The sequence below is a fragment of the Paenibacillus sp. AN1007 genome, assembly GCF_040702995.1.
GTDB lineage: Bacteria > Bacillota > Bacilli > Paenibacillales > Paenibacillaceae > Paenibacillus.
On the sequence record NZ_CP159992.1, the window covers coordinates 6,429,387 to 6,544,729 of the forward strand.

Below are 115,343 nucleotides of genomic sequence, written 5' to 3' on the forward strand. Positions count from 1 at the left end.
GAGGGACAAGTGGAGTGGCTGGAAGCGGAGAATAACGTGGAAAATCCGGAGATGGGCAGCCGCCAAATTCCGTTTTCCCGTGAGATTTATATCGAGCAAGACGACTTTATGGAAAATCCGCCGAACAAATACTTCCGTTTGTTCCCGGGCAACGAAGTTCGTTTGAAACATGCCTACTTCATTAAATGTAATGACGTAATCAAGGATGCAGACGGTAATGTCGTTGAGATCCACTGTACCTATGACGTAGAAACGAAGAGCGGCAGCGGCTTTACGGGACGTAAAGTGAAAGGCACGATTCACTGGGTGGAAGCGACTCAAGCGGTACCTGCGGAATTCCGTTTGTACGAGCCGCTGATTTCGGCAGAAGCACCCGAGGCGGAGGCCGAAGTAGAAGCAGCGATAGCAGGAGCTGAGATTGAAGCGGATGTAACGGGTGCTGGAGCAGAGACTATCGAGCAGCCGGAGAAAACGTTCCTGGATCAGCTGAACCCGAACTCTCTCGAGATCGTTCACGGCTACGTGGAGCAGGAGATGAAAGAAGCACAACCGCAGGACAAATTCCAATTTTTCCGTCACGGTTACTTCAGTGTTGATCCGAAGCACTCCGAGCCAGGCCGTCCGGTATTCAACCGGGTTGTATCGCTGAAAAGCTCGTTCCAACTGCCAAAGGCCTAAGTTTGGCTTGGGCTGCCGAGCATTAAAGCGCAAACGGTTATAACATTGAAGAAAAGGCGTTCCGTCATGATCGTGACGGAACGCCTTTTTTGTGATTGGGGGAGGAACCCAAAAAACGACCAGGCTTCGAGCAGTCAAGTGATCGGCAAGCCTTTGGACTAGACATTTAGACTAGATAATAATCTAATGTACACATCATCATACCGTGGCCCATCAGCTTGGCTGTAAATCATTCTAACGATCTCAGGAAACGCTATTTGCCCGTTTTTCGGCACTTCTGAATTCTAACGATTCGTACGGACCTTACCCCCTTGAATAATTCCACTAATACGAATTGATACTACCTGTCCTCATCCATGCTGCCCATCTCTGTGAGCACCGTAGGCTGGTATCCATTACGGCGGTTCCACAGCCACATCGTGGCGAAGCCGGCAGCGCCGATGAGTGAGAAGAAGACACCGATGCTGTACATCACCTCAGCCCCGAAGCTCTGGAACAGCCATCCACCGAATAATCCGGCGATGACACCGGAAAGGCCGCCCCAAGCCATTGTATACACCGCCTGCCCGGAGGAACGATAGGGCCTTGGAATAAACAGCATGGTGAGCTGCGTACCGACATAGAAATAACCGCCAAACGTGACAGAGTGCATCAACTGAATAAATACAACCTCCAGCGGGTTAGACGCCAGAGCCATGAGCTGCCAGCGCAGCGCAAACAACAGACTGACCACGATGAGCGAGCCGAGCAGCATGCTCATTTTGCGTTTAAGCAGCCGGTCAAGCAGCAGGAACACACCCACTTCAAGAATGGAAGATGTGAAGATGGCCCAGCCGACCATCTGCTTGTCGCCGCCCATCTCTACAATATATAGCGACATAAAGGTACTATTCATAGCATTAGGCACCGAAACAAGCACCCCAAGTCCGATGAAAATCATAAAATACGGATTAAACATAACTTTGCCGAACCGCCGGAATGTAATAACGGGTGTGTCTGAGGCGATGGGCTGCCTTGGCAGGAACACGGACAAGACAAAGGCAGTAGTGATCATGCATGCAAATATAATGGATACACTGCTTACGCCATAACGGTCAATAACCGGCCCGGCGGCGGCCGCGGTCAGTGCCCAACCCAGCGAACCCCAGAGCCGAAAGGTGCCGAATTTTTTCCCGGTGCCATCAATGTACCCAAGAATCAGACTGTTGGTTTGAGCGAATAGCGGACTCTGAAAAAAATAAAAGATAATCATAGCTGCATATATCCAGGCATACGTGGGCGCGTAAAATACCCCTTGTGCGAGCACAAAGGTACCTCCCATCATGATCATCAGCACGATCCGAATATTGCGTGACTTATCGCTCCAGTAGCCCCAGAACGGATTGGCAAAGAGGGATACAAAGGGACCGATGGCCATCAGGCTGCCAATCTCCAGTTTGGTCATACCAATCTCTTGTAGATAGAGCTGCAGGAATCCGGCGAAGATCGAAATGGCTCCGTAAATGAAAAAATTATATAGTTTCAATGAGGCCAGCGAAGATGTGCCTCTCACAGGTGCAGATCTGTCCAATTGAGCCATTCCTTTCCGAATCAAATCATATTGTTCAATGTATCATTTGTTGAAAGGGGATTCAATGTATAGAATAAATGGATTAAGGTGATGTCCTGCTCCAGCGAGTAATGTAAATGCAGGATGATGACCCACGGTCCACCGTGTAAACTGTAACTCATATGATAGCTGCGATATCCGAACTGAACTTCCAGGACGTGTAGTTAGCCTTAAATGAATCATACTTTTATTTTATTATAAGCTCATGGTACTACGGGGAGGAGGTTGGCGATGGAAGCAAAAAAATGGACAGGCATTATACTGGCAGGCGGATTATCCAGGCGAATGGGGACCGACAAAGCACTGCTTGAACTGAACGGCTCGACCGTTCTGAATCATATTGTGAACACGATGAAACCTGGAGTATCCCGAATTGTCGCTGCAGCAGGTCCGAATGAAGCAATCTACAGCGCAATGGGGTACGAAGGCATTGAATGTGTGCAGGATGAATATCCCGGCAAGGGGCCGCTTGCCGGCCTTCATGCCGCACTGTCTGCATCAAATACCGACTGGAATCTGGTCTGTGCCTGCGATATGCCGCTGCTGCAGCCTTCCTTTTTCAATGGAATGAAGAGGTTGGCACTGCAGGATGAAACATATCATGTCATCATTCCGCATGTGGATGGACGCATTCATCCGCTTGCAGGAGTGTACCACAGACGTATACTTCCCGAACTGGAGCACTGCCTGATTCATGACCGTCTGCGTGTGATCCGCTGGCTGGAAGAAATGGAGTGCCGCTATGTCGAAACAGATGAACTGGAGCAGGTTGGTATTGAGCAGGCTGCACGGCAGTTGAGTAATATGAATACCCCGGAACAGCTTGATTACATAAAGGCCCAAGCTCGTCTTCAAGATTCGGGCGGCCCGCCTTCAGGGCGGTGAGAAAAAGGTTCACGGCTGTTCTCGGCATGTTGGTTCCGGTAGAGAAGCGGGCTTTGACCTGTCCAGCGTTTGAACTGTCTGCTGAAGTGGGACAAGTGTGTATAGCCGAGTTTGATCGCAATCTCCCCGAGAGACAGATCGGGCTGCTCCATCAGCATTTTGGCTTCCTGCAGCTTCAGATCCGACAAATATGCACGCGGAGATTGTCCAAATACTTTACGGAAAACTTGTAAACCGTATCCTGGGCTGATGCCGAGCGATGCAATAATCTGCTCCACCCTGACCGACGAAACACTGCCGTCCCGCGCTCGGAGCTGGGCATGAAAGGCCTGTTTGATCGCCTCGGCAACTGCCCCTGCGTAATGCATGGCTGTTGGAGCCGGAGCTTGAGAGGCAGAGGCGGAAATAGCCGATTCCGGTGCAGAGTCAGCAGCCTGGGACAGCAGCGCGAACAGCTCAAACATACGTGCCTGCATCAGCAGTTTGTCCGTGGAAGTGTAAGCTTCGGCAGTATTGATCATGCCCATCCAGCTCTCCAGAACAGCTCGTATTTTTATATTATCTTCTGTACCTGCGGCATAGATTCTGCTGCGCTGAGATATCAGCTTTAAAGTGAATACCGGATCATCTACATTAAAATGTGCACTGAAATACGTCATGCCTTCTGTAGAAATACATTCATTTGTATGCCTGAATCCGGGAGGAATAAGCAGGATGGACCCTTCCTCCACTGTATAAGTGTAACCGTGAATCAGGCTCTCCTGCGTACCCCGAATGATCAGAATAATTTCAAATCCGGGATGTGTCTCCTCAGGCATAGCCCACCCGCAGGGTACTTGCTGGCTGTGTGCACCATAGAATTTGAGATTACTATCGATAATCGGAAGCCAGTGAGCCAGCGTATGGTACGGCATCTCTCGAAGCTGTGAACGGATATCCATGACTTTCACCTCGGAAAAGGGTAAAAAATACTCGCCTTGTGCCATCGGCACTATGCATGCACTTCATTATAATCAGTTTAACACCCGCAGCTTAATATGATAAGGATATGTAGTCTGGAATGATTAGATACGGTATAAAAATGCACAAATACCATTATTAATGTAAACGCTACCATTAAAAACGGGAATATGTCAACGCGGCGAGTTGACTATTAAGGAGACTATATCAATGGACAAGTTATTATACGGCGCAGCCTATTACGATGAATATATACCATACGAGAGACTGGACAAAGACATTCAGATGATGAAAGATGCAGGCATCAATGTCGTGCGCATCGCTGAATCAACGTGGAGCACACATGAACCGCAAAACGGCGTGTTTGATTTCACTTCCGTCGATCGGGTGCTGGATGCGATGCATGCGGCGGGCATTCATGTCATTGTAGGCACACCCACGTATGCTGTTCCAACGTGGATGGTGAAGGAGCACCCGGATGTTCTGGCGACAACAGCACAAGGTCCTGGGAAATATGGTGCAAGACAGATTATGGATATCACCCATCCGACGTACCTGTTCTATGCAGAACGCATCATCCGCAAGCTGATCTCACGCGTGAGTCGACATCCGGCTGTCATCGGATATCAAACAGACAATGAAACGAAGCACTACAACACAGCTGGAGACAACGTGCAGTTACAGTTTGTTAAGTATATGCGCAGCAAGTTCAGCTCTCTGGACGAGTTGAACAAGGAATTTGGACTGGACTACTGGAGCAATCGCATCAACAGTTGGGAAGACTTCCCTTCCGTTGTGGGCACCATTAACGGCAGCCTGGGAGCTGAGTTTGCCAAGTTCCAGCGGCAGCTGGTCACGGATTTCTTGGCGTGGCAGGTCGGGATTGTGAATGAATACAAACAGGAAGGTCAGTTTGTTACCCAGAACTTTGACTTTGAATGGCGCGGATATTCCTACGGCATTCAGGGGGATGTAGATCACTTTGCAGCATCCCGACCTTTTGACATCACCAGTGTGGATATTTATCATCCTTCCCAAGACGAGTTAACCGGAATTGAAATCTCGTTCGGGGGAGATGTGGCGCGTTCCACCAAACAATCCAATTATCTTGTTCTGGAGACCGAAGCGCAGGCATTCTGGCATTGGGTACCTTATCCGGGCCAACTGCGATTACAGGCATTCAGCCATTTGGCTTCAGGTGCGAACATGGTGGCGTATTGGCATTGGCACTCGCTGCACAATTCGTTTGAGACCTATTGGAAGGGTCTGCTGAGTCATGATTTTGAACCGAATCCGGTGTATAACGAAGCAAAGACGATTGGCAGCGATTTTGCCCGCCTGAGTCCTAAGCTGGTGAATCTGAAGAAAACAAATCGGGTCGCCGTACTGTTTAGCAACGAGGCGTTAACCTCCATCAAGTGGTTCGGCTTTAACTTTACCAGTGACAAGAACTACAACGACGTTGTGCGCTGGATGTATGATGAACTGTACAAAATGAACATGGGCTGCGATCTAATCGATCCTTCCGTGGAGAGTTATGCAGGTTATGATGTGCTGGTGGTGCCAGCTCTTTATGCAGCATCCGATGCGCTGCTGGAAAAATTAAATCAATTTGTACAGGATGGCGGACATATCGTGTATTCGTTCAAAAGCGGCTTCGCCAATGAACACATCAAAGTTCGCTCTACGCGTCAGCCGGGACTGATCAGTGAAGCATGCGGTATCAGCTATAACCTGTTTGTTGAGCCGAAGCATGTCGCGCTGCGCGATGATCCATTTGGCGTAGGTGAGGAGCATAATCAAGTACACACCTGGATGGAGCTGATTACACCGACGACTGCGGAGGTACTCGCATGGTATGATCATCCACACTGGGGAGAATATGCGGCAATCACGCAAAATAACTACGGTAAAGGCAGAGCAACATATGTTGGCTGTTATACGAGCGCTGCCGTCATTCGCAAGGTGCTGGAACGTGTAATGAAAGATGCGGGTGTATGGGGGGCGGATCAGGAGCTTGCTTTTCCACTCATTGTGAAGACGGGTATTAATGAACAGGGCCAGACGATTCGCTATTATTTCAACTATTCCGACGAACCGGTTTCCTTTCATAATCCGCATGGGGATGGGACAGAGCTGCTATCAGGAGATTCGATTGCTGCTGGGCAGGAGTTGGTGCTGGGGCGCTGGGGTATCGGCATTATCGAACAAAATTAGGGAATAATAGTATAACCGCTGCTCTCCAGGTTATTCTGTCATCGAAGTGGCCTGTGTAAAATCTTAGTTCAACATTTACTTCATATTTTCCGAAAAAAATAACAAGACCATGGCGCCCTCGGCTTTGATGCCGGGGCGTTTGTCTTATTTTAAGCTCAGGAGTGATGCGCTGTGTTTAACGAATTCTACCGTCGGCTGATCGATCCTTTCAAGCGCAGCATTCGTAATAAATTGATACTGACGATGACCTTGGTTGCTGTACTGCCAGTCATTGTGATAACTGCGGTAGCTGCGGAGAATACGCGCTCCTCTATGGAAGCCGAGATTGTGGATACGAACCGGGTCAATATGAATTGGGCCTCTGTCTATTTGGCAGAACAGTTTACCCGCATGAATAATATCATTTATTCCATTCAGATCAGTGATGAGCTTCATCAGTATATGGCGTTAACTCGGGAGGCACCAGCCTCCAGCCGTTTCGATGAACAGAAAGCCGTCTTTAATATGCTGAACAGTGTGTACTATTCTGCTGGAAATTATGTATTCGGTGTCGAACTGTACTTGAAGGAGCAGGACACGTTGTTCACGTTTAACTCGATGGAATCTCGCATTAAGACGGTTCAGGATGTTCCGGAAGGATACGATAAGCTTTTTACTGAGCGTAAAGATTTTACAATTATCAATGATCCGATAGATCCGGCGAAGTTTCATATGACCCGAAGTATGAACCGCTTTGAGGATCAGGCTCAGATCGGGGCGATCAGTCTGGAGATCAAATGGGCTGAGTTTAATCAGACGCTTGAACTGCTCGACAGCAGGGGAGATTATACCGCCTATATCGGGGATAGTTTAGGTCATCCGGTATATCAGCCGAACTCCTCCATCCAGCCATCGGATGAAGCGTTGAAGCGGCTGAGTGAAACGAAGAATAACGCAGGTTTTATTCGTACAGCCCAGGAATACATTTTCTATCACGATATTGAGTCGACAGGACTGCGGGTGATCAAAATCGTACCGGATCATGTCATTAACGAGAGTGCACTGGAAACGATGAAGTATGGACTTGCCGTGGGTGGAGCAGCAGCATTGGTATCGGTTGCTCTGGCAGCACTGGTGGCTTGGCGAACCTCTAAACCTATTGTCAAACTGGCGAATTCCATGAAGGGCATCCAGCTGATCAAGGATCGTAAAGTAGAGCGCAGCGGACGAGTAGATGAGATTGGTCTGCTGGAGAAAAATCTGCACGGTATGGCGAGTCGAATCCGCGAACATATCCGGGACAACTATTTGATGAATCTGGAGAAGCAGACAGCAGAGCTTAAAGCGCTGCAATCTCAAATTCATCCCCACTTTTTGCAAAATACATTACAAATGATTGGTGGTATGGTCTATTCGCAAAAGCCGGCAGACAGCTACAAGGTAATCCGGGCTCTAAGTGAGATGTTCCGGTATATTGTGCGGGCACCCGACGGCCTTGTTCCCCTGCAATCCGAACTGGATCAATTGGAGCATTATATGCTGATTCAGAAGCAGCGCTTTGCCAGCCGGCTTGAATATAAGCTGGAGATTACAGGAGAACTCAGAGAATGTTATATTCCGAAATTATCGTTACAGCCGATTGTGGAGAATGCATTCCTGCATGGGCTGGAGAAAAAGCCTGGAGAATGGAGACTGGGCATCGAAGTGGTCTCTGATCCGCAGCAGGGTTTGGTGACTATTCAGATTTGTGATAACGGCATGGGTATGGAGCCGGAGAAGCTGGCAGAGATGCAGTCCAGACTGGAGCGCATCACGCGGCAGACCGACCGCGTATGGAGCTCAGGCACAAGTATCGGACTGCTGAATGCAGCTTCACGGATTGTGATGCATTATGGACCGGATTACGGTATGCATATGGAGAGCGAATATGGACAGGGAACCAGGGTGATCGTACGTATTCCCTGCACGACAGGAGGCGAATCCTTGTGAATAAGGAGTTATATAGAGTGCTGCTGGTGGATGATGAGCCTTGGAACCGGGATATCATCCGCAACCTTGGTGAATGGAATGAGCTCGGCTTGGTTGTCTGCGGTGAAGCAGAGGATGGAGAACAGGCGGTAGGGATGGTCAAGGCACTGGAACCGCATATTATTATTACGGATATGCGTATGCCAGGATCGGACGGTGTCGAGCTGATGCAGACGCTGAGCAGTCAGTACCCGGAGATTAAGGTTGTTGTGGTGAGCGGTTATGATGATTTTAATTATGCCAAACACGCGCTGCGGTATCGTGCAGCGGATTATCTGCTGAAGCCGGTGAACCCGGAAGAACTAAATGCTGCGCTGGCGAAATGCAGTCGTGAACTGGATAAGGCTGCTGCAGCACCGGAAGTGTGGGAAGCTTATCCGCCTTCATTCGCGGGAGAATTCTCTCTGTTCCAGCAGCAGGCACGTCTGCGCTTCAACGACCTGAACCTGCCGAGCCTGCGGGAATGGTTTCAGCAGCTAGAGCGGAAGATGGAACAAAACGAGGTCCGCAGACCCCGCCAGCTTGGACGCGCTGTCTATGAGATGCAGAATATGCTGGATGAGCTGTGTATGTCTAATGGGCTGTCCGATCGCCCGGAAGACAGGGGGCTGCCGCCTGCATCGGCGCTGGGTTCGATCCGGGCGGCTGTAGGATGGATCTCCGCTTCTTATTATCAGGCGCTGGAACAATTAATTGCACAGCGCAAGTATAAGAATAAGCTGAACCTTGAAGATGTGAAGCAGTATATGGAGCAGCACTGCATGGAGATGATTACACTGGAGCAGCTTGCCCAGATCTTTTTTGTCAGTAAGGAATATTTAAGTAAAGCCTTCAAGAAAGAATATGACGTGAACGTGACCGATTATGCGGTGCAGCTTCGAATGACCAAAGCAAAAGAATGGGTGATGGATGATCAGATTCCATTCAAACATATCGCCGAAATGACAGGATATGAAGATGTGTCCTACTTCTATCGGGTATTTAAAAAGCATTTTGGCGTGTCGCCCGGAGAGATGCGCAAGGGCCAACATAAGTTGTCTAACCCATTCCCCGAATGATTCATTCGGGGAATGCTGCTTGGATTAAGGTTTAAAATAATCCAATGGAAGAGTCTAATTTTGTCCAATGAAGCGCTTACATTTTGCGATATATAATAAGCCTATGAAAGACAAACCAGTCACGCCGGGAGGTCATAAGAGATGAAAGTATGGAAAAGCGTTGTAAGTGCGGCACTGGTCAGCGTTCTGCTCGCAGGCTGCGGCTCGAATGCAGGCACGGATAATGAACAGAACGAAGTCAAAGCTGGCAGCACCGTAAACCTCAAAGTATTCATTGCTCAACCAAGGCTGAAAGAACATTACGATAAATATATAGAACAGTTCAAAGCCAAGGAAAAAGCAGATAAAAACATCGAAGTGAATGTGCAGCTGGAGATGCCGCCAGCAGATAATGCACCTCAGATTTTGAAAACAAGACTAGCCTCCAATGACGCACCGGACGTATTCGCGCTGCACGCGGTCAATGAGATTCCACCTTTCAGCAAAGCCGGATATCTCGAAGACTTGTCCAATCAACCTTTTGTAGATAAACTGCTTGATTCGGTCAAACCTTCGGTAACGGATGCAGGCGGCAAAGTCGTTGCGGTTCCGCTGGAAACCTTGTCATGGGGTTATCTGTACAACAAAGATATCTTCAAGGAACAAGGGCTTGAGGTTCCAACAACGTTGACAGAAATGAAAGCGGTTGTAGAAAAGCTGAAAGCAGCTGGCATCACACCGTTTGAGCTTTCTTACAAAGAAGCCTGGGTTCCGCAATTGTTCCTGCCGCTGACAGTAGGGGCACTGACACAGACGGAACATAAAGATTTCGTGGAAAAAATGAACAAGGACGAAGCTTCCTTCTCGGATATGAAAGCCCTGTTTGATGTGTTCGATCTCGTCAATGCCAACGGAACGGATAAAGCGCTTGAAGTCGGAGCGGATGACGGCGCAGCGGCTTATGCCACAGGCAAAGCGGCGATGTGGATTCAAGGACCTTGGTACGCAGAGACGATCCTGAAGTCCAATCCAGACATTAATTTCGGTGTAGCTCCAATGCCGCTGAACGATAATCCGGATGATACCAAAATCAACCTGAGTACATCCACGTCACTGGCTGTATCTTCGTCAAGTAAAAATAAAGAAGTGGCGCTCGACTTTGTAAACTACATTCTCGATGACAAAGACTCAAGTGCATTCTATGAAGCACTCAAATTCAATCCGGTTGCCAAAGTGCATACGTTCAAGAGCTTCCCGTGGGTAGACGACGCCCTGAAATATGTAAACGAAGGCAAAGCTTATCAAGATCCAACAATTCCTCAAGCCGTGAAGGATGAGTCTGGTAAAGCACTGCAGGGGTACTACTCCGGACAGTTAAATCAACAGCAGGTGATTGATGCGCTCGACAAGGCGTGGAAGTCCTACAATAAGGTCAACAAATAAGAGCCGGATGCTTAACAATTAAACGCCTGAACGATCAACAAGGTTGAGCTGTAAGAAAGCAGTACCCGCGTTTGTTGACAAAATCTCGTGCATGTCCGTATTGATCTCGGGGTTTTGTCAACAGATGAGCGGTACTTTATTTCTTCACAGTCTCGAAGCAGATGAAACGGCTGGCTGAACGATCTTCGTTCCCCCGTTAACCTTCATCCGCTGTGCAAAAAGGGGGAGAAGTTATGGCTACGAATGTGTTCAAAAAGTATCTTTCACTGCTCGCGTTCACAGCGCCAGCCTTTGTAATCTATGCGATTTTCCTGCTGTACCCGACGTTTAGCGGGATGTTCTACAGCTTGACGGACTGGAACGGTTTAAACCGGGACTACAGCTTTATCGGGCTGGGGAACTTTGTGGAATTGTTTAAGGAAGATCCGGACTTCCTCAACTCGCTGTGGTTTACGATGAAATATGTTATTTTTATGCTGATTTTGCAAAATGTCATTGCATTGCTGCTCGCCGTGTTCATTGAGTCACGTACACGCAGCAAAGGGTTGTTCCGCACGTTATTCTTCATGCCCAACATGATCAGTACAATCATCAGTGCATTCATGTGGACGTTCATCTTTTCCCAGGTGCTGCCGCAGCTGGCTGAGAAACTGGCTGTTTCTTTTCTCGACCAACAATGGCTCGGTGATCCGAAGTTCTCCTTCTACTCGATTCTAATCGTATCGCTTTGGAACGGTGTGGGCTATATGATGATCATCTACCTGGCTGCATTGCAGGGTGTACCGAAAAGCCTTAAGGAAGCCGCGGTCATTGACGGCGCAAATGCGTTTCAAGTGTTACGTAACGTAGTACTGCCGATGATTACACACGCCATTACAATCTGTTTCTTCCTGACACTGAATGGGGCATTCAAAGTGTTCGAGGTTGTCTATGGATTGACAGGCGGCGGCCCGGGTCGGGCTACACAGGTGATCACGATGAATATTTATGAAGAAGCGTTCTCCAACAACTTCAGATACGGTTATGCCAGTGCCAAATCGGTTGTGCTGTTCATCATCGTACTGATCTTTACACTCATCCAGATCACCGTTATGAAGAGAAAAGAGGTGGAAGCATGAGAATGCAGCGACTGAATAACTACCTGATTCGGCTGTTATTGATTCTCGGCTCACTGCTAGCCATGCTGCCGATCTACATGGCTGTAGTGAACTCTTTTAAAACACAGGGTGAGATGTTCCAATCGTTTATCGCTCTGCCGAACACATTACATTGGGAGAACTACACGGATGCGTTTAACAAAATCAATCTGCTCGGCAGCTCGCTGAACTCCGCGATTGTGTCGATTCTGGGTATCGGGGGAATTGTGTTCTGTGCTTCGCTTGCAGGTTACAAGCTGTCGCGGACTTCCGGCAGGCTTAGCAATCTGATCTTCTTCATGTTTGTCGCTTCTATGCTGGTGCCGTTCCATTCCATCATGATTCCATTGACGCGTGTAGCAAAGGGTATGGGAGTGCAGGGAAGTACTTATGGATTGGCTCTAATCTATATCGGACTTGGTGTGAATATGGCGATCTTCCTCTATCACGGGTTTGTGAAGTCCATTCCGCGTGAACTGGAAGAATCGGCTCAGATCGATGGATGTAACGAGTTCCAGACGTTTTTTCAGATTATTTTCCCGCTGCTGCTGCCAATTACGGTGACAATTGCAATTCTGGACTTCCTATGGATCTGGAACGACTTCCTGCTTCCGCTGCTCATGCTGACGGATGTGAACAGATATACGCTGATTCTGTCCACGAACATGCTGTTTGGCGAGTACAACAAGGAGTGGCCTTTAATTCTGTCCTCTCTTGTCCTGACTGCGATTCCAGTCATTCTGATCTATGCGTTCTTCCAGAAGTTTATTATGGAGGGTATTGCAGAGGGTGCGGTGAAAGGATAACGGGCAGGGAGGCATGTTCCTGTAATCCAACTCCTCACAGTTAAGTTTATAAAAACTCATGCTTACTGCCTTGAACTGCGGATGTACTCCGTTAGTTCAAGGCTATTCTCATTTATGGAAAGACAGGGAAACCCAGATGAGCACCAAAAATAAGCGCAAGGTGTGTATAAGAAGAGCAGCGGGAGGACATATATACTGCCATTTTGCAATGCATAGGGCTGCCTCTCACAAGCTGGGTGCCATTAGCTTGCGGGCTTCTTGTGCAAGGACAATCAGTCCGCGCTCCATCTCATCTTGCGAAGCATAGGCATAAGAGAGGCGAATATGACTCGCATCCAGCCGATCATACAAGTAACCTGGATGGATCAGCACGTCTTTTTCCAGACAGGCATGGAATAATCGGCGGATAGATAATGAATCGGCTGTGAACCGAAGCCAGATATAGAAACCGCCTTTGGGTGTTGTCCAATCCGCAATGTCCTGAAAATAACGATGCAGCAGCTCCAGCATGAGGTCTCGGCGTCTTCGCAGCTCGGACCTTAGCCGTTCCATATGGCTTGCATGATAGCCTTCCGCAAACCATAGTGCCGCTGCTTCCTGAGCAAGTGAACTGGTGCCGTAATCCGTCTGCATTTTAATATCGGCAAGGCGGCGGATCACGGGCACAGGGCCGACAAGCCAACCGAGCCGAAGTCCGGGACTGACGGCTTTGGAGAGTGTGCCCATATGCAGCACGCGGCCCTCCTGATCACCTGCTTTAAGTGAAGGTGGAGGAGGCTGATCCAGCCACAGCTCTTGATAAGCTGCATCCTCCAGGATAGATATGCCAGAACTGCGGGCAATGGACATCAGTTCTTCCCGGCGGCATAGACTCATGACGCTGCCTGTAGGGTTATGGAAGCTCGGAATGGTATACAGCAACGGGAAGGATTCGATGCCTGGTTCACTTTTCACCCTTTTTGCCGATTGTATTGCGCCTTCCAAAAATCCCGGTTGTAAGCCCTCTTCATCCACAGCAATACTGCTCAGCTTCAAACCGGCTGATTGAAACGCATGAATAGAATAGAGATAAGATGGTTTCTCCAGCAGTACAGTCGATCCGCGAGGCAGCAGTCCCACCGAGATCAGATGCAGTGCCTGGAGAGAGCCGGACACGATCAGAATCGAATCAGGTGAAGCTTGAATGCCGTCAGACTGTAAGTGAACGGATAATGCTTTTCGAAGCTGCAGACTGCCTTGGGGTTCGATGTAGTTAAGGGTGCGTGTACGTCTGGACATGGCCTGAAGAATCTCGTTAAACGCTTCATTAGGCATCTGGTCCGGTGCAAGTTCACCTGTACCCAGCCGAATAATGCCGGGCCTGAACTCAGCCTGATTAATCTGCTGAATCTCAGGCAGATTCGGATAGTACCAGCCTTCCTCGGCAGCTTCACTCCAGTTGGGCACAGCAGCATGGGCCATGCTGTGCCACCCCGAACCGGAGACATAAGTTCCGCCGCCATGCCGCCCTTCTATCATACCTGCTGCTGTCAGGTTATCCAGAGCGGTAACCAGCGTGCTGCGGTTTACTCCCATCGATGCAGCCAGCGTTCGCTGCGAAGGAAGACGGGTTCCGGCAGACCATTCACCAGTTGTGATTTTTTGTCGGATATAAGCTTCGATCTGGCGATACAAGGGCAAGTCAAGCGCAGGGTTTGGCTGCCAGCTGCGATTAGATGAAATATCGGATTGTTCACGTCCCATTCAGTTAGAGTCACCTCTCATCTTATTTGTACCGTCCACTATACCATTTGGTTGGGATCAATGCCATCCAATTGGTTGGTTACGTTTTTCGTATATTCATCTACTATGGTGAGATAAATAAGGGGGATGGAACATGGGAGTATTTATCCATGCAGTGGTGCTGGCGTTTGGCCTGATTCTGCCGCTGGGTGTTCAAAATGTTTTTATTTTTAATCAAGGATTGAGTCAGAAGAAATACCTGCATGCACTGCCTGCTGTTGTTACAGCAGGGATCAGTGACGCACTGCTGATTAGTGCGGCTGTTGGGGGCATGTCCCTCATTTTAGTTCAATGGCCGCTTTTGATAAATGCTCTATATGGGGCAGGCATCCTGTTTTTGCTCTATATGGCCTGGGGATTGTGGAAGTCGTCTGCTTCGCCGGATCAAGCCCCTGCGGCGATGTCTGCGGGACGGCAAATTGCTTTTGCCGCTTCGGTATCCCTTCTTAATCCGCATGCGCTGCTGGATACTGTGGCTGTCATTGGCACCAGTTCCCTTCAATATGAAGGGGTACAGCGATTTTATTTTGCAATGACCGCGTCGGTGGTATCCTGGGTTTGGTTTGCGGGGCTGGCAGCTGCAGGCAGACTGGTTGGGAGCCGTGACCGTACCGGGACTGTCCGGTATGCACTGAATCGCTTGTCTGCTCTGATCATGGTTGGAATTGCGCTGATGATGTGCTGGAAGCTCTTGTATTCATAGGTCATGATCCTAAGCTAAGGTATAGGCGGAAATGCTTCACATTCAGAAAGACTCCCCGTTTCATAAACATGGGGAGTCTGACACATGGGTTATTCGGCCTTTAGAAGCATGGATTCGATGAATACTTTGAGATCCTGACTTGTTGCGTTCAAATGGTCAATAATCTCACTGAACTCGGTTACGAGTTCTGACTGTTCATTGCTGGACTGAGCAATGGAAGTGATCTCCTGCTCCATCTGCTGAATGGAGGATTGTACATCCTTGAGAGAGCGTTCGATGTTTACTGTAGCCTCTTTGGTTCCGGTGGACAGTTTACGCACTTCGGATGCAACAACGCCGAACCCGGCACCTGCCTGACCTGCACGTGCGGCTTCAATGGCTGCGTTCAGGCCGAGCAGATTGGTCTGCTCCGAAATCTCGCGGATAAATACGGCCACTTTGTTGACCTCACTGGAGTTTCTCACAGCGAGTCGGGTATTGTCCAGAATCTGTGTGGAGGATGCTGTGAGCTGCTCGGATTGTGCCGCTACCGTCTGTACCATATCCGACAGCCTGCCGCTGATACCTGTAATCAGGTTGGTAAAGTACTCCAGTTTTTCTTCGTTTTGAAGTGAAAAACCTATAGCAAGCGTACCCGCAATCTTTCCTTCATCATCATAAAGCGGAGTGGCAGCCGAATTAATAGCCGTACCATAAAACTTGGCGTCAATACGATTGGCTGAAGTCTCACCATGTACAAGTGCGCGGCGCAGTGTAGGGTCTTCTAGGGAGATCGGATCTCCAGCCTTGATGCCAAGATCAAGCTCGCTGCTCGGAACGTAATACCAGAATTTTTCGGTATCGGTTACGGCAATCATGATATCATGTTCCTTCAACATAATTTTAAAATAAGGACTTGCTGCAACGAGTGCTTCAACGATGTTCAATAAGGTCAGCTCCTATAGTATGTGTGTATATCATCTGGGTGTATATTATACATCGTCAGATCAATTTGCAAATTTTAGACCTGATAAAGGCATAAAGACTATTACATTTTCTGCAAACTTTTGAATCAGAAAAAGGGTTTGATTGTTTATAAGTGAATAAAAAATGCAAAAACAGACGGAACAAGCCGTTCCTGTCTGTTTTAATTACATATGGACTAGTAAAGGTGGTTGGGTCTAAAGCCGATCGGCAGCATTCATTTTGCTGAAAGCCTGCGTAGTTGGTTTCACGTCTTACTTCTATCCGCCAATCTGTGACATACGCCGTACTGTAGGGGTATGAGATTGCATCTTTTTCTCCAGTGCCATAGCCATCTCATGATTTTTCGGTTTGGTGCCGAGTGCTTTTAGAAAGAGGGCTGCCATCGCATCCGGATCATCCACATAACGGCGGACGTTATACTCATCTGACCAGTACAGACAAGCTTTAATATGTCCATCAGCTGTGAGGCGCAGCCGGTTACAGTTATCACAGAAGTGATCACTCACGGGATGAATCAGACCAAATGTACCTTGGGAGCCGGCAATACGCATATTGCGAGAGGGGCCATTCCCGGCAGGGCCCTCTGTATTCTCGACCGTCCAGCCCGCTTCTTTACAGACATCGCTCACAGCCTCCAGCGGTAAATACGATTTGCGCCAGGAATCGGAAGCGTGTCCGATCGGCATATATTCAATAAATCGCACATGCAGCGGCTGATCAATGGTCATGGCGATGAAGTCTTTGATTTCATCATCATTAATACCTTTCATCAGCACAACATTCAGCTTAATCGGTGCAAGACCGACGGCAGCAGCTGCCTCGATGCCCTTTAATACTTTATTCACATCTCCACCACGTGTGATCATCGAGAACCGATCAGCCTGCAGCGAGTCCAGGCTGATATTGATACGGTTTAAACCTGCGTCCTTCAACGCCTGAGCTTGTTTGTCCAGCAGCAGTGCATTGGTGGTCAGTGCGATGTCATCAATGCCGTCGATAGCAGAGATCATACGAACCAGCTTATGCAGATCTTTGCGTACCAGCGGTTCTCCACCGGTGAGCCGAACCTTACGCATACCCATCGGGGCGAGCACTTTCAATACTTCCGTAATTTCTTCGTAGCTCATAATTTCATCATGCGGGGCGAACTCCATGCCTTCCGCAGGCATACAGTAGACGCAGCGCAGATTGCAGCGGTCCGTAACGGAAATACGGATGTAGTCATGTATTCGGCCAAATGAATCCTGAAGCAGTTCCATGCAGACCACCCTTTCAACGGTTCAGATTGGATATCTTCTATATAAAATGATACGACAATTATAAAAGCAGCAGCTGCATCAAATTTTAGCTATTTCTCCAATCCGCGTCAATGCTGACGTCGGGTGACAGCAATCAGGCAGGCTGATTCAACTGGAACTGACCGACAACCTGCCGCAGGAACAGGGTGATCGTTTCTACATCATGGGAAGATTGCTGCACCTTCAGCATATCCTGAATCAAAGCCATCATCTCGGCTTCCACTTCGGCGGAAGTCGCACGATTCTGGTGGCTGATTGCCGCGATATTTTCCATCAGGAACACGACTTCATCTACTACCTGTGTGCGCTCAGCTTCTTCCGCAGTTGCTTTCTTGAGAAGCTCTGATGCGGCCTGAACGAGAGTAGTCCCTTCTGCAAGCACCTGATCTCCTTCGGTAATCTGCTTGGAAGCTGTGCCTGCAGCATTGGAAATGCGATCCAGAATTTGATGGATATCCTCTGTCGAGGAGCGAGACACATCAGCAAGCTTGCGAATCTCTTCAGCGACGACAGAGAAGCCGCGCCCATGTTCTCCGACACGAGCAGCTTCAATCGTCGCATTCAGTGCGAGCAGATTGGTCTGTGCGGCTATTTCTTCAATGACCGCCAAGGCGCGATAGATGTCTTTCATGGTGCCGATGAACGATAGAATTGTCTGATTCGTATCGGATACGGTGCTGGATATTTGAATCATTTTGTCACCGATGCGATCTACTTCCTGTCTGGCTACCCCAATCTGCTCACTTGCCGACATCTCCAACTGCTGCAGCGTCAAACGCATGTGATCGGCAGCCTGCTTCGCTTGATCCAAATCCTGCAGTTGGGTGCGGATGGCCTGAATCATGGAACCGAGCTTGAGATTAACACGATCTGTAGTAACCTGGGTTGTCTCTGTGGATGTGCGCATGAGGTGCTGATTATCCATCACATCCTCTGTGGCCCGCTGTACTTTGAGCATGATGCTTTCGAGAGAATCGATCATATTATTAATCCATTTCGCCAGCTCGCCAGATTCATCTTGAGCAAAAGCGTTCGTGTCAAGACGCTGGGTCAGGTCACCCTTGCCCTCTGCATTAATTCGAATGAATTGACTGAGGCGGTGCAGGTCTGCATGTACCCGGTTGTACTGTTTACGATGAAGCTGCAGTGCGCCAAAAAATCCGAAGATCAGATTAAAGCCGGCAATCGCAGCAGCGCTCCAACCACTTCCTGTCAGAGCAAAGATCAGGGCAGCTGCAAGTAAAGCGGAGAGTACAATATAGATGCTGTGCTGTTTGAATTGCCGCCATCCAATACTGCGTATGCGGTACACCTCTTCCAGATCGCCTTCACACATCATGCCCCAGCGATCCGGGCAGTGGGGTAGCTGAAAGGTAATGCCCTTACCTATGACGGAAATATGGCGATAATCGGAATAACCAGGATAAGCCGCGAACAGGTTGGACCCATTCTGAATCGTTTTCGATACGCCCGGGTGTAATTGGCCCGTGGAAGGGTCTGTGAACATAAGTTCAAGCTCCGTATGCTCCTGCACACATACAGTACCCCAGTCGGTGGTTACGCCGTCTTTCAGGTTTTCACCATGGGTAAACGTTCGATCTTCGAAGCGGCTCCGTGACAAGGCAGTCCCCGGCTGCAGTTCAGGTCGCAGTACGGATGCAGCCATAAACAGGTAGTTATCCCCCGAGTCCGGATAGATATGTCCCGATTCGCGCTGAATGAGATCACCGAGTACATCACCGGGAATACGACTGCATAATGCACCTAAATATTTACCATGACGTACAATCGGGACAATGAACATCAGGGTGATGGCGTCATGAAACGTAGATGAGCGTGCTCCGATCTCCAGCGTAAGAGGATCTGAATAAGGGCCATACAAGCATTTCCTGGCGGGTGTATCTGTCAGCACATAGTTTAATCCGGGTCCAAAAGAAGAATGCTCGTGCGCAGTATAGCGTTGACCTATATGTTTCTGATATGTAGAAAATACAACCTGATGCTGCTCGTCGAGTAAAAACAATTCGGTACTATCCTGTGATCGGGTATAACCTGCCTTAAGCCAGGTTTTCAGTTTCTCTGTCCGTGATGATTCAAGCTTCATGTCTTGGGTGATCTCTGATTCCATCTGGTGAAGCATTCGATCCAGATGATTCCACTGATCATTCGCCCAATCCATCATGATCTGTCTTCTTGTCTCAGCGATCCCTTCAAAAATCTGCTCTACATCATGCTTCAGGTGTGCGTTCAACCGATAAGACCACCACAGCGGTAATCCTTTTCTCCATCCCAGCCAATCAAACATCATAACCACCCCGACTTCTGGATTTTGAACAGCTATTGAATCGTTTTGTTTTCAGAGAGTTCAAGCTAATTGTTGCTTGGAATGACAGCAGTGCCGCCGACTGCATATACTCTTTTCTATGTCTATATCCAACGTTATACATGAAATCACATGTGATTACGAGGGGATATGTACAATTTTCCGAATATTTCATCAATTAATACAAATGAATATACGCTGTTTGTAAAGGAGAATAGCTTAGCAGCGGCTGCGGGGCAGAGCGGGTTGGAGGCAGGTGAGGACAAGGGCGTTAGGTTAGAGACATATGTCTGTCCCCCAAGAAATAAAAAAACCTGACAGGCGCTGGAATAAACAATCATTCCGGCACCTATCAGGGACAATCTTCCCAGTGCGATAAATGTCACATCGCAGCTGCGATGCACATTAATCTACGATCTTTTTCTTTTTAAACTTCATCAGGAACTCATACACAATCGGCACGATTACAAGCGTGAGCAGTGTGGAACTGATCAGACCGCCGATAACGGTAATTCCGAGTCCTTTCGAGATGATACCCGCGCTTTCTTCGAGACCTGTTACCAGCGGAAGCAGAGCGCCGATAGTTGCGAGAGCAGTCATCAGGATTGGACGCAGACGTGTAGCCCCTGCTTCCAGCAGCGCTTCACGAGTGGAGAGTCCTTCATTTTCCTTATGAATAACACGGTCAATCAGTACAATGGCGTTGGTAACAACGATACCGATCAGCATCAATGCACCCATCATAGCCGATACGTCGAGCGTACCTCCTGCGATGAACAATCCAACCATGATCCCGATTACGGTAAACGGCAGGGAGAACAGGATTGCGAATGGTGCAAGTCCGCCGCCAAAGGTTACGACAAGCACAAAGTATACAATTGCAATGGCTGCCAGCATCGCCAGACCGAGCTGCGTGAACGTATCATTAATCTGTTCTGTTGTCCCGCCAAACTTCACTTCAACGCCATCCGGCAGGTTCAGCTTGTCGATGCTTGCCTGCAGGTTCTGCGAAGCTTTGGTTACATCGGATGCCAGAATGTTCGCTGTCACCTGTACAACCACTTTGCCATCAATCCGCATGATGGAGTTCGGTGAAGTACCTTCTTCCACTTTTGCTACATCTTTAATTGGAACCTGGATACCCAGTGGTGAAGTAACTGTTTCATTTTCAATATCCTTAATGCTGCTGAATGTTTTATTATCCGTTTCAACATAGACTTTGTAGGTCTTGTTATCGATGTCGACTTCCGTGAGAACCGGACGTTCCCGTACCGGACTGAGTGTCATCGCCAGTTGACCTGCCGTAAGACCGAGCTTGCTCAGCTTCTCCTGATCGGCAACCAGCGTATATTGACCGTATGTGTCCGAGATGGAGGTGCCTGCCTTTTCAAAAGAGTCCTTGTCCGCCTGAACCAGCTTCAGAACTTCTTCAGCTACAGGCTTCAACTGCTCCACATTGTCCCCGTAGATGGACAGACTCAAATTGCTGCCGCCGAATCCGCCGGACATGTCGAGTTCTTTCCATGAACCTTTGGTAACTTCCTTCTGCAGTCCTTCAACCAGCTGTTTTTTCACATCGGTGAAGTCTTTCGTGTCTTTGTTGTACTGAATGTAGAAGAGTGCCGAGTTTCCGCCGCCTCCACCCATACTGGCGAGTGGACTGCCGCCGCCGATAGAATACTGCATTTTCTCCAGACCCGGCTGTTTGAGCAGCCATTTCTCAGCAACCAATGCTTCTTTTTCTACATCTTCACGAAGTGAACCTGTTTCCGGGCTGTACGTGATCGTTACAAATTTATCTTTCTGCTCCGGCAGGAAGCTTGCGCCGATGAATGGATACAGGAACAAACTGCCGACCAATAAGATAACCGCAATAACGAAGGTAATGATCTTATGTGAGAGGGTCCAGTTCAACAGACGTTTGTAGCTTTCAGCCAGTTTGCCTGGTTTCTCATGATTTTGTTTGTTCTTGATCCCTTTGCGGAACAGGCTGTGTGCCAGCATTGGAACAATCGTGATCGCTACCAGCAGGGATGCCAGCAGGGCGAATACCATCGTTAAGGCAAACGGCATGAACAGCTCTCCGACCATACCGCTAACGAGAGCCAGCGGCAGGAATACCGCAATCGTAACAATGGTAGAGGAGAGGATCGGGATAAACATCTCGCGAGTGGCTTCACGAACCAGTTCCCGGCCTTTCAGTTTCTCATTTTTGAGTGTCAGTCTGCGGTAGATGTTCTCGATAACAACGATGGAGTCGTCGACAACACGGCCGATCGCAACGGTCATCGCTCCCAGAGTCATCATGTTCAATGTAATATCCATCAGGTCGAGCGCCGTCAATGCCATGAGCAGGGAGAGCGGAATCGAGATGATGGAGATGATTGTTGAACGGATGTTGCGCAGGAAGAGCAGGATAATCAGAATCGCGAACAGGGCACCGAAGACGGCTTTGCCCAGCATCGTATTCACGGAATCCTGAATAGGCTGACCTTGGTCAAGCAGGATAGTCAGTTCAGCATTTTTAAACTGTTTTTGCAGTTCTTCTGCTTTGTTTTTGACCGCCTTAACGACATCGACCGTATTGGCATCATTGGATTTTACCACGGAGATACCGATAGATTCCTTGCCGTTGGTGCGGGAGATCGACTCAGCTTGACCAATGACTTCGATCTTGGCAACGTCACTCAGTTTAATCGTTGGAATTCCGGCAGCACTTCCGCCGCCTGCTTGACCCGCTGCGGGGTTGGACCCCTGTACAGCGCCTGCTGCATCCTGTCCGGCTTGAGCCGAGGGATCGGCAGTTTGCCCAGTGGCTTGGCCTGCTTGAGCACCGCCGCCTTGGGAAGCCCCTGGCGCAGCAGCACCTTGTTCTGCCGCCGCTCCAGCACCCTGGCCGGAAGAAGCGCCAGCTCCGCTTGGCACAACGGGGATGGCCAGATTTTTCAGATCATCAAGACCGATGATATTGCCGTCTACAACTACGGCTTTTTGCGATTTGTCCAGTTCGAAGAGGCCGAGCGGCACACGAATGGATGAACCTTTCACAATCCCGTTCACCGTATCTTCGCGTAGTCCGAGTTCAGCCATTTTGGCCTGGTCAAACTTCAGCTTCACTTCTTTGACGTATTGACCGGAAACCTGAACTTGCGCTACACCGTCAATATCTTCGATGGCAGGTTTGATGTCTGAGTCTACAAGTCGCGTCAGTTCCTCCAGATCACCGCCGTCTTTATCGGACAGGCTCAGGGATACAACGGGGAATGAGTTAATGCTGAATTTGGAGATCGTTGGTTTCTGCACACTGTCCGGCAGCTGCACCTCGTTGAGTGCTTCGCGGACCGTGGCGGTTGCGTTTGTCAGATCGGTTCCGTAGTCGAACTCAAGTGTGATGGATGCTGCATTCTCCATTGATGTGGAGGTGACTGTCTTCACACCATCGACGTTGCGCAGTTTCTGTTCGAGCGGCTTGGTGACATCTTCTACAATACCTTCTGGAGCAGCACCCGGATCAATCGCTGTGACATTCAGAAACGGTACATTGATGTTCGGAATGGTCTCCTGTTTCATCGTCGTTCCGCTGTATAAACCTGCGAATGAGATGATGATGGTCAGAATCCAGATTGCAAACTTGTTGTTCAGTGAAAAGTTAATAATTCCTTTCATATGTTGGTTACTTCTCCTCTCTGTTTCTCCTGTTTATGTTTGTGACGAGTCAGCCTGGATAAACCGGTTATACATGGTATCCATAATGTACTGAAGCTCGGAGTGCATAGGTTTAAGGATAGTCACGCCTTCCAGGTTACGCATCATGCCGAGAATGATCGCGCGTCTTGGGGAAAATTCCATGATCTCCTGCCTAAGTATGGCAAGGGTCTCAAGTACATCATTTCTGGATTGTCCTGCAGGCAGCTCGCTTGAAGCAGTATCCTGCATCTGTTTCAGAATATGGGCAGGATGGCGCAGCATGGTAACATCCGATTGGGGTTCGGCGATCCAGGCAGGCCACTGCTCTAGTGGAATGAGCGGTACGGGCCGATGCTGCAGATAACCCTGTGCTGCATAATCCAACGACAGCAGGAGGTTGGCTGCCATTTTGTTTACCGTAAGGTTCGGCATTTCAGTAAACCAGATTTTCACATACGATAGAAGAAGCCCATTCGTTAGTAAGATGAGATCGATTGTATAAGGTTCAATCTCGGAGCCGTACAGGTCCTCCAGCTTGCTTTTGAACCAATGCAGTGTACGAATCTCGATATCTCTTTGCTGAGGGGTGCAGCGTTCCTTACGCAGCTGCTCATCGTCCATCATCATGCTTCGCATCTGCACGCGCAAAAATTCCTTTAATTCGGAGACGTGTGTCAGCAGCACCTCGATCTGTTTCTGCAGCCGCTCTCTGGATGACAGGCTGGTTTCCTGCTCAATCTGGGACATCTCGTCCATCAGAATGTATACACAGTACTCCAGGGTACTCGCTTCCAGCTCTTCTTTGGACTTGAACATCAGATATAAGCTGCCTTTGGACATCCCGCATAACTCGGCAATCTCCTGCATGGAGGTGGCGGCACTGCCCTTGGCAGCAAACAGCTTGAGCGCTGTAGTGATGATCAGTTTTCTCTTTTCGTTCATCCCATGGATCGGGTTCATGAAGGGTACGTTCACCTCACTGGGAACTCTTGAGTTCTTGAATTGACTTTATGGTCAAACTAAGTATAAACGATGTAAATGAGGGATTACAAATGTGCGCGATGCAGGGGGTGAAAACGAACCTAAATTCGACTGAGAGTGAACTGGAAAAAATGCATTGAACAGGCTCTGAAGCCTCCTCAGGACAAGAGAATGAAGAGGAAGCAAAGTTTAATGAAGTGGAGGCAGAGCGAAGGTAAGAGAAAAGAAAAGAGACTATGCTCCCTGAAAATCGAAAATAGCAAGCATGAGAACTGCTGCCAGAGAGACGAGATAGAAGAGTGCCAGTACTATCAAAATGGAGTACCCCGTGTATGCACTGATACGTACCAACCATTTTTTCTTCAAGTAATCCCCTCCTTTATTCCGCTGAGCTAACAAGATTTGCTCACGTATTACATTATATCCCAAACGGCCTATCATACCTAAAATATTCTACCTGAAAAATTGTACTTACAAAAGACGACTTCCTGATTGAAGTCGCCTTTCGGAATGTATAATGAGCCTCATGCTGCATTACATTACGTAATAATTTTCAATCCAACCGCTGCCACCAAAATCATCGCAATGAACAGCAGCCGCTTCGCTTCCTTTCGCTCCCCAAACAGAAGCATACCCGTTGCGGTACTTCCCACCGTACCGATTCCTGTCCATACCGCATAGGCTGTACCCATAGGAATGGATGTCATGGCATAGGATAACAGCGAAAAGCTGAACACAAACGATACCAGCATCAGGACAATATAAGGCCAGCCCTTGCGCGTAGAAGCCCCGTTAATGCCGATGACCCCAAAAATTTCACAGATTCCCGCACCTACAATTGCAAGCCATGCCATTAGACGGCACCTCCTTTAACCTGTGGTTTCTGATTTTCCTGCTGGTCTGTTACCAGCTTCAGTCCAATGACGCCGCAGAGGAGCAGTCCGATCAGCAGCATTTTAGTCAAACGGAACGGCTCACCGAACAGCAGCATTTCGGTCAACACTGTACCGGCTGTACCAATCCCTGTAAACACGGCGTAGACCGTACCAACGGGCAGTCTTTTGGCAGCGGCAATAATAAGCCCGAAGCTGATCATAATGGCGATTGCTGTCAATGCCCATTCCCAGGCATTCGAGGCATGCTTCAATCCGCTGACCCAGACAATTTCAATGATTCCTCCTATAAAAACGTATAACCAGTTGCGGTTCATGATGTTTAATCTCCTTCTGGCACAACAGGAAGTGCCTCTTTATTCATGCTGTGTATTCCAATCCAAAAGACGGGCCAGGCTGCATCGAGGCGTCGTTTATACCGACGTGAGCTTCCGTAGATAATCTCAACCGTAATGCCATCGAGAAATGTCATAAAAGCGATGGCGGCCTGTTCGGCAGAAACAGGCGGAATATCTCCTTCGCGAATTGCTCGCTGTAGCAGTCTGGATAAAGTACGCTCCATCCCATCCAGAAATGGATACACCAGGTCCATCACATGACTGTACAGATCCGGCGGCGGATAATAACAATTGCGGAGCATCAGCCTGGCAGAAGCATGATCCTGATATTCCTGTTCAAACCACACCAGCAGTCCCCGCAGACGCTCTTCCAGCGGCAGGTGGGCATGATCCCGGAAATATTCCAGAGTGTGCCGACGTACTTCATGAAATGCATGGTCCAGCGTGCTCATAAACAGATCTTCTTTGCCGCTGAAATGCGCATATATAGAGGGTTTCTTAATCCCGACTTCATCAGCGATCGCTCTCAGCGAGGCCCCTTCGTAGCCGTCTCTTGCAAAATGAAACAGGGCTGCATCCCGGATAGAATATGCAGTCATTATATTCACCTTCCTAACGGTCGTTAGGTAACATTTTTTCACGATTCATATTATATGTCAAGAATGAAAATACATCCGCCGCACGTGAAGAGTGCAGACGGATGTATTTCGCTAAGTGGATAAATTTGAATTTTGTTGTGATATGAAGTCGTTATATAGGGCTCAGCAGATCCATTCACAAAACGGAGAGAACGGATAGAGCCTGAAAAGTGAACGTGTAAATACCCTTTTGTTCAACGGGTACAAATGCGCCGATCATCAGAAGGTAGTAAAGCCGAGAATAAGCTGCAGTTTGTACAGAATGCCTTTCAGGAAGGTTGTTTTCTCCTGAAACTCCTCCAAATTCAAAGTGAACTCGGCATCCTCGTTCGTCCAGATACGCTTGAAATAATTTGCAATGTCGACGGTAAATGCATTGTCTGCCGGGGCTGCAGCCCAAATGTTATTTTCCAGATTATAATCATTCAGATTCCGGGGGGTGAAATTGGTTGACCCGCCGAGTACGATATGATCTCCAGCAGCCTTCGCGATATACATCATCTTGGTATGGTACTGCTCTTTGGTGGTGTTGTACCAGCGAATCTGGATTTTTCCGTTCGATTTGTCATGCAGCTCAGCGGCCACAGGACGATTGGGGATACCGATCTTCTCCTGACCGAAGGCATTTTCGTTGGGATCAAGTATAAGCCGGATGTCGGCTCCTCGCTCCGAGGCGTCCAGTAATGCCTCCAGTACTTTGGGTGAAGCGATATAGAACATGCCCATCCAGATTGTATCCCCTTTTTCCGCTTGGCTAAGCTCACTCAGCAAAGCATCATTGACTTTGCCTTCGGTCAAATATCGCAGGCGAATAGGTCCATCATTTTCGCTCGGTTTCCCGGACGGGGAGGTCTCGGAAGTATCGGTATATGTGGGCAGCTGACCTCCACCGGATATATCGACAACAGCCTGCTCCGATTGAATGATATCACCAATGATTGGCCCGTTGACTTCAAATCCAATGTTGGAATGGTACGCGCTGGGATCATGAATGTTGCCTGAGGATACAATAGCCGTCTTTTCACTGGCAACCACCTTGCGGTGATTTGCCTTCACGTTCAGCAGTTTTAGATACGAACGCAGCGTGACATCGGGACCATCTGTCGCCATCAGGTTAGGAATCCACCCCTTCCCGGACTGACCAAACCACTGGAAGAACGTGCGCCAGACCGCAGAATACACCGGTGTAGAATCCCGTAGTGGATCATCATTAGTGACAACGACCTGTATGTCAGCCTGTTTCATCTCTTCCAGTAGTTGATTGGGAGCGGAGTTATAGTTGGTGTTTACTTCATCCGTAATGAACCAGATGTCCATGTCGGGATGCTTCATTTTTTTGGCAATGAGCGCATCGGTAAACTCTTGACTGACAGGTGGGAAGTTCTGCCCCTTGTGCTGGTAGTTGTTGAATAGAAACATATCAACCAGAACAAACTGTTCTGCATCCTCGACGACCTGCAGCATGCGCTGAAAAATCTGCTGTTCATGCTGCATCTGTCCATCGGAAGAAGGGTATGTGAGATCATGAAGGAACTCCATATTCTTCACCCGGTATTCCTGGCTTTCATAAGAGATGCCTGGCGGCAGCGGTTTATAGGTCTGATAGAGCATAACCGCAATAAGCCAAAGGATAAGTAATACAAGTGCTGTGCGTATGTATGGAAATTTGCCACGAGAAGATCTGCGGTCAGAGGTATGGCGGCGCAATGAAACCAACGGTGGATTCCCCCTTTTCTGTTTGCTGACGTTTATTACCACATGGATAGCGATGTTGACGCAGGAGACATGATTCGGATGTTGTGTGGGTGACATGAGGGTCTGTTACAGGCCGAATCAGGTAATTTGATTTGGATGAATCGACAGCCGCAGAGCCGTTGTGTATAATGAACGTATTATTTTTGTAGAACGTTTATGGAGAGAAAGTAGGTAATCGCGTGTATTCCATCAAACAAGTCGCTGCTATGCTGGGCATTCAGGCGGTCACGCTCCGGGCTTGGGAAAGTCGGTATAATGCAGTCACCCCTGAGCGGACGGATTCGGGTTATCGCATGTACACGGAAGAGAATATTGCGGATCTGCGCTGGCTGAAAGAACAGATTGATCAGCATCAGGCCAGCATCTCCGAGGCTGTACGCATGTTAAAGGTCAGGAAAGCGAATGTGCCCGATGCAGAAGCTGCTGCAGCCATGCCGATGGTTCCACCGGTACCTGTGATGGAAGAGGCTTATGCACAGATGGCAGATCAGATCTATGACTCTCTTTACCATTTTCAGGGTGAGCGTGCCAACGGTTTGATTGATTTTGGCTTCACGATGTACGGATATGACAGCATGTTCTACCATGTGCTCGTACCGATTCTTGTTCGGGTTGGAGACGCATGGGAAGAGGGGCGTGCAACGGTAGCGCAGGAGCACTTCATGACACAGCTGATTTCACAGCGGTTTTATCAGTTTTTCCATCTGTTCCCGATCTATCCGCATCTGCCCAAAGTTCTGGCTCTTTGTCCGGAAGGGGAGCATCACCAGGTTGGTTTACTGCTGTTCTCTCTATTTATGCGTAAAAATGGAGCAGAAGTCCTGTATCTCGGAGCCAATACGCCGGAAGAAGGGGTATTTCCAATCCTCCGTGAGCAGAAAATCAAATTAGTCTGTCTATCCATCACAAACCCTGGACTTGTTGAAGCTTGCGACCAGTTGATTGGCCGAATTCAGGACGAGTTCCCTCAGATCCGTTTCGTGCTTGGGGGCAAAGGGTTTGAACGTGCGGAGAATGCTCGTTACCCGGAGTGGATCATGCCTGAAGATTCGGCAGACTGGCAGTCTTGGATCGAACGAGAATATTTTACAGAACGACCGTTCGGGGCTGAACAGGCGAGAGGATAACAATTAAACATACGGCGACTGCTGATCGAACGGACATAAGGCGAACGTCGGTGGAATAGATTCATATATAGCGGACATCCTCTGATCGAAAGATCAAAGGATGTTTTTTTTGTGGTGAATAATGAGGATATCGGGACAAAGTTGAAAGATGATATTTTTCCTGTTAGGTGCCATTTTGAATGGGGTGTTCAGGACATTAGCGTATAAAAAGAGAATTAATTTGACCCGTCGGTCATTTTATGTTTTACTTGTCGTATAATATTTGTACATCATTTGTATAATGTTTTTCGGTTTAGCCGCTTAAAGTGTTACCGAGCGGTTTAATAATAGGTTAGGGGCTTGAGAACTAGAGATATTCCCTACATAGAAAGGTGAGTGGCATGATACCGAATCAACAACGCAAACGTGCAGCTGTCATTGGCGCAGGTCCGGGTGGACTTGCAGCGGCCATGTTATTGTCCGGTCAGGGTTATGAGGTTGACGTGTACGAGAAACAGCAGGCCATTGGCGGACGTTCTTCCCGTCTGGAGCTTGGTGAATACAAGTTTGATCGCGGGGCTACGTTTTTGATGATGCCTCAGCTGATTGAAGAAATGTTTGACGTGGTCGGACGCAAGCTGTCTGATTATGTAGATATGAAAGAACTGACCCCGCTGTACGCTTTGAACTTTGGAGATAAGGTATTCACGCCTTCACGCAATCGGGAGGATACAGCAGCACAGATCAAGGAGCTGTTCCCCGGCAACGAAGAGAATTACCTCCGGTACATGCGGGACGAGGAAGTGAAGTTTGGCAAAGTCATGCCGCTGCTCCGCCGTCCATTTGGCAAACTCACCGATTATTTACGCAAAGATGCGATTACCGCACTGCCTAAGCTTGATATAAATAATACCGTGTACGGCATTCTTTCCCGTTATTTTACCGATGAACGTCTGCGCTGGGCATTTACGTTCCAGTCCAAGTATTTGGGCATGTCCGCATGGGATTGTCCGGGGACGTTTACGATTCTATCGTTTATCGAGCACCAATACGGACTGTTTCATCCAATCGGCGGCGTGAATCGGGTATTCCAAGCGATGGCCGATGTCGTTGAAGAGAATGGCGGACGTATTCACACGAGTACACCTGTGAAGCAGGTTATTGTTCGTGATGGTCGCGCAGAGGGTGTACTGCTTGAAAACGGTGAACGGATTGAAGCCGATCATGTCGTAGTCAATGCCGACTTTGCCCATGCAGTGAACCATTTGTTCGAACCTGGCGTACTTAAAAAATATACACCCGAAAAAATGAAGCGAAAAAAATATTCCTGTTCCACAGCGATGCTGTATCTGGGTGTAGATGGCGAGATCGGCCTGCCGCATCATTCGATCTATTTTCCGGAAGATTACCGGGTAAACGTAGACGAAATTACCAAACACAAAATACTGTCTGCAGACCCGTCTCTATATGTTCATAACCCATCGAGGCTCGATCCGACACTCGCTCCGGCAGGAAAATCTGCACTTTATGTGCTGATGCCGACACCAAACCTTACAGGAGATATCGATTGGGAGGCCGAACGAGCGAAAGTGCAGGAAGCTATGCTGAAGCGGCTCGAAGCGATTCCTGAACTGGCAGATATCCGTGGGCGCATTGAAGAATGCATGATGTTCACCCCGCTGGATTGGCAGAATGAACTGGACGTATACCAAGGGGCTACGTTCAACATGGCTCATAACCTGGGTCAGATGATGTATCTCAGACCGCATAATCAGTTTGAGGAATTGGAACGCGTTTGGCTGGTGGGCGGAGGTACCCATCCGGGCAGCGGCTTGCCGACCATTTTCGAATCGGCGCGAATCAGTGTCAGATTGATTCAGGAAGAGGATGCACGGAGACGTACCAAGCCATCCTCCTACGTGAAGACTGCCCGGGCCGGAGGACACTCATGAAGCGGGCTGCTGTTGTAGGTGCAGGAATTGGAGGGCTTACCTCAGCTTTGCTGCTGAACCGTCAGGGATGGGATGTTACGGTGTACGAGCGAGGCTCCCGCGTAGGTGGACGGATTGCTTTTGAACAGGAAGGGGATTACCGGATTGATCAGGGGCCAACGATTGTCCTGCTGCCCGAGATGCTGCTTGGCATTCTGGAAGAGGCCGGTGTCGATCGCTCCAAAATTGAGCTGCTGCGCTGTGATCCTTTATACCGGGTGCACTATCACAGTGGACGTGTTATGACCAAGATGACAGACCGGGTGGAGCAGACCGCAGAGATTGAACGGTTGTTCCCGGGAGAAGGTCGTGGATTCACGAGATTCATGGAGGATATGGATACGTTGTTTCCCGCAGGACGGGCAGCCTTTCTGGAGCAGATGTTTCCTCGCAAAAGGGACTTCTTCACCCCTTCGCTCATGGCGCTTATGGGCAGGCTGCGTGCGCACAAGAGTGTGCGGAAGGCAGTAGGGGATTATTTCGAACATGAAGAACTGCTCGATGCGTATTCGCTGCAAAGTTTGTATATCGGTGGATCGCCCTTTGGCACACCGGGCATTTATTCATTGCTTCCTTACGCCGAGCATGAGTATGGCATCTGGATGGTGAAGGGCGGTTACGCGGCTCTGCCCGTTATTTTGGAGCAGGAACTGCTCTCTCGCGGCGGCAAGATCAAGCTGAATACAGAGGTTACCGGATTGAAGATCAGCCATGGAGTATGCGAGGGTATTGAAACGGCTGAAGGTGCTGAAGAGGTGGATGCCGTAATCTACAACGGGGATTTTCCGAACTTGAGCGGGCTGCTCAAGCAGATACCGGAAGCACCCGTGAAACGCAAGCCGTATCGGCCTTCATCGGGATGTGTACTGATCTATGCTGGAGCAGACAAAAGGTGGGATGATGCCGCAGCGCATCAGTTTTTCCTGCCGCCAAGTCTGGATGGTAGTTTGCGCCAAGTGTTCAACGAGCGCCGCATTCCGGCGAAGCCATCCTTTTACGTATTCAATCCGGCTGCGGTGGACGAGACAGCTGCACCTCCGGAACAGAGCGTACTGTATTTTCTCATTCCGGTACCGGACGCAGAGGGCGTGCACTGGGAACAGGAGAGTGAGGCGCTGGCAGAACGGGTGCTTCAGGAAGCGGAAGAGCGGGGATTCCCGGGACTGCGTGCAGCGCTGCAGTGGAAAAAGGTACGTACACCAGCCGACGCCGCGCGTGACGGCCTTTATGGCGGAGGAAGCTTTGGCATTGCTCCTGTCCTGTTTCAGTCCGGAGTATATCGCCCGCAGCCTAAGCCGTTTCCGAAAATTCAAGGTTTGTACGCTGCCGGGGCTTCGGTACATCCAGGAGGCGGCGTGCCTATTGTGATGCAGGGCGCAAGGATGGCTGTCAATCAACTCATGAAGGAGATGGGGAAATGAACGAAGCAATTTTGAGCAGGTGTGAAGAGTTGATGCAGAAGGGCTCCTCGTCTTTTTATCAGGCATTTAAAGGCCTGCCAAGTCCCCGCCGCGAGGCGGTGTATGTTATCTATGCGTTCTGCCGCATGATTGATGACAGTGTAGATGAACCCGAACAATCAACATATACGATCCATGAGATTCGTGATTTATTTGAACACCTCGAAGAGGCGGAAGGACATTTTATCTGGCCGGCCCTGAGATGGCTGTTCAGCAGCTTCCCTCATCTGGACAAAGGCCCGTTTTTCCGTCAGATGGAAGGACAATTAACGGATCTGGAAGTGACCCATTATACAACGCTGAAACAGCTGGAACACTATTGTTATCTGGTTGCTGGAACGGTAGGGGAAATGCTGCTGCCTGTGCTGCGTAATGATAACGGTGCGGAAGTGGCGATGAATGGTATTGCACTGGGTAAAGGCATGCAGATCGTGAACATTATTCGTGACGTAGGTGAAGACCGGGCCAGAATGCGCCGCTATGTACCGCTGGAGATCATGGAGAAACACGGCTACTCCGAGCAGGACTGGGAAGACGGTGTTGTGGATGATCGATTTATTGCCATTATTCAGGATTTGAAAGATGCAGCTTTAAACTGGTTCCGGATCGGCATGGATCGTCTGGACACCTATCCGGTAGAGAGTGCCTTTTCGATTGAGTTAGCCGCGGCCTTCTATTCGACGATTCTGCACGCCGTGGAGCGTAACGACTACGATGTATACACGAAACGGGCTTATGTCAGCGATGAATTGAAACTGGAGATGCTGGGTGCGATTGTGAAACGTTATCCGATGCTGGCGTATCAAGCTTCCCGAATGGCGGTATCCTGATGGTTCAGTGGGTATACTGGGTCTGGTATGCCATCGGTGCCATCCTGATGCTTACGATAGGTGTGCCTGAGGCGTTATCTTTTTCCAATGGACTCTTTCTGGTGTTTTACGCACTTTGTGTACTGGATCTTATCTATCAGAAGCAAAATTACCGATCTGATCTGTCCGACCAGTCAGTCAAATGGCTGCGTCCCGGCCTCTGGATATCTTCTTTCATCATCTGGCTGGGCGGGATGGGCGTGGAATGGATCGGTGTACATACACACTGGCCTTTTGGCGAGTACGCTTACTCGGATTTCTTCGGCATACATCTGTTCAGCGTTCCGGTAACGCTTGGATTTGCCTGGATTGCCGTCGTGGGCAATTCGGCACTGATCAGCGGCGGCGGATCAACGTGGGGTGGTAAGTTAGTGCGAGCCCTCAAAACGGGATTTTGGGCCATTGTGCTGGATTTGGTACTTGACCCTGTGGCTCATGCAAGAGGATTTTGGGAATGGCAGGCTCCGGGCGGGTTCTATGGTGTCCCGTGGACAAACTACATCAGCTGGTTCATTATGGGCGCATTGCTGTCTCTCTTTTTGCCGGCTATGCCGAAGGATCGACGTTCTTTACTCCGGGCAAAATGGCTGTACCAGCTATTTATTCTTTTGTTCGGTCTGCTTGCCCTTAAGGAAGGGATAACAGGCAGTTTCATCATTGCCATTGCAGGTGTGCTGCTTGCTGAGGGGAGCTGGCTGTATGATCCGCGCCGCAAAGTCCAAAGCGTTTGACCGAGTCTTCTCGCTGTACAACCATTATTATTTGCTGCGCAGACATTTCCGTTCGTTTACGCTCTCGGGTTCGCTTGACCCGCAGATGATGGAACGTAATGGCGCGAAAGGGATGCTGCCTATGGCACCGGATCAGCCTGTTGTTTATTTCATGAACCACAGTTCGTGGTGGGATGGACTGCTGCTGTATCATGCGGCGAAGCAAACCTCGCGCGGGGATCATTATGTGATGATGGAGGAGCGGCAGCTTCGGCAGTATGCTTTTTTTCGCAAACTTGGGGCGTATTCAATTAATAAAGACAGTGCTTCTGGTGTGCGGACATCGCTGCAGTATACGAGTGAGCTGCTGGCTGCTGGCAAAAGGGTCTGGATTTTCCCGCAGGGTGAAATTCTTCATCAGGAGGCGCGGCCGATTCAGTTCCGTCCGGGTATCGGACTTGTGCTTCGTCGTTTTCCGCAGGCTGCTGCCGTGCCAGTCACCTTATGTCATGGCATGGTTCAGCATGACCTGCCGGAAATTTCAATGAAGGCTGGCCCACCAATCATGGAAAATTGGAACGTGTGGAAGAGTGAAGAGATCGCAGAGCGGCTGGGCATTGTACTGGAGCAGCAGCTGAATGATCACAGATCAGCGTTGATTCGACTTGGACAAGGAAGTCTACCGGATGCGAGGTCATTGATTCGGGGTATGCGTTCCACTAGCGAGAAATACGATAAGGCAAGAAAGCGGGTGAACCGATAACATGAATGGGAGTATGAGTACATCTGAAATGCTGTGGATGTGTCTGGCTGGATGGCTGATTGTGCAGCTGCTTTTTGCGTTATGGAATGCGGCCTGTCTTCCTAAAGTACGTTCATTCCGTAAAGCCAGCCTCCAGCCTCCCGATCTGCTTGTTTCGGTATTGATTCCCGCCCGAAACGAACGAATACATATCGAAGAATGTTTGGAAAGTGTGCTTGCCAGCCACACAGATGGGTTCCGCATGGAAGTGCTGGTACTGGACGACCGCTCGGAAGACGAAACCGCGGCTTTGGTTCAGGCCATCGCTGAGCGGGATTCGCGTGTACGTTTGCTTCGCGGTACAGAGCTGCCGGCGGGCTGGATGGGGAAGTCCCATGCCTGTCACCGATTGGTGCAGGAAGCGCAGGGGGACTGGTTTATGTTCGTGGATGCAGACGTTCGGGTCAAGCCGGACGCCATTGCGCAGACACTTGCTGCAGGGTGCGCGCAGGGCGGCGGTCTGGTTACCGGATTTCCCTATCAGGTCGCCAAGACCTGGATGGAAAAGCTCGTTGTGCCGATGATGATGTTTACGATCATCAGCCATCTACCCATTTTTATGATACGCAGGTCAGCAAGTCCGATGTTTGTCGCCGCTACGGGGGCTTTTTTGCTTATTCATCGAACAAGTTACGAAGCTTCTGGCGGTCATGCAGCGATTCAAGGGCATCTGGTGGACGATATGAGTCTTGCCAAAGCGGCGAAACGTGCGGGTCACCCCGTGATGCTGGCAGATGTCCACGATGTGACGAGTACGCGGATGTATCAGAACGGCGGTGAGGTATGGAACGGGTACAAGAAAAACATGTATGAAGGCATGGGGCGCAAAGACGTGCTGCTGCTTGGTACGATGCTGATGTATTTCATGATGTATATGGTACCGCCGCTAGGTCTGGTGATAGGGCTGTTAACGGGAAGTGATACCTCGATGCTGTATGGATTCATAGGCACGCTGCTTGGCATGGCTGTAAAACGAGTATCCGATTATATCGGAGGTCAGCCGTGGTGGCTGGCTCTTTTTCAACCGATCAGCATGGCATGTGTCATTGCCATCGGTCTGGCCTCATGGCAGGCGGGTCGATCCGGTAAAGGATACGTATGGAAAGGCAGGCGGTACAGCTGATGCGTAATATACAGGGGAATGGAAATGGTGACGGTTCAGAAGATACAGAGAGAGACAAAGGTATAGGAGAAGGTAGAAAAGGGGCAGGAATGCTGCTGGGAGAAGAGATGAAAATGGATAACGGGCACCGGGCGGAGGCCTCAAACGGGAGCTTAAAACAGGATGTCATTATAATCGGGGCAGGCTTCGGTGGTCTGTCCTGTGCGATCCGTCTTGCCTCAGCCGGCTTACGGGTAATGATTCTGGAGCGTCAGGAGCATGTGGGCGGCAAGCTCGCAGCAGATCCGGCAGGCGGGGTATCACTTTGACCGCGGGCCGAGCACGATCACGATGCCGGATGCGTTTCGCTCGGTGTTTGATCATGCAGGCGTGGCGATGGAGAACTATGTGCAATTGTACGAGCTGGAACCTCGAACACGTAATATTTTTGCTGACGGTACCGTGGTCGATCTGTCCAAAAATCGTGGCTCGATGAAAGAACAGATCGCTGCGTACAGTTCAGAGGATGCCTTACGTTATGATGCCTTCATGGATGAGTCTGCTGCATTGTACGCAGAAGCGAATCGTCATTTTCTCGGTAAACTGCTGCTGAAACCGTCTGACAAATACAATCTGCAAATGCTGCGCAGTCTGCTTAAGGTGCGGCCTGCGGTCAAGTTGGATAAGCTGCTGCGCAGGTACTTTAATCATCCGCATACCCTCGCGATGTTCGGAAGGTATGCTACGTACGTTGGATCTTCGCCGTATCTCTCACCCTCAATCTTCGCCATGATGGGACACGTGGAAGCAGAGGTGGGCGTATACGGGGTCAAAGGCGGAACGTATCAGCTTATTGAAGGTATGACTCGGCTTGCGTGCGAAAAAGGTGTGCAGATTCTGACGGGTGTAGAGGTGCATCAGATTGCAATTCAGAATGGCAGGGTGACGGGTGTGGATACAGATCGGGGTTTTATGGAGGCGAAGCAGGTTGTGGCTAACGGAGATGTGCTTAGTGTAAACCGGCTGCTGCTTGCACCTGAGCATCGGAAACGCATGAGCGATGCCCGGATTGCAAAGTACGAACCGTCCATTTCAGGCTTTGTCACCCTGGCCGGGGTGCGCAGGCAATACGATCAGCTGCTGCATCACACCGTCTTTTTCCCAGAGCAGTACGAGCCGGAGTTTGAACATATTTTCCGTAACCGCAGCATGCCTTCCGATCCAACGATATACATCTGTTACTCCGGGTACTCCGAAGCAGGCATGGCTCCAGAAGGAGCCAGCAATTTATTCATTTTGGTGAACGCGCCATATTTGTCCGAAGCGTGGAACTGGGAAGAGCAGCAGACACGCTATGGAGAATTTGTGCTTGAACGATTGGAGGCACGCGGGATCAGCGGACTAAAACAATCGGATGTGCTGATCCGTTATACCCCCCAACATATTGAACAGGATACACTCGCTCATCAAGGATCTATCTATGGAATCTCCTCCAATTCGGTGAAGCAGACCTTCATGCGCCCAGGTAACCAAAGCAAAGATGTGCAGGGACTCTGGTACGTTGGCGGCACCACCCACCCTGGCGGTGGGACCCCGATTGTTACCTTGTCTGGTCAGCTTGTGGGTGAGCAGCTTGCAGTGGAGCTGGGAAAATAATATAGGTGCGGCGAGAAATAGATTGTTCTGAAACCTGATGAAATTAACGAGGTCAGATCAGTAATGCGAAACTTTATTGACTTAAACACTGAGGTGAAACAGGTACTCTGGCATCTCAATAAGCTGGTACACGTGCTGCGGGTCCAACTACGGAGAGCGGCTGCTTCAAGGCTTCAGTGAGGCGTTACGTAAGGGTGCTCCAAAACCTTTAATGAGGTTATTCATCGAACTCATTTGGTTTTGGGGCGTCCTTTCATTAGGTGAAGAGGAACGGTATACTGGAAAGAGTTGTGCATTGATAGAATACAGTCATGTTTGGCGTGATAAAGAGTCGGATGAACAACAAGTGTGGCGGCAAAAGCACAGGATGGATTATTTCATATGTGTTATGTGTGGAAGGCGAACCGTGATCGCTGCGGATGTTCATTCCACTGCATTTCATTTACATAGAAACAAGGGGTACAGAGCAGCCAAACATGGGGTAGGGAGCAGGAAGCAAATGCAGGCCAGCCTACCCTGCACATTATTCTCACTTAGGAGGTCTCATCATGAATGAACAAGAGCGAGCCGGCAGACGGCTGCTGCCCGAAGTGGCAACGGGAGAACGGAAGCTGGAGCACGTGCGCCTCTGCTTGGAGGAGAATGTGGCAGGAGAAGGTATAACGAGTGGACTGGAAAAATATGCGTTCCGGCATCATCCGCTGCCAGAGTTAGACTTTGAAGAGGTGCGTCTAGACACTTCGTTCCTTGGCAAAACAATGCGTACACCTCTGCTCATCAGTTCGATGACGGGTGGAAGCCAAACCACAGGCGCTATCAATGAGCGCCTGGCGAGGGTAGCGAACGCCAGAGGTTGGGCGCTCGGTGTAGGCTCGATCCGGGCTGCCGTGGAGCAGCCGGAACTCGCAAGCACATTTAATGTCCGCCGCTGGGCACCGGACATCCCGGTCATCGCGAACCTGGGCGCGGTTCAGCTGAACTATGGCTTCAGCACAGCTGATTTCCAGCGTGCCGTGGATATCGCTGGCGCGGATATACTCGTGCTGCATCTGAACACGCTGCAGGAGGTATTCCAGCCAGAAGGCAATACAAACTTCAGCGGACTATATCAGCGAATCGAGACATTATGCCGTGAGCTGGAAGTTCCTGTCGGTGTCAAGGAAGTTGGCTTCGGCATCGATGGCGTGACGGCACAGCGCCTGTACGAAGCGGGCATAGCATTCATCGATGTGGCTGGCGCGGGTGGTACAAGCTGGGTACAGGTGGAGAAGTACCGCAACAATAACCCGGTACGCCGAGCGGCGGCGGAAGCCTTTGCCGACTGGGGCATCCCCACAGCCGAGTGCATTCAGGACGTACGAGCGCTGAACCCCGATGGGGCGCTGATCGGAAGCGGCGGACTGTACACGGGCGTGGACGCCGCCAAAGCGCTTGCGCTGGGTGCCGACCTCGCAGGCTTCGGCCGCTCGCTGCTCGAATCTGCCGTCACGTCCGACGAAGCACTGGATCAGCGACTGGAGCAGGTCGAATTCGAACTTCGCACCGTCATGTTTGGCATCGGCGCAGGCAGCATCGCAGGTGTGAAGCAGACAGAACGTTTGGTAGAGCGGCGGTAAGGTTGGCGGACGGGGACGCCGAGGAGTCAGAGTGGAGAATAAAAGGTTAGTAAGCGGAGGGCTGTATCGGTTCAGTAGCTCTAACGATCACCAGAAGCGCTATTTGTGCGAAAACCTCCAATATTTTGTGAAAAACGTGGTTTTCAAGTAAATAAGCTCCCTGGTGATCGTTAGAATTTCAAAAGTGACCAAAAAAAGGAAAATAGCGTCGCTGGTGATCGTTAGAATTCGTGGTGTCCCATCTGGCATTCGCTGATCGTTCGATGTAGGAATGGAATATGCGAGTGAATGGGATCTCGTGGTGCGAACCCCAAGCTCACATGATTTCCCCGGGGGATTCGCACCAGTTTTCTTATGTTTTCGTGACCTTTTGGCAACAGTGTGTGGTTAAATTGGGGTGTTTTTGAAGTCAATGGTAAGGTTGTTTGATATAATATGAAGAAGATACGTCATGCGAATTAGATTTTACAACTTTACTACGTATTTTTTCGCTGTCGCACTCCGTTGGGGTGCGTGGATTGAAATAGCTGTTCACTAAACAGCAAATGCTGTTTATCCCGTCGCACTCCGTTGGGGTGCGTGGATTGAAATCAAGCGACGATACAGAAGCTCCGGCGTCCACATTGCGTCGCACTCCGTATGGGGTACGTGGATTGAAATAAAGAATACGGTACCGATCAACTCACCCGCTTTGGTGTCGCACTCTATATGGAGTGCGTGGATTGAAATCCGGTAGTCATTGGATGTCATGGGTACAAAAAAAGTCGCACTCCGTATGGAGTGTGTGGATTGAAAAAATTGTTTCCCATTCCTTCCTGACCCACCTCCAGAATCGCACTCCGTGTGGATTGACTTGATCTACGCAGAACATCTTCCATACATTTGTTTCCATACCATAGAAATGATAAAAACACCCAACCCCATCTTGTATCTAATCAGATGGGGTTGGGTGTTTCTTATGTTTAAAAGTGTACTTTTCATGTTCTTTGTTACGTGTGTAATACAGTTTATTTATCTTCTGATTCGTACACAAGCACGTCCGTAAGAGAGTAATCATTTCCTGTCATTGGACGCAACGTGTTTATAATATTGTTTAAAGTATCTAGGTCAAGCCTCTTTGTTTTTCCCTCGCACAAATCATAGATCAAGTTAGGTCGAACTTTCGCTTCTCTTGCTAATGCATTTTTAGTGATATTTGCTGCATCTAAAGTATGTCCTAATACAATTTTAATAGACAAAGCCAATCCCGCCTTTCATAGTAATCATAACCTAACGTTATATTGTTCGCTTTATATCATTAAACGTTAAACTGTAGTCGTTAATTTCGAACGGAGGTATTACTGTGAATTCCAAATTGGAGCTAGCTGCGTTAGTGCTCAGCCCTTTCGGTCAAGAGAAGAGGTATATGTTTGCCGAGGATATGTGTTAAGTTGCAGCTATATATTTTACGTTGATGAAAACACGCTCCTACTTCGGCATGTGCAAAAGGTTGAAGGTGTGGTGCATATTTATATTGATGGTCATTCTGGAGGAATAATTCTCGCTGAGAATGTTACAGGAAATACACAAGAGATGATTAAATCTATTGTGAACAGATTGAGTGGAATGGATGGATTGTCATTTCTTACGGATATCCTATTATGGACCCCAGAACGGATCGACATGAACTTAAAAATTGATCAGTAGTATACACTTATTATTTAGTAAAATATTTACAAGTAAAATATTGCTAATTAACACAATCTTATAGTATGATTTTATTGACCGTTGCTTAATTATTGATTGGAAGGTGGTGTTCCCGTTGAACTCAAATACCACAATACGTGAACATTTAGAAATTTATTTGAAAACAAATCATATGACTCTTAATCAATTTTCAGAAATTTCAGGTGTTAATTCTGGTACGTTAAGCGGGACGTTGAATGGGAGCCGCCCTATCGGTATGCAACAACTAGATCGGATTACGGAAGGTATGAGGTTGGAGGAAGGTTATTTTTACGATTTATACATACAAGAGTGTTTTGTGCATTCAAGCCCAGATTGGCGAAGGTTAAGACCGTTTTTGTATCGTTGTGCGGAACTTGATAAGGTTAAATATATGGAAGAAGCTGTTAACCTGATTATGGATAATCTGTCTTATGCTCCTCTCTTATTTGAGTTGGCAGAGCAGTTATACCATGAAGGGAGGCTGATAGCAGCTAGACCTCTCTATCGTTGCGTAGCTGAGAGTGAGAAGATGCAGCATTCGGAACGGTTGGCGCTAAGTCAGTATCGGTTGTTTACGATTGGACTTTCCAAAGATCAGATGAGTAACCTAGCACTTGCCACACAGTTTGAATTTTTTGTGGATCGTTTAGACGAGCCTTATCAACTTGATGGATTAAATGATCTTATTAATGTATATGCATCCTTGCGTCGATGGGATAAGTTATTAGAATTAGGGGAAAAACTCAAAGTGAGAGCAACAATTCATTATGAGTTGAACGGAAATAGAAAATCTAAGGAAACAAAAAAAGAGATTGTATTCTATGTATTGTACTCTTATTTAGTGATGGGAAGTGCCTGCTTTTACCTTGAAGATTACAAGACAGCCCTTCATTATATCACACAGTATATAGATCATAGTTGGGTACAGTGTCCTACTGAAGCTGAAGAACTTGTGATGCTTCAATTCCAAGAATGGGCTGAAGCGAATCGGTTTATGTATATGCTAAGAGATGGACAAGTACATGTGCTTCCTGATTACTTGAATTATATTTCCAATAAAGAAAATGAAGTGTTTCCAGCTTTATGTGAAATTGTAGTTGCGGCGAATTCATTCAACTTAGATATTGAACATGTTCTGAATAAATACGAATCTGTGTTCCTTTATCAGGAACAGGTTAGTCGAATAGGCAAGATGAGTAGTCAAATTACGAATGATCGTTACGCTCGTTTGTTAATGGGAATAAGTGAGTATTATTTTGGGAAAGAAGATTATAAAAATGGATTTAAAACATTACTGGATAGTTTATCCTTCTCTCTTGAGATCAACAATGGCTTATCTATGCTTAAATGTGTTGGGTTATTTGAAAAAAACCGAAGGTATGCATCCGATTCCCTAATAATGCGGTATCAACATCTAATTAGTGAGGTGCAAAATCTCAATGATAAAAAAATTAGTTTCTCTTATAGCAATATGTAGTGTAGTCATTATACTAACTGTTCCAACTCCAGTAAAAGAAGGTACTGAAAATCAACCAGATACCCGAATGACAACCAATAGTCATGGTCTTGGAGGTTAGTTTGCGAGTGTATTGAGTGATAAATCTTCTGAGCAACTCCCTGAGTAGAAGTAACTTCTCTACTGCAAAGGGGGTTTTTTGTGTTCCACTTATTGTTTAGAACTTTCCCTATTATATAGCCCCTGTTGGAGTTTATTTGAATTTTTGCTAATTAGCAGGATGTTCTAAAATGATACAGCAGGGAGGGGTGTTATGGATCGTAAAGAGCTCAAACTGCGAATCGAGGAAGCGAGGGAGAAACTCCATCAATTAAAAACAGAGTACGGCGAGCTTCTTCACCCTCAGGTGATCCACCAATCTATGGTGCTGGATGAACTGATTAATATGTACAACCATGTTAAAAGGATAAAGCCGATGGAGTGATCCATCGACCTCTGGGGCGAGAAACTTTGGCCGGTCGCTCGCCCTTCTATTTTAACATAAGTGGATGTGTAGAAAGAGAAACATTCAATTTAAGTACAATTTTCCTTCACAGTTATATTCTCGTTAGTTATCGTGATGAGGGAAGTTCCTGACACAGATTCTGTATATCCACAGGATGTTTTTGTATAGGTTTTGCCGCGACTGTCCTTAAGTATGACGTAGACGGAACTTTCGCCTAAATAATGCAATTTTGGAGTATACTTAATTTTTTTTCCGCTAACGATTTCTTCGCTAAAGGTATAGAGCAGGTCGGAATCTTCTGTTTTATCTGCTGTGCTCGCATCGAGAACGGGTTGCTTCAAACGGGTTATGCCTGTCTAATCTGAGTAATGTCATAGTCTGACTGATTATCAATCGTAATTCTGAGTTTGCGGAACGGATCGATGGCATTTAGAAAACTCATCACTGCGATGGTGCCTAGTGCAAGGATCAGGCCAAGGGCAATCGTAAGTTTTATTTTGGAAATGGGACGACGTGGTTTGGTGTGCATGGTTAAACCGTCCTTTCTATTCGATTGTTGTATACGGGTGTCTCGTATTAAAGATATAAACGAAGGATGTATGCAAAAGTTGGTGCAGGAGCATTATTTTATAGTTGATGTTCAGTGAATGAGGTACAATACGAAAGAGAACGAGTAGAGCAATAAGGGAATAATAATTGAAGAGGTGCTTGAACTGTACATAAAGATCAGATGTAGGTCATCATAACATTCACACCGAAGTGATTACACCCAGATGAGGAGGAGTAGAGAATGGAACTGTCCCCAATGAATACGGAACAATTTGCGAGTTTTCGCAGCCGTTCGATTGCGGATTTTGCACAGGAAAAAGTAGAAGCAGGCACGTGGGCGCCGGAAGAGGCATTAGAACGGGCAGAGGAATCTTATGAGCGTTATCTGCCGGAAGGTTTGGAGACGCCAGGGGCATACGTATACAATCTGGTGCATCCTGTGGACGGCATTGTCGGGTACATCTGGTTTAATGTTACGGAGAATCGCCGGGGGAAAGAAGCCTTTCTGCTGGATATTGTGGTGGAAGAGGTGCATCGCGGCAAAGGGTATGGCAAAGAGACGATGGAGGCGCTTGAAAAGAGCGCGCGAAGTCTTGGAGTAGATCGCATTGGGCTGCATGTGTTTGGACATAATGAGCGGGCGAGCAGCCTGTATCGCAAAATGGGCTATGAAGTGACGGACTTGACGATGTACAAAGAGATCAAGGACAAGGGCTAGAGCCGAGCTTTAACCCTGCAAATCCTATCATACTGCAAACGGATCATTCATTCAGGCCAAGCGAGCGATTAAAACATATGGTCCGAAGGGGATATCAACATGCAGGCAGGAAACAGCGATATGAAGATCGGAAGGACTGTTTATGATCCGGCGAAGTTCCTTGATGCCTTGGGGTTTGTCATATATAATGGTTAGGATTATCCATACCGAACAAGTAATGAATGAGGAGTTGTCATATACATGGCTTTGAAAGCTGGGATCGTGGGTCTGCCGAACGTTGGTAAATCTACATTGTTTAACGCAATTACACAAGCAGGTGCCGAGTCCGCAAACTATCCGTTTTGTACGATCGACCCGAACGTGGGGATCGTTGAAGTACCGGACGAGCGTTTGGACAAATTGACAGAACTGGTTGAGCCGAAAAAAACGGTTCCTACCGCATTTGAATTCGTAGACATCGCAGGTCTGGTACGGGGAGCTTCCAAAGGCGAAGGTCTGGGCAACAAGTTTCTTGCCCACATCCGTGAAGTCGATGCGATCGTACACGTGGTACGCTGCTTCGTAGACGAGAATATCACGCACGTCGATGGAAAAATTGATCCGATCAGCGACATCCAGACGATCAATCTGGAGCTGATTCTGGCGGATATCGAGAGTGTAGAGAAAAAAATCGATCGCTCCAAGAAAAACATGAAGGGCGGCAACAAAACGGCTGCTCAAGAAGTGGAAGTATTGGAGAAGGTAAAAGCAGTTCTTTATGAAGATATGCCAGCACGCAGCATGGAGTTGTCGGATGAAGAGCGTCTGATCGTACGTGATCTGCACCTGCTTACGCTGAAACCGGTTCTGTATGCGGCCAACGTGGCTGAGGACGAAATTGGTGATGTAGCGAACAATGCGTACGTGCAGAAAGTAAGAGAATTCGCTGCTGCCGAGAACGCGGAAGTGGTGCCAATTAGCGCGAAGGTTGAAGAAGAAATCTCCGAGCTGGAAGGCGAAGATAAACAAATGTTCCTCGAAGAGCTGGGGATTCAGGAATCTGGTCTGAACCTGCTGATTAAAGCAGCTTACAAATTGCTTGGCCTGTACACGTACTTTACAGCGGGTGTACAAGAGGTTCGTGCATGGACGATCCGTAAAGGAACAAAAGCGCCCGGCGCAGCGGGTGTCATTCACACCGACTTCGAACGTGGATTCATCCGTGCAGAGGTTGTTTCATATGACGATCTGGTTGCAGCAGGTTCCATGAACGGTGCCAAAGAGCGCGGCCAACTGCGTCTGGAAGGTAAAGAGTATGTGGTGAATGACGGCGACGTGATGCATTTCCGTTTCAACGTGTAATAACCGAGTAAACGGAAGTTCAGACGGGTTCGTATATACAAAGGGCACTAGTCAAAATTAAAGAACAGCATCGCTCTCTATCTTTAGAGAATGATGCTGTTTTTGTTTTACATTTTACTCGGAGGTGTGCCCGGTTATTGACGAAGATATGATTACGTTTTCACTGGATTGTTTATCCGTGATGGATATAATAAAAGGTAAGAAGTACTCCTTGAGGAGGTGGCGGCATTGGAGAATACGTCTAAGGTCGTTCGATTTGATCCTGCACTTGTAGAAAAGGCAGGGCTGGACAGAGAGACACAGGAGCTGCTGCTGCATTCTGGTCTGCTGCAGATCAGGATGAACGGTGAAGATATACTCGGTATCCGGTTTGACTCACAGACGAATCAAGGTCTGATATGGGCAGAAGATGATCTTCGAATGCTGCTCCCTATCGGTTATGAGTGGGATGAGAAGACGGCAATCCTCGGGCTGGAGGCTGGCACGGGGATACTATATAGAATAGATGTACAGACCGGAGAGTGTGCCGTGGTGAACAGCAGCATCCATCGGTTTATGGAATTTTTGCACAGGTACGCATCATTCATTCATGAGCATTCCAAGCAAGCTGCACCCAGTGTCATGACGCTGGAACAAGCGCAGGCGAAGCTGGAGGCTTTTCGGCGCGGAGAGATTAAACCTCGATCGCAGCAAAGTGACCGATCTACCAGAGATCAGGCGTTGAAGGATCTGCGTTTATTTTATACAGAGAAAGACCCGGTAAGTGTGCTGAATGAGGAGACTTGGTGGAGCGTTGTGCTGGAGCAGGTAGAAGATGGGGTGCTCTAGCGGGTCAAATGAATCCTGAAAATTTTAAGGTGCACACCCGGAACTGTTGCTGTTCAGAAGCATAAGAATATGCTATAATTAAGAGTCGTATACCGATGATGAACTGTTCGTTTCAATCGTTGAGAGGAGACGGAGGATTCCAGCAGGTAACGATTTCTTTATATCACTTTAAAAGTAAAGGATTTGATGACGTTGTAGCGAGGTTATACGTCGATCATATAAGACCATGTGAATTGGAATGACATGCTGCGGTCAAGGGATTCAGATGGAATCCTGTGGATTGTGGAATTTTGAATTATAGATATGTGATACGAATGGCGCAGTCGGAATCGTATATTGAAACCGGGATGTGCATGACAAAATAAAACGTGAGGTGACTATACATGTTGGATAAATTGCAGGCATTAGCCGATCGTTATGAAAAGCTGAGCGAGCTTTTGTGTGACCCGGATGTAGCCAGTGATAACAAAAAGCTGCGTGAATATTCCAAGGAGCAATCTGATCTTCAGCCGACATACGATGCGTACAATGAGTACAAACAAGTGAGCGAGGATCTGGAAGCGGCGAAGGAAATGCAGGGCGAGAAGCTGGATGACGAGATGCGCGAGATGGTCAAAATGGAAATCGAAGAACTGTCCGCACGTCAGAAAGAGCTGGATGAACTGATTCGTGTACTCATGCTGCCGAAAGACCCGAATGATGATAAAAACGTCATTGTGGAGATTCGCGGCGCAGCTGGTGGAGATGAAGCGGCGTTGTTTGCGGCAGATCTATACCGGATGTATACCCGTTATGCGGATGCACAGGGCTGGAAAGTGGAACTGATGGATGTGAACACGAATGACCTCGGTGGATTCAAAGAGGTTGTGTTCATGATCAACGGTCGCGGCGCATACAGCAAAATGAAATACGAGAGCGGTGCGCACCGTGTACAGCGTATTCCAACGACGGAATCCGGCGGACGGATTCATACATCGACTTCAACCGTTGCTGTAATGCCGGAAGCGGAAGATTTTGATATCGAAATTCACGATAAAGACATTCGTGTCGATACGTTCTGCTCCAGTGGTGCGGGTGGACAATCGGTTAATACAACGAAATCGGCGGTACGGGTAACCCACGTTCCAACGGGCATTGTAGCTACGTGTCAGGATGGAAAATCGCAGAACTCCAACAAGGAAAAAGCGCTGCAGGTGCTGCGTACACGTATCTTCGATATGAAACGCATGGAAGAAGAAGCGAAAATCTCCGTGGAGCGCAAAAGCAAAGTGGGAACGGGAGACCGCAGTGAGCGGATTCGCACGTACAACTTCCCGCAAAGCCGTGTTACCGATCACCGTATCGGTCTGACGATGCACAAGCTGGATCAGATCATGAACGGGGAGATCGAAGATATTCTGTCTGCACTGACGATTGCACAGCAGACGGAAATGATGGAAAGAGGAGAATAATCTGTGACGCGCGCTCAGTTTGTCATGACGCCGGAGCAGAGCTGCCGGGAAGCCTTTGTCGAGGCTTCCTCTTTTTTGGAGAAGTGCGGCGTGTACGAGCCGCAGAACAATGCCCGGCTGCTGCTGGAGCATGTGCTGGGCGTCTATGGCGCACAGTACTACATGATGCAGCCGGAGCCGTTCCCCGGGGAGCTGCGCAGCCGCTGGGAAGAAGCCGTTACGCGCAAGGCTGCGGGTGAGCCGGCGCAGTATATTATCGGCAGCCAGGAGTTTTACGGGCTGCCGTTCGAAGTCACGCCGGCCGTGCTGATCCCGCGGCCGGAGACCGAGCTGCTGGTCGAGGCTGTGCTGCGCGAAGCCGACCGCGTGTGTGCTGGCGCCGGCCGTGCAGTGCACGCCGTCGACATTGGTACGGGCAGCGGTGCCATCGCCGTGACGATGGCTTCGCTTCGCCCGCAGTGGCAGGTGTCCGCCGGGGATCTCTCGGCGGATGCGCTGCAGGTGGCCGCGCGCAACGCGGCCGCGAACGGTGTACAGATCGACTTCCGTGAAGGCGATCTGCTGGCCCCGTTCGCCGGGGAGCGGTTGGACATTCTGGTGTCCAACCCGCCCTATATCCCGGCAGGAGATATCGCCGGGCTGCAGCAGGAGGTGCGCGATCATGAGCCGCACCTCGCATTGGATGGCGGTCCGGACGGGCTTGCCCCGTACCGTATCATGCTGGAGCAGCTGCAGCTGCTGTCTGCGCCGCCGCAGATTGTCGGTTTTGAGCTGGGCATGGGCCAGGCTCGGGACGTGGCGGCGCTGCTGGAATCGGCGGGGCATTGGCCGGAAATTATCATTGTTCCTGACCTTGCCGGAATTGAGCGGCATGTCCTGGGTGTTCGACCTTCGGAACAGGTGACAAAAATGTAAGGCGCGTAAGTTTTCTTTTTGCCGCGAAATCCTCTACAATGGGGTATGCCGAAGATTTTCTGAATGCTTGGGGGAACATAATTACATGCTGCACAAATTCAAAAAGATCGACTACTCCATCGTTTTTATTTTGTTGATCCTGATGGTCATCAGTATAATGGCCATTTACAGTACTACGACTGGTCGTCCGAAGGTCGAGGGATTCACCAAAAATATGATTGTATTTTATGTTTTGGGTTTTGCTGTTTTTTTCGGAATGTCCATGATCAACTATAAATTCATCGTCAAAAATTATTTATATATCTATGGGCTTGGTCTGTTCCTGTTAGTTCTGGTTTTGTTTATCGGTAATGAGTACTACGGAGCCCAAGGCTGGCTTTCGATTGGCGGAGTCAGTCTGCAGCCTTCGGAGCTGTTCAAGCTATGTCTTATTGTCATGTTATCGACACTGCTCGCCAGAAAGAAGAACAGGCCTTTGTTTTTAGGGCGAGATGTCATTCCCATCAGTCTGTGTGTTCTGCCGCCCTTACTGCTTGTGCTGCTGCAAAATGACCTGGGTGCGGTACTCAGTTATATCTTTATCTGGATCGGTCTATTATGGATCGGCAATATCAAATTTTCACATGCATTGATTGGTTTTGTACTGGCGGTAAGCGCAATCGTTGCTGGCATACAGGCCTATATTCATTATCATGATGAAATTACAGGTTTCCTCAAAGATATTAAACGTGCACACTGGGCAGAGCGGTTCGACCCTTGGCTCGTGCCTGAACTGACATCCAGAGATGTATTATGGCAGACATACAATGCCAAACTTGCCATAGGTTCGGGTGGTGTTACCGGCAAAGGGTATATGGAAGGAACGACCATTCAATCCAATCGGGTACCCTTGGCTTACGCGGACTCGATTTTTGTACAGATCGGTGAAGAATTTGGTTTTGTTGGTGCTTCGGTACTGCTTTTATTGTATTTCATCCTGATTCATAGGCTGGTGTTGATCGCTTTGGAATGTAAGGACCGGGTAGGTGCCTATTTAATCGTAGGCATTATTGCGATGATTCTGTATCAGGTCTTTGTTAATATTGGTCCGTTTATAGGCCTCATGCCGCTGACCGGTATTACGCTTCCTTTTATCAGCTATGGGGGTACATCACTGCTGATCAACATGATCAGTATGGGCATTGCCATGAGCATCAAGGTGCACACCGAAGACAACGAAGATATTCTGGGATCAGCGGAACAGCCGAGCATTACGGAACTAGTGATGAAGCTGTTCAGACGCAAACCTGTGCAGCAGGAGCAGCCGGAACAGTAAACGTGGAGATTCCATTAATGTTTGCAGCGATTCTCTCATCAAAACTCGCAGTTACAAATGCAGCGTAAAACTTTTCATAAAACCTTAGAACCGATCTTTCCAGCATGGACTGGATAGACCGGTTCCAAGGTTTTTTTGTTTTTTCATAGGTAAGGCTGCGGCATGAGGAATGATGTCCCTGCTTCGTAAAGTGGAATTTGTCACATGATGATCGAGTTTCCATTCTCCCGACGAATTAGGTACAATGGTAATAATGATCTATATTGGGAATATACGATGTGAGATATAGGGGGATAATCAAACATCATGTGGAGAATGGTGAAAAAGCTGGACGGCATCATACTTTTTGTACTGCTGTTATTAATGGTTATGAGTGTATTTGCGATCTACAGCGGTACACGTTTTGATCCCAATCTGGCAAGTCATCATGTGAAAACCATTTATTTCTATGCAGCGGGGTTTATCGCTGTCATTGGAATTGGATTAGTCAACTACAAGCTGTATGTGAGATACGCATTTCTTCTGTACGGCATCGGTATCATTTTTCTAATATTGGCTAATGTGCTTGGAAGTAAGGTTAACAACGCGAACGGCTGGCTGAAGATCAGCGAGAGCATTTCGTTTCAACCTGCCGAATTGTTTAAAATGATTCTCATTTTGTTCCTCGCCCATCTTATTGTGAAGCGTAAACGAGGGGATCTGGGTTTTTGGAGAGACGTGGTGCCGATTGGATGTTGGACATTTATTCCGTTTGCCCTTGTTATGGCACAGAATGACTTGGGTAATGCTCTGGGGTATGTGATCATTCTGGCTGCAGTATTATGGATCGGCAATATCAAGCTGAAACATGCATTAATCGGGCTGACGATTATAGGTGCATTCTTTATTGGGTTCATCAAAGCATATACGTTCTACCATGATGAGGTGTTCTCATTTCTGGAAAAAATCAAACGGGAGCATTGGGCTGAACGGATTGATCCGTGGCTTGTTCCCGAGAAAGCAACTGCCAAAGCGATGTGGCATACGAAAAATGCCGGGCTTGCCATCGGATCAGGCGGGATTATGGGTAAAGGGTTCCTGGAAGGTACCTCTGTCCAAAGCGGACGTGTACCTTATACGTACTCGGATTCGATCTTTGTAGTGATCGCAGAGGAATTTGGTTTTGTAGGAGCTTCCCTGCTAATTCTATTATATTTTATCCTCATCCATCGGATGGTGCTGATCGCACTGGAGTGCAAAGAACGGGCCGGACCCATTATCATCGTGGGCATTATCGGTATGCTGCTCTATCAGGTGTTTGAAAATATAGGAGCATTTCTTGGGCTTATGCCGCTGACGGGCATCACGCTGCCATTTATCAGTTATGGCGGAACGTCTTTGCTGATCAACATGGCCTGTATCGGGCTGGTGATGAGCATTAAACTGTACGGGGACGAGGATGAAGATGAACTGCTCCCAGAGGAGCAGCCTCCGTCCTTCATGCAGCGAATCTGGGACTTGATCAAGAAGAGAAAAGAGAAAAGAGAACAGCATCATGCAGCTGTATTTACGTTGGAGGAAGTGACTTATCCTGTTCCCCAAGGAAATGAATCCAAGAGGTTGACAGGCCTGTGAGCAGGCCAGGGTCAGCCTCTTTTTTATGAATTTATTTGATCAAATAAGGATAAGGATATCATGGTCTGAAAGCGATAGGAGAGAGAGCATAAGATCAAGGCCATGGCAAACACATCGACGATGCAGCGCTTCGGTTATCGTTGTTTCTATGAGACATTTTAATAGATTTGTGAATATACTAGGTTTACTTCCCGCTCATCCGGGCATACTGATAGACATGAGAGAGTTGGGCGCTGGATACCGAGCCGAGGGGGAAGAACGGGATGAGCAGACGAATCGTGAAGCAAATTGGACTTATTATTGTATGTCTTATGATGATCATTATGATGTGGGAAGGTCAGAAAACGGATGCGGCTGTTGCAGCGACGGCGATACCGGAGCAGTCGATTCGATTGCGGATACTGGCAAATTCCGATGGGGCAGGAGATCAGCTTGTCAAACGTGAGATACGGGATGCGGTGGTTGCACAGATGGGCGAGTGGGTCGGAACCTTGGAAAATCCGCAAAGTCTGGAGCAGGCACGCCATGTGATTCGGGAGCATCTGTCCGAGATTGAGAATCGGGTAGGTGAAGAGTTAACGAAACGTGGACTGACCTATGATTATCAAGTAGAGCTCGGCACGGTTCCTTTTCCTACTAAGCTGTATGGCGGCACGGTATACCCTGCAGGTGATTATGAAGCGGTACGGATCACGCTGGGTGAAGGCAAAGGGCAGAACTGGTGGTGTGTATTGTTCCCGCCATTGTGTTTTATCGATGCGAGTACAGGGGATGCACTGGCTAAACCAGCTGCAGTCTCTGCGGCAGGAGCAGACTCGGTAGAGGTGAAGGCATCCATGCAGGGAGAGACGCCTGAAGCAAGATTCTTTCTATGGGATATAGCTGTGAAACTGTGGGATTGGGTAACAGGATTATTCTCCTAACAACGTGATTTCGATATGAAGTATTTGGATGGAAATAGGATATAAATCATGAGAGAGGCCTCTGCTGCGGGTGTGCAGAGAGCTTCTTTTTTAGGAACGAGGCTGTGAAGGGGAGCGTACTTATGGCTCGATCAAACCTGAAACGTGACAGATATGCTATACTAATATGTACTGAAATTGAACCTACTTGAAGTTTAGGGATGATGATATATATGAACAGAGAGCATGAATCTATGCAGCATCACTCGTTAGAGGATAAGTTGGTCAACGAGGCGGCAGGTACAGCCCAGGGTGGACATAACACAGCCTTTTGGGATGTCAGAGCGCTGCTGCAGGAACAAAGTGAAGCAGAAGATATGCAGGAGATTTCCCTGTATTCCAGTGTGAAAAAGGGGAGCGCCGCCCGTGAAGCGGCGCTTGCTGACCTGCAGGCAGCGGCAGCCTGCCTGGGTCAAGGAGAAACCGTGGCCTTCCCGACCGAGACGGTCTACGGTCTCGGCGCAGATGCGCGGAGCACAGAAGCGGTGGAAGCGGTATTTGCCGCCAAGGGTCGGCCTTCCGACAACCCGCTGATTGTGCATATCGCGCATCGTGACCAGCTGCAGGAACTGGTCACTGAGGTTAACGAGACAGCGGAAGCATTGATCACGGCCTTCTGGCCGGGTCCACTTACGCTGGTGCTGCCGGTTAGGCCAGGGGCGGTGTCCCCGCGCGTCACCGCCGGGCTGGATACGGTGGCCGTGCGCATGCCCGACCACCCGGTGGCTTTGCCGCTCATCGCAGCGGCAGCATGCCCTGTGGCTGCGCCAAGCGCCAACCGTTCCGGGCGGCCCAGCCCGACCCTCGCCGCACATGTGCGGGAGGATCTGGACGGCCGCATCGGCGGCATTGTGGACGGCGGCCCCACCGGGGTGGGCGTCGAGTCCACTGTGGTGCAGGCCGGTGACGACGGTACCGTCACCATCCTGCGCCCGGGCGGCATCACGGCGGAGCAACTGTCCGCCGTGGCCGCCCGTGTCGCCACGGACCCGGCGCTTCTCGCCGAGGGGGCCGGTGGCGACAGCACCAGCCCGGCGCCGCGCTCGCCGGGCATGAAGTACACGCACTACGCACCCGCAGGAGCGCTGTGCGTGGTTGAGGGGCCGCCCGAAGCGGTGGCGGCCTGGACCCGCGCCGCTCTCGCAGAGGCGGCGCAGCGCGGAGAGCGCACCGCGGTGCTGGCGTTCGCCGAGCACGCGGAGCAGTACCGCGCCGATGCCGTATTCTCGCTGGGCGACGCCAGCGAGCTGCAGGAAGCTGCGCGCAGGCTGTACGCCGCGCTGCGCAGCTGCGATGAGCAGGGAGCCACATATATTGTGGCGGAAGCCTGCTCGCGCGAAGGGCTGGGAGCAGCCGTCATGAATCGGCTGCTCAAGGCGGCAGGCAACCAACTCATCCAAGTTGGCTGACCTGCCCACCTGAACGCTCCTGACCACCGGATCAGGAGACCCGACGCTCCGCAGACAGACGCCGCGTTTAACGTGACAACCGATTGCTTTTTCATACAGCGAGCAAGCCTTGACCTGCCTTTTCTCATCGGAATGCTGCATCAACACTTCTTCCTTCCAGTTTCCCCGCATCCGTCATGTTTGAGTTCTTGTCCGCATATCGTGTACAAGAACCTTTATGCGACTTGGGGGAATGAGGATGTGGGATGTGTCTGCTCATGTGGGGCAGTTGGTAACCATTCTGATTATGGCCGTTGCGCTTGGGCTGGATGCGTTCTCGCTCGGTATCGGAATTGGCATGAAGGGCATACGGCTGCGGGACGTGTTGAAGATCAGTACGGTCACGGCGCTGTTCCATATCATCATGCCGCTTGCGGGCATGTATATGGGCAAGTATATGAGCTCCTTGCTGGGTGATATTACGAATTATGCGGCAGGCGGCCTGCTTGTGCTGCTGGGCGGTCATATGATTTTGAATGCGTTTCGCGAAGGGGAAACCAAGCTGGTGGATCACCGCTCTTTACTGGGTATTATTTTATTTTCACTCAGTGTCAGCGTAGATTCATTCTCCGTTGGCGTATCGCTGGGCATGTTCAGCAGCGATCTTGTTCTGACGATTCTGGCCTTCGGTTTCTGCGGCGGGTTGATGTCCATCTTGGGGCTGCTGCTGGGACGCCGGGTAAGTCAGAATCTGGGGGATTACGGTGAGGCAGTAGGCGGAGCCATCTTGCTTGCCTTTGGACTTTTGTTTATATTTTAAAATAAAACGTGCGAACGATACGATAGGCATATCACATCTTGATCTAATGGGGAGGCTAACACAATGAAACATATTTTATTTGTATGTACAGGCAATACGTGCCGCAGCCCCATGGCAGAAGGGCTTTTGCGAAAACTGGCATCCGAGCGCGGCATTGAGGTGCATGTTCGTTCTGCGGGTGTAGCCGCAGCGTCGGGAATGCCGATCTCGCGTCATGCCGAAGCGGTGTTGAAGGATCATAGTGCGGAGGGACCGTCCCATTCCACACAGCTCAGCGCAGAGCTGGTCGATTGGGCCGATCTGATTCTGACATTAACCCGGAGTCATAAGCAGCATGTGATGCAGGTGTTTCCGGATTCCATTCAGAAGACCTATACGTTGAAAGAGTATGTGGAGAATGATGAGCAGGTGCTGCAGGACCTGCAGGAATTGGACAGCCTGTACGCGACACTGGAGATGAAGCGTGCACTGGGGCAGGAGATTTTGGCATCCGAGCGGGAGCGCGCCATTGAGATCCGCCAACGTATACCGAGCTTTGATATCTCGGACCCGTTTGGCGGGAGTCGGGATGATTACAATATCGCTGCAGCAGAGATACGGACAGCTTTATCGCGGCTTCTGGATAAGCTTGAGTAAATTTCGGCAAAGATAGACAAGATATAGAAACAGAACATCAGATGTAAATTAACCGTTGATTTTAGAGTAGGGTTGATTTATGATGAAGGGGAAAACAGGGATCCGGTGTAACTGGCGACGAAGTGGGCACAACCACAATGGAGCACCGGAACAAACGGCCGGTCGCCTGGGCAAAAGAGCAATTCTGCGATACCCGCAGACTGCTCTTTTTTTCGTCTTTCGTCTGATTTTTCGCTATAATAGTACCTGAAATGCCATGAGCGTATGCAGAGGAGAAAGCAGCACGAGGCAGCAGGCATGATTTTATCGGGAGGCGATAGGATGACGATTGAATTGGATTCGGAACAACCTGGACTGCAGCAGCAGACCGCATCGATCCTGCGTGAACTGGCACTTGCCGGAAAGCTTGGAGCCGGACACATTGTTGTCATTGGCACAAGTACAAGCGAGGTTGCAGGTCGGCGTATTGGAACAAGCGGTGCAGTGGACGTAGCGCAGCAGCTGCTTGCGGGTATTCACGAGGTGCAGACGGAGTTTGGTTTCCATACCGTATTCCAATGCTGCGAACACCTGAACCGGGCGCTTGTGATGGAACGTGCGCTGCTTGAGCGTCTCGGACTGACAGAGGTTGGTGCAGTACCTGTACCAAAGGCTGGTGGTTCCATGGCATCGACTGCCTATCGATCACTGTCCGATCCGTGTCTGGCTGAGCATATTCAGGCTCATGCAGGTCTGGATATCGGGGAGACGATGATTGGCATGCATCTGCGTCATGTTGCGGTTCCTTTCCGTACATCGCTTCGCTATATTGGTGAGGCTCGTGTGACCGCAGCACTTACCCGTCCGAAGCTGATTGGCGGCGAACGGGCAGTATATCGTATGGAAGAGCAGCCTGATTCAACCTTTTGTGACTAACGTATAAAGCGAAATGATGTTTACACGTAAACGGAGAGTGCAGCACCAATCTGGAGAAGCAGCGCGTTCACGTTTATCACCGGATTTTCTCTTTGTCAAAAGGGGCTCAAAGAAATCTGGGGATAACAGTGATCGTAAGATGGTGATGCAATCGAAGTCAGGCGTGTAACCTGAAAGCTCGCTTTATAACTTCATTATAATCTAGGAGGAATTTAATCATGGAACAATTGCGCAAGAATGACCCTGCAGTATTGGAAGCGATGAATCTTGAACTGAAACGCCAACAGAACAACATTGAGCTGATCGCATCCGAGAACATCGTAAGTGAAGCGGTAATTGAAGCAATGGGCTCTGTATTGACTAACAAGTATGCTGAAGGTTACCCGGGCAAACGTTACTATGGCGGTTGTGAGCATGTTGATATCGTTGAAGATATCGCGCGTGATCGTGCCAAGGAACTGTTTGGTGCAGAACATGCGAACGTGCAGCCGCACTCCGGTGCACAAGCGAACATGGCTGTATATCTGGCAGCCTTGAAGCCTGGCGATACCGTTCTGGGGATGAACCTGGCGCATGGTGGTCACTTGACGCATGGTAGTCCGGTTAATGCTTCCGGTTTGCTGTACAATTTCGTTGCTTACGGCGTACAGGAAGATACATTCCTCATTGATTATGATGAAGTTCGCAAAGCAGCATTCAAACACCGCCCTCGTCTGATCGTAGCAGGCGCAAGTGCATATCCGCGTACGATTGATTTTGAAAAGCTGGCGTCCATTGCCAATGATGTTGGCGCGCTGTTCATGGTCGATATGGCGCATATCGCAGGACTTGTTGCAGCCGGACTGCATCCTAACCCGGTGCCGCATGCACACTTCGTAACGACGACAACACACAAAACGCTGCGCGGACCACGCGGTGGTATGATTCTATGCCGCAAATCCTGGGCAGCTGCCATTGATAAAGCTGTATTCCCGGGTTCCCAAGGCGGACCTTTGATGCATGTGATCGCTTCGAAAGCCGTAGCTTTTGGTGAAGCTCTGCAGCCTTCGTTCAAAACGTATGCGCAAAACGTAGTGAAAAACGCACAGGTGCTCGCTGAAACATTGATCGCCGAAGGATTGAACATCGTATCCGGCGGTACAGATAACCACTTGATGCTGATCGATACTCGCAGCGTGAATATCACAGGTAAAGAAGCAGAGCATGTGCTTGACTCTATCGGTATTACCGTGAACAAAAACGCGATTCCGTTTGACCCGACAAGTCCGTTCATCACCAGCGGTATCCGTATCGGTACACCTGCGGCGACTTCCCGCGGTATGGACGAGAAAGCGATGGCAGCCATCGGTAAGATCATTGCCAAGACGCTTAAAAATCCAAAAGACACAGCAACGCTTGATCAGGCTCGCGCAGAAGTAACGGCCCTGACAGATCAATACCCGCTGTACACAGACCTTAAATACTAGGACTGTTACTTCAACTGCTGAAAAACACTGCTCGTGCTGTTTGGTTTTGAAGGTTGTTAAAATGGAATACAGAGGAACGAAGTGAGCAGAATGAGGCCGTAGAAGCGAAGCGCTCGCATTTATCCCCGGATTTTTACCTACCTAAGGTGATTCATAAAATTCGGGGATAACGGCGATCGAAGGAGCATTCTGGTGGCGGAGTGGTGTTGTATTACAAAAGAGCATCTTTAGTGTTCACACGTATTTTGAGCATTCAAGTGACATAACAGCACGAGCAAACAGGACCGGATGGATCAATTTCCGGTCCTGTTTTTGTATGATTTGCTATTCTGTAATGATTAGGTGCCCTTTGATGGTGTAATTCAGTGTGGGTGATGATATAATATACAGGATTTATCGGGCCTGTGAATGACGGCTAGGTATATTTGGAAATGCTTAACACATGAAGAACTTACCGGAGGGACAATTTAATGGGAAAATTAGTAATATGTGATCACCCCCTGATTCAACACAAACTGACGTTTATACGCGACATGCGTACGAATACGAAAGATTTTCGTGAATTGGTTGATGAAGTAGCGACGCTGATGGCTTACGAGATTACAAGAGACGTTGAACTGGAATCCATCGACGTACAGACACCTGTAGCAGCAACCAAAGGAAAAGTGATTTCCGGCCGTATGCTGGGACTCGTACCAATCCTGCGCGCTGGACTGGGCATGCTGGATGGCGTGGTGAAGCTGCTGCCAGCGGCAAAAGTAGGACATGTTGGCTTGTTCCGTGATCCGGAAACACTGCAGCCGGTTGAATACTACACCAAACTGCCTACAGACGTAACTGAACGTCAGCTGATTGTGATTGACCCGATGCTCGCAACAGGCGGATCGGCAATTGCAGCCATTGACGTGCTCAAAAAACGCGGCTGCACGCAGATCAAAATGATGAACCTGGTAGCAGCACCGGAAGGCGTAAAGGCAGTACAGGATGCGCATCCGGATGTAGATATCTATGTCGCTGCACTGGACGACCGTCTGGATGATCACGGATATATCGTGCCAGGACTTGGCGATGCAGGAGACCGTCTGTACGGAACGAAATAAGCATATTTTCATGCGGATTAGAAAAGGGGCTTTGCTCGAATGTCCAACAAAATTAAAGTGATGACTATTTTCGGGGTGCGTCCGGAAGCCATCAAGATGGCTCCGCTTATTCTGGAATTGCAGAAACATCCCGAGTCTATTGAGTCGATTGTTTGCGTAACTGCGCAGCATCGCCAGATGCTGGATCAGGTTCTTGAAGTTTTCGACATTCATCCCGATTATGATCTGGATGTCATGAAGGATCGTCAAACCCTGAACGAGATCACCATTCGTGTTCTTGGCGGTCTGGAGCCGGTTTTGCGTGAAGCGAAGCCGGATATTGTACTCGTTCACGGGGACACATTGACTACCTTTGTAGCCAGTTATGCAGCGTTTTTACAGCAGATTCAGGTCGGACATGTGGAAGCTGGACTGCGGACGTGGAACAAGCTGTCGCCGTATCCGGAAGAGATGAACCGTCAATTGACGGGCGTTCTGGCTGATTTGCATTTTGCACCGACGGACTGGTCCTCTTCCAATCTTGCCAAGGAAAATAAACCGGAGTCTAGTACCTACGTCACAGGCAACACGGTAACGGATGTGTTTCAATATACAGTACGGGAGGATTACAAGCACCCGGTACTGGATTGGGCACAAGGCAAGCGCCTGGTGCTGATGACTGCTCATCGCCGCGAATCTCAAGGCGAGCCTCACCGCAACATTTTCAACGCCGTCAAACGGATTGCTGACGAATTCGAAGATATTGCCATCGTGTACCCGGTGCACCCTAGTCCTGCTGTGAAGGAGCCGGCTCACGCGATTTTGGGGAATCATCCCCGTATACAGTTAATCGATCCGCTAGACGTAGTGGATTTGCATAACTTTTACCCGCACACTCACTTGATCCTGACCGATTCGGGCGGTTTGCAGGAAGAAGCACCTTCGTTTGGTGTGCCTGTTCTTGTACTGCGCGATACGACAGAGCGCCCGGAAGGCATTGAGGCCGGCACGTTGGAATTGGTAGGGACGGAAGAAGAACGTGTATATGAACGGACCAGAGCGCTGCTTACAGATGAAACACTGTATGCAAGCATGAGTCAAGCTGCCAACCCATACGGTGATGGACATGCTTCGGAAAGAATTGTCAATGCGATTTTGCATCATTTCGGCGTGAAAAGCGAACGTCCGGAATCATTTCACAGAAAGTTCAAAAAATAATTCACATTTTCTGTTGGATTTACGAAGGGGATAGCATACAGTTAAACTGTACGGTTTACGCGGGTTTATGGACTTTATTAGGCTGTAGACCCGTCGTTTTTCCCTTTAAAACGCTAAAATCAATCAATTGACAAAGACTCTCATCATTCAGTAAAATTAACTGGGATTGCAAGGGTGGCGTGGAAAATGGCCGATTCGAACAAACCAAATTCATCCCGTAACCATGATGATAAGGTATGGAAAGCAATGGGGCTCGTGACAGCTTTTGGAATCGAGATTGCCTTGCTCGCTGTTGCCGGATATTACGCTGGCTCGTGGTTGGATAAAACCATTGGAGGAAGCGGAATATGGATCGCCGTAAGCGTTCTCTTTTTTCTTGCGGCAGGTGGGGTAAGCATTTACTTTATTGCTAAAAAATTCATGGGGGAAAGTGATGAGTGAACTAGCCAGATATCGCAGATGGATGACCGTTTCCGTCATGTACGTACTCATGATTTGTTTTCTAACGGCTGCATTCGCACCTCGTTTGGAGACGATTGCTTTGGGACTGGCCTTGGGCGTGATCATCAGTTTGATTAACGCATTCTACCTGGGCTACAAGGTAAGGAAGATGTCCGATGATGCGGCAGAAGGTAATCTGAAGCGTGTGAACCTGGGATTTTTGACAAGAGCGGCGCTCGCTGTGCTCGGTATTTACATATCGATGCGCTTTCCGCAGTACTTCAATACATATGCGGTTGCAGGCGGTCTGGCCATTGCGCAATTTTCCTTATTGATTATAGGGATCATCATGTCCCGCAAAGCAGAGTGATTTTGAGTGTCGCAGCTTTCACGTAGAGAAAGGGGTGAGAAAAAAATATGCATGAAGCTCCAGTGATTATGCTTGGTGGATTTCATCTGGACTTGTCCGTACTGTTGATGTTGATTGTAACCGGCGCCATTGTCTTCATTTTTGCCATCATCGCTACACGGAATCTGTCTGTGGATAATCCGGGAAAGCTGCAGAACTTTATGGAGTGGGCCGTTGAGTTTGTTCGCAATCTGATATCCAGCACCATGGACATGAAGAAAGGCAAACACTTTATTTCTCTCGCGCTTACGATGATTTTGTTCATCTTCGTAGGTAATATGCTTGGGCTTCCGTTTCAGGCGGTTACCGAAGTCAAGAGTGTCGAATCGGCTACTGTGTTCGGGAAACCAATCGTCACGGCGGTTGAAGCTTATGAAAAGGCTCATGCCAAGGACCCGGAAGCACATCCGCACATCGAGCTGGCTTGGTTCAAATCACCGACAGCTGACTTGTCCGTAACGATGGGACTAGCTCTTGTAGCCTTCCTCGTAGCACATGGACTTGGATTGTTTAAGAACACCAGAGGTTACCTGAAGCACTATGTGCAGCCGTACGCGTTGTTCCTTCCGATTAACCTGATCGAGACCGCGTCCAAGCTGCTCACGCACGGCATGCGTTTGTTTGCAAATATTTTTGCGGGTGAGGTGCTGATTGCAACCATCCTCAAACTGACCAGCTTTAAAGTGCTGGGCGCAATCTTCGCAATTCCGCTGCTTGCAGTATGGCAGGGGTTCAGTATCTTTATCGGCGGAATTCAGGCCTTCGTTTTCGTCATTCTGATGATGGTGTACATTTCACAGACCATCGAAACGCACGAAGAACATTAAGTTTTAGACCTGCGGAGACTTCTCCATCAGGCTGAACAATAAAATTGATTTATAATTTTAAGGAGGATATACAAATGGGAGCAATGGCATTAATCGCAGCAGCAATTGTTGCAGGATTGGGCGCTTTCGGCGCAGGTATCGGTAACGGTATGGTAATCAGCAAAACGGTGGAAGGGATCGCTCGTCAACCAGAAGCGAAATCCACACTGCAAACAACAATGTTTATCGGGGTAGGTCTGATCGAGGTATTGCCGATCATCGGTGTGGTACTCGCGTTCATGTTCTACGGTGCTGCTTAATTCATAACTCAGTACGGCGGGGAAGGCTGGAGCCCTCCGCGCCTTCTTTTTAGCTAGAACTTGTCCTGTAAGGGATAATGTTTTTAGGATACCTCCAGGAAGGAGTGAACAGATTGAATTTCTTATGGGAAAACACGATTCTTGCGATTATCGCATTTTTGATTCTATACTGGCTGCTTAGCCGCTACGCTTTCGGTCCGTTGTTCTCCATCATGGAAAAGCGTCGTGAACTCGTGATGAGCCAGATGAATGAGGCTGCTCAGACTCGGGAACAGGCGATTGCTTATGTGGAGGAGCAAAAACAGGCTCTGGAACAAGCGCGCAAAGAAGCTCACGACATTATTGAACAGTCCAGACAAACGGGCGGCAAGCAGGCTGAATCCATCCTGGCTGATGCCAAAGCTGAAGCGACTCGTCTCAAAGACGATGCAGTACGTGAAATCGAGAGCGAGAAGAACAAAGCAGTTGCCGCACTTCGCAGCGAACTGGGTACTGCTTCCGTACAGATTGCTTCCAGATTGATCAAAAAAGAAGTTGAGAACGGTCCAGCACAAGAGGAACTTGTGAACCAATACCTCAATGAGGTAGGGGGCCGACAATGAGCCGCGATACGATTGTTGCCAAGCGTTATGCAAAAGCATTGTTCGAAGTTGCTCTTCAGCAGCAGCAAGTGCTTGAAGTTGAACAGGAACTGCGTGCTGTTGTCAGCGGATTGACCGGAGATCAAGAGATTATGAAGTTTATCGTTTCTCCGAATATCTCTGATGAAGCGAAGCGTAATGTGCTTCATGCAAGCCTTGATGGCAAAGTGTCCGAACCTGTCCTTCGCACGGTTTTGCTTCTGATTGAGCGCGGCCGCGTGGAATTGTTGAACGAACTGTTGAATGACTACGTGAAGATCGAAGGGGATTCCCTTGGCATCGCTGATGCACGTGTATATTCGACTTATGCTTTGAATGAAGAAGAGAAAGAAGCGGTAGCCCGTGAATTCGGAGGCCGTGTGAATAAAAAGATCCGTATCGAGAACATTGTTGATCCTGCACTGCTGGGCGGATTGAAAGTCGCCATTGGCGATACGATCTATGACGGCAGCTTGGCTGGCAAGCTCGAACGTCTTGAGCAGTCTTTTAACAGACGAGTACAGTAGATTGGGGTGAGGACACTTGAGTATCAAACCAGAAGAAATCAGTACATTAATTAAGAGTCAGATCGAACAATACAAGACCGATATCGATGTAGTCGAAGTTGGTACAGTTATTGAGGTTGGTGACGGGATCGCCCGTGTATACGGACTCGAGAATGTCATGTCCAACGAGTTGGTTGAGTTCCCAAGCGGTGTAATGGGCCTCGCCATGAACGTGGAAGAGAGCAACGTTGGTGTCGTTATCCTGGGACCTTACTCGGATATCCGTGAAGGCGACCAAGTTAAACGTACAGGTCAGATCATGCAGGTGCCTGTTGGCGAAGCATTGATCGGACGCGTTGTGAACCCGCTCGGTATTCCGGTGGATGGCAAAGGGCCAATCGCTACAACGGAATTCCGTCCGGTAGAAGGTAAAGCACCAGGCGTTATGGATCGTAAATCGGTTCATGAGCCGATGCAAACAGGGATCAAAGCGATTGATGCAATGGTTCCAATCGGTCGTGGACAACGTGAGTTGATCATCGGTGACCGCCAAACAGGTAAAACATCGATTGCGATCGATGCGATCCTGAACCAAAAAGGCAGCGGCATGAAATGTATCTATGTGGCTATCGGTCAGAAGCAGTCCACTGTTGCTCAGGTCGTAGAAACACTGCGCCGTAGAGGTGCAATGGAATATACGATCGTCGTAACGGCATCCGCTTCCGATCCATCACCATTGCTGTACATTGCTCCATACTCCGGCTGTTCGATGGGTGAGTATTTCATGTACAAAGGCGAGCACGTGCTGGTTGTATATGATGACTTAACAAAACAAGCAGCAGCATACCGTGAGTTGTCCTTGCTGCTTCGCCGTCCTCCGGGCCGTGAAGCTTATCCAGGTGACGTATTCTATCTGCACTCCCGTTTGCTGGAACGTGCTGCGAAGCTGAATGATGAACTTGGTGGTGGTTCTTTAACCGCTCTGCCGTTCATTGAAACACAGGCTTCCGACGTATCTGCATACATTCCGACCAACGTAATCTCGATTACAGACGGTCAAATTTTCTTGGAGTCCGACCTATTTAACGCAGGACAGCGTCCAGCGATTAACGTAGGTATCTCGGTATCTCGTGTCGGTGGTTCTGCACAGATCAAAGCGATGAAAAAGGTTGCAGGTTCCCTGCGTCTCGACCTCGCTCAATATCGTGAGCTGCAGGCGTTCTCCCAATTTGGTTCTGACTTGGATAAATCCACGCAGGCTCGTCTGAACCGTGGCGCACGCATGATGGAAATCCTAAAGCAGGGTGTTAACCAGCCGCTGCCTGTAGAACAACAGGTTGTCAGCTTGTACACTGCAGTTAAAGGATATCTGGATGAAATCCCGACAGGTGATGTAACTCGTTTTGAGCGTGAGTTCCTTGCGTTTATGGAGAGCAATCACGGGGAAATCCTCGGGTCCATTCGTGATACGAAAGAATTGACACCAGACAACGAAAATGCACTTAAAGATGCAATCGAGAAGTTCAGAAAGAGCTTCGCTGTCTCTGTCTAAATAGATCCATGCAGCTGCGGAGTTGTTTAACCGATTCCGCATGTCTGCATGTGTAACTTGCAGCGATACTTTATGAAGTAACTTTGGCTCTGCCAAAGTAGGATTAGGCTTACGATGTAGTTTTGACTTTGTCAAAACTTTAAGGTGGTGAAATCATGGCAAAAGGCATGCGCGAAATTAAGCGGCAAATTAAAAGCGTACAAAGCACAAAGCAGATCACCAAAGCAATGGAGATGGTTGCCGCTGCAAAACTGCGTAAAGCGCAGGAAAAAGCAGAGGCTGCCCGTCCTTATTCAGAGAAGCTGAAAGAAGTTGTGGCAAGTATTGCATCAAGCACGCAGGGGATTCAGCATCCTATGCTGGACAGCCGTCCGGTGAAAAAGACAGCATATCTGATCATTACGTCGGACCGTGGTCTTGCGGGCGGATACAATGCTAATATTTTGCGTCAGGTGAACCAGACGTTAAAAGAGCGTCACAACTCCCAGGACGACTATGAATTGTTCGTTATCGGACGTAAAGGGCGCGACTATTTCAGACGGCGTGAAATTGCTATGGCTTCAACGACAACCGATCTGTCGGATTCACCTGCATTCGCCGATATCAAATCGATCGCTCATGAAGCGGTACGCGGATATGAACTGGCTGAATTTGATGAATTGTACATTTGTTATAACCGCTTTGTAAATGCGTTGACCCAGATTCCAACGGTGGAAAAACTTCTTCCTATGGAAACACCTGAGTTAACTGCTGCGGATGGACCGACTGCAAGCTACGAGTATGAACCGTCAGCTGAAGCTGTGCTGGAAGTGCTGCTTCCGCGTTATGCGGAAACATTGATTTACGGTGCACTGCTGAATGGTAAAGCGAGTGAGCTGGGTGCGAAAATGACGGCAATGGGTAATGCAACCAAAAATGCATCGAAGCTCATTAATGATCTGTCATTGACTTATAACCGTGCCCGTCAAGCAGCGATTACGCAGGAGATTACGGAAATTGTGGCAGGTGCCAACGCAGCACAAGGCTAACCGTTTTTTATTTAATGAAGGCTTGCACTGCAAAAATGAACGAACGGAAATTTATTTTTGCCAAAGTAGCAGGCTTGTAGGAGGGGAACGTTAAGATGAACAAAGGACGCGTTGTGAGCATCATGGGTCCGGTTGTTGACGTCGAGTTTGATCGCGGCGGTCTGCCGGAAATCCTCAATGCCATTACGATCACTACAGTAAGCGCAAGCGGCGTTAGTGTAAATCTTACACTCGAAGCTTCGAAACATCTGGGTGACAACCGGGTACGTTGTATCGCGATGTCCTCCACGGACGGTCTCGTTCGTGGCATGGAAGCCGTAGATACTGGAGCTCCAATCTCTGTACCTGTCGGTGAAGCGACACTGGGCCGTGTATTTAACGTACTCGGGGAAGCAATCGATACTGGCGGTACAGTAGCAGCTGAACACAAAAACCCGATTCACCGCTCTGCTCCTGCATTCGATGAATTGACAACCCAGGCTGAAATGCTTGAAACAGGTATCAAAGTTATCGACTTGCTGGCTCCTTACGCAAAAGGTGGTAAAATCGGTCTGTTTGGTGGTGCCGGTGTAGGTAAAACGGTAACCATTCAGGAACTGATCAACAACATTGCGCAAGAGCACGGTGGTATCTCCGTATTTGCCGGTGTTGGCGAGCGTACACGTGAAGGTAACGACTTGTATCACGAGATGAGTGACTCCGGCGTTATCAACAAAACAGCAATGGTCTTCGGACAAATGAACGAGCCACCAGGCGCACGTCTTCGTGTAGCCCTCACAGGTCTGACCATGGCGGAATATTTCCGTGATGAAGAAGGCCGTGACGTACTGCTCTTTATCGATAACATCTTCCGTTTCACCCAAGCGGGTTCAGAAGTATCGGCCCTGCTCGGACGTATGCCTTCCGCGGTAGGTTACCAGCCTACGCTGGCAACAGAGATGGGTCAACTACAGGAGCGTATCACTTCAACGAAGAAAGGATCGGTTACATCCATTCAGGCGATTTACGTTCCTGCGGATGACTACACTGACCCGGCTCCTGCAACGACATTTGCTCACTTGGATGCAACAACTAACCTGGAGCGTAAAATCTCCGAGATGGGTATCTACCCGGCGGTAGATCCACTCGCATCCAGCTCCCGGATCTTGTCTCCAGAAGTTGTAGGTGAAGAACACTACACTGTAGCTCAAGGCGTAAAACGTATCTTGGCCCGTTACAACGAACTTCAAGATATCATTGCGATCCTGGGTATGGACGAGCTCAGCGAAGAAGACAGAGCGCTCGTTTATCGTGCGCGTAAGATTCAACGTTTCTTGTCCCAGCCTTTCCACGTTGCTGAAGCATTTAACGGTATTCCGGGTAAATACGTTCCGGTTAAAGAAACGGTGCGCAGCTTTAAAGAGATTCTCGAAGGCAAGCATGACGATCTGCCGGAAGCAGCATTCCTCTTCGTGGGCACCATTGAAGAGGCAGTGGAGAAAGCCAAAACACTGGTATAATCTGAGTCCAGGATTGTCCTTATGAAGCGAGCTATCCTTCGGATAGTTTCAGGAGGGATGGAATTGAGCACCTTTTTGTTGGAAATCGTAACGCCTGAGCGTCTTGTCTATTCACAGCAGGTGGACAGCATCATCGCTCGTGGTATTGAAGGGGAACTGGGGATTCTTCCTGGTCACATCCCGATGGTTACACCTTTACAGATTGCACCGATCATCATCAAAAACGGAAAAGAGAGCAAGCAGGTCGCCATTGGCGGCGGCTTTATCGAAGTCCGCAAAGATAAGGTTGTTGTACTCGCAGAGAGTGCCGAATTCCCGGAAAGCATTGATGTGGATCGTGCGCGTGCGGCCAAAGAGCGGGCGGAACGCCGGCTTGCCAGCCAAAGCAATCAGGACCACTTTGATCACCGCCGTGCAGAGATTGCTCTGCAAAAAGCGGTTAACCGGATTAACGTAGTCGGCAAATAAAGTGATTTGTGGAGCCCGGCGGCATAGTCTGCCGGGTTCTTTTAATCTTTCGCATGAAATTACAATAGTAGATATACACTGACTTATGATGCAGGATGAATTATAAATTCGAAGATTAGAGAGTGTTCTCTTTATATAGTATGAATGGCTTAACGTGTCATAAGATTCACCTTTTAATGATTAGATGAATAACATGTAGGACTTAAGAAGTATGGGCTTATACCCCTGATAGAACCAATTTTACGAGGGGAAGTTGAATTATTTCCGAGGAAATGACAGAATCGATATCGATACAGCGCTCTTTTATGTCGTTTTAGTCACAAAATCTCGGAGAATAAAAATTAAAATATGTAGCGAAGTGGAAATCAATGTAATTGACAAGTGACAGTGAAACAGCCTATATTCCTTAGAGTCAGCAGAAGCAGGAAGCTGGATGCCAGATTTCCATCATCATGCACAGCCAAATTGCTGTTGCTCGGTCATATAGGCATCAGAACATCCAGCAGACCAGAAGCATAACGGACAGCAGAGCGAGTGAATTTCTGCACTGGACATTCCAGTACACTAACAAGTTATGTATGCTGGGCGTAGGATATGCTGATCGCTGCAGTAATCAAGGTGGAGGTATGAGATATGGGTAATGATCTGGCGAATCAGGTGAATCAGACATTGAGCACCAACAGCCTGATCTCAATTGTCGTTTCTCTTATATGTATAGCAATAACATGGTGGTCACTGCAGCATTTGAAGTTGGAATTGGTGATTCGGCAGCCCAAAAGTGCTCAGGGAAGACTGCTGCATTTGCTGATCGCCATTATTCTGGGTCATGCCGTTGCTGGCTTTGTTATTGATTACCTGTCCTGGACGCAAATGTTGAGAAATTTGTTTTAATGTTGAGATGGTTGGTTAATCATCTGTTAGGTTCTTCAAGCGGCTCATTGTCGAATAACATCGATTAATTGTGTTAACAATTAGAGTATAGGTTGTCGACCAAAAAATAAGAAAAAAATGTGAACGTTTATTTGAATGAATTTGAAATGTTTTATGTAAAAATGCTTGTATCGTACAATTCAACAATGTTATGATGGAAGTTAGGGAATTCACAATTTTTCACTTATTATGTAGGTTATAAACGGGATACCCGGTGAATACCGGCTAAAAAACATCCCAATCCGTCTGTTCTGATGCTGTGATGGTCTGATTGATGTTTTCACAAGCCATGAAGCAGGATGTACAGTACACATGGTATCATCGATATGAATTATACAAACCAATTCTTTTCTGAACAGACATCTGAGCATACATGCCAGAATATGTCGAAATTCCACACACACCTACAGTCCTTTCTACCATAGTGGGGCTTACGTATTCCGGAATGAGGAAAAGGGAATAAAAGCGCGGAGGGAACCATGATGAGCAAATTTATCGTCCGCGGTGGCAAAAGGTTGACCGGAAGTGTCAAAGTTAGCGGCGCTAAAAATTCTGTTCTTCCGATCATCGCTGCCTCTCTCTTAGGGGAAGAAGGACAAAGCGTTATTATTGACGCGCCTCCTCTAGACGATGTGATGACGATTAACAAAGTATTGGAATCGCTGGGAGCGGGAGTTACATACCGGGACGAAGTGATTACCGTTAATGCGGAGAATCTTACTTCCTGTGAAGCCCCGTATGAATGGGTTAGTAAAATGCGGGCGTCTTTTCTGGTCATGGGGCCTTTGTTGACGCGTTTGGGTCAAACAAGAATCTCACTGCCTGGTGGATGTGCCATTGGCACAAGACCAATTGATCAGCATCTCAAAGGTTTTGAAGCCATGGGAGCAGAGATCAGCTTGGGCCAAGGTTATATCGAAGCACGCAGCCAGGGACGACTGCGCGGTGCGAAAATTTATCTGGATGTGGCTTCTGTAGGTGCCACTCAAAATATTATGATGGCTGCAACACTGGCCGAAGGCGTTACGGTTCTGGAGAATGCGGCGAAGGAACCTGAAATCGTAGACCTGGCTAACTTCCTGAACGGGATGGGAGCAAAAGTTCGCGGAGCCGGTACAGGTGTTATTCGTATTGAAGGTGTCGAGAAGCTGTCTGGTGTCAAACATACAGTGATTCCGGATCGAATTGAAGCTGGAACGTATATGGCTGCCGCAGCAATCTCTGGTGGTGATGTATACGTTGAGGGTGCCATTTCCGATCATTTGGGCTCCGTTATTGCGAAGCTTGAAGAAATGGGCGTAACGGTGCAGCCGGACGAGAATGGCGTACGGGTTATTGCTGACCGTCCACTCAAAGCAGTGGATGTCAAAACATTACCATACCCAGGTTTCCCTACGGATATGCAGTCTCAGATGATGGCTTTGCTGCTCGCATCCGAAGGAACCAGCGTTGTGACGGAGACGGTGTTCGAGAACCGCTTCATGCACGTTGATGAATTCCAACTGATGAATGCAGAGATCAAAGTCGAGGGACGCTCGTCCATCGTTACAGGGAATGCGAAGCTGAAAGGTGCGAAAGTGACAGCGACAGACCTGCGTGCAGGGGCTGCTCTGATCATTGCTGGCCTGGTTGCTGAAGGTACGACAGAAGTGGGCGGTGTTCATCACATCGACCGTGGTTATGTCCATTTGGCTGAAAAACTCAATGGCCTTGGAGCGGACATCTACCGCATCTCGGTTGAAGAGCCTAAGCTGGATGCGGTTAAAGCTCCTAGCGAGAAGGTTGAAGTTGAAGAAGAAGTACCTATGTTCAAAGTACAGCCAACTTGGGCATAAACCAAGTTTGTATCGTGCTGCGTTTTATCGTGTGAACCACAGGAAAGAAATATGTGGAATGCTGCTGCGAAAGAAAACATCAGCGCAGCGTATGTATAAGTTTTACAAAGCTAAAGCTAAGCCTTCGGGCTTGGCTTTTTTTGTGTTCATTTTTAAGTGTATATGGTATGCGGGTGCCTCTACATGATTAAACGAGATGAACGAGAGATTTTGTGACAAAGGCTCAATCTATGATGCATTGGATCAGGGGAGGTTTTCACGAATGTAATGAGTGGATGAATAGGTTCAATGAGTACCTGATTCTATTAATAGCTGGTCCTAACTTGTATAACTTCACATTCGATGAAGCACCTCTTGGGGGACCAAATGAAAGAGCTGCTGCATACAATCGGCTGATGGACCGCACAGCCTATGTACGCGCAGCAGCAATGCTTTCAAGGGAATAGCTCAGAACGGTGCCAGGTTGAAAGCAGTGTTCATAGGACTATCGTTTCTCTTAAATCCGGTTCTATCAGATCGAGGGAACTCATATCTTAAACTATGGATTAGACAAAAGAGCCGGCTGTGGTCCGGTCCTCGACAACGGAGGGGTATTTTGAATGAAAGAAGCTCGTGTGCAGGTTAAAATACCGCTTGTCCCGCGGCCAGGTATACAGGGACCGGAGAAGGATTCTGCTCTGGATGCAGAGAAAGACAAGCCTGCTCCTGCGAAGAAGAGAAGCAGCTCATTACAGAAAACGAAGATTTGGAAGGCAGTGGTACAGAATGCCCCCGCACAAATGCCCGTGGATAGCAGGCCAGAAGAAAATCGCGTTAGGCCTGGGGACAAATTAGCAGGGGATACTGAATATATCGAACATACCGAACATGCCCGACATGAGGCATCGGAGCGCATCCACATCCCCATTATTGAATTAGATCGGTTTCGGAAGGTGAAACAGCGTCGTATGCGTGCTTTTGGCCGCCGCCGCTGGGGGCATAAACAGGGGCGCTGGCGGCCCGCGGCAGCTGTCTCGGCCCTACTCATTCTGGCTTTAACCATTCCGGTTATCCTGGTGTGGCCGCGATCAGCAGATCAGGTGAAGCCGCTGCCGACGCCAGCTGGTATGAGTTCCGGCATTCAATCAAAACATCCATCTCCTGTACCCGCTGTGCCTGTCACCTATCCAGAGCCGAATGTCCGGGTATACTTGTCTGCGACAGGCACAACGATAAAGCTGCCGCTGGAGACCTATGTGACAGGAGTTGTTGCTGCCGAGATGCCGGCTGAATTCAAATTGGAAGCATTGAAAGCTCAGGCAATCGCAGCTCGTACATTTATTGTGAGAAGGCTCGAAGCGAATGATACCAGCGGTGTACCTTCAGGGACAGCAGATGTGATGGATACGGTTAACCACCAAGTATTCATTCCACCTGATCAGGTGAAGGCAGATTGGACCCGGCTCGGCAAAGCGAAGGAATGGGAGAAGCTGCAGCAGGCTGTGCGTGAGAGCCGGGATGCGGTTATGACCTATCAAGGCCGGGCGATTACAGCATCTTTCTTCTCTACCAGTAATGGATATACCGAGAACGCCGAGGATGTGTGGGGCAGTGTGGTTCCCTATTTGAAAAGCGTAGACAGTCCGTGGGATAAACAGCTGGCTCCGGGTTTCACAGAAACGGTGACGATGAAACGAAGCGAGATTTTGCAAAAGCTGAAGCTGGACGCTGTTCCGGTGAATGCCGGGAAGAGCGGTTCATGGATGAAGGTGCTGTCTACCACCAAGGGGCACCGCATTAAGGAAATGCAGATCGCAGGTGAGACGTTCAGCGGCCCGGAAGTCCGCAAACTTCTAGGGCTCAGATCCAGCCAGTTCAGCTGGAAGACAGAAGGTGATGAAGTGCAGATTACGACATACGGTTATGGTCATGGGGTTGGCATGAGCCAATGGGGGGCGAACGGTATGGCACAGGAAGGACACACAGCTACCCAGATTCTGAAACATTATTATACCGGGATTTCCTTCGGACAGGCATCCAAGATGCTGGCCTCAAAGCAGGGGAAGTAAGTAATATGTTTCTCTACCCCCAACATATATAGCATTCTTTGAAAGCTGCGTGAAAATTTTTAGAGTCGCGCGTGTATAAAAGAGTTGCACCCGGTAACACTTGTTACTGAGGTGATCAAGATGAATGAACAAAACAACAAAAAAACAGTCCAAGAAGAAACTCCTAAAACAACGCAGGGAGTACCGGCAGCTCAGCCCTCTTCATGGAGAAAGACCATGTCCAAACGTTGGGTTTTCCCGGCAGTCTACATCGCAGCAGCAGGTATTATACTAACTCTAGTGTGGGTCTATCAGGGAACAGGCGACAAAGCTATGAACCCCGACTCGGCTAAAGAATCAGTAGAAACAGGCGCAGCGAGCACGGATGGAACAACGGTAGGCGGAGAGCAGGATAGTGTGGAAGTTGTTGCAAAGTCGGAAAATTTTGTTTGGCCAGCAGCATCCCCTTCCGAGATTTCGGTTGTGAAACCATTCTATGACAACGAAGCTTCAAGTGAGGAACATGAGGCAGCAATGGTGCAGTACAATGACACATTTATTCCGAATACCGGCATAGATCTGGCTCGTGGGGATAACAAAACGTTTGAGATCAGAGCAGCGCTCAGCGGAAAAGTTACACGAGTCGAGCAGAACCCGCTTACAGGTCAAGTGGTAGAAATTACACACGGCGATAACCTGAAAACGGTATACCAGAGCCTTGCTGATGTCAAAGTAAAACAGGACGATGAAGTGAAGCAGGGGGATGCCATTGCATCTGCCGGTGTAAGTGAACTGGGTAAAAACCTGGGGAACCACCTGCACTTCGAAGTTTACGAAGATGGTCAGCCTGTGAACCCGCAAGGATATCTTCCGGAAAAATAAATGATTTTTACCGCACTAACATGATGGGCAGGGGTGAATAACCTCTGCTCTTTTTATGCTTTTCAGAAAATAATGGGACCTTCGAAGCTTGTCACACCTCTAAACCGCGAATATATAGGCATGCTCCTCATATAATGTACCAAACTATCCACACAGTAGGGAGGCGGGAGCGTGCACGATTACATCAAGGAACGGACCATCAAAATTGGTCGCTGCATTGTTGAGACGAGAAATACGGTCCGTACCATTGCCAAAGAATTTGGCGTGTCAAAGAGTACTGTGCATAAAGATCTGACGGAGCGTCTGCCGGAAATCAACCCTGATCTTGCTGACCAGGTCAAACACATTTTGGAGTACCACAAGTCGATCCGTCATTTGCGGGGCGGTGAAGCGACCAAAATCAAGTACAAAAAAACGAGTGGAAAAAAACGTGAGGTGCTGGCTTCCGCCAAATCATAAGCAAGTTCTTCAAGAACTAGGCCAAAAAGCTCACAGCATGGATTGAATCCCTCCCCTGAAGTATGATATGTTAAAAGCTGGTACAGGATCGAATTATGACATCTTATCAGCCCGATTTTTACATATATATGTTGCACTTTGTCGAACGAGCGGTGACGTGATAAGAGACACTTTTTCACAGGATACGCTGACCAAATAATATCACTTTGGGGGCTCTTTTATGTTTAGCAAGGATATCGGTATTGATCTTGGCACGGCGAACGTGCTTATTCACGTGAAAGGAAGCGGAGTTGTTCTCAATGAACCTTCTGTCGTGACCATTGAAAGCGATACGAAGCGGGTCCTTGCTGTCGGGGAAGAGGCGCGTCGTATGGTAGGGCGGACGCCGGGTAACATTGTTGCCATCAGACCGCTGCGCGATGGTGTTATTGCGGACTTCGAAATTACGGAAGCTATGCTCAGGCATTTCATTAATCGTGTGGGAGCAAGAAGCTGGTACAGCCACCCGCGAATCTTGATCTGTGCACCAACGAATATCACTTCCGTAGAGCAGAAGGCCATCCGTGAAGCTGCGGAGCGCAGCGGTGCCAAAGAAGTGTTTTTGGAAGAAGAGCCGAAAGCGGCAGCCATCGGGGCAGGCATGGATATTTTTCAGCCGAGCGGCAATATGGTCGTAGATATCGGCGGCGGAACGACTAACGTTGCAGTCCTGTCTATGGGCGACGTAGTCACCGCCTCTTCTATTAAAGTTGCAGGGGACAAGTTTGACGAAGCCATTACCAAGTATGTCAAAGCCAAATACAAGCTCATGATCGGGGAACGCACAGCGGAAGATATCAAAGTAGCCATTGGTTCCGTGAACCCGTCCGGACATCAAGCCGAGATGGATATCCGCGGCCGCGATATGGTAACCGGTCTGCCGGTTACAGTCACGGTGTCAGGCAGTGAAGTGCAGGAAGCACTATGGGATTCCGTGCAATCTATTATCGCTGCAGCCAAGTCAGTATTGGAACGCACACCGCCTGAACTGTCTGCGGACATTATTGACCGTGGGGTAGTTTTGACTGGCGGAGGTGCACTGCTGAACGGACTGGATGAACTGCTGTCCAATGAACTGCATGTACCGGTATGGGTTGCAGAGGATCCGATGCACTGCGTTGTAAAAGGGACAGGCATTATGCTGAATAATTTGGACCAAGTGGTTAAGAAAAAGTTCTAGTCTGCCGATATAAAAAGCAAGCAGGTTCACCATACAGGTGAACAGAACGGACAAACAGCGCCTGCGCAGCAGGGACAAGCGTTTGAAGAGAGGGGTTCATTCATGTTAAGAGGTCTGTACACCGCTGCCGCGGGAATGATTACAGAGCAGCGCCGCCATGACACAGCTACGCAAAATATCGTAAATATGAACACAACGGGATATAAGCAGGTGAACAGTGTGAACCGTTCATTCCCGGAAATGCTCATTACGCTAATCGGCGGGGATGCCAATCTTCCAACCAAGCGGCTGGGCAGGCTCAATTCGGGTGTATTCGCGGAAGAGAGTTTATCGATGAATGTTCAGGGGACTCTTATGGAAACGAAACGAGGAAGTGATTTTGCGATCTCTTCCAACCTGAGTGTGAATGATCCACAGACGAACCAGCCTGTTGCGTTTGATGCTTCGGGCAAATTTGTAAGGGCAGATGGAACGGTCATGTTTCAGCCGCAGGCCTATTTCACGGTTCGGGATGCAGCTGGCAATACACGGTATACACGCGATGGTCATCTGGAAGTGAACGGAACCGGACAGCTTCTCAGTTCCACCGGTGCTCAAGTGCTGGATAACAATGGACAGCCGGTTGTGTTGACAGGTTCTGTAGAGCAATTTAAAGTGGATGAGCAGGGCCGCCTGGTGAATGCGGATACGGGTGCCCCGACAGGTGTTACCCTTGGCATCAGTATCATCGATCAGCCGAATCAGTTAATCCGTCAAGGGGACGGCAGCTTTAGTCTGAATGAAGAAGATGGAGCGACGGCGCGTATGATGGCTGCTGCGGATAATGTGCAGATTCATCAAGGTTACCTGGAAGGTTCCAATGTAGATGCTTCTCAGGCCACCGTTGATATGAATGCAGCATTCCGTGCCTATGAAGCGAACCAGAAGGTCGTTCAGTTCTATGACCGCAGTTTGGATAAAGCCGTTAATGAAGTTGGTCGTGTATAACAAATAACGCCAAGCGTACCCATATAACCGCACAGTGATGGGCTTAAGAGCCTTTCTCGAAGCAAAGCAGGAGGTTAAACCACCGCATGAACAATTCCATGATTAGTGCCAAGGTGTCCATGACCGCGATTCAGCAGCGGCTGGATGTCATTTCCGATAATATTGCCAACGTGAATACGGCAGGCTATAAGAGCAAGCAGGCAAGTTTTGAGGATGCTCTGACCCGTGTGCAGCAGCAGGATGACAAATACAAGCAGGATGGGCGCTCGACGCCGATGGGGTATAACCTTGGATTCGGAGCACGTCTCGTTAATCTCACCAGAGATATGTCGCAGGGCAGCATGAAAGAGACCGGCAATCCAACAGACTTGGCGATTGAAGGCAATGCGCTGTTTGCCGTTGAGGCAAACGGTCAGAAAGCATGGACACGTCAAGGGTCATTTCATTTTGTACCGGATATGCGTCCAAAAGCCAATCCTAATGATCCAGACCTGATGGTTCTGGTTAACAACGATGGTCATTTTGCTCTGAATCGTAGAGGAGAGCTGATTACAGCGCCGAGAAACAGTACGGTTGCTTTTGATGAAAAGGGTAACCTGCTGATGCGTCAGGGGAATGCGGCGAACGCAGTCATTACAGGACAGCTGCAGATGGTTGATATTGAACGCCCGGAGGGACTGGTGCAGCTGTCGGATAATCTGTTTGGTCTGAATGCCGGGTTAACGGAGAACGATGTGTTTGGGGCTAATGCGGCAGCGCGTGAGCCTGAAGCATCCATTCGCACAGGATTTCTGGAACAGTCCAACGTCGATATGGCGCAGGAAATGACGCTGCTCATGCAGGGTCAGCGGACATATCAGCTGGCAGCAAGGGCACTTACGTCCAGTGATTCCATGGCGGGTCTTGCCAATAATATGAGAGCATAAAGGTGAATGGGATGACAGAAACACAGCAGCAGAACAGCAAGCCGGAACAGAAGGAAGTCAAGAAGAAAAAGAAGAGCGGGTGGCGCATCGCAAGATGGTTCCTGGTCCCGATTCTGCTTGTTCTTGCCCTCGCTGGCGGAATGGTCGCTGGATATGTGGTACTGGGCAAACAGGATATCGGTTCCGTATGGCAATGGAGTACCTGGAAACATGTCTATGACTTGGTATTTGCTCCATAAGATAACGAGTTCGGCGAAAACTCCTGCGCATGCAGGAGTTTTCTTTTTGGTGTTGAAAACAGTATAATGATTGATGTTGAGAACAGTGTAGTGATGGATGACGTTTAACGTCAGAAGAGGCCTCCCCTGCGATAGACATGCTGTCATCGCGAAGAGAGACCCCTTATCTCAACCTTCACTACTGCAGTCATGAAGGATATAACTAGTGTTAACGCTAAATCAACATTTCATACACAATTAAAAATGAAAAGAAACATTTATATGAGGATCGACTTAATCATGCTTGTTTAATGGTTTGCACTACAGTAAGTGGAGGGAACGGAATCGTTCAAAAGAAGCAAAGCGTTCGCGTTTGTCCCCGAATTTTAACCATTGGAAAATGGATCAAAAAAATTCGGGGGCAATGGCGATCAAAGAACGATTCGTTCCCGAAACGACGCTATTGTGCCGACATTGCTGCATGATGGGGAGCCTTCGTATAAACACCCCGAGAGGAGATTACATTGTGCTTGATATCAAACAAATTCAATCCATTATCCCGCATCGCCCGCCGTTCCTGTTGGTGGACCGAATTCTAGAGATGGAGGATGGCAAACGTGCCGTTGGTTTGAAAAATGTATCCATTAATGAACCGTTCTTCGTTGGTCACTTTCCTGAATACCCGGTAATGCCCGGTGTACTGATCACGGAAGCACTGGCTCAGGTGGGTGCAGCAGCCATGCTGAATCTGGAAGCCAACAAAGGCAAAATCGGATTCCTGGCGGGACTGGACAATTTCCGATTCCGCGGACAAGTTGTGCCTGGAGATACGCTGATTCTGGAGGTCGAAATCACACGTTTGAAAGGCTCGATTGGCAAAGGTAAAGCAACTGCTCGCGTAGAAGACAAAGTCGTTGCTGAAGGCGAGATTATGTTCGCGCTTGCAGACCCAAGCTGATTACATAGGCGTGTATATGTATATGTCATGCAGATAAGTTGAACTAATCCTTTACACATGGAAGGTGGTTCGCTCATCGAAGCGCAGGTGTAAATATCTTTAGTTCAACTTATGAATATGCTGACAGCTAAGCTGATCAAGAGAATTTTATATAGACGGAAGGGGCTTATTGGACATGGAACAGTTAAGCGCAGCAGCAGCCGAGACACTGCAGCAGTGGTTGGAGGATGCTTCCATTGATGAAGCAACCAAACAGGAGCTTCGTGATTTGAAGGATCAGCCAAAAGAGCTGGAGGAACGTTTCTATAGAAATCTGGAGTTTGGGACAGGCGGACTGCGCGGTGTAATTGGTGCAGGCAGCAACCGGATGAACAAATATACGGTGGGTCGTGCGACGCAGGGCTTCGCCCGGTATTTGCTGGAGCAGCATGGGGACAAGGAAGGCAAACCTTCCGTTGTCATCGCGCATGACTCCCGTCATTTCTCACCTGAATTTTCACTGGATGCCGCATTGGTGCTGGCGGCAAATGGCATCGTGGCCAAGCTGTACCCATCCCTGCGTTCTACACCGCAGCTGTCTTTCAGCGTGCGCCATCTGCAGGCGACAGGCGGTATTGTCGTGACGGCAAGCCATAACCCGCCAGAGTATAATGGATACAAAGTATACAACCACGAAGGCGGACAGCTGGTACCGCATGAAGCGGAGAAGGTCATTCAGTACATTCAAGAGGTTCCTTCCTTGGCAGATGTGAAGAAACTGACACGCGAAGAAGCGGAAGCACAAGGTTTGCTGATCTGGCTGGGTGAAGAAGAAGACCAGGCCTTCGTAAACACGGTGGCAAGCCGCAGTCTGAGCCGTGAATTGATCCAATCCGGCATCGGCCGCGATTTCAAAATCGTTTACACCCCACTGCACGGTACAGGTAACCTTCCGGTTCGCCGCGTATTGGAGCAGATCGGATTCGAACAGCTGTATGTCGTTGCTGAACAGGAGCAGCCGGATGCGGAATTTTCTACAGTAAAATCTCCTAACCCGGAAGAACGCGAAGCGTTCACACTGGCGATGAAGCTGGGTGAATCCGTAGGCGCGGACATTCTGATCGGTACAGACCCGGATGCAGACCGTATGGGAGCTGTCGTGAAAGACAAGGATGGCAAATATTTCGTCTTGTCTGGTAACCAGTCCGGTGCGATTATGATACATTATCTGCTGAGTCGTCTCCAAGAGACAGGCACGCTGCCGAGCAACGGTGCAGTGATCAAAACAATTGTAACAAGCGAGATGGGTGCGGTGATCGCACAGCATTATGGTGCAGAAGTGATGAACACCCTGACAGGCTTCAAATATATCGGTGAAAAAATGAACCAGTTCGAAGCTACCGGAAGTCATACCTTCCTCTTCGGATACGAAGAGAGTTATGGCTACCTCTCCGGCAGCTATGCTCGTGACAAGGACGCGGTGCTTGCCTCGATGCTGATTGCCGAAGCGGCAGCTTACTATAAGAGCCAAGGCAAAACACTCTACGATGTGCTGCAGGAGCTGTACAACCAGTTCGGATTCTTCATGGAGAAACTGGAATCCCGCACGCTCAAAGGCAAAGACGGTGTCGCTCAGATTCAGGCGAAAATGACCGACTGGCGTTCTAATCCACCGCAGGAAGTTGCCGGTGTTGCCGTACAGGATGTGCTCGACTATTCCCTTGGTCTGGACGGGCTGCCGAAGGAAAACGTACTGAAATTTATTATGGCGGATGGTTCATGGTTCTGCCTGCGTCCTTCCGGTACAGAGCCAAAGATCAAAGTGTACTTCGCTGTACGCGGCGAGAGTCTGGCAGATGCAGAGGACCGGATTGAACGTCTGGCTTCCGCGGTAATGTCACGTGTAGACGCACAATAAAACAAATGGTACTGTAAGGAATAGATGAGAAGGCCTCTCCGCACCGTAAGGTTGGTTGGCGGAGGGGTTTTTCTTTGAAATAAAAGTGGTTTTGTGCTGGCATATAAGAGAGCTTGTTAACACATGCTGAACGTAAGAATTACAAGAGCAGAACGGGCATTTGGTTCCAACAACTGAGGAGGTACATGTAGTGCGTCAAAAATGGGTTTTATGGAATAACGCTTCCCGGAAGTGGTTATGGCTCATCGTTATTATTGGTCTGGTTGCATCTATTCCGGTCATCCGTGATCGGGTGCAGACCGAATCTTCTGCCAACAAAGTGGAACTGGTCTTCAACTATCGGGGACTGCTGGATATTTCCGCGTATCAGGCTCATCCGCAGGACTTTATTAATCAGCAAATGACACGTCTGAAAGATGCCGGCGTGACTACGATGGCTGTGTTTGAGAGTACGCTGGACGAACTCAAGAAAACTCGCCGCTTGATGGTTTATTCAGGTCAAGATATTGCGAACATGACGAAGCAGCTTATTCCTTCGAATGCGAACTATACCTATGTGCTGTTCACATCCGAAGAGAATGCGCAGACCTACACCCCTATCATTGAACAAACGTTCGCTGAGCGTCAGATCCCGGTTGAACCTTGGGAGTATGAAGGCCGCAGCGGCTTAATATTACAGACACCACCGGAGAATGCCAACATGCAGCCAATGCAGCCTGATCCGGTTGCGGTGAAATTGCTGCGTGATAACGGTTTTCATATTCTACCCCGTATCTCCGATACAGTACCTTACAACCAGCAATCGATGGAGCGACTGCTCACCTTCTTCGAAGAGAATGGTGTGACACGTATCCTGTTTGATGGGGATGCAGTGAAAGGGTACAATGATAATGCAGAGATGAAAAGCCTGGATCAGTTTGCTCAGCTGCTGAACAAACATCATATCGGTCTGGCGGCGATTGAAAATCTGAAGAAGCCGCAGGCTGGATTCCAGACGCTGGCTTATAAGATTGATTACAACGTAACACGTCTGTACTCACTGAGTGATGCAGATGCAAATCTGAAAGAAGATACGATTGCTGATCGTTTTGTATTGGCAGCGAAGGACCGCAACATTCGAATGATCTATATGAATGCTGCGCCTAGCCGGAATACTGCCAAAGCGGCAATCACCGATCCGATCGAAAATCTGATCAACAGTCTTGGTGAGCCGGGACATGCCGTTGAACGTATGGGTAAACACGGCTTCGAGCTTGGACAAGCTGAAGCATTCACCGTGAAAGATTCGTCCATTCAGCGTTATGCGAAGCTTATTGCTCTCATTGGGGCAATTGCCTTGATTGCACTGATGGTTTCTTATTTTGCACCCGTGTTAACCATTGCTGTATTCCTGCTTGGGCTGGTGGGAAGTGCAGGACTGTTCCTTTTGAAACCGACACTGCTGGAGCAGGGGGTTGCCTTGCTGGCAGCCATTGCTGCACCAACCATTGCGATGGTGCTGGCTGTTCGTACCGTAAACGCAACGCAGCTTCGTCAGCCGGATGCGCCTGCGGGCCGCCGTTTGGCACAGACTATCGTTTTATATGTAAGAACATCCGTTATTTCGTTCATCGCTGTACCATTTGTAATCGCACTGCTGAATAACATTACGTACAGTCTGGTTATTAACCAGTTCCGTGGCGTGAGTCTGCTGCACTTTGCGCCGATTGGTCTGGTTGCGATCTACATTGTGTTCTATCGCGGCTCCGGTTCAATCTCTGTAAAACAAGTGAAGGACCTGCTGCGTATGCCGATTAACATCATTATGGTTATATTGGCACTTGTCGCTGCCGTTGTTGGATATTATTATTTGAGCCGAACAGGTAACGCTGGTTCCGTTACGCCATTTGAGATGTTCTTACGCGTAACGCTGGAAGATACGTTCGGTGTACGGCCTAGATTCAAAGAATTCATGCTGGGACACCCACTATTTATCGTTGGCGTGTTCGCCGCTTTAAAATACCGCAAAGTCATCTTCGCGCTGATAATCGCCACGATGGGACAGTTGTCCATGGTTGATACGTTTGCGCATATTCATACACCGGCTGTACTGTCACTGATTCGTGGGGTGATGGGGCTCGGACTTGGCTTGATCTTGGGTATCATCGCTGTGGGTGTGTGGCAAGTCGCGGAAGGATGTTGGAAAAAATGGTCACCACTTCTAAAAAGTTAGTCATCTCGGGATACTACGGATTTCACAACAGCGGAGATGAAGCTGTACTGAAATCCATTCTGACCGCACTGGAAGAAGAGAGCCAGCGGTCGAATGTTACCATTGAACCGATTGTGCTCTCGATCGACCCGGAGTGGACAACCTCCATGCACGGTGTTCGTTCCGTGCATCGGATGAAGCTGAAGGAAGTTCGTGAGGCACTGAAAGAAAGTGACGGTCTCATCAGCGGCGGGGGAAGTCTGCTGCAGGATGCAACGGGTTTGAAGTCCATTCCGTATTATCTCGGTGTAATCAAGCTGGCTCAATGGCTGAAAAAACCTACATTTATCTATGCACAGGGGATTGGCCCTGTTAACCGTAAAATATTTAACCCGATGATCAAATCTGTCTTCAAGTCCTGTACCTATGTATCGGTACGGGACGAACAGTCGGCAGATTATTTACGCAGACTCGGACTGAAATGGAACCAAATTCACGTGGTTCCTGATCCGGTCATGGGACTGCCGCTGCCGGATAAAGCTTTAGTTGATCGAGGGTATGAATCTTCTGCTTCAGTGGATCATGTTCCTGCTGAGACAGGTGTTCCGGCTGTTACGAATGATGCTGCTCAAGTGAGTCAACAGCAAGTTCACACAGAGGCTGCCGTTGATAAACATGCCAAGCTTCCGGTCATCGGTGTGTCCGTGCGGTTCTGGGAAGAAGACCGTAAGGAGCTTACCGCCATCGCTGCTGGTTTGAAGAAGCTGGCGGCTAAGAAGGCTGTACATCTGCGCTTCATGCCGTTTCATCTGCCGGAGGATGTACAGGCATCTCGTTTTATGATGGAAATGCTCGGTGATGTAACAAGCAAAGGCTGCGAGGTCAGCATCACAGAAGATCTCACCGATCCACAGCAGATGTTGGAGGAAGTGAGCCGCTGTGATCTGATGATCGGTATGCGTCTGCACAGCCTGATCTACGCAGCCTCGCAGTATGTTCCACCAGTCGGCATTTCGTATGATCCCAAGATTGATCAGTTTCTGCTCCGTTTGGATAGTGAACCGGCGGGCAGTACCACCACACTTGATGGCGATAAACTCGCGGTCACCGTGGCGAAATTATTGGATCAGCGTTCACAGTGGCTGAAGGAACATGAGGATCAAATTACGTCATTGAAGCAGGAGGCAAGAGAGCCTGCCAAGCAAATTATTACCTATTTAGGCCGCAAAGGATGAGATAACAATGAGTCAGACCGGATCTATTCCTACCGTTTCGATCTATGGTATCCCCTTTTCCAAGTTAACGATGAAAGAAACGGTCAAGGTACTTGAAGAAGCCGTACTGTCCAAACAGCCGCATCAGGTCATTACCGCCAATCCGATTATGGTCATGGCTGCACTGGAGAATCCCGCAATGATGAAAGTCATGCAGGATGCCGAGATGATTGTTCCAGACGGAACGGGTGTGGTATGGGCTGCCAACTACTGCGGAGATCCTGTAGCAGAACGAGTACCGGGTTTCGAACTTTTACATGAATTGCTGCGGGTTGGTGAAAACTATCGATGGGGCGTGTACTTGCTTGGCTCCACACCTGAGGTGATTCAAGCTACCGCAGATCGGTTACAACAGCAGTATCCGGCGATTCGTATTGTGGGTTATCGAGACGGTTTCTTTGGTTCGGCGGAAGATGAGCAGGTTGTTGCTTCGATTCGGGAGGCAGCACCGGATCTGTTATTTGTTGCTCGCGGGGCTGATACACAAGAGCCTTGGATTCACAAATACAAGCATGAACTTCAAGTTCCTGTTACCATGGGGGTTGGAGGAAGCTTTGATATCATCTCGGGCAAAATGAAACGTGCACCTATACTGTTCCAAAAGTTGAGACTGGAATGGTTTTATCGTCTGTTACGTCAGCCGAGCCGGGCTGGACGCATGCTTGCGCTTCCGAAATTCGCGATCAAAGTGATGCAGGACAAAGAAAACGTGACAAAAGCCCGTTAAAAACAGGCAATTGCGAGATAAATGCGTGTTTTTGCTAGAAATTGAGGATGGCTTTTCGCATATGATCAGCGTATAATTCATTGCGGATTGATGTGTGTCACTCCATGAAAACGGATTTGTTGCACATAAACCACTACGATGTCAGAATAACCTTTTGATCACTCTTATCCCTGAATTCTCTTGATTGATCCTCCTATGAGGATAGAATTCCGTGATAAAGGCGAACGCTGCGCTTCTACAGGTTATTTCTGCCCTCTACGTTAAAAGTGCAACAGGAATTTTTTCATCAACACTGACAAACATGTTTTTTATATATAGAAAAAAAGAGATCAGGGGATTTATAATTTGTTCGGTATTATAATTGGGGGTCGAATGTTCAAATGGTAGCGATCTTTATCATTGGATTTCTCGTGTCAATGGGACTTGCTTTAGCTCTGACACCACTTGTTAAAAAGTTCGCAATCCGCATCGGTGCTATGGATACACCGAATGCGCGTAAAGTGCATACCCGAATTATGCCGCGTCTTGGCGGATTGGGTATATTCCTTGCCTTTGTTATTACGGTTGCGGCACTGCTGCCGTTTGTCTCTGCCTGGTTCACAACGCGGGATATGAGTTTTGTCAGTGCATTTCTGGTCGGAGGCTCCATCATTGTACTGATTGGTGCTTTGGATGACCGTTTTGAACTGTCTGCGAAGGTGAAACTGCTCGGACAGATCGTGGCTGCATCTGTAGTTGTGTTTGGATTCAACATCCGTGTAGACTTTGTCAACATTCCGTTTCAGGATGCGTACTCTTCACTCGAAACATGGGTATCCATCCCGCTGACGATTTTATGGATTGTTGGTGTAACGAATGCGATCAATCTCATTGACGGACTGGATGGTCTGGCTGCCGGTGTGTCCGGTATTGCCATTGGTACCATTGCGGTGATGTCATTCCTGATGGGCAATACGATGATTGCTCTGATGTGTCTGGTGCTGCTCGGCAGCATTATCGGATTCCTGTTCTTTAACTTCCATCCGGCGAAAATATTTATGGGGGATACCGGTTCGTTATTCCTTGGTTTCTCGCTGGCGATGCTCTCGATGCTCGGATTCAAACAAATTGCAGTCGTGTCCTTCATTACACCGCTGATCATTATTGGTGTACCGCTCTCGGATACGCTGTTCGCCATTATCCGTCGTGCAGTGCAGCGGAAGCCGATTTTCTCACCGGATAAAGGTCACCTGCATCACTGCCTGCGTGAACTTGGATTCAGTCACCGTCAGACTGTACTGATCATCTACGGTATTGCCGCATTCTTCGGTGTGCTGGCCATTATCCAGTCTTCGGCAGCCATGTTTGAAGCCAATTGGGTAACCTTTGTCGTCATCTGTATTATGATGTTCTTCCTGCAGGTTGGTGCGGAGGTCATCGGACTTGTAAGCAAAACCAGAAAACCGGTGATCAACTTCCTGATGCGTATGCGCGTGAAGCTGAACCCGCAGACCCGCTCGAAATCTTAAAGCAAATTATATGGATTCCCGCTATTGTAGAATATATTACAGACCCTGACCTTATCCCGTTCGTGGATAAGGTTTTTTTTGTTTTTTTTGAGATTTTTACTAAATAATTGGAACCTTTTTGCCGATAAACAATGGTAACTGACTTAAAAAGAGGAGAGATGATACGTAATGCAACAAAAGAAACGGCCATTGGTTTGGATCATGTTGGTCACCATGGTGCTCTCGTTGTTCCCACAAGGTCTATTCGGTGGCGCCGTTGCTTCAGCAGCTGATGAGGATATACCAAGCACAGCTTCTTATTTCATACCTGATTTGAAAACTTTGCGAGACACGTCTGATCTTACTATTGATTCAGCTAATGCTGGCAAAGTATTTCTAACTAGAGATAAAGCCTTTGTAACCAAGGATGCAAAGATCACGGTTACAGGAACGTTTTCAGGAGTTAGTACCGAGAACATGAGAGCGTCTGTTGAGCAGCTGACGTTAAACAGCAGCAATACGAAATGGACGGTTGATGCCGGCCGCACAAGAACGGGTAGTGTAATAGCTGATGCAGGATCTCAGGCTGCTCCCAAGTTCACAGCTACGTTAGATCTGTTTCCGGGATTTAACCAGGTAACATTGACCGGACGTGGTTTAAACAATGTCGAGCGCTCTAATACATTTTATGTTTTATATGAAGAAACGCCATTAATTGAGAAAATGACCGTTACAACTGATTTTACTACAGGTAACGGACAGGAATTCAATCTTAACGGTGTATCCGAGACCGTTGTTGATACAAAAAGCGTTACTTTCGGGTTGACGCTGCAAAATGCATCCAGAGTTTCTCTCTCCATTAATGGAGGAACCAAAGTGGATGCTTTCCCAACACAGACCAGTGATGTTAGTCAGAAGTTTTTTACTCCACCACTGGAGCTTGCAAGCGGGAAGAACAAAGTTGTATTTGATATCGTGGGTCCGTCCAGTGCAATGACTGTAGAGAGAACGTTATATTATTTTGACAAAAATCAGTCATTTGCAGATCTGCAGATCAGCATAGGTGGAGAGAAGAAGTCTGTTCTGAATACCCAAGCTAATTTCTCCGCACCGGGAACATCTGCTAAACTGTCAGGTCAAATTATCGTACCTTACTCTACAACTGCATTTGATGAGGCTGCAGGTATTGAAGTGAACAATGAAACCTACCCGGTGAAAGTTGATCCCAGCAAAGAAATCCTTATCACGGGTGCAAATGGGGTTGACTATCAATATCGAATGATTACTTTTGAAGGTGTGGGGGAATTTGACCTCGCAGCTACAGGAGGCAAACCAAACAGAGACCAGCCGTTAAAAGTGGTTGCCAAGTATGGATCATTTAATACAGGTTATACTGGTGAGTTTACCTATTCCACAGATAGTAAAGATATAACGAATATTTATTATCTGCCTGGTTACACAAGTGGACCAGTTAATTCAAAGGTTCTTTTGAACAAAACAGATTACACTAAAGTTTCTGAAGATACATTCTATATCTTGGTCGAGTCATCTCAAAATATCAAAGGTGCAGCCATTAATGGTAAGTATCTTCCATCACTGACTGTACCCCTTAAAGTTGACGCTGTGTCAGGAACTGATACAGGGCTCAATGATAATCAGCAGATATATAAAGTTGAGAAGATGGCAGGCGGACAGCAGAAAATCAGCTTCTTCTATGGAGATGCTTCCAAAGCGCCTGAACTACCTTATGTAGCCTGGGTAAGCTTTGCTTCGAGCAGTTCAATCTATATCGAGAACCTGCAGGATGGTCAAACCTTCAGTTTTAATTCAGGTAATAGCTCTGCAAAATTAGAGGTTATTGGTAAATATCTGGATTTTCGTAATGTGGATAGTAGTGGTCCGAAAAATGGTTTCAAATCCGAGCTACAGGTGAACGGTAAAGTTGAGAAACCAACCTCAGGATTCCCTATAGATTCAGGCAACAGCTTTAAGTTTAATCTCGGAATCACGAAGGATGGCCCATTGGGCTACGGGCAAAATATCATCCGTATCACGGCTACTGATGCTGATGAGAAGGGTGCACCAGTAATAATTACAAGAACACTCACAATCTATATTATTGATGAAAATGTATCTACCATTGACTCCTTCATGCCGACGGCTGTTCCGAAGTCTACGAATGCTCGGGCACCGTTTTATGAGAAGGCGATAACGAGTTATACCCCTGAAGAAATGAACAATATCTTCGCGGTTACTCCTGATTTTGCATTTAAGGAAAATAAGTATGTAACAAGTGAAGATACGTATGATCTGGTTTTCCGAGGCGGGGGAGCACAGGTTGCTAATGTTTATTTCGGCTCTGAGCTGATTTTCCGTCATGATCAGACGGGAACATTGACACTTGATCTGGATAAAGAGGGCCCGGCGCCGCAGCTCAAAAAGTTTGACTTTGCGGGTAATGAAAGACAATTTATCGCGCGGATCAAAAATTTGAAATTTGACTCACCAGGTACGCAGGTATTCACACTCGAGTTAATCAATAGTACAGGTGCAAGAACAACACAACGGCTTGAAATTGTACGTGAACCGTCCTCTTTCCGGATTGTAGCGCCACAACCAACCGTTGGTGACAAAATTGTCGTGAACAAAAACTATATCCGTTTCGATATCGAAGCAGAGGGTGCATCCCGCGTTTTGGTTGATAAGAAACCAGCAGCCAAACGTACAGATATGAATAACCGATATATCTATGATTATGTTGGTCTGAAACCGGATAAGGAAAATAAAATCAAAATCTCTATTGAGCGAGACGGAAGTACCATTAATGAAACAATTAACGTCTTTTATACAGGAGCAGTAACTGTAGACAGTCAATATATGGCTCCTAAAGTAGCTAACAAGTATACGGTGTTCAATAAGGGGCTCACGCTAACTTTCCCTAAAGGAACCATTCTTCAGGCTAAAGTGGACGGCGGCACGAAGTTCTATCCTGACAACAAAATTTTGTTTGGTATTGCAGATCCACTGAACGGTGTGCTGGAACGTAAAAATGATTACGGGAATGTAATGAACATAGACCGAGATATGAGAACGGTTCGTGGAGAAAGTGCGATTGCTTTGCGTGAAGACTTAATAAGCGCATTTAGCTCCACAAACAATACAGGCAACTTTACTTTGATCTCCAATGTCTACTGGATTAATGGTGGACTCGGTGAACTGAATAACTTGCCGTATACAGACGGTATCCCGCCATATTCCATCTATGGATATTACCCGGAATATCCGACTTCAAGAATTCTTACTCCTTCGCAAAGAGGAAGTCTGACGCTTCAATATGATCCTAGTATTGTGGACGAAGTAGGTTCAACCATTAGTGTGTTCCGCTATACGGATGTAAGCGACCAGAAGCAGTGGGTTCCAATAGGCGGTGTCGTGGATACGAAAGGACATACGATTACAGTTCCTTTTGATGAGTTCGGGTATTATAAGGTAATGAAGCAGAGCAAGAGCTTCCAGGATATTACGAATCACCCATGGGCCCGTAACATCTTGAATGCTTTGTATTCCAAAGGGGTTATGAAGGCTCTTCGTACTGGAGAATTTGGTGCAGATGACCAAACGACACGTGGAGAATTCGCAACACTGCTTGTCAAAGGTCTGAATATCCCGCTAAATTATGATGTGAATAAACAAACATTTATCGATGTATCTAAACGAGCAGAGAAAAATGCCTGGAGTTTTGCTGCAATCGAGACAGCTGCACGTGCGGGTATCGTTCAAGGGTTAAGCGATGGTTACTTTGGTGTAGAGGATCGTATAACTCGTGAGCAGGCGGCAGTGATGATTGCAAGAGCGATGAGCAGTAAGCTGGCGACCAATGACAGCAAGCTGGCAGCCACTCTCGCCAAGTCTTTCCAGGATTCGGGTTCCATTGAGTATTATGCTCGTCCATCTGTACAAGCTATAACTAAAGCTAAAATCATGGAAGGTAGTCCAGTCACAGTTACAGGATCTACTAAGAAACAATTCCAATTCAATCCTAAGGGCAATCTGACTCGTGCAGAAGCAGCCAAGATTGCAGTCGAGCTGCTGAAGAAGAGCACCAAGTTATTCCCTAAAAACTTGAGCTAATCTGGATTTAATAAGAATCAATTTGGAAAGGACCTGTACCCTTTGCGAAGGGAACGGGTCCTTTTCCTGACTGTTAATGAATTGACAAAGAACTCATTTATAATAGAAGGAAACGAATTTTTTCCAATAACTATTTTTGTAATTTGGTAGAGATTAAGATACAATAGCAACAAATACACAATGATCTAGAGGGTGAAGTTAGCTAATGAAACCGATTTATTCGAAGGCCCAGCTGGGCTACATGAAGGCAAAGACACAGTTTGAGAAGCAGGCAGTCATCTTGGAGAAAAAGTTGGAAGATACACGCAAGACACAGGAGATCTCTCAGGAAGTGATGGAAGAGCTCGTAAAGGCTACCGGCTTCCATGATGCCTATAATAATCTTGTATTGGCCGAAAATGATCTGATTGAATGGTCTCATACGACAATGAAGCACGAGAAAACCTATCGTGAGAATAGACTTGCGATTGATGACATGTATCTGAAGCTAAACAGCGATCCGCAGATGCGTGCACAGATTATTGAACTCGCGATGAAAATTCGATAGGACAAGTCATAGAATTATTTCCGGAAGCATCCTGAACAGGGTGCTTTTTTATTTTTTTCTTTTAGAAGATTTTGTCGCTTCACGCGCATCAAGTGTGGGTATAAATAAACGTTGGCAGCAGAATGAAGCAGAGGTAACATCTTCAAAAGTGCTGATGTATCAAGGGTTTCCATATGTTTTGAATTGATCCCGACCCCGCACTGCATCAATACATAAATAAATTCAAAACTTTTTTTGTGGAATGCGCAACTTTTTGAAATCTACTGCGTTTAAGATGTAGAGTCAAAAACATTGGGGAACTTACCAAGAATGACCTCGTGAAGAATCTTGTCTATTTATTAGAAAAAATTGCTTTACGACTCGGAAGACCCATTGTATAATACGTAGGTAGGATTAGGAAACTACTCTATTTACGTGTGGACCTGATTGTTGAACTAGGTTACAAGTTTCTGTGATATGCTCACAGACATCATTTATATTAACTTGCTCAGAACTCTGGAAAGGGGGTGCAACAATATATGAGGAACACGAGCGACCCTATTAAAGAAAATTTAAATGTTATGAACACCCAAGGAGGAGAAAAAAAGGTTATGAAGAAAATTTTATCCGTAGCATTGTCTACAGCAATGGCATTCTCAATGTTTGCTTCTGTAGCATTCGGTGATACAGCAGTTTCCCCGCAACAACAGTTTGATGCATTGAAAGCAAAAGGTATTTTCTCTGGCTATCCGAATGGAACAGCTGGTTTGGATAAAGAGATGACTCGCGCTGAATTTGCAAAAGTTATCACCAAATTGCTTGGATTGAAAGAAGTTACTGGTGTATATTCTTACAAAGACAAAAACTATAATGCTAAAAACTGGGCTGCTCCTTTCATCGAAGCAGTAACAGCTGCAGGCATCATGGAAGGTAAAAACGTTGAAAAGAAAATCTTTGACTTCAACGGTAAAGTAACAATCGAAGAAATGGCGAAAGTCCTGACAATCGCTTTGAAACTGGAAGTTCCAGCTGAAGCTGATAACTCAGCAACTGGTTGGGCTAAAGGTTATGTTCAAGCAGCAATCAATGCTGGCCTGATTGATTCCAAATTGAACTTCCAAGCTAACGCTTCCCGTGAATTGCTTGTAGGCGCTGCTTACGCAATTGACCAAGCGCAAAACCTGAAAGTTACTAAATACGAAGTAAGCGAAGCTGGTAAAGTCGTTACTTTCACAATCAGCGACGGCCAAACTGTAAAAGTGACTTTGGATAAAGCTCTCGAAGCTAACAAAGAAACTGAAGTGAAGTTTACTTACAAAGACAAACAATTCACTGAAAAAGTTACTTATGTTGTAGAAGCTGCAACTAAAGTACAATCCGCTTCTTCCACTAACCTGAAAGAAGTAGACGTTGCTTTTGACGGTAAAGTAGACAAAGCTACTGCAACTGACAAAAACAACTACAATGTAGATAACAACTCCCGTAAAGTTAAATCTGCAACTTTGTTGGAAGATGGTAAAACAGTACGTCTCTTGTTGGATACAACTTCTGCAGGTGCATTCACACAAGGAACTACTTACAAAGTAGTTGTTAAAAACGTAAAATCTTCTACTGGTACTGTATTGCCACAAGGTGAAGTTTCCTTCTCATCTGCTGACAACACTTTGCCTACGGTAACTGAAGTTAAAGCTTTGGGAACTAAAGCGATTAAAGTAACTTTCTCTGAGCCAGTTAAAGCACCAACAAGCAGCAACTTCCAATTGGATGACAAAGCATATGTTGGTTCGGTAACACTGGGTGCTAACGAGCGTGAAGTAATCCTGCGTGATTTCACTGGCACAATCTCTGAAGGTGCTCACAAGCTGACAACATCTTTGGTTGAAGACTACGCTGGTCTTAAATCTTTGGCTGCAACTACTGATTTCACAGTAGCAGTTGATACTGAAGGGCCTAAAGTGACTGAAATTTCTGCTACTTTGGAAAAAGTAACTGTTACTTTCGACGAAGAGATTGATCCGAATTCTGTAACTAACGACAGCTTCTACTGGAAGAATGGCGATAGCAAAAAGACTGGCAAAGTAACTCAATTGTCTTCTAATGTGTTTGAAGTTGTATTTGATTCCGGTAACCGTCTTCCAGGTTATGAGTCCACTTTGTTCGTAGAAGTGAAAGACTACTCCGGTAATGCTAATGCTACTAAAGAACATAAAGTAACTGCTTCAGTTGATCTTGTTCAACCTAAAGTTGTTGAAGCAACTTATGGTTCTAAGTATGCAGACAAATTGACTGTACGTTTTGACAAAGCAGTAGATGCTAATGACATCAAGTACTACTCTGTTAAAAAAGATGGTAATAATGTTCCAGTGAAAGCTGTTGAGCCAGTTGGAAATGACAACAAAGAATTCAATGTAGTATTCTTCAGCAAGCTCTCTGGTACGTACAATCTGAAAGTATCCGATGTGAAAGATAGAACAGCTCTTTCTAACACAATGGTTACTTACGAGGGTACTTTCTTGGCAAGTGACAGCGCGGCTCCAAGACTTACAGGTTACGGAGTAGATGTTAAAGGTGGATCTGATCGTAAAATCGCTCTGACATTTGACAGAGAAGTTGATCTTACAGCTCTGAACAACCGTGCTAACTACTACATCGCTTTCCAAAAAAATAACTCTACTCAAGTACAAAACATCTCTCTTCCGAGCGATGCTACTGTAAATGTTGTAGATAGCGGTAAATCTGTTGTAGTTATTCTTCCACAATACATCGAAGGAACTGAAGTTACTTTCAACGGTGGTTCTGTAAAAGGAATTAAAATTGCTGGATTGAAATCTAAAACAGGTCAAGCAACTGATTGGGTTGAAGCTGACACATTGAATGAAGTTGCGTTGACAGCTAATACTGCAACTCTTAAAGATGCTAGAACAATCGAAGTTGAGTTCAACAAAGCTATTGCTAATGCTTCTGCTGGTGACTTTATCGTATCTGGAACAGTAATTAATTCTGTATCCATCAGTGGAAACAAAGTAACTTTGAAAACTAATTCCGATGTTACATCTTCTAACAGAGTTAGCACTGTAAGCAATAATGGAATTCAAACTTATGCAGGTAACAAAATTGGTTCTGTAGAAGTTACTCCAAACGGTAACGTTGCACCAAAAGTTGATGAAAGTGGAGTAGGATTTAACTCAAACAAACAATTGTATCAACAAGACAGAACAGTTAAAATTCCATTCACAACTACTTTGGAACAAACTAATCCTAATGGTGTAGCAGGTAACCTTACTGTTAGACGCGCTGATAAAGCAGATAACGAAATTTTATCAGCTGCTAAAGGTGAATATACTGCAAAAATCTCTGCAGATGGTAAGTCTGTTGAAGTGACGTTTGCAGATGAGAACAAAGATAACAATCCTTATATCGTTAAAGTGAACAAAAATGCAACTTTCATTCACTTGCTAGGTGATACTAGCAAATTTGCAAGCGAGTCTTCTGAATACAGAACAACTGCTAATGTATCTACACCTACTGGTGTAACTACATCCGCAACTACTACTGTTGATGGAGCTGTTGCATTCGCTGGTGAAGCACAAGTACTTGAAGTTGAAGTGACTGGTGTTCCTGCTAATGGTAACGTGCAATTGGTTTTCAATGATGGAACAATTACTACTAACCAAACTGTTCCTGTAGTGGTTACTGATAGTCTGGAAGCAGTAACGGATAAAATTGTTACGGCAATTGGTACTGATTTGGATGCAGAGTACACTGTTGCAAGTGATAACAATGTTATTACTTTGACTTCTAAAAATGTAGGTGCTAAAGCAACTAGCATCTTGTTGAGCGGTGCTGGAGTGAAAAGCACAGTTAAAACTGTAATTGAAGGTAAAGACCAAGTTGCAGCCAAAGGTCAAGAGGTTACGCTTAAAGTTACTCGCGGCGCTTCTGCTGCCGGTCAGAACACAATTACTTTCAATGATGGTACATTGAGCAAAACATTTACAATCACAGTAACTGGAAATGAAAGTGCTGCTGATGTAGCTGCATTGATCAGAACTGCTATGACTGGTAAACTGCCAGGGTATACTGTTACTGGTACAACTGCTGACGTTGTAATCACTGCAAATACCCCTGCTCCTAACAAAAACATCTCAATCACAACTTCTGCTAACTAATAACAGTGAGTTGTAAAAAAGCTTACCCATTAGGGTAAGCTTTTTTCTTTTATACAACAACATCGTAACTTTCTTTCCCTTTCAAACGTTTATACTATAAAGCAACAAGCAACTTATGGGAGGTTTGGAAGTGGATCATAAAAAGGTCATAACGACTTTGTTATCAAGTGTGTTGTTGATCAGTTCTAGTGGGGGAACTATTTTGGCTGCGGCAAATCCGGCGAGTGCGGGTAAAAATGCTTCGAGCAGTGCGAATAATCCGGCAGCGAATAAGAAGAAAGCTGCGGCTAATAAAGTCGTACATACCTTGGCCAATGTGCCTCCGGTGAAGGTCACGGCTCGCAGTACGGTGACCTTGACGGATGTGAATATTCTGTCTCAGAATGACGGGAATACGGTGACGTATACCTTGACGTATAAGAACAATGACAGTAAACCGATGATGATGCTGGATTACTGGAGCAAAGTGAAAACAAGTGGAGGCACCAGCTTCTCGCCAAAGCTGATCGCCAAGGATCAGGAGAAAAAGTCTGTATCCCCAGGTTCTACGGTGGATCTGACGTACGTGATGAAGGTTGGACGTGAAGTGAAGCTGAGCGATCTGAATTTCCTGATTGTGAAATGGGATTTCAGCAAGCCGAATTATGAAAGTACCATCGGGAAATTCGTCGTTCCTGCTTCGTACAGCATCACAACGCCCGTAGGCAAAACCAAAACAGTCCGTCTTAGTGACTCGGCTGTAAAGGTGAAGGTCTCCGGTATTAAAGTGTACCCGGGCGAAAATAAGAAGCAGTATGTCAAGATCGGCGTGAATCTGAACAACATCAGTTATAAACTGCTGGACAATCCGAATGTAAAATGGATTCTGCGTGCCCCAGGGGGAACGAATTATCCGTTAACCCCGGACAAAGACAGCACGGGCATCAGCATTCAGGCTCAGGCCAACAAAACTTTAAGTTTAATGGCCTCTTTACCTACAGCGTTGAAGCTGGAGAAATCCGAGCTGCTGCTTGTAGAAGAGCAAGGGGAAGAGAAAACGGCTCTGCCAATTGCTGCCCTGCAGCTTCCTGAAGCGAGTCAAACTAATGTGAATACCGAAGCTAATCAGCCTAATCTGATCTCAATTGATGGACAGACCGTATCAACTCTGCTGGAGTCTGCTCGTGTACGGGCTGAAGATGAGGAATATGAGCTGACCATGCAGTGGGTTCTGAAGAATCAAGGCAAGAAAGAAGTTAAGATTCCGAAATATGCTTTGGAGATTCGGACAGAAGACGGTACTTCGTATCCGATCGAAACCAAAGCCCTGGATGATCTGAAATTAAAACCGGGATCAACCAAAACGATTAAATTGACCTCCACGCTCCAAGGAGACGGTGATACCAGCAAAATCAAATTTGTGGTGATGACACCGGCATCTTCCGATGAAAGCAAGGAAGGAACGGGAACGGGGGCAAGCACAGGAGCTGCCGGATTCCAATTTTCCTATCCTGTAGGTATCTACGCCATTCCTGAATCGGTAACGAGTGGGGACGGTCTTACTACAGAGACGGTAATCAAAAACAGCAAAGGTACCTTTGGTGTATCGGTAGGTTCCCTGCAGCGCCTTCCATGGATGGATAGTGATATCATTGCTGCCAAGGTGACCATCCGTAACGCATCTACGAAGACGGTACAATTGCCGGAGCTGGAAGCGATGTTTACGATTGACTCTGCACGTATCGATGGAGATACCAAGCTGATTCGTACCCAAGGCGGCAAGCTGGTAGGTCCGGGTATGGTCACGGAAGCGTATCTGTTAACCAAAATTCCGTCAGAGCTTAACATGGGCCGTCTGGAACTGACCTTGCTGGAAAAAGTAAGTGAAACGGAGACGAATGACTGGATTACGCTCAATACCTCTGGATTGATTCAACCACTGGCTTATGTCGCTGAAGGGAAATCCTTCACGCAGGGCACTTCGGAGAAGGAAACAGAGCTTGGCGTACGCAGAACGTTCGTCTACCCGGGATCGTCTTCCGATATCGTATATACCGAGTTTGAGATGACGAACAAATCGCTTAGACAGAACGGTCTGGGCAAGCTGGTAGGTTACTACAAAACAGCGGATGGTATGTATTACAAAGCCGAGGCGAAGCAGGCGAACCGTGTTCCGGGGCCGGGTCAGAAGAGTATTGTAACCTTCTGGGCGAAAGTGCCTAAGAGCGTCAAAACGTTATCTGATATGCGTCTGATTGTGGGTGAAGGGGTCGCGGATAACAAATTCGTGACAGGGGAAGGCGATGCTACAGCTTATGTTAATGCCACCTCTTTCGAAATTCAGCCTAAATCACTGCCAGTGCTGTCCTCATTGAATGATATCGATCTGTATCCGTTCAAATTCTCGGGCGCCAATATTAGAGCTTATCTGACAGGCGGTACATCTGTACAATTCGAGATGATCTATTCCTTAACCCAGGAAGAGGCAGTAGACAGCGGCGAAAGTGGACATAAATACATCCTATCCGTAACGGACGGTTCGGGTAAAGTGTTTGACAAAGAGCTTGCATTGGCTACTGATCTGAAAACGGGCATTAACCAAACGTTAACCTGGAGTATTGATGACATGGTGTTTGATAAAATCCGCGGTGGCTCTTATCGTGTTGCCCTGTATGATGTATTTGAAGGACAGCGTATTCGCTTGGCAGAGCAGGGTTACAGCTACGATACAACCAAATTGCCAAAAGAAGAGCCGATATTCCCTGAAGAGGGTTCAAACAACAACAATAATAACAATAATTCTAACTCTAATCGCTAGGACGTATCCCTTCTTCAACATGATTTTGACAGCGATAAACCTCGCTTCCCCATACAGGGAAGCGAGGTTTTGCTTGTCCCCTTGCTCTTTTTTCTCTATAGTTAAAGTTAATAGATTACCAGAGGAGGAACATTTCACACATGAAACCGTATATGAAGGTGTCCTTGGCCGCACTGGCCATTGGTGTTGGTGTATGGGTCGGGGCGGTATATAACGATACAGCGATTGGCGCAGGAACGAGTCAGCCGGGAACCGCAGATGACCCGGTGGTGACGAAGAGTTATGTAGATCAGCAGATTCAGCAGGCTTTGGGTGGCAAGCTTCCAGCTGCAGGCAGTAATGCCGGCAGTAATACAAACAGCGGTACGGGAAATGCAGGCACATCCACAGGCAATGGATCAGCAGGCACAGGCAGTACTGGCGGATCAAGTACTGATCCGGGACTGCCGCCACTGGTATCGGGGGCAGCCGATGCCGTGGAGATCGTTATGGTGAAGCCGGGCCAGCAGCTGCTCGGCAAATCCGGCGCGGAGTTCATTGTACGCAGCGGTAAAGCAGTGATCGTCAGTGAGGGTAAGAATGGTGTAGCCGATCTGACGGACGGGGTAGACCTGACGAATGGTCAGGCAGCGCCGACCAATCACCTGCTTTCTTTTCCAAAGGATGGACGCGGCATTACCGTTCTGGAGGGTAACAGATACAGCCTGACCGTAATGGTACGTGGTGGATATACGTTAAAATAGGTTGTGCAGCTTATTCTGTAATTATTCATTATTAATGTACGTTTTTGCTCAGATTAACCAGTTCTAACAAACATTAATACGGCTAGCCAGGCCTGTTCCTGCCCACGCTATACCTGTAGACAATCCATTAAGCGGAGGTGCAGGAACAATGGCTAGAAGTAATCGGAAGGTCGTACCGGAAAGTCGTCAAATGCTCGACCAGATGAAGTATGAGATTGCTGCCGAGTTTGGGCTGAATGTAGGATATGGCGGCCGCGGAGGTCTGGCAGGTGCAGATACGGAGTTCGGCGGGGAGCTTGGCGAGATGAGTGATCACTCTTATGGGCAGTATAAAGGCTGGGGACATCTCACTTCACGGGAGAATGGTTCGGTCGGTGGAGAGATTACCAAACGCTTGATTCGTCAGGCAGAACTGCACTTGTAGAACTCATACGTAACGTGACCTGAATTGACACGACTTGACAAATACGATAAGATGACATTTGAGGTATGCAGCCTTTTCCACTAGGGAAAGGTTGATTTTTTGTTAGGCAATTACCTGAAAAATCCTTATCTTCGTAAATGTAGATCAGTAACCTTTTTAATACTGTTAATCCACTTCGAGGGTATAGTGAACGAATCGCCGTTATGTTTTGTTCGGGCAATCGCCATACTATAGTTATGGGAGGTTGAAACTTCATGTCTATTAAAGGCCGACATCTTTTTACATCAGAGTCTGTAACCGAAGGACATCCGGATAAAATCTGCGATCAAATCTCGGACGCTGTTTTGGACGCGTTTCTTGCGAACGATCCTAACGCTCGTGTGGCGTGCGAAGTTTCGGTAGCAACGGGCCTTGTGCTTGTTATTGGCGAGATCAGCTCCGCGTCTGAATATGTGGACATTCCAGCCATCGTACGCAATACGGTGAAGGAAATCGGGTACACACGTGCTAAATACGGTTTTGATTATAATACATGTGCGGTGCTGACGTCACTCAATGAACAGTCCGCTGATATCGCGCAGGGTGTCAATGCCGCTCTGGAGCATCGTGATCCTGAACAAATGGCACGTGAAACAGAGAACATTGGTGCAGGTGACCAAGGTCTGATGTTTGGTTTTGCAACGAACGAGACACCAGAGCTGATGCCGCTGCCAATCGCATTGTCCCACCGTATCGCTCGCCGCCTGGCGGAAGTGCGCAAGAACGGTATGCTTGATTACCTGCGTCCGGATGGTAAAACACAAGTGACTATCGAGTACGATGGTGACAAGCCGGTACGTGTTGATACGATCGTTGTGTCCACGCAGCATGCGGAAGAGACAACGCTGGAACAAATCCAGAAGGACATCAAAGAGCATGTAATTCTGCCTGTTGTTCCAGCTGAACTGCTGGACGAGCAGACAAAATATTTTATTAACCCGACGGGGCGTTTCGTGATTGGCGGACCTCAAGGAGATGCAGGTCTGACTGGGCGTAAAATTATCGTAGATACATATGGTGGTTATGCACGTCACGGTGGAGGTGCGTTCTCGGGTAAAGATCCAACAAAGGTAGACCGTTCTGCAGCTTACGCGGCACGTTATGTCGCGAAGAACCTGGTGGCTGCGGGTCTGGCTGACAAAGTGGAGATCCAGCTTGCATACGCCATTGGTGTAGCCAATCCGGTATCCATTAACGTGGATACGTACGGAACAGGCAAAGTCAGCGAAGAGAAGCTGGTGGAGTTGGTACGCAATAACTTCGACCTTCGTCCAGCTGGCATCATTCGTATGCTTGATCTGCGTCGTCCGATTTACAAACAAACGGCTGCTTACGGCCACTTTGGCCGTACAGACCTCGATGTTCCTTGGGAACAAGTGGACAAGGCAGAACTGCTGAAATCCCAAGCAGGTCTGTAATAGTTCTCATATGTTCAGCGAAATTATAGCTCTTGGTTCCGTTCAGGGATCAGGAGCTTTTTTGCGAGCAGACAAGGCAAAATTAGCTGTCAGCAGTATATTGGATTTGTTTAAAAGTTTTATGGGAAATTAACCCAAATAACTAACAGTTATTCCTTTTGAAACCGAAATACATAAAGAGGTCTGTATATCAGACATAAGAAGTCATGGGAATAAGGGGGAACGTCAGTGAACATGAGGAAAATAGCCCAAAAGAGCATGTTGGGATTGTTGATTGTACTTTTAACAGCTCAAGGCTGGCTTACCGGCTGGAGTGGAGCGGAGATACGTACATATGCAGCCAGCGAGTTACTTGCAATGGGTATCAAAGATACGGTTCCAGCGGTAAAAGCGGCGAACGTAGATACATCGGCCCCGCTTATTATTGATTTTGTGAAACCGGTCAAGAAAGCAGATTCAACACAGAGTGTAATAACGGTGAGAAGGTTGGATGATAATTCTATTGTGGACTCTGTGCCCGTGTCCGGCAGTCAAGTCACCATTGATCCGAAGCTGCCTATTACCGATCCTTCCACGCCTGACAGTGGAGCAGGTACCGATTCTTCGGCCAGTGGGTATCGTGTAAATATCACGCTTAACAAAGCTCTTCCAGGAGCAACCTATTACGTTGAAATGGACAATAAATCACTAGTCTACTCGGAAGACAATACGCCCTTTGCGGGCCTGCTCAAAAAAGAGTGGACGTTCAGTACACAAGGTTTAGGCTCAGCTGCAATGGTCAGCAAGGTTCCTGAGAACGCAGCAATTATGGCCCCATCCACCAATATCGTGATGACATTTGATAAACCTGTTACAGCAGGTAAAGGAAAAATGACCATCTATCAAGGCCGGGTTGGCGGAACGATATTTGAGGAGATTGCTGTCGATGCAGGCGCACCTCGGGTGACTGGTTTGGGGACAAGAACCATTACCATTGATCCCATGAAGGATTGGAACAGCAATACTACATATTATGTCATCATGCCTGAAGGTTATCTGCGAGATGCAGATCAGAACGATGTCAGCGGCATCAGCGGCAATGTCTGGGGATTCAACATCATCTCTGATCCGACTGCACTTATCGTTTCCTCAACGACTCCTCCAAATGGTACAACCAATGTACCTCTATCCGGGAGTTTGAGTGTGACCTTCAGCAAAGAGCTCGACACCAATTACTTCAAAGAGCCTGTGCTTAAGAAATTCAATGGTGCAGTTGTCTCCACCAGAACGGTGTTTAATAGTTCAAACAGCAGACAGCTGATTATTACGCCAACAAGCGAGCTGGAGAGCAATACGAATTATGTGGTTGACCTGCCTGCCAATGCCTACCGCGATAAAGCAGGTAACATGTTCACAGGGCTGAATGGTTCGACTTCATGGGGATTCAAAACACTGAGCAAAGATACAACTCCCCCAGCTCTGAAAAGTGCGAGCATGCACAGCAATAACACCATTCGTCTGACTTACGACAAGTGGTTGTCCAGCACTAACCCGCTCAGCAGCACGTATGCCGTAACCGTCAATGGAGAGAAGCGGAGTATCAGCTACACCTACATCTCGGGCGACAGTGTGTATGTCGTTCTGGATACCGGCGTAGCCGCAGGACAGGTCGTTCGTATTGCTTATACACCGGGAACAAGCAGCCGGGTTACCGATCAGTCTAACAATGCGGCCGCAGCCTTTGGTGCACGTGATGTAGATAACGGAATGGATTCCGTGATGTCCAAGCCGCGGGAAGGAAGCGTGTACTTCAGTACAATCACATTGTATTATCCTGAGACGGTATACGTTACATCCAGTGATGCGGCTAGGCAGTTCAGTGTAACTTCTGACCAGCTCGCTGTCGGGGTGAACAGCATCTCTGTGAACAACAGCTCGGTGGTAACCCTGAATCTGAGCCGTTCGATTACGGATGGAGAGGTCGTTCGTGTCTCTTATACACCAGGTTCATGGCCTGTAAAAGACAGCCGTGGACAAGCCTTGGCCGGATTTGCCGGCTTCTATGTCCGCAATACGATTGACACCAAGCCGCCTGAATTAAAAGGCGCAGAGGTGAGTGGAAACAAGCTGTGGATGCGGTACAATGAACCGCTGAATCCGGGTAACAAACCGCAGAACAGCCAGTATTCCGTGCTGGTTGACGGGAAGCCTGTTTTTGTCAATCAATCCGAGATCGAAGATGATCTGGTTACACTGACACTTGCCTCAGCGGTCAAAGATACTCAAAACGTAACGTTATCGTATGTGCCTGGAGCACTGCGGTTAACCGATCTGAACAGCAACCCGGCGGGTTATCTTAACATGACGCCAGTCGCGTATACGTACGGTAACGGCAGAATTCTGTCGGCTGTCATCCAAGGCGATACGATCCAGATTCAGTTCCGTGAGGCCATTCAGCCTGAAGCGTCATTGACGTTGGCACAGTTCAGCGTGCTGCTCAGCAATGCCAGTGCTAAATTGCTGTCAGCATCCGCTTCCGGATCTATGGTGACATTAAAATTAGATCTGTCTATGAATACAGGAAACGAGAATCCTACGGGCACGATTAGTTATATGCCTGGAGCTGTACCGCTGCGAGATGCATCCAATACAACCGTGCCTGCGTTTGGACCGCTCACACTGCAGCAGCCTGGGACAAACGTACCTGTAAATAACCAGGCGAGTGGACGTCCGGTGTGGCTGAACGAGCTGGATGCATCCAGTTACGGCCAGGCACTGCTTCTGATCAATAACAGCACGGCATCTTCTGATGCTGCAATGTCGGGGAATAACCGTTCGACTCGTCAGTTTAATGTGGATGGAGTGAAGTTGATCCAGTCCTTTGAATATGCCTCGACAGCAGGTAAATTAAATCTGCCTGTTGTGTTTGAAGTTCCAGACAGTGAATCTTCTGCGTATGTTGGTTTCCCATTGAATGCTCTGACACAGATCGCAGCAAGTTATCCCAAAGGTACTGTAGGTGTGAAATACGGTGATCGTCTCTGGACAATACCGTTATCTAATCTGGATCTGGAATCTATGAAACGGAGCATAGGAACGCTTGGTGCCAATACAATGATGTCGACCAGTACAAGTGGTTCTTCAGGTTCGAAGGAACCGGCATTCTATGTGCAGCTTGAAACTGTTCCTGTACTAACGTCAGGTACGATGGATGGAATGCTTATAAACTCAGGCGCACAAAAGTTAGGGAATACGACAGAAGTGTACATGTTTGCTTTTAACGCAAGCAGCAATCAGCGCATGGAGATAGATATAAAAAGCCAAATTTCTATGAAAATATCGACAGATGCACCTACCATTACAGCTGGATTTACGTATGTCGATCCTGTTACTTCAGGTTTATCCAATGTACCAAGTTCGTTCAAAAACACAGCTGACGGCTTCATTATTAAAGGTCAGCTAAATGGCAATCAGACAATTGTACCTGTAAGTCATGTCGTTAATTATAGGGATACAGCATCCCACTGGGCCGCAGCGGTTATTAAAGAACTCTCTGCCAAATGGATTATTAGTGCACCGAATGGTTCCTATTACGGCCCTAATGAGAACATCACACGTGCAGAGTTCGCCGAGCTGGTAGCCAGAGGGTTAGGGCTGAAGGCCGAACCAACCGCAGCCAGCCGCTTCCGGGATATTCGAAGCGGGAGCATCACGAGTGCTTACATCGGTGCGGCAGCGGAAGCTGGCATCATCACGGGCAATACCGATGGGACGTTCAAGCCGGATCGTGCGATAACGCGTGAACAGATGGCCATTATGATGGTTCGTGCCATGAATTACGGCGGTCAGACGGTATCCCTGCAATCTTCGACGAATGCAGCACTGTCCAAGTTCAAGGATCATAAAAAGATCCAATCCAAAGAATCCGTTGCCAAAGCAGTACAAGCGGGAATCATTCAAGGAATGACAGGCAGCACATTTGTTCCGCAGGGCAATGCAAGTCGTGCCCAGGCAGCAGTAATGCTGAAACGGGTTCTCGATAAACTGGGATACTTGTAAGCTTGTAGTTTTTCAATGTAATCTTTATAGATATCATGACGTTAATCCATCGTTATAATCGTTTAGATTGAAAGGACGCTTCAGGAATGTAATTCTTGAGGCGTCCTTTTTTAGTAGATTTGGATAGAACATCTGTAGAAAAATTGCAGGCACAGTTAGAAAAGTTTAACCAATTTATGCCTCATTCTTGGCTTACGGCGTAACTTTTTCTGCTAAAAACAGTCTATTAATAGAAGAGTATACTAGGGATCACTCGATGTACTGCCATATGGCATTATATGTGGGATGTCTAAGATTCATATACAAGATGGGAGAGACGTTTCAAACATGCTGGGGAAACATGGGAAACAGCTGGAAGACGTTAAGCACAGTAAGGCTAGAAAATGGGCAATTGTAACGCTGGCGGGTGTAATCTGGATTGCACCTGTGATGAGTGCAGGCGGACAGATGTGGTCAGGGACTTCGTGGCAATCTACAGCGGCCGCGGCGTCAACGAATACAAGCAAATTGAGTGAAGAGATTCTGACTTCGGGTGCGAAGCTCATGAAATACAGATATACAACAACGCGTTCAGGTTCGAAGGTGAACGTGCTCGCAGATGTTGTGCAGGTGGATCTGCAAAATCCGTACGTTAAGCTGGATGTAATGACAGGTAAAGGCGGCAAATTAAACAGCAAACAGAGCACAGGCAGTATGGCGAAGGAAAACGGCGCGGTGGCTGCCGTAAACGGGGATTATTTTAACGTATCGGGAGAATTGTCTCCAATTGGCGGGCAGGTCTCTGACGGTGTTTTAGTGTCCACACCTTCCGAGCTGAAGGGGATGTATGCCCTGACCGTAACCAAGGATGGCAAGCCGATGATCGACGAATATTCCTTTGACGGCACCGTGAAAGCACAGGATGGTTCAACGTTTGCTCTGCGTGGGATAAATAAGGAGGACTATACGGTTGAAACGGGATCGGGTACATACAGCCATGCCAACTCCATGTATATTTATACACCTGCATGGACGTCAACCAAACGTCCGAATGATCCTTCCACCACGCCAACGGAGGTGCTTGTACAGAATGGTGTGATCACGCAGATTTCGGATAAAAAAGCATTGAATATGACTGTGCCGAAGGACGGCTATATTCTGCGTTCGCACGGGACAGCGGCAGCCTGGGTTATGAGCCATTTGTCTGTTGGGCAAACCCTGGGAGCTGACTATAAGCTTGTTGCCAAAACGACAGGCCAGACGGTTGACCCAAACAATCTGGAGATGATGATCGGTGGTCATACCATTCTGGTAAACGGGGGCCAATCTACTCCGTTCTCTCGCAATATTGCTTCTTCCGGCATTGGGGGTGTTCGCGCCAGAACAGCGGTAGGATACTCTCAGGATGGCCGTTATGTATACATCATTGCAGCGGAGAAGAACGGAAACAGCAGCGGCATGTCTTTGACCGAACTGCAGTCATTTATGACAAGCATAGGCATATGGAAAGGCATGAATCTGGATGGCGGCGGATCCACGACGATGGTTACGCGTCCGCTGGGTGAACAAGCGGCGAGTCTGACCTTTAATACGGAGTACGGTACAGAGCAGCGTCAAGTGGTCAACACACTCGGCGTGTTCTCAACGGCGCCTGAAGGCAAGCTGAAAGGCTTCGCAGTAAGCGGCAGTCAAACGCTGCTTGCAGGTCAGGAAGGCAAATACTCCGCGAAAGGGTATGACACCTACTACAACCCGATCGCTACAGGCAATATTCCGTTGACCTGGAAATCCAGCAATAACGGCATCGTGAGCGTCAGCAATGGAACGGTCAAAGGAGTGAAACCGGGTACAGCAACGCTGACGGCAACAAGCAGCGGTGCTTCCTCTTCCATTAAAGTAACGGTATTGGGCGGCAGTGAGCTGGCTTCTCTGACAGTCGGATCAGGTCTGGGCTCGCTCCAGCCGGGCACAACTGTCTCGATCCCGGTTACGGCTACGACGAAGAGCGGACAAAGCGTAACGGTACCAGCAGACTCTCTGACTTGGGAATTTGTCGGATTTAAAGGTAAAGTGTCAGGAGACCAGTTAACGGTATCGTCTGTTAATGATGGAGCACAGGTTGGTTATGCGATTGGTCGTTATGATGGTTACAGCACGGTTGTAGTCTTGTCTGCAGCAGCCAGCGAAACGATCTGGGAAAATTTTGAGAACGCGAACTATCCGATTAACTTCACAACGAATGCGGCCGGGGTAACCGGATCAGCAGCAGTCACGGCAGGAACCGGAGATAAGGCTGGCTCCAAAGTGCTGCAGCTCAGCTACGATATGACAGGTGGAACGGGTAAAATGTATGCTTATGCCCAACTGAATGGTTCAGCAGGCAGAGATGTATCTGCAGCAGCTACATCCATGTCGATGGATGTGATGGGTGACAAGAGCTTGAACTGGCTCCGTGCAGAATTCACGGATGCTAAAGGCAAAACGGTATATGCCGATCTGGCCAAAGCGATTGACTGGAATGGATGGAAGAAGGTCAGCGTAGACCTGAATGGACTGAACATGGCATATCCTGCTAAGCTGAAGCGTGTATACGTAGTTAACGTGGAAGATGGACAGGATGAGCGTGCAATGACAGGAACGGTTGCGTTTGATAACATTGCCTTCACAATGCCTTCCAAATCCAGCGAAGTTGGGCTGCCTACAGGTACAGCTTCACTTGTGCTTGGACAGAAGTCCATGACGGTAAATGGAACGAATAAAACAATCGATGCCGCACCGGTTATCAAAAATGGAACGACGTATGTGCCGATCAAGCACGTGCTGGACGCTTTTGGCGGACAGGCGGGCTGGGACAGCAAAAATCAACGGATTACTGTCCTTCGCGGCAGCAAGCTGATCGATCTGGTGGTAGGTCAGAAAGAATATGTTCTGAATGGTAAAAGACAGAGCGCATCTGTTGCACCATACGTAAGTGGTGGTAGGACTTTAGTCCCTCTCCGACTCGTTTCCGAGCAGCTCGGGCTGTCTGTAAAATGGGAACAGAACACGAAGACCGTTACCATCTCATCGTGATATGGTATGATATATACCGGAAACGATAGAAATGGAGTCGAACAAACGTGGATTTACAAGCCGATGCCATAGACCGCGTCATAAAAAACGCCATACAAGTCATGGAAAACAGCAAATATCAAATGTTCGAAATCATGGACTCTACTCGCGATGAGCTGAAAACACTCAACGAGGAGTTGAAGTCGGTGCTGAAGGAAACGGCGGAAACGATCGAGAAAGTAGATCAATTGGAGCTGAATTACCGCCGTTCCCGAATCCGGCTGACGGAAGTTAGCCGCGACTTTGTCCGTTATTCGGAGCATGATATCAAGCAGGCATATGAAAAAGCGACACAGCTGCAGCTGGATCTGATGATTTATCGTGAGAAGGAAATGTATCTAAAGGCCCGCCGGGATGATCTGCAGAAGCGTGCCAAAAATGTGGAGGCTTCTGTGGAGCGTGCCGAGACCATTGGTTCGCAGATGGGTGTTGTGCTAGAATACTTGTCAGGCGAGCTGGGTCAAGTGACCCGGATTATCGAGTCTGCCAAGAATCGACAAATGATTGGTTTGAAAATTATTCTGGCCCAGGAGGAAGAGCGGAAACGTATTGCTCGTGAGATTCATGACGGGCCTGCGCAGATGCTTGCCAATCTAGTGCTTAGGACGGAAATTGTAGAAAGAATGCTCATGAAGCAGGATTTTAAGATGGTCCAGGCCGAAATAGTAGATTTGAAAGGCCAGGTTCGTTCCAGTCTTGAAGAAATGAGAAAAGTTATTTTCAATCTGCGTCCTATGGCACTGGATGATCTGGGATTGATCCCAACGCTTCGCAAGTATGTGCAGGATTTTGAAGTAAAAACAAAAATCCGGTCGCTTTTTGAAACAAGAGGCAAGGAACATCGTCTCTCTTCTGCAATGGAGGCTGCAATCTATCGTCTCGTGCAGGAAGGTCTGTCTAATGCTGCCAAGCATGCTTATCCCACGTATGTTGTCGTAGAAATTACATACCAGGCTCAGCTCGTCAAGATTGTGGTTCAGGACAATGGGCTTGGGTTCAAACCGGAGCTTCTTGCCAAGAAAAGCAAGGATCACAACCACTTCGGTCTGATCGGGATGAGAGAACGGGTTGAACTGTTAGAAGGAAGAATAGAGATTGAATCCGCAGAGAATCAGGGAACCAAAATAGTCATTCATATCCCGACAAACGTGGATAAGGGAAAGGAGTAGCAGGATGGAAAACCGTGATACTGGAAAAACATCAATTAAAGTTCTTTTGGCTGATGATCATCAGCTGTTCCGAGAAGGATTGAAACGCATTCTAAATATGGAGGACGACATTGAGGTCATCGGCGAGTGCGGCGATGGCATTCAGGTGCTCGAATTCTGTAACCAGGATAAACCGGACATCGTTCTGATGGACATCAATATGCCTGTAGAGAACGGGGTTGAAGCGACCGAGAAGCTGCGCGAGCTGTTCCCGGATGTGAAGGTTATTATTTTGTCTATTCATGATGATGAAAGCTATGTATTCGAAACACTCCGTAAAGGAGCAAACGGATATCTGCTGAAGGATATGGAAGCAGAGTCTCTGATCAACGCGATTCGTTCGGTTCATGAAGGGCATGCATTTATTCATCCTAAAGTTACTGGCAAACTGATTATGCAGCTTCGCCGGATGACGTATCTTAATGAGACAGGTGCAATGAGCGAGGGAACTTCGAAGGAAGCAGGCGTTAAATTTGTTGCTGGCGATAATAACCCGCTGACACGCCGTGAAGCTGAGGTGCTGCGTTTGATGGCTGAAGGTAAGAGCAATAAAATGATTGGTGAGTTTTTGTTCATCAGTGAAAAAACAGTTAAAAACCATGTCAGCAGCATTCTGCAGAAGATGGAAGTGGATGACCGTACACAGGCTGTTATTAACTCCATCAAATACGGCTGGGTTACGCTCTAATTGTTTTAATCAGGTTCAATGTGTTCACTCGCACCCTTTCCAGCAGCTGGATTGGTTTGCGGGTTGATGGACTTTATCACTGCAAATGAACAAAGTGCCAGGGTGTACTGAACATCGGTTCAAGCGAGCGCTGACGGACGGCTTGCTGTAACCCTTCGGAATATGCAGCATATACTGCTGTATACAGGGATGTTCGCCATGGGTGAACATGACCTTCCGAGGAGGTGCAGTTGCCATGGTTGCTCATTTGACTATGATTCTGCTTATATACTTCCTGGCGGCAATGGCCGTTCATCTTATGCACCAGCGCCATACTTCCCGCCCGGAGTCCGAAGGCTTCGAGCAGATTCTGCTTATTCCTTCCAATCAGGCAGGACGGATTGAGGGCATTATTCGAGCACTTTGCCTGGAATTATTATATCGTGGGAAGAGCTTCTCCTTAACGGTGGTTGCCGATCATCAACAGACGGAGACCATTACGATTATTGAGAAGATGATGCAAAGACAGGGCATGGAGCTGTCATACCTGCCTGCTGTGCCAGCAGAACTTGAACATGCCGTGCATTCCAGTGATGGCTATCGCCTCATTGATCTGCGCAATTCCAGCGATGAAGCTGGATGCAGGTAAGTGTTATTTAATTCTATGATGCAGATGTTGATATGCGATTCACGATGAGAAAGATTACAGCACAATGCTGTAGTCTTTTTTTTGTAATTGTAGCCAAGTCTGCCTTTAAATTGAATATGGGTTTTATTGCAATCTATGGTTAAAGACTGGATTTATCGCTTCGCATGACAATTGCACAAGCATTTTGAAGTCAGAAGTCTTAACTTAAAAGTATAGACTGAGAAAACTGGAAAAAGTTGCGCATATACAAATGAAAAGTTCCAATTTTTTGAGAGCGCATCGTAAGACGCGGTGAGGTAATATTGACCGTTAGGAGAATGGACCATATAATTGCTCTATATGAATTTTTTATGCATATTTTCAGGATGATAGAAAGCGCTGTGCAAAACGAATTATTTTTTACGAGAAAAGGTTCAGGAAAGGGAATATAAGATGAACCCGGTACATATACGAAGATTACTGCTGTTGGTATTGTTGGCTTGTATACTGCCCTTAGGTATTAATCAAGCAGCTGCCGAAAGAACCACATCTAGTCAGGTTGAACTGTTTCATTTATCAGAAGATGGTCTTGGTATAAACGAAGTGATCAAGTGTGGTGTTAACGATCAGATGGATCATGATTTAAATTTGGATGGAATAGACTTGTATATGCAAGAAGACAATGTTCCCGATGTGTATGGTACTTCGCCCGAAACGACGTTTACGTTCGAAGTGAATGGACAGGTGCTGCAGCCGGGAGAAGCGATCTATATTGAATCAGGTCCAAACCAGTTACCGCGAGTATGGGTTGGAAAATAGTGAATTATGCTGGACTATGAACATCTTTACACTTAGGACAGAAGTATAATGATGAAACGTACAACAAACAACGAATAATGGACATGAAGCACATGCTCCGGTGAAGACGCCGGTTAGGATGTGCTTTTTTTGCGTTTCTAGATATGAACAAGGGAGGAATTAGAGCGATGCAGGCTGCGTTGTATGTGTGCAGGACAGGTGGGGAGTGGCGCATGATAATGTCACTCGATATTCGGGTGGATGTGATGTGGTGGCTTGGGGGTGTAAGTGGACAGCTTGTCCAGCAGTGGCATGTATTAAGTATGCAGCTGCCGTTAAGTCAGGCTTCGTGGTTGATGGATCAGTTTGTGGAATTGCGCGGCATGGATCAGTGGCGGAAGGAAGCATGGGAGAGTTACATGGATGCGAAGCTGGGCTTATACGAGCAGGCTTCGGGTGAGACCGAGGCTAGAAAAGCGTTGGCAGAGCAGGCTGGAGCGGGGAATTGGAATAGAAGCGAAAGAGGCGATAAAGGACGAAGCGGAATGACGAGATTCAGTCGGAGTGAAGGAAGAACGGTAAGTCCGAACAGAAATGAAGATACGAATGGAATTGGGGGTGGAAATGAATATCAAGGAAAGAGCAAGGATGTAAGCGGAACTGGAGCTGCGCGAGCAGATCGCGTGGGCGGGATGCCGGAGCCCTATCCCGCCGAGCATTGGGCTCAGCTGGAGCAGTGCGCAGCTCTGCTGGCTGAGCGCATGCACGGCCGCCAATTGCTGGCGGCCGAAGCCGAGGCGTTGCTGGCGGCGGAGCCCGCCATGCCGCCGGGGGGCTGGCACGCGGCTGCGCAGCTCGCGTGCCTGCATGGGCGGCTGCAGCTGACAGCCGCCCTCGAAGGGCCTGCCGCGCGCCGCCGGCTCGCGTGGCTCGGCCGCGCGCGAAGCGCGCCCCGCTGCCACCGCTGTGGCAGCGAAGCCAGGCAGCGCGTGCCCTGCGCTGCCTGCGGCCTGGCGGCGTGCGCCTACTGCGAGGCCTGCCTCGCGCTGGGGCGCAGCCGTGCCTGTGCGCTGCTGCTGCGCAGTGCAGCGCAGGGGGCCGTGCCCGCACGCGGCGAAGCACCGCGGGGCACGGCCCTGGCCCCCACCGGCGGCGGACTCGCCCGGTGGGGGCTGAGCGCAGCGCAGCGCGCGGCAGCAGGCGCGGCGCTCGCGTTTTTGGCCCGGCCTCCCGCAGGAGATGGGCCGGAGCGGTTCTTGCTCTGGGCCGTGACCGGGGCCGGCAAGACCGAGATGATCTTCCCGCTGATCCAGCACACTCTGGATCAAGGAGGACGAGCGTTGGTGGCTACACCGCGCCGGGATGTCGTGCTGGAGCTGGCTCCGCGCCTTGCCAAAGCTTTCCCGGACACCTCGCTCGCCATGCTCTATGGCGGGAGTTCGGAGCGCTGGAAAGACGCACAGCTCACGCTGGCGACCACACACCAGCTTATGCGTTTTTATCAGGGGTTTGATCTGGTGATCATCGATGAGCTTGATGCCTTTCCTTACCATAATGATCCCATGCTGGCTCATGCGGCTGCGTCGTGCTGTAGACCGGACGGCAATTTCATCTATTTATCCGCTACGCCGCCGACCCGGTTACAGCGGGAAGCCGCTCAGGGGAAACTTGCGCATGCCAAAGTGCCGGTGCGATTCCATCGGCATCCGCTGCCTGTACCGAAACTGATCAGCATGCCTACTGTCGCTCAGTGCATCAAGCGCAGACAGCTTCCAGCCGCCATTGTAAGCAGCATTAGAGCTTCATTACAGCGTGATGCACAGGTGTTTGTTTTTGTAACACGCATCGCCCAGATCGAGGCGTTTGTGAACCTGATGAGACGCACCTTCCCGAAAATCTCAATTGAGGGAACATCTTCGCAGGACGCGGAGCGGGCCGCCAAAGTTATCGCTTTTCGGGAACGCTCCATTCGTCTGCTCGTCACCACCACGATTCTGGAGCGCGGCGTGACGATTCCGCGCAGTGATGTGTTTATTCTGGATGCAGATAACGGACTGTTCGACGAGGCTTCTCTCGTACAGATGGCAGGCCGGGCAGGACGCTCCAAAGATGATCCCGCAGGCCGTGTCATATTCGCTGCATTCCGCCGTACACGTGCTCAAGTCAAAGCCGTAACCCAGATTCGCAAAATGAATACGATAGCCCGCCGCAAAGGTTACCTGCATCCGCCAGGGACTAAATAATCACCGTTACATCGTTCCAATACGGCCGAGTCTAATTACACTTGCTGTATGGTTTTTCGTCTGATCTTACTCGCTATAAAAGAAAAGAACTTTTTTGTACGAACGATCGATCATTCCCGCCTGTATCCGTTGCCAGTCAGAACGATTACAGTTCCTCACTTAGCAGTTACTGCATAACCTCAGCTGTGCAATGTCTGCAGCATTAAGAAAGGAGAAACGCATCATGCTTAATTACATCTCCCAGGTTTTTGAACGTGTCCAGCATCTGACCGGACATCTTCACCAACTGCTTGGCCCGCCCGGATCATCCTGTCTGACTTGCGGGACCCGTGCAGTCTTGTCCTCACGTTATCCGGGGATATGTCCGCGCTGTGTGAAGCAGATTCCATGGATTGGTGTGATCCGATGTCAGCGCTGTGGGCGCGGCGTGGGATGCCCGGACTGTGTACGCCCGCATATGCAGCACCGCTCCTTCATCTGCAATCGAAGCGCCGTACAGTACAACGATCTAATGAAGGAATGGATTAGTATGTACAAATTCCGAGGCCATGAGCGCTATGCCCCGCTGCTGACGGCACTGCTGATTCAGAGCTTTCAGGCAATGAGTGAAGAACTGACGAGGCTGTATGAAAAAGAAACCCGTAAGCCGCCATGGCGTCCGGATGCGGTCACGTATATTCCCGTGAGCGGCGAGCGCTTGGCCGAGCGCGGCTTTAATCAGGCGGAGCAGCTGGCAGCCGGGCTTGCCGCCGCCGCTCGTCTGCCCGTCGTTGATCTGCTGCAGCGTCAGATCAATACCGCCAAGCAGAGCTTCAAATCTCGCGCTGAGCGCTTCGAAACGATGAAGCACGCATTTTCCATCAAGCTCGGAGGAATACGTCGTATTGAAGAACTGTGGAACAATCAAGGCCGCCAGAATACTCATACTCAGAAACATTTAAACGAACAGGAGAACAATCTGAAGTTTCTTGCGAAGAATGGCAGGGTCCCCGATCTTGATTCATCAAACCACCCGATTAACCGCAGCAAACCTGTACAATTACTCTTAATCGATGACATATACACGACAGGCAGTACATTGGATGCGTGCGGACACGTTATTCTACAGGCAGCGGGCTGCGCAGGTATTCCAGTAGAAATTTACACCTTAACGTTAGCTCGTTCCTAATCTGCTACTGCTTTTATTAATCCAACAGCGTGGAGGAGGAAAATATTTTCGCAAAAATATAGTTTAAGACAAGATAACCTTGTCCAATTGTAGGGTTTGGATTTTGAAATCGATTGCGTATATACGCAATCTGCTGCATTTGATATTCGCAAATAATATATGGACTTCATATGAGAATATAAGGTAATCTATAGGTATTAGATGCTCGGAAAAGGAAGTTTGAGAGGGGAGTTTTAGCGATGAATCTAGGGAATTGTCCTCGCTGCGGCAGACTGTATGCATTGAATTTTCGTGATGTATGCTCGAACTGTATCAAGGAGATGGAGCAGGAATACCAGATCTGTGTAGAATATCTGCGCGAGAATAAGGGCGCTAACATACAGCAGTTGTCCGATGCGACAGAAGTCTCAATCAAGACGATCACCAAGTTTATTCGGGAGGGACGTATTTCCATCGAAAACGCCCCGAATATGATGTATCCTTGTGAAGTGTGCGGAATGCTGATTCGGGAAGGTCATATGTGTGATTCCTGCCGTACCCGGTTAACCAAAGACTTGGCCAGCGCTGCTCGTGAAGTAGGTCAGAAGGAGAACAACCAAGTAGGCGGACGAACCTACAATGCTGTCGACAAACTACGGGATTAATAGGAACGTGGTCTTAAATACGAATAATGCTATAACAAATGTTTTGGAACGTACCGATAAACTTATTAAAGATTATCGGTTTTTTTTATTATCCTACTCATTTTTAACCACATAAAGATAAAGAAAGAAAAACGTAAATCATCCCATTATATCTGAAAGGAAGTGCATATCGAATGAAAATCAATGAACCGAGTCGAATTGGAGCCATCAATTCATATCAGAGGAATGTTGAATCCAATCAGCAGGCTGAAACCAAGAAAAGCCGCCGCAAGGATGAGGTATCCATTTCTCCGGAGGCGATGAAGATGCTTGAAGAACAAGGACGTACGCAGGATGCAGGACGGCTGCAGCGGATTCAGGAACTGAAAGATCAAGTCAGTTCGGGAACGTACCAGGTAGACAGCGGTAAGCTTGCCGACAAGCTGCTGCCGTATTTTAAGTCTTTTGATAAGGAATAGGTGATGATGTAATGGCAGCACTGGACAGATTAATTGCAGTTTTACAGCAGATGGAGCAAAGTCACCGTGATATGCTGGCACTCAGTCAGGTCAAACGAGAGGTTATCGTCAAAAATGATGTGGACCAGCTTATTGCTATCATGAATAAGGA

Annotated in this window: 93 protein-coding genes, 1 pseudogene and 1 riboswitch (2 of these 95 cut by a window edge); of the genes and pseudogenes, 79 read left to right on the forward strand and 15 right to left on the reverse strand. The window is 48.2% G+C overall.

Annotation, left to right across the window (positions count from 1 at the left end):
- Nucleotides 1–678, forward strand: partial view of a glutamine--tRNA ligase/YqeY domain fusion protein gene (locus ABXS70_RS28795; RefSeq protein WP_342553126.1) — the final stretch only. Its footprint begins 1,089 nt before the window's first position; 678 of the gene's 1,767 nt are visible here — the last part of the coding sequence; its start codon lies beyond the left edge, outside the window; its stop codon occupies nucleotides 676–678.
- 340 nt (nucleotides 679–1,018) lie between these two features.
- Here the strand turns inward: ABXS70_RS28795 and ABXS70_RS28800 are convergent, their stop codons facing one another.
- Complete coding sequence (locus tag ABXS70_RS28800; RefSeq protein ID WP_366292844.1) at nucleotides 1,019–2,248, reverse strand: MFS transporter; 1,230 nt, start codon at nucleotides 2,246–2,248, stop codon at nucleotides 1,019–1,021.
- Nucleotides 2,249–2,518: 270 nt separating this feature from the next.
- On the opposite strand from ABXS70_RS28800, the gene ABXS70_RS28805 reads away from it, so the two are divergent.
- A complete protein-coding gene (locus ABXS70_RS28805; RefSeq protein ID WP_366292847.1) occupies nucleotides 2,519–3,172 on the forward strand; it encodes a molybdenum cofactor guanylyltransferase in 654 nt (217 codons plus the stop codon).
- On the opposite strand, the gene ABXS70_RS28810 is transcribed toward ABXS70_RS28805, so the two are convergent.
- Nucleotides 3,139–4,113, reverse strand: coding sequence for an AraC family transcriptional regulator (locus tag ABXS70_RS28810; protein ID WP_342553123.1), 975 nt, complete (start codon nucleotides 4,111–4,113; stop codon nucleotides 3,139–3,141). The genes ABXS70_RS28805 and ABXS70_RS28810 overlap by 34 nt on opposite strands.
- A 229-nt stretch (nucleotides 4,114–4,342) precedes the next feature.
- Between ABXS70_RS28810 and ABXS70_RS28815 the strand changes: the two genes are divergently transcribed.
- The 6 genes from ABXS70_RS28815 (at nucleotide 4,343) to ABXS70_RS28840 (ending at nucleotide 12,778) form a co-directional block, all read left to right on the forward strand.
- The gene (locus ABXS70_RS28815) at nucleotides 4,343–6,349 is read left to right on the forward strand and encodes a beta-galactosidase (protein ID WP_366292850.1); all 2,007 of its coding nucleotides are present in this window, start codon (nucleotides 4,343–4,345) and stop codon (nucleotides 6,347–6,349) included.
- A 171-nt stretch (nucleotides 6,350–6,520) separates the two neighbouring features.
- A complete protein-coding gene (locus ABXS70_RS28820; RefSeq protein WP_342553121.1) occupies nucleotides 6,521–8,317 on the forward strand; it encodes a histidine kinase in 1,797 nt (598 codons plus the stop codon).
- On the forward strand, nucleotides 8,314–9,414 hold the full coding sequence (locus ABXS70_RS28825; RefSeq protein ID WP_342553120.1) for a response regulator: 1,101 nt from the start codon (nucleotides 8,314–8,316) through the stop codon (nucleotides 9,412–9,414). The genes ABXS70_RS28820 and ABXS70_RS28825 overlap by 4 nt, the downstream gene beginning before the upstream one ends.
- A gap of 141 nt (nucleotides 9,415–9,555) precedes the next feature.
- A complete protein-coding gene (locus tag ABXS70_RS28830; protein WP_342553119.1) occupies nucleotides 9,556–10,836 on the forward strand; it encodes an extracellular solute-binding protein in 1,281 nt (426 codons plus the stop codon).
- Nucleotides 10,837–11,069: 233 nt separating this feature from the next.
- Nucleotides 11,070–11,954, forward strand: a complete 885-nt coding sequence (locus ABXS70_RS28835) for a sugar ABC transporter permease (protein ID WP_342553118.1) — start codon at nucleotides 11,070–11,072, stop codon at nucleotides 11,952–11,954.
- On the forward strand, nucleotides 11,951–12,778 hold the full coding sequence (locus ABXS70_RS28840; RefSeq protein WP_342553117.1) for a carbohydrate ABC transporter permease: 828 nt from the start codon (nucleotides 11,951–11,953) through the stop codon (nucleotides 12,776–12,778). Before ABXS70_RS28835 ends, ABXS70_RS28840 begins: the two co-directional genes overlap by 4 nt.
- A 225-nt stretch (nucleotides 12,779–13,003) precedes the next feature.
- On the opposite strand, the gene ABXS70_RS28845 is transcribed toward ABXS70_RS28840, so the two are convergent.
- Entirely contained in the window at nucleotides 13,004–14,521 is a 1,518-nt protein-coding gene (locus ABXS70_RS28845) for a PLP-dependent aminotransferase family protein (RefSeq protein WP_342553116.1), read from the reverse strand.
- Between the two features lie 133 nt (nucleotides 14,522–14,654).
- On the opposite strand from ABXS70_RS28845, the gene ABXS70_RS28850 reads away from it, so the two are divergent.
- Nucleotides 14,655–15,263: a LysE family transporter gene (locus tag ABXS70_RS28850; RefSeq protein ID WP_342553115.1), complete on the forward strand. Its 609-nt coding sequence runs from the start codon at nucleotides 14,655–14,657 to the stop codon at nucleotides 15,261–15,263.
- An 89-nt stretch (nucleotides 15,264–15,352) separates the two neighbouring features.
- Here ABXS70_RS28850 and ABXS70_RS28855 read toward each other — a convergent pair whose 3' ends face one another.
- The 10 genes from ABXS70_RS28855 to ABXS70_RS28900 all read right to left on the reverse strand — a co-directional run bounded on the left by ABXS70_RS28855 (nucleotide 15,353) and on the right by ABXS70_RS28900 (nucleotide 28,103).
- Nucleotides 15,353–16,189, reverse strand: a complete 837-nt coding sequence (locus ABXS70_RS28855) for a methyl-accepting chemotaxis protein (protein WP_342553114.1) — start codon at nucleotides 16,187–16,189, stop codon at nucleotides 15,353–15,355.
- A 297-nt stretch (nucleotides 16,190–16,486) separates the two neighbouring features.
- A complete protein-coding gene (gene moaA / locus ABXS70_RS28860) occupies nucleotides 16,487–17,488 on the reverse strand; it encodes a GTP 3',8-cyclase MoaA (RefSeq protein WP_342553113.1) in 1,002 nt (333 codons plus the stop codon).
- A 133-nt stretch (nucleotides 17,489–17,621) separates the two neighbouring features.
- On the reverse strand, nucleotides 17,622–19,835 hold the full coding sequence (locus ABXS70_RS28865) for a methyl-accepting chemotaxis protein (protein ID WP_342553112.1): 2,214 nt from the start codon (nucleotides 19,833–19,835) through the stop codon (nucleotides 17,622–17,624).
- A gap of 420 nt (nucleotides 19,836–20,255) precedes the next feature.
- Nucleotides 20,256–23,516: an efflux RND transporter permease subunit gene (locus tag ABXS70_RS28870; protein WP_366292860.1), complete on the reverse strand. Its 3,261-nt coding sequence runs from the start codon at nucleotides 23,514–23,516 to the stop codon at nucleotides 20,256–20,258.
- A 33-nt stretch (nucleotides 23,517–23,549) separates the two neighbouring features.
- Entirely contained in the window at nucleotides 23,550–24,497 is a 948-nt protein-coding gene (locus ABXS70_RS28875) for a TetR/AcrR family transcriptional regulator (RefSeq protein WP_342553110.1), read from the reverse strand.
- Between the two features lie 255 nt (nucleotides 24,498–24,752).
- On the reverse strand, nucleotides 24,753–24,884 hold the full coding sequence (locus tag ABXS70_RS28880; protein ID WP_342553109.1) for a hypothetical protein: 132 nt from the start codon (nucleotides 24,882–24,884) through the stop codon (nucleotides 24,753–24,755).
- Between the two features lie 173 nt (nucleotides 24,885–25,057).
- The gene (locus tag ABXS70_RS28885) at nucleotides 25,058–25,372 is read right to left on the reverse strand and encodes a multidrug efflux SMR transporter (RefSeq protein WP_342553108.1); all 315 of its coding nucleotides are present in this window, start codon (nucleotides 25,370–25,372) and stop codon (nucleotides 25,058–25,060) included.
- The gene (locus ABXS70_RS28890) at nucleotides 25,372–25,728 is read right to left on the reverse strand and encodes a multidrug efflux SMR transporter (protein WP_342553107.1); all 357 of its coding nucleotides are present in this window, start codon (nucleotides 25,726–25,728) and stop codon (nucleotides 25,372–25,374) included. The genes ABXS70_RS28885 and ABXS70_RS28890 overlap by 1 nt, the downstream gene beginning before the upstream one ends.
- A 5-nt stretch (nucleotides 25,729–25,733) precedes the next feature.
- Nucleotides 25,734–26,348: a TetR/AcrR family transcriptional regulator gene (locus ABXS70_RS28895; protein WP_366292865.1), complete on the reverse strand. Its 615-nt coding sequence runs from the start codon at nucleotides 26,346–26,348 to the stop codon at nucleotides 25,734–25,736.
- Between the two features lie 258 nt (nucleotides 26,349–26,606).
- Nucleotides 26,607–28,103 carry a phospholipase D family protein gene (locus tag ABXS70_RS28900; protein ID WP_342553105.1) on the reverse strand — a complete coding sequence of 499 codons (1,497 nt, stop codon included), beginning with the start codon at nucleotides 28,101–28,103 and terminating at the stop codon, nucleotides 26,607–26,609.
- 218 nt (nucleotides 28,104–28,321) lie between these two features.
- Here ABXS70_RS28900 and ABXS70_RS28905 point away from each other — a divergent pair, with 218 nt between their 5' ends.
- The 10 genes from ABXS70_RS28905 (at nucleotide 28,322) to fni (ending at nucleotide 39,454) form a co-directional block, all read left to right on the forward strand.
- Entirely contained in the window at nucleotides 28,322–29,269 is a 948-nt protein-coding gene (locus ABXS70_RS28905) for a MerR family transcriptional regulator (protein WP_342553104.1), read from the forward strand.
- A gap of 380 nt (nucleotides 29,270–29,649) precedes the next feature.
- The gene (crtI, locus tag ABXS70_RS28910; RefSeq protein ID WP_342553103.1) at nucleotides 29,650–31,200 is read left to right on the forward strand and encodes a phytoene desaturase family protein; all 1,551 of its coding nucleotides are present in this window, start codon (nucleotides 29,650–29,652) and stop codon (nucleotides 31,198–31,200) included.
- Nucleotides 31,197–32,660, forward strand: a complete 1,464-nt coding sequence (crtI, locus tag ABXS70_RS28915) for a phytoene desaturase family protein (RefSeq protein ID WP_342553102.1) — start codon at nucleotides 31,197–31,199, stop codon at nucleotides 32,658–32,660. Before crtI (ABXS70_RS28910) ends, crtI (ABXS70_RS28915) begins: the two co-directional genes overlap by 4 nt.
- Complete coding sequence (locus ABXS70_RS28920; RefSeq protein WP_342553101.1) at nucleotides 32,657–33,529, forward strand: phytoene/squalene synthase family protein; 873 nt, start codon at nucleotides 32,657–32,659, stop codon at nucleotides 33,527–33,529. Before crtI (ABXS70_RS28915) ends, ABXS70_RS28920 begins: the two co-directional genes overlap by 4 nt.
- The gene (locus tag ABXS70_RS28925; protein WP_342553100.1) at nucleotides 33,529–34,299 is read left to right on the forward strand and encodes a carotenoid biosynthesis protein; all 771 of its coding nucleotides are present in this window, start codon (nucleotides 33,529–33,531) and stop codon (nucleotides 34,297–34,299) included. The genes ABXS70_RS28920 and ABXS70_RS28925 overlap by 1 nt, the downstream gene beginning before the upstream one ends.
- Complete coding sequence (locus ABXS70_RS28930) at nucleotides 34,268–35,041, forward strand: lysophospholipid acyltransferase family protein (protein WP_342553099.1); 774 nt, start codon at nucleotides 34,268–34,270, stop codon at nucleotides 35,039–35,041. Before ABXS70_RS28925 ends, ABXS70_RS28930 begins: the two co-directional genes overlap by 32 nt.
- A 1-nt stretch (nucleotide 35,042) precedes the next feature.
- Entirely contained in the window at nucleotides 35,043–36,203 is a 1,161-nt protein-coding gene (locus tag ABXS70_RS28935; protein ID WP_366292872.1) for a glycosyltransferase family 2 protein, read from the forward strand.
- Nucleotides 36,203–36,511 carry an FAD-dependent oxidoreductase gene (locus ABXS70_RS28940; RefSeq protein ID WP_366292875.1) on the forward strand — a complete coding sequence of 103 codons (309 nt, stop codon included), beginning with the start codon at nucleotides 36,203–36,205 and terminating at the stop codon, nucleotides 36,509–36,511. The genes ABXS70_RS28935 and ABXS70_RS28940 overlap by 1 nt, the downstream gene beginning before the upstream one ends.
- Nucleotides 36,462–37,838, forward strand: a complete 1,377-nt coding sequence (gene crtI, locus ABXS70_RS28945) for a phytoene desaturase family protein (protein ID WP_366292878.1) — start codon at nucleotides 36,462–36,464, stop codon at nucleotides 37,836–37,838. Before ABXS70_RS28940 ends, crtI (ABXS70_RS28945) begins: the two co-directional genes overlap by 50 nt.
- Before the next feature lie 548 nt (nucleotides 37,839–38,386).
- Entirely contained in the window at nucleotides 38,387–39,454 is a 1,068-nt protein-coding gene (fni, locus tag ABXS70_RS28950; RefSeq protein WP_366292881.1) for a type 2 isopentenyl-diphosphate Delta-isomerase, read from the forward strand.
- A gap of 1,007 nt (nucleotides 39,455–40,461) precedes the next feature.
- Here the strand turns inward: fni and ABXS70_RS28955 are convergent.
- Complete coding sequence (locus ABXS70_RS28955; protein WP_366292884.1) at nucleotides 40,462–40,692, reverse strand: helix-turn-helix domain-containing protein; 231 nt, start codon at nucleotides 40,690–40,692, stop codon at nucleotides 40,462–40,464.
- A 554-nt stretch (nucleotides 40,693–41,246) separates the two neighbouring features.
- Between ABXS70_RS28955 and ABXS70_RS28960 the strand changes: the two genes are divergently transcribed.
- Nucleotides 41,247–42,638, forward strand: a complete 1,392-nt coding sequence (locus tag ABXS70_RS28960) for a transcriptional regulator (protein ID WP_366292887.1) — start codon at nucleotides 41,247–41,249, stop codon at nucleotides 42,636–42,638.
- A gap of 292 nt (nucleotides 42,639–42,930) precedes the next feature.
- On the forward strand, nucleotides 42,931–43,101 hold the full coding sequence (locus tag ABXS70_RS28965) for an aspartyl-phosphate phosphatase Spo0E family protein (RefSeq protein WP_366292890.1): 171 nt from the start codon (nucleotides 42,931–42,933) through the stop codon (nucleotides 43,099–43,101).
- Nucleotides 43,102–43,468: 367 nt separating this feature from the next.
- Here the strand turns inward: ABXS70_RS28965 and ABXS70_RS28970 are convergent, their stop codons facing one another.
- Nucleotides 43,469–43,651, reverse strand: a complete 183-nt coding sequence (locus ABXS70_RS28970; RefSeq protein WP_366292893.1) for a hypothetical protein — start codon at nucleotides 43,649–43,651, stop codon at nucleotides 43,469–43,471.
- Between the two features lie 261 nt (nucleotides 43,652–43,912).
- Between ABXS70_RS28970 and ABXS70_RS28975 the strand changes: the two genes are divergently transcribed.
- From ABXS70_RS28975 to ABXS70_RS29260, 58 genes and pseudogenes are all read left to right on the forward strand, one after another.
- On the forward strand, nucleotides 43,913–44,389 hold the full coding sequence (locus ABXS70_RS28975) for a GNAT family N-acetyltransferase (RefSeq protein WP_342553094.1): 477 nt from the start codon (nucleotides 43,913–43,915) through the stop codon (nucleotides 44,387–44,389).
- Between the two features lie 240 nt (nucleotides 44,390–44,629).
- Nucleotides 44,630–45,730, forward strand: coding sequence for a redox-regulated ATPase YchF (gene ychF, locus ABXS70_RS28980; protein WP_342553093.1), 1,101 nt, complete (start codon nucleotides 44,630–44,632; stop codon nucleotides 45,728–45,730).
- 228 nt (nucleotides 45,731–45,958) lie between these two features.
- Nucleotides 45,959–46,558 (forward strand): SUKH-4 family immunity protein, encoded by a 600-nt coding sequence (locus ABXS70_RS28985; protein ID WP_342553092.1) that lies wholly within the window; start codon nucleotides 45,959–45,961, stop codon nucleotides 46,556–46,558.
- A 383-nt stretch (nucleotides 46,559–46,941) separates the two neighbouring features.
- Nucleotides 46,942–48,009 carry a peptide chain release factor 1 gene (gene prfA, locus ABXS70_RS28990; protein ID WP_342553091.1) on the forward strand — a complete coding sequence of 356 codons (1,068 nt, stop codon included), beginning with the start codon at nucleotides 46,942–46,944 and terminating at the stop codon, nucleotides 48,007–48,009.
- A gap of 24 nt (nucleotides 48,010–48,033) precedes the next feature.
- Nucleotides 48,034–48,924 (forward strand): peptide chain release factor N(5)-glutamine methyltransferase, encoded by an 891-nt coding sequence (gene prmC, locus ABXS70_RS28995; RefSeq protein WP_342556460.1) that lies wholly within the window; start codon nucleotides 48,034–48,036, stop codon nucleotides 48,922–48,924.
- Between the two features lie 85 nt (nucleotides 48,925–49,009).
- Nucleotides 49,010–50,239 carry an FtsW/RodA/SpoVE family cell cycle protein gene (locus ABXS70_RS29000; protein WP_342553090.1) on the forward strand — a complete coding sequence of 410 codons (1,230 nt, stop codon included), beginning with the start codon at nucleotides 49,010–49,012 and terminating at the stop codon, nucleotides 50,237–50,239.
- Between the two features lie 306 nt (nucleotides 50,240–50,545).
- Nucleotides 50,546–51,853, forward strand: a complete 1,308-nt coding sequence (locus ABXS70_RS29005) for an FtsW/RodA/SpoVE family cell cycle protein (RefSeq protein WP_342553089.1) — start codon at nucleotides 50,546–50,548, stop codon at nucleotides 51,851–51,853.
- Between the two features lie 263 nt (nucleotides 51,854–52,116).
- Nucleotides 52,117–52,776 (forward strand): stage II sporulation protein R, encoded by a 660-nt coding sequence (spoIIR, locus tag ABXS70_RS29010; protein ID WP_342553088.1) that lies wholly within the window; start codon nucleotides 52,117–52,119, stop codon nucleotides 52,774–52,776.
- Between the two features lie 356 nt (nucleotides 52,777–53,132).
- Nucleotides 53,133–54,224, forward strand: a complete 1,092-nt coding sequence (locus ABXS70_RS29015) for an L-threonylcarbamoyladenylate synthase (RefSeq protein WP_366296810.1) — start codon at nucleotides 53,133–53,135, stop codon at nucleotides 54,222–54,224.
- Nucleotides 54,225–54,462: 238 nt separating this feature from the next.
- Nucleotides 54,463–55,023 (forward strand): manganese efflux pump MntP family protein, encoded by a 561-nt coding sequence (locus ABXS70_RS29020; RefSeq protein WP_342553087.1) that lies wholly within the window; start codon nucleotides 54,463–54,465, stop codon nucleotides 55,021–55,023.
- Between the two features lie 63 nt (nucleotides 55,024–55,086).
- Nucleotides 55,087–55,659 (forward strand): low molecular weight protein arginine phosphatase, encoded by a 573-nt coding sequence (locus tag ABXS70_RS29025; protein ID WP_342553086.1) that lies wholly within the window; start codon nucleotides 55,087–55,089, stop codon nucleotides 55,657–55,659.
- 97 nt (nucleotides 55,660–55,756) lie between these two features.
- A riboswitch (ZMP/ZTP riboswitch) is annotated at nucleotides 55,757–55,838 on the forward strand.
- Nucleotides 55,839–55,980: 142 nt separating this feature from the next.
- Nucleotides 55,981–56,574 carry a TIGR01440 family protein gene (locus ABXS70_RS29030; RefSeq protein WP_342553085.1) on the forward strand — a complete coding sequence of 198 codons (594 nt, stop codon included), beginning with the start codon at nucleotides 55,981–55,983 and terminating at the stop codon, nucleotides 56,572–56,574.
- A 218-nt stretch (nucleotides 56,575–56,792) separates the two neighbouring features.
- The gene (glyA, locus tag ABXS70_RS29035; protein WP_342553084.1) at nucleotides 56,793–58,040 is read left to right on the forward strand and encodes a serine hydroxymethyltransferase; all 1,248 of its coding nucleotides are present in this window, start codon (nucleotides 56,793–56,795) and stop codon (nucleotides 58,038–58,040) included.
- Nucleotides 58,041–58,510: 470 nt separating this feature from the next.
- Entirely contained in the window at nucleotides 58,511–59,140 is a 630-nt protein-coding gene (gene upp / locus ABXS70_RS29040) for a uracil phosphoribosyltransferase (protein WP_342553083.1), read from the forward strand.
- A 39-nt stretch (nucleotides 59,141–59,179) separates the two neighbouring features.
- On the forward strand, nucleotides 59,180–60,337 hold the full coding sequence (gene wecB, locus ABXS70_RS29045) for a UDP-N-acetylglucosamine 2-epimerase (non-hydrolyzing) (RefSeq protein ID WP_342553082.1): 1,158 nt from the start codon (nucleotides 59,180–59,182) through the stop codon (nucleotides 60,335–60,337).
- 186 nt (nucleotides 60,338–60,523) lie between these two features.
- The gene (locus ABXS70_RS29050; RefSeq protein ID WP_110895634.1) at nucleotides 60,524–60,778 is read left to right on the forward strand and encodes an AtpZ/AtpI family protein; all 255 of its coding nucleotides are present in this window, start codon (nucleotides 60,524–60,526) and stop codon (nucleotides 60,776–60,778) included.
- Nucleotides 60,771–61,148 (forward strand): ATP synthase subunit I, encoded by a 378-nt coding sequence (locus ABXS70_RS29055; protein ID WP_366292905.1) that lies wholly within the window; start codon nucleotides 60,771–60,773, stop codon nucleotides 61,146–61,148. The genes ABXS70_RS29050 and ABXS70_RS29055 overlap by 8 nt, the downstream gene beginning before the upstream one ends.
- A 47-nt stretch (nucleotides 61,149–61,195) precedes the next feature.
- Nucleotides 61,196–62,014 (forward strand): F0F1 ATP synthase subunit A, encoded by an 819-nt coding sequence (gene atpB, locus ABXS70_RS29060; RefSeq protein ID WP_342553080.1) that lies wholly within the window; start codon nucleotides 61,196–61,198, stop codon nucleotides 62,012–62,014.
- 74 nt (nucleotides 62,015–62,088) lie between these two features.
- Nucleotides 62,089–62,313: a F0F1 ATP synthase subunit C gene (gene atpE / locus ABXS70_RS29065; protein ID WP_090922866.1), complete on the forward strand. Its 225-nt coding sequence runs from the start codon at nucleotides 62,089–62,091 to the stop codon at nucleotides 62,311–62,313.
- A 113-nt stretch (nucleotides 62,314–62,426) separates the two neighbouring features.
- Nucleotides 62,427–62,915 (forward strand): F0F1 ATP synthase subunit B, encoded by a 489-nt coding sequence (atpF, locus tag ABXS70_RS29070; RefSeq protein ID WP_342553079.1) that lies wholly within the window; start codon nucleotides 62,427–62,429, stop codon nucleotides 62,913–62,915.
- Complete coding sequence (locus tag ABXS70_RS29075) at nucleotides 62,912–63,460, forward strand: F0F1 ATP synthase subunit delta (protein ID WP_342553078.1); 549 nt, start codon at nucleotides 62,912–62,914, stop codon at nucleotides 63,458–63,460. Before atpF ends, ABXS70_RS29075 begins: the two co-directional genes overlap by 4 nt.
- A gap of 16 nt (nucleotides 63,461–63,476) precedes the next feature.
- A complete protein-coding gene (gene atpA, locus ABXS70_RS29080; protein ID WP_342553077.1) occupies nucleotides 63,477–64,991 on the forward strand; it encodes a F0F1 ATP synthase subunit alpha in 1,515 nt (504 codons plus the stop codon).
- Between the two features lie 155 nt (nucleotides 64,992–65,146).
- Nucleotides 65,147–66,019, forward strand: coding sequence for an ATP synthase F1 subunit gamma (gene atpG, locus ABXS70_RS29085; RefSeq protein WP_342553076.1), 873 nt, complete (start codon nucleotides 65,147–65,149; stop codon nucleotides 66,017–66,019).
- Between the two features lie 95 nt (nucleotides 66,020–66,114).
- Nucleotides 66,115–67,518 carry a F0F1 ATP synthase subunit beta gene (gene atpD / locus ABXS70_RS29090; RefSeq protein WP_342553075.1) on the forward strand — a complete coding sequence of 468 codons (1,404 nt, stop codon included), beginning with the start codon at nucleotides 66,115–66,117 and terminating at the stop codon, nucleotides 67,516–67,518.
- Between the two features lie 63 nt (nucleotides 67,519–67,581).
- Nucleotides 67,582–67,986, forward strand: coding sequence for a F0F1 ATP synthase subunit epsilon (locus ABXS70_RS29095; RefSeq protein ID WP_342553074.1), 405 nt, complete (start codon nucleotides 67,582–67,584; stop codon nucleotides 67,984–67,986).
- A gap of 633 nt (nucleotides 67,987–68,619) precedes the next feature.
- Complete coding sequence (locus tag ABXS70_RS29100; RefSeq protein WP_342553073.1) at nucleotides 68,620–68,877, forward strand: DUF1146 family protein; 258 nt, start codon at nucleotides 68,620–68,622, stop codon at nucleotides 68,875–68,877.
- Between the two features lie 521 nt (nucleotides 68,878–69,398).
- Nucleotides 69,399–70,589: pseudogene (gene murA, locus ABXS70_RS29105) on the forward strand (UDP-N-acetylglucosamine 1-carboxyvinyltransferase); the annotation flags it as partial.
- 761 nt (nucleotides 70,590–71,350) lie between these two features.
- Complete coding sequence (gene spoIID, locus ABXS70_RS29110) at nucleotides 71,351–72,799, forward strand: stage II sporulation protein D (protein WP_366292913.1); 1,449 nt, start codon at nucleotides 71,351–71,353, stop codon at nucleotides 72,797–72,799.
- 120 nt (nucleotides 72,800–72,919) lie between these two features.
- Nucleotides 72,920–73,660, forward strand: a complete 741-nt coding sequence (locus tag ABXS70_RS29115; RefSeq protein WP_342553071.1) for a M23 family metallopeptidase — start codon at nucleotides 72,920–72,922, stop codon at nucleotides 73,658–73,660.
- 171 nt (nucleotides 73,661–73,831) lie between these two features.
- Nucleotides 73,832–74,119 (forward strand): sporulation transcriptional regulator SpoIIID, encoded by a 288-nt coding sequence (gene spoIIID / locus ABXS70_RS29120; protein WP_024632710.1) that lies wholly within the window; start codon nucleotides 73,832–73,834, stop codon nucleotides 74,117–74,119.
- 220 nt (nucleotides 74,120–74,339) lie between these two features.
- Nucleotides 74,340–75,338: a rod shape-determining protein gene (locus tag ABXS70_RS29125; RefSeq protein ID WP_342553070.1), complete on the forward strand. Its 999-nt coding sequence runs from the start codon at nucleotides 74,340–74,342 to the stop codon at nucleotides 75,336–75,338.
- Nucleotides 75,339–75,440: 102 nt separating this feature from the next.
- The gene (locus tag ABXS70_RS29130; protein ID WP_342553069.1) at nucleotides 75,441–76,325 is read left to right on the forward strand and encodes a flagellar hook-basal body protein; all 885 of its coding nucleotides are present in this window, start codon (nucleotides 75,441–75,443) and stop codon (nucleotides 76,323–76,325) included.
- Between the two features lie 86 nt (nucleotides 76,326–76,411).
- Nucleotides 76,412–77,251 carry a flagellar hook-basal body protein gene (locus tag ABXS70_RS29135; RefSeq protein ID WP_342553068.1) on the forward strand — a complete coding sequence of 280 codons (840 nt, stop codon included), beginning with the start codon at nucleotides 76,412–76,414 and terminating at the stop codon, nucleotides 77,249–77,251.
- A gap of 11 nt (nucleotides 77,252–77,262) precedes the next feature.
- Entirely contained in the window at nucleotides 77,263–77,490 is a 228-nt protein-coding gene (locus ABXS70_RS29140) for a DNA-directed RNA polymerase subunit beta (protein ID WP_342553067.1), read from the forward strand.
- A gap of 505 nt (nucleotides 77,491–77,995) precedes the next feature.
- Entirely contained in the window at nucleotides 77,996–78,427 is a 432-nt protein-coding gene (fabZ, locus tag ABXS70_RS29145) for a 3-hydroxyacyl-ACP dehydratase FabZ (protein ID WP_366292919.1), read from the forward strand.
- Nucleotides 78,428–78,602: 175 nt separating this feature from the next.
- Nucleotides 78,603–80,324, forward strand: coding sequence for a phospho-sugar mutase (locus tag ABXS70_RS29150; protein WP_366292922.1), 1,722 nt, complete (start codon nucleotides 78,603–78,605; stop codon nucleotides 80,322–80,324).
- Between the two features lie 190 nt (nucleotides 80,325–80,514).
- Nucleotides 80,515–82,536 carry a DUF5693 family protein gene (locus tag ABXS70_RS29155; protein ID WP_366292924.1) on the forward strand — a complete coding sequence of 674 codons (2,022 nt, stop codon included), beginning with the start codon at nucleotides 80,515–80,517 and terminating at the stop codon, nucleotides 82,534–82,536.
- Nucleotides 82,512–83,750, forward strand: coding sequence for a polysaccharide pyruvyl transferase CsaB (gene csaB, locus ABXS70_RS29160; protein WP_366292927.1), 1,239 nt, complete (start codon nucleotides 82,512–82,514; stop codon nucleotides 83,748–83,750). The genes ABXS70_RS29155 and csaB overlap by 25 nt, the downstream gene beginning before the upstream one ends.
- A 7-nt stretch (nucleotides 83,751–83,757) precedes the next feature.
- A complete protein-coding gene (locus tag ABXS70_RS29165) occupies nucleotides 83,758–84,516 on the forward strand; it encodes a WecB/TagA/CpsF family glycosyltransferase (RefSeq protein WP_342553062.1) in 759 nt (252 codons plus the stop codon).
- A 380-nt stretch (nucleotides 84,517–84,896) separates the two neighbouring features.
- On the forward strand, nucleotides 84,897–86,024 hold the full coding sequence (locus ABXS70_RS29170) for an MraY family glycosyltransferase (protein WP_342553061.1): 1,128 nt from the start codon (nucleotides 84,897–84,899) through the stop codon (nucleotides 86,022–86,024).
- Between the two features lie 168 nt (nucleotides 86,025–86,192).
- Nucleotides 86,193–90,134, forward strand: coding sequence for an S-layer homology domain-containing protein (locus ABXS70_RS29175; protein ID WP_366292931.1), 3,942 nt, complete (start codon nucleotides 86,193–86,195; stop codon nucleotides 90,132–90,134).
- 205 nt (nucleotides 90,135–90,339) lie between these two features.
- The gene (locus tag ABXS70_RS29180) at nucleotides 90,340–90,681 is read left to right on the forward strand and encodes a hypothetical protein (RefSeq protein ID WP_342553059.1); all 342 of its coding nucleotides are present in this window, start codon (nucleotides 90,340–90,342) and stop codon (nucleotides 90,679–90,681) included.
- 518 nt (nucleotides 90,682–91,199) lie between these two features.
- Nucleotides 91,200–94,829, forward strand: a complete 3,630-nt coding sequence (locus tag ABXS70_RS29185; RefSeq protein WP_366292934.1) for an S-layer homology domain-containing protein — start codon at nucleotides 91,200–91,202, stop codon at nucleotides 94,827–94,829.
- A gap of 130 nt (nucleotides 94,830–94,959) precedes the next feature.
- Nucleotides 94,960–97,626 (forward strand): hypothetical protein, encoded by a 2,667-nt coding sequence (locus ABXS70_RS29190; protein ID WP_366292937.1) that lies wholly within the window; start codon nucleotides 94,960–94,962, stop codon nucleotides 97,624–97,626.
- A 140-nt stretch (nucleotides 97,627–97,766) separates the two neighbouring features.
- Nucleotides 97,767–98,369: a hypothetical protein gene (locus ABXS70_RS29195; RefSeq protein ID WP_366292940.1), complete on the forward strand. Its 603-nt coding sequence runs from the start codon at nucleotides 97,767–97,769 to the stop codon at nucleotides 98,367–98,369.
- A 148-nt stretch (nucleotides 98,370–98,517) separates the two neighbouring features.
- Nucleotides 98,518–98,793: an alpha/beta-type small acid-soluble spore protein gene (locus tag ABXS70_RS29200; protein WP_342553055.1), complete on the forward strand. Its 276-nt coding sequence runs from the start codon at nucleotides 98,518–98,520 to the stop codon at nucleotides 98,791–98,793.
- A gap of 254 nt (nucleotides 98,794–99,047) precedes the next feature.
- On the forward strand, nucleotides 99,048–100,250 hold the full coding sequence (gene metK, locus ABXS70_RS29205) for a methionine adenosyltransferase (protein ID WP_366292943.1): 1,203 nt from the start codon (nucleotides 99,048–99,050) through the stop codon (nucleotides 100,248–100,250).
- Nucleotides 100,251–100,484: 234 nt separating this feature from the next.
- Nucleotides 100,485–104,288, forward strand: coding sequence for a SwmB domain-containing protein (locus ABXS70_RS29210; RefSeq protein ID WP_366296812.1), 3,804 nt, complete (start codon nucleotides 100,485–100,487; stop codon nucleotides 104,286–104,288).
- A gap of 327 nt (nucleotides 104,289–104,615) precedes the next feature.
- Entirely contained in the window at nucleotides 104,616–107,339 is a 2,724-nt protein-coding gene (locus ABXS70_RS29215; RefSeq protein ID WP_366292946.1) for a stalk domain-containing protein, read from the forward strand.
- 47 nt (nucleotides 107,340–107,386) lie between these two features.
- Entirely contained in the window at nucleotides 107,387–108,547 is a 1,161-nt protein-coding gene (locus tag ABXS70_RS29220; protein ID WP_090922925.1) for a sensor histidine kinase, read from the forward strand.
- Nucleotides 108,548–108,551: 4 nt separating this feature from the next.
- Nucleotides 108,552–109,274 carry a response regulator transcription factor gene (locus tag ABXS70_RS29225; RefSeq protein ID WP_366292949.1) on the forward strand — a complete coding sequence of 241 codons (723 nt, stop codon included), beginning with the start codon at nucleotides 108,552–108,554 and terminating at the stop codon, nucleotides 109,272–109,274.
- A gap of 235 nt (nucleotides 109,275–109,509) precedes the next feature.
- Nucleotides 109,510–109,902 (forward strand): hypothetical protein, encoded by a 393-nt coding sequence (locus ABXS70_RS29230; RefSeq protein ID WP_366292952.1) that lies wholly within the window; start codon nucleotides 109,510–109,512, stop codon nucleotides 109,900–109,902.
- Between the two features lie 432 nt (nucleotides 109,903–110,334).
- Nucleotides 110,335–110,700 carry a hypothetical protein gene (locus tag ABXS70_RS29235; protein WP_366292955.1) on the forward strand — a complete coding sequence of 122 codons (366 nt, stop codon included), beginning with the start codon at nucleotides 110,335–110,337 and terminating at the stop codon, nucleotides 110,698–110,700.
- Between the two features lie 167 nt (nucleotides 110,701–110,867).
- Complete coding sequence (locus ABXS70_RS29240; protein ID WP_366292958.1) at nucleotides 110,868–112,922, forward strand: helicase-related protein; 2,055 nt, start codon at nucleotides 110,868–110,870, stop codon at nucleotides 112,920–112,922.
- Nucleotides 112,923–113,145: 223 nt separating this feature from the next.
- The gene (locus ABXS70_RS29245) at nucleotides 113,146–114,090 is read left to right on the forward strand and encodes a ComF family protein (protein WP_342553048.1); all 945 of its coding nucleotides are present in this window, start codon (nucleotides 113,146–113,148) and stop codon (nucleotides 114,088–114,090) included.
- 239 nt (nucleotides 114,091–114,329) lie between these two features.
- Entirely contained in the window at nucleotides 114,330–114,734 is a 405-nt protein-coding gene (locus ABXS70_RS29250; protein WP_366292961.1) for a TIGR03826 family flagellar region protein, read from the forward strand.
- A 173-nt stretch (nucleotides 114,735–114,907) separates the two neighbouring features.
- Nucleotides 114,908–115,192: a flagellar biosynthesis anti-sigma factor FlgM gene (gene flgM, locus ABXS70_RS29255; protein WP_342553046.1), complete on the forward strand. Its 285-nt coding sequence runs from the start codon at nucleotides 114,908–114,910 to the stop codon at nucleotides 115,190–115,192.
- Nucleotides 115,193–115,203: 11 nt separating this feature from the next.
- Nucleotides 115,204–115,343 carry the beginning of a flagellar protein FlgN gene (locus tag ABXS70_RS29260; RefSeq protein ID WP_366292965.1) on the forward strand. Its footprint extends 364 nt past the window's final position, so the window shows 140 of its 504 coding nt (coding positions 1–140); it begins with the start codon at nucleotides 115,204–115,206; its stop codon lies beyond the right edge, outside the window.

What these genes read in the sequence shown, in the direction of transcription:
- spoIIR (WP_342553088.1), top strand. Translation starts at nt 52,117, where the DNA reads ATGAGCAGACGAATCGTGAAGCAAATTGGACTTATTATTGTATGTCTT.
- glyA (WP_342553084.1), top strand. Translation starts at nt 56,793, where the DNA reads ATGGAACAATTGCGCAAGAATGACCCTGCAGTATTGGAAGCGATGAAT.
- ABXS70_RS28895 (WP_366292865.1), bottom strand. Translation starts at nt 26,348, where the DNA reads ATGACTGCATATTCTATCCGGGATGCAGCCCTGTTTCATTTTGCAAGA.
- ABXS70_RS29025 (WP_342553086.1), top strand. Translation starts at nt 55,087, where the DNA reads ATGAAACATATTTTATTTGTATGTACAGGCAATACGTGCCGCAGCCCC.
- flgM (WP_342553046.1), top strand. Translation starts at nt 114,908, where the DNA reads ATGAAAATCAATGAACCGAGTCGAATTGGAGCCATCAATTCATATCAG.
- ABXS70_RS29140 (WP_342553067.1), top strand. Translation starts at nt 77,263, where the DNA reads ATGACAGAAACACAGCAGCAGAACAGCAAGCCGGAACAGAAGGAAGTC.
- crtI (WP_342553102.1), top strand. Translation starts at nt 31,197, where the DNA reads ATGAAGCGGGCTGCTGTTGTAGGTGCAGGAATTGGAGGGCTTACCTCA.
- ABXS70_RS28940 (WP_366292875.1), top strand. Translation starts at nt 36,203, where the DNA reads ATGCGTAATATACAGGGGAATGGAAATGGTGACGGTTCAGAAGATACA.
- ABXS70_RS29175 (WP_366292931.1), top strand. Translation starts at nt 86,193, where the DNA reads ATGCAACAAAAGAAACGGCCATTGGTTTGGATCATGTTGGTCACCATG.
- ABXS70_RS29135 (WP_342553068.1), top strand. Translation starts at nt 76,412, where the DNA reads ATGAACAATTCCATGATTAGTGCCAAGGTGTCCATGACCGCGATTCAG.
- ABXS70_RS29235 (WP_366292955.1), top strand. Translation starts at nt 110,335, where the DNA reads ATGAACCCGGTACATATACGAAGATTACTGCTGTTGGTATTGTTGGCT.
- ABXS70_RS28925 (WP_342553100.1), top strand. Translation starts at nt 33,529, where the DNA reads ATGGTTCAGTGGGTATACTGGGTCTGGTATGCCATCGGTGCCATCCTG.
- ABXS70_RS29240 (WP_366292958.1), top strand. Translation starts at nt 110,868, where the DNA reads ATGCAGGCTGCGTTGTATGTGTGCAGGACAGGTGGGGAGTGGCGCATG.
- ABXS70_RS28930 (WP_342553099.1), top strand. Translation starts at nt 34,268, where the DNA reads ATGATCCGCGCCGCAAAGTCCAAAGCGTTTGACCGAGTCTTCTCGCTG.
- csaB (WP_366292927.1), top strand. Translation starts at nt 82,512, where the DNA reads ATGGTCACCACTTCTAAAAAGTTAGTCATCTCGGGATACTACGGATTT.
- crtI (WP_342553103.1), top strand. Translation starts at nt 29,650, where the DNA reads ATGATACCGAATCAACAACGCAAACGTGCAGCTGTCATTGGCGCAGGT.
- ABXS70_RS29170 (WP_342553061.1), top strand. Translation starts at nt 84,897, where the DNA reads ATGGTAGCGATCTTTATCATTGGATTTCTCGTGTCAATGGGACTTGCT.
- atpB (WP_342553080.1), top strand. Translation starts at nt 61,196, where the DNA reads ATGCATGAAGCTCCAGTGATTATGCTTGGTGGATTTCATCTGGACTTG.
- ABXS70_RS29055 (WP_366292905.1), top strand. Translation starts at nt 60,771, where the DNA reads ATGAGTGAACTAGCCAGATATCGCAGATGGATGACCGTTTCCGTCATG.
- atpD (WP_342553075.1), top strand. Translation starts at nt 66,115, where the DNA reads ATGAACAAAGGACGCGTTGTGAGCATCATGGGTCCGGTTGTTGACGTC.
- ABXS70_RS28845 (WP_342553116.1), bottom strand. Translation starts at nt 14,521, where the DNA reads ATGGGACGTGAACAATCCGATATTTCATCTAATCGCAGCTGGCAGCCA.
- ABXS70_RS29195 (WP_366292940.1), top strand. Translation starts at nt 97,767, where the DNA reads ATGAAACCGTATATGAAGGTGTCCTTGGCCGCACTGGCCATTGGTGTT.
- ABXS70_RS29075 (WP_342553078.1), top strand. Translation starts at nt 62,912, where the DNA reads ATGAGCCGCGATACGATTGTTGCCAAGCGTTATGCAAAAGCATTGTTC.
- ABXS70_RS28875 (WP_342553110.1), bottom strand. Translation starts at nt 24,497, where the DNA reads ATGAACCCGATCCATGGGATGAACGAAAAGAGAAAACTGATCATCACT.
- ABXS70_RS29185 (WP_366292934.1), top strand. Translation starts at nt 91,200, where the DNA reads ATGAGGAACACGAGCGACCCTATTAAAGAAAATTTAAATGTTATGAAC.
- ABXS70_RS29020 (WP_342553087.1), top strand. Translation starts at nt 54,463, where the DNA reads ATGTGGGATGTGTCTGCTCATGTGGGGCAGTTGGTAACCATTCTGATT.
- ABXS70_RS29005 (WP_342553089.1), top strand. Translation starts at nt 50,546, where the DNA reads ATGTGGAGAATGGTGAAAAAGCTGGACGGCATCATACTTTTTGTACTG.
- wecB (WP_342553082.1), top strand. Translation starts at nt 59,180, where the DNA reads ATGTCCAACAAAATTAAAGTGATGACTATTTTCGGGGTGCGTCCGGAA.
- ABXS70_RS28835 (WP_342553118.1), top strand. Translation starts at nt 11,070, where the DNA reads ATGGCTACGAATGTGTTCAAAAAGTATCTTTCACTGCTCGCGTTCACA.
- prfA (WP_342553091.1), top strand. Translation starts at nt 46,942, where the DNA reads ATGTTGGATAAATTGCAGGCATTAGCCGATCGTTATGAAAAGCTGAGC.
- ABXS70_RS29210 (WP_366296812.1), top strand. Translation starts at nt 100,485, where the DNA reads ATGAGGAAAATAGCCCAAAAGAGCATGTTGGGATTGTTGATTGTACTT.
- metK (WP_366292943.1), top strand. Translation starts at nt 99,048, where the DNA reads ATGTCTATTAAAGGCCGACATCTTTTTACATCAGAGTCTGTAACCGAA.
- upp (WP_342553083.1), top strand. Translation starts at nt 58,511, where the DNA reads ATGGGAAAATTAGTAATATGTGATCACCCCCTGATTCAACACAAACTG.
- ABXS70_RS29150 (WP_366292922.1), top strand. Translation starts at nt 78,603, where the DNA reads ATGGAACAGTTAAGCGCAGCAGCAGCCGAGACACTGCAGCAGTGGTTG.
- ABXS70_RS28865 (WP_342553112.1), bottom strand. Translation starts at nt 19,835, where the DNA reads ATGATGTTTGATTGGCTGGGATGGAGAAAAGGATTACCGCTGTGGTGG.
- ABXS70_RS28890 (WP_342553107.1), bottom strand. Translation starts at nt 25,728, where the DNA reads ATGAACCGCAACTGGTTATACGTTTTTATAGGAGGAATCATTGAAATT.
- ABXS70_RS28850 (WP_342553115.1), top strand. Translation starts at nt 14,655, where the DNA reads ATGGGAGTATTTATCCATGCAGTGGTGCTGGCGTTTGGCCTGATTCTG.
- fni (WP_366292881.1), top strand. Translation starts at nt 38,387, where the DNA reads ATGAATGAACAAGAGCGAGCCGGCAGACGGCTGCTGCCCGAAGTGGCA.
- ABXS70_RS29180 (WP_342553059.1), top strand. Translation starts at nt 90,340, where the DNA reads ATGAAACCGATTTATTCGAAGGCCCAGCTGGGCTACATGAAGGCAAAG.
- ABXS70_RS28965 (WP_366292890.1), top strand. Translation starts at nt 42,931, where the DNA reads ATGGATCGTAAAGAGCTCAAACTGCGAATCGAGGAAGCGAGGGAGAAA.
- ABXS70_RS28885 (WP_342553108.1), bottom strand. Translation starts at nt 25,372, where the DNA reads ATGGCATGGCTTGCAATTGTAGGTGCGGGAATCTGTGAAATTTTTGGG.
- ABXS70_RS29230 (WP_366292952.1), top strand. Translation starts at nt 109,510, where the DNA reads ATGGTTGCTCATTTGACTATGATTCTGCTTATATACTTCCTGGCGGCA.
- ABXS70_RS28870 (WP_366292860.1), bottom strand. Translation starts at nt 23,516, where the DNA reads ATGAAAGGAATTATTAACTTTTCACTGAACAACAAGTTTGCAATCTGG.
- ABXS70_RS29130 (WP_342553069.1), top strand. Translation starts at nt 75,441, where the DNA reads ATGTTAAGAGGTCTGTACACCGCTGCCGCGGGAATGATTACAGAGCAG.
- spoIID (WP_366292913.1), top strand. Translation starts at nt 71,351, where the DNA reads ATGAAAGAAGCTCGTGTGCAGGTTAAAATACCGCTTGTCCCGCGGCCA.
- ABXS70_RS29250 (WP_366292961.1), top strand. Translation starts at nt 114,330, where the DNA reads ATGAATCTAGGGAATTGTCCTCGCTGCGGCAGACTGTATGCATTGAAT.
- ABXS70_RS28805 (WP_366292847.1), top strand. Translation starts at nt 2,519, where the DNA reads ATGGAAGCAAAAAAATGGACAGGCATTATACTGGCAGGCGGATTATCC.
- ABXS70_RS28920 (WP_342553101.1), top strand. Translation starts at nt 32,657, where the DNA reads ATGAACGAAGCAATTTTGAGCAGGTGTGAAGAGTTGATGCAGAAGGGC.
- atpG (WP_342553076.1), top strand. Translation starts at nt 65,147, where the DNA reads ATGGCAAAAGGCATGCGCGAAATTAAGCGGCAAATTAAAAGCGTACAA.
- ABXS70_RS28975 (WP_342553094.1), top strand. Translation starts at nt 43,913, where the DNA reads ATGGAACTGTCCCCAATGAATACGGAACAATTTGCGAGTTTTCGCAGC.
- prmC (WP_342556460.1), top strand. Translation starts at nt 48,034, where the DNA reads ATGACGCCGGAGCAGAGCTGCCGGGAAGCCTTTGTCGAGGCTTCCTCT.
- ABXS70_RS28830 (WP_342553119.1), top strand. Translation starts at nt 9,556, where the DNA reads ATGAAAGTATGGAAAAGCGTTGTAAGTGCGGCACTGGTCAGCGTTCTG.
- ABXS70_RS28810 (WP_342553123.1), bottom strand. Translation starts at nt 4,113, where the DNA reads ATGGATATCCGTTCACAGCTTCGAGAGATGCCGTACCATACGCTGGCT.
- ABXS70_RS29200 (WP_342553055.1), top strand. Translation starts at nt 98,518, where the DNA reads ATGGCTAGAAGTAATCGGAAGGTCGTACCGGAAAGTCGTCAAATGCTC.
- ABXS70_RS28935 (WP_366292872.1), top strand. Translation starts at nt 35,043, where the DNA reads ATGAATGGGAGTATGAGTACATCTGAAATGCTGTGGATGTGTCTGGCT.
- ABXS70_RS29030 (WP_342553085.1), top strand. Translation starts at nt 55,981, where the DNA reads ATGACGATTGAATTGGATTCGGAACAACCTGGACTGCAGCAGCAGACC.
- moaA (WP_342553113.1), bottom strand. Translation starts at nt 17,488, where the DNA reads ATGGAACTGCTTCAGGATTCATTTGGCCGAATACATGACTACATCCGT.
- ychF (WP_342553093.1), top strand. Translation starts at nt 44,630, where the DNA reads ATGGCTTTGAAAGCTGGGATCGTGGGTCTGCCGAACGTTGGTAAATCT.
- ABXS70_RS29115 (WP_342553071.1), top strand. Translation starts at nt 72,920, where the DNA reads ATGAATGAACAAAACAACAAAAAAACAGTCCAAGAAGAAACTCCTAAA.
- ABXS70_RS29125 (WP_342553070.1), top strand. Translation starts at nt 74,340, where the DNA reads ATGTTTAGCAAGGATATCGGTATTGATCTTGGCACGGCGAACGTGCTT.
- crtI (WP_366292878.1), top strand. Translation starts at nt 36,462, where the DNA reads ATGTGGGCGGCAAGCTCGCAGCAGATCCGGCAGGCGGGGTATCACTTT.
- ABXS70_RS28815 (WP_366292850.1), top strand. Translation starts at nt 4,343, where the DNA reads ATGGACAAGTTATTATACGGCGCAGCCTATTACGATGAATATATACCA.
- ABXS70_RS28840 (WP_342553117.1), top strand. Translation starts at nt 11,951, where the DNA reads ATGAGAATGCAGCGACTGAATAACTACCTGATTCGGCTGTTATTGATT.
- ABXS70_RS29245 (WP_342553048.1), top strand. Translation starts at nt 113,146, where the DNA reads ATGCTTAATTACATCTCCCAGGTTTTTGAACGTGTCCAGCATCTGACC.
- ABXS70_RS29165 (WP_342553062.1), top strand. Translation starts at nt 83,758, where the DNA reads ATGAGTCAGACCGGATCTATTCCTACCGTTTCGATCTATGGTATCCCC.
- ABXS70_RS29015 (WP_366296810.1), top strand. Translation starts at nt 53,133, where the DNA reads ATGCAGGAGATTTCCCTGTATTCCAGTGTGAAAAAGGGGAGCGCCGCC.
- ABXS70_RS28970 (WP_366292893.1), bottom strand. Translation starts at nt 43,651, where the DNA reads ATGCACACCAAACCACGTCGTCCCATTTCCAAAATAAAACTTACGATT.
- ABXS70_RS29100 (WP_342553073.1), top strand. Translation starts at nt 68,620, where the DNA reads ATGGGTAATGATCTGGCGAATCAGGTGAATCAGACATTGAGCACCAAC.
- ABXS70_RS29050 (WP_110895634.1), top strand. Translation starts at nt 60,524, where the DNA reads ATGGCCGATTCGAACAAACCAAATTCATCCCGTAACCATGATGATAAG.
- ABXS70_RS29000 (WP_342553090.1), top strand. Translation starts at nt 49,010, where the DNA reads ATGCTGCACAAATTCAAAAAGATCGACTACTCCATCGTTTTTATTTTG.
- ABXS70_RS29215 (WP_366292946.1), top strand. Translation starts at nt 104,616, where the DNA reads ATGCTGGGGAAACATGGGAAACAGCTGGAAGACGTTAAGCACAGTAAG.
- ABXS70_RS29225 (WP_366292949.1), top strand. Translation starts at nt 108,552, where the DNA reads ATGGAAAACCGTGATACTGGAAAAACATCAATTAAAGTTCTTTTGGCT.
- atpE (WP_090922866.1), top strand. Translation starts at nt 62,089, where the DNA reads ATGGGAGCAATGGCATTAATCGCAGCAGCAATTGTTGCAGGATTGGGC.